This window comes from Algibacter lectus, from assembly GCF_900112395.1.
Taxonomy (GTDB): Bacteria; Bacteroidota; Bacteroidia; order Flavobacteriales; family Flavobacteriaceae; genus Algibacter; species Algibacter lectus.
In genome coordinates this window covers 1-115343 of sequence record NZ_FOLN01000002.1, presented here as the reverse complement: position 1 = coordinate 115343, position 115343 = coordinate 1, and the positions used below count along the sequence as shown (strand labels likewise).

The following is a 115343-nucleotide window of genomic DNA, read 5'->3' as shown; positions in this document are numbered from 1 at the left end:
ACATAAATTATATTTTGTGCAAAGATAGTAGAGTTTTGCTGGTTTTATTCATTTAAATGTTTCGATTTAACAACGTTTATTTAAATGAAGAGAAATATTTAGACATAAAAAAAACAGCATCTAAACTAAAAAGATGCTGTTTTAATATTTATAAACTTATTCGCTATTATTTAAGCGATTTCATATCAATTACAAAACGATATTTTACATCGTTGCTTGTTACACGCTCGTAAGCTTTATTGATATCTTGCATATCAATTATCTCGATATCACTAGTAATATTATGCTCTCCACAAAAATCTAGCATTTCTTGAGTTTCCTTAATACCGCCAATTAAAGAACCAGCAATACGTTTACGTCCACCAATAACACTTCCTCCATGGAAAGGTTTTAAAGGTTCTACAGCTCCAACTAAAACCATAGTAGCATCAATTTTAAGCAATCCTAAATATGGATCCATTTCATGACCAACAGGAATGGTGTTTAATATAAAATCGAAACTCCCTTGGTGTTTCTTCATATCCTCGGCATCTTTAGATACCAATACCTCATGAGCACCTAATCTTTTAGCATCTTTACCTTTTTCTGGAGACGTTGTAATCATAACAACATGCGCTCCTAAAGCGTGTGCAAATTTAACGCCCATGTGTCCTAATCCGCCAAGACCAATAACACCAACTTTATCTCCTTTTTTTACTTTCCAGTGGCTCAATGGCGACCATGTTGTAATACCTGCACATAATAAAGGAGCCGTTCCTGCTTCATCTAAATTTTCAGGAATACTTAAAACAAATTTTTCATCGACAACTACGGATGTAGAATAACCTCCGTAAGTTTGTGCACCTTCAATATGTTTGTCTGGGCTGTTGTAAGTCCAAGTTGCTCCTTTTTCGCAAAACTGTTCCAAATCTTGCTCACAAGAAGAACAGGTTTGACAAGAATCTACCAAACAACCTACACCAACTAAATCGCCAACTTTATAGTTACTAACACCGTTACCAACTTCTACAACACGACCAATAATTTCGTGCCCCGGAACTACTGGATACGTAGAACCTTTCCAATCGTTTCTTGCTGTATGAATGTCACTATGGCAAACACCACAGTAAGTAATATCAATTTTTACGTCGTCGGTTCCAACCGATCTTCTTTCTATATCTAAAGGTTTTAAATCTTCTGTTGATGCTGTTGCACCATATGCTTTTACTGTTGTAGTTGCCATTATTATGATTTTTTTAATGTTACTTTAAGTTCTATTTCTGTATTTAATAACTTCGATATTGGACAAACCTCTTTTGCCTTGTGTGCTATTTGCTGAAATTGCTCAGCATCTATTTCAGGCACATCACCTACTAAATTTAAGGTAACTTTTGTAATAGCGCCATCTTCAAAATTAACGGTAGCATCAACATCTAAAGTTGTTGCTGTAAAATTATTTTCGTTTAACAAAAAGCTCAATTGCATGGCAAAACAGCCTGCATGTGCTGCACCAATTAACTCTTCTGGGTTTGTTCCTTTTTCACCATCTTCAAAACGTGTATGAAATGAATATTGTGTTTTATCTAAAACTTTACTTCCTGTAGAGATATTTCCTTGTCCGTCTTTACCACTTCCTTTCCATTCGGCATTTGCTTTTCTTGTAAATTTCATGTTGTGTGTTTTAAGTTAAACTTCTAATTATTTAGAAGCTTTTGGATAATCGGTATAGCCCTTTGCTCCGGTTGTGTAAAAGGTCTCTTGATCCCATTCGGCTAATTCCAAATTGTTTTCAAAACGCTCTACTAAATCTGGATTTGAAATAAAAGGTTTACCATAAGCTATTAAATCGGCATCACCATCTTCTAGCACTTTATTTCCTTTTTCTTGATCGAAAGCGGTGTTAATCATTAAAGTACCGTTGTATAAGGGTCTAAAATGTTTCGCTATTTCGGTTACAGCAAAAGGAATTTCAGATACATCTGTAAAAGGTTCAGATAAATGTACGTATGCTAAATTGTAATCGTTTAGTTTTTTTATAATGTATTCGAACGTTGGAATGGTTTCCTCATCCATCGTAATTCCGAACAATCCATCTAAAGAAGGATTAAAACGAACACCTATTTTTTCCTGCGGAATAACCTCTTTCATAGCCTCTAGAACTTCAAAGAAAAAACGAGTTCTGTTCTCAAAACTTCCGCCGTATTCATCTGTTCTTTTGTTAGATGTTCCGTTAAAAAATTGGTGAAATAAATACCCGTTTGATGAATGAATCTCTACACCATCAAAACCTGCTTTTACAGCATTTGCTGCTGCATTTTGAAAATCTTTAACCGTTTGTTTAATGTCTTCAATAGTCATTTCTCTAGCGGCTACAGTGTCTTTAAAACCTTCTGGAGTGAATGATTTTGCGTGCGGATTTAAGGCTGACGCCGAAACCGGTAATTCTCCGTTATGAAAATCTGGATGCGACATACGCCCAACGTGCCATAACTGAATAAAGATTTTTCCGCCTTTATCGTGCACACGTTTTGTTACTTTTTTCCAGCCTTCAACTTGGGCATCGGTATGGATTCCTGGTGTATTAATGTATCCAACGGCCTGCTCAGATACCTGAGAACCTTCAGAAATAATCAAACCTGCCGAAGCACGTTGCTCGTAATACAAGCCTTGTAATTCATCGGTTGCTACTTTACCTTCGTTGTTTGCACGACTACGTGTCATGGGAGCCATTACGACTCTGTTTTTAAGATTTATATTCTTGTTATATGGTACTAATAAAGGTTGCTTGCTCATGTTGTAATGTAAATTGTTACTTAGAACAAAGTTACAAGACATGTTTGCCAATCTCATTGACCTATATCAATTAAGAAAGTTTTAACTTTTCATCTGTTTCCTTACTCTACTTAGGTTTTCTGGAGATACACCTAAGTAATTTGCGATGTCGTAATTAGGAACTCGGTTTTCAATATTTGGATACGATGTACAGAATTCTATATATCGTTCTTTAGTGTTTTTCTCTAAAGTAGATAGAATGCGTTTACGTTGAGAAATAAAAGCTTGAGTAACCAAAACTCTAAAATAACGTTCGAAAATTGGCGCTTTATTATATATGTTTTGAAGGCTACCATAATTGATAGATAATAACTGAGAATCTTCAATTGCTTCAATATATAATCTCGATGGTACTTGGTTGTAAAAGGCATCAAAATCACCAATCCACCAATTCTCTACAGCAAACTGAATAATATGTCTACTGCCCTTTTCATCTATATAATAACCTTTTAAACAGCCTTTAACTACAAAATATTCATGTTTTACTGTAGTGCCTGGTTTTAGTAAAAACTGACCTTTAGCAACAGAAATTTCATTTAGAGCCGCGTAAAATAATTGCATATCCGCAACTGTTGGCTTTATATGATTTTGTATGTGTTTTGTTATAGATTGATGCATATACAAAGATGCTAAAATGATTGTTTTATATGAATGAAATAGCCTTTTTTATTTTAGATTGGAACAGTTTGTTTTTTAAGATTTTATAAATGACATGATTTAAGAATATGTCGTTTATCGAAAAATTAAGCATTTTATACTATTCTGAAATAACATTCGTTTTCTTGTTTAGACTAAATTGATGCTTATTAATAATCAAAAATATGCTTTATCAATTTGTTCAATATGTATTATTATTTTAAAATGAATTAATGAAAACCTTACCTTATTACCTATTATTCTCAATTTTTATTCTAGTAAGTTCTTGTGGACATGATCAATATGAAGGCATTACAGATGATGAAACTGAACCCGTAAATCAAGAAGATTTAGATGAAGAAGGTTTGCCTATTAGAACTTTTAATGCGCAGTTACCTGAAATTTCTTTTATAACAGAATACACAATCGATTTGGATTTTTGGGATATTCCGAATACAAATTCGGATGTTATTAAAACTACCGAAAATTTACAAGCAGCCATAGATTGGGCACATAACGAAGGTTATACTCGCGTTATTTTACCAAATGGCAATTATTTGGTTGGCGAAGACATTAACGATATTTATTACGGTGGCATAGAAATATATGATAATACTGAGTTTGTTTTTAGTGAAAATGCTGTGCTATCTATTGATGCCAATAACAAATGGAATTATTGCGTTTTACGCTTAAACGGCGATAATATAATTGTAAGAGATGGCGAAATAAAAGGTGAACGTGATTCGCACACTTTTACAACTCGTGATGATGGAAGTACCGCTCATGATGAAGGCCATGGTATTTGCGTTTGGGACAACAATAATGTTTTAATAGAAAACATGGAAATCCATGATGTAACAGGCGACGGATCTTTGGTTCTCGATTCTAACGATGTAACTTTTATTAACAACAACATTTATAATAATAGACGCCAAGGAATTTCTATTGTTGGTGGTGTGCGTATTGAAATAACTAATAATGAAATACACCACATTAACGGAACCTCGCCACAATTTGGCATTGACATAGAAGGTCCGGGTCGTGTGGACGAAGATATTTTAATAGAAGACAATTATTTTCATCATAATTCTGGAGGCGATATAGTAAATGCAACAGGAGAAAACGTATATATTCTCGATAATATTATGGAGCAAGGTGACGATAGCGAATATACCGATGGCCCAATAGTAAGCTGGCATAAAACCCATAATATTATTGCACGTAATACGGTAACCATGGTTAGTGGTTCTGCTAATGGCAGGTTAGGTTATATTCAATATTCTAGCGGTGGTGATAAAGGCCACAACAAAACCACTTACGTACACGAAAACATAATGAATAACTGTGGCATGTACATGTATAACAGCTCGGATGCCGATGTAAGACGCAACCAATTTTTAGGATATTTTGTAGCGTTTTCAGATTTTGAAAATGTTACTTTAATTGATAATCTTGTTACTTATTCTGAAGAATTCACCAACCTGAGATATTGCTGGTCTTACCGTTTTAAAAACACCACAGGTTTTGCTAGCGGAAACTATTTGGGAGATAATTTAGAAGAATTACCTCTAGATGAAACAGCGCCTTATACCATGCAATGTGTGCTAGATGGCTGGTAAATCGATAAAAATTAAAGATTTAAAATTAAGGATAACTTTTAAAGAAAAGTTATCCTTTTTTAGTTTTGTTTAAAACCTTTCTAATATGTTCGCTATCCCAGTGATTATCGTATTCTACAATGCCGCGTTTAAAATCTTCATTTAAGAATTTCTCTTGTTGCTCAAGTTCTTTTTTAGCCTTGAATATATAGTTTTTTTCGTCTTTAGGCTCTTGCGATAAACGTCTTAAACTATCCTCATCATACTTAATAAAATTTTGAACTTGTCGGTTTAAAGTATATTTTCTAAAGCCCATTTTACTCAAAACATCTTTAGCCAACGTAAGTGAAGTTTCTAAAGATTCTCGGTAAATATTTTCATTTCCAAGGTTAAGTAGTTCATAAGCATCATATCTATTTTTAGTACGAATCATGAATTCTACATGTGGATATTTCTCTTTTATAATTTTACCAATGGCTTTTGAAACCGAGATTTTATTGGTAGCGCAAATAACAATTTTAGCCTCTGCAATACCTGCCGATTCTAATAAATCGAGACGTGTAGCATCACCATAATAAACCTCAAATCCCATTTTCCGTAGAAAATCAACACGGTTAGAGTCGTGATCTAAAATAGTAGCTTCTACACCATGAGATCGCAGAAAACGCCCAATAGTACTTCCGAAGTGACCAAAACCTACTAATATAATTTTTTGAGTTTTCGCGATATGATCCATTGGTCGTTTTAAAGACTCTTTTGTGCCTGTTCTTGGGAGTATAAAACGTTCGTTAATAATACCAATAATTGGCGTTAAAGACATACTAAGTGCCGTTATTACCAACATCATATCCATTTGTTCTTGTTCTAAAATATTTAATCCAAAAGCAAACGATAGTAATACAAAAGCAAATTCTCCAATTTGAGCCAAACTGCAAGTAAGCAGTAGTTTTTGATCTAATTTCAGTTTAAAAATATGGCCTGTAATATATAATACAATACCTTTTAATATAATAATAGCAACCAAAATACCACCAATTTCTAACGGACTATTTGCTATAACAATAAAATTTATTGATGCGCCTACAGCCATAAAAAACAAGCCTAGCATTAAGTTTTTAAAAGGTTCTAAGGTACTTTCTAACTCGTGTTTAAATTCACTATTGGATAATACAACGCCACCTAAAAAAGCGCCTAAAGCAGGACTTAAGCCAACAAATTCCATTAAAAGTGAAATACCAAAAACAATTAAAAAAGCTGCTGCTATCAATAATTCTCTAACACCAGTTTTGGCAACTTTACGAAGCATAGGTACTATTAAATAACGGCCTGCGACTATAATTACAACTACCGATAAAATAATAGATAAAGTTTGTAAACCTAATGGTAAACCATCTAACAAGTTGGTATGGTCGCTCACGTTTTCCGCGGAAGCGCTAGCATCTGTATTAGATAATAACGGAATAAAACCCAACATGAAAATAACTATAATATCTTGAAATAATAAAATAGAAAATGACGAAGATCCAAAAGTGGTTTCCATTAAACCTTTCTCTTTTATAGTTTGCATAGCAATTGCGGTAGATGATAATGCTACGGCCATGGAAATAACTAAACCCACTTTCCATTCGAAACCTAAAACAGTAAATAAAATATAAGAGAGTAACATGGTGCCACCCACTTGTATGCCACCCATGCCTACAATGGTTTTCCGCATGTTCCAAAAGTTTTTTGGCTCTATTTCTAATCCTATTAAAAATAGCATCACAACAACGCCAAATTCAGCAAAATGCATAATATCCTCACCTTCAGTACCAATAAAACCAAAAACATAAGGCCCTATTAAAACCCCGGCAAGCAGATAACCAATAACGGAACTTAAGCCCAAACGTTTGGCGATAGATACGCAAATAATGGCTCCTGCTAAAAATACAATGGCTTCAAAAAGGATACTTCCTGTCATAATAATTAAGCGTTATTTAGTTCTGGTATATCATTTAAAAAAGCACAGCCATTAAAATCTCCTAAGGTGTAATCTTGCTGCAATAAATCGATTAAATCGCTATATTGTTTAGCGTGATTTATTAAGTCCTCATCATCTAAATTATGCGTCCCCATAACAGCAAAAGGCGGAAAATAAGTCATACCGCACAGATTAGCTGTTTGTTCAAAAGGCCTTAAGAATTGATTTACTGTAAAACTATTGGAACCCTGAGAGCAATATAATTCCTTAGAGCCTCCTGTAGTAATTACATTTAGGCAGGTTTTAGATTCTAAAGCATTAGTGTTTGGACCGTAAGCCCAACCAAACTCCAGAACCATATCGATCCACTGCTTCATTAAAGGCGGACAACTATACCAATAAAACGGATGATGCCAAATAATAACATCATGCTGTTCTAGTAGTTCTTTTTCAGCTTTAACATTAATATGAAAATCTGGATATTTCTCATATAAATCATGAAAAGTAACGCCTTCCTTATTTTTTACATGATCAACAAGTATTGTATTTGCCCTAGATTTTTCAAACTTTGGATGCGAAAACAAAATTAATATTTTTTTCATATGACTATCAATTTATTGCTTTCCAGCATTTAAAGTTAAAGAACTAGTTCGATATTAAATCGAAAGAAATTTTAATACCTTGAATAATCATACCTGTCCCAATAATGGCAATTATTAAACCCATTATTTTTCCTATTACAGAAATAACATTATACCCTACAAACTTAACAATATGGTCGCTTAACTTAAAAGTGAAATAGGTTATTAAACTCATAGATCCAAAAATAAGAATCACCATAAACATTTGTAATGGTGCAGCGTTTGATACAAAGTTCATGGCTGTTACAATAGTTCCTGGACCTGCTAAAATTGGTATTGCTAATGGCGAAACGGCAATATCTTCTTCAATATGGACATCGTTTAAACTCTTTACATTCGATTGTTTAGACTGTAACATTTCGAAACCTATAAAAAATATTAAAATTCCACCTGTAATTTTAAAGGCAGGAATACTAATATTGAATAGTTCAAAAATATATTTTCCCAAAAGAATAAACACCACAACAATTATAAAAGCAATGATATTTGCCTTTTTATTGATGGCATCTTTGGTCTGTTTATGCGCACCTTGTGTTAAGGATACAAAAACAGTCATGTTTGAAATAGGGTTAGTAATAGCAAAAAAACCAGTAAATACGGTTATTGCAAAGGTAATTAGGTTATCCATTTAATGCGAAAATTTTAATCTGGAAAGAACTTGAATTACTTCTGTTTCACCAAATCAATTTTAATTTATTTTTAATATTTATTTTACGAATTGGTTTAATATAAGAAATGCTGAGATTAATTAAAAAATTAATTTCAGCATTTTAACAAAATTGATTATTACAAACTTGGTAATTAGAGACTTATTTCCAAGTTACAATATCATCTAAGTTCCTTCTAGATTTACCATGCGCCGGATCTTCTTTTCTATATCCAAAGGCTGCCATGTAAGCTAAGCCATATTTATTTGTGTCTACACCAAATTTTTCTTGTAATAAAGCTTCTGCTTTTTCTTGATGAAAACCTTCTATTGGGCAACTATCAATACCTGTTAAAGCGGCAGCTGTCATCATATTTCCTAAAGCGATGTAAGCTTGCTTAGAAGACCAATCGAATAATTTTTTATCACTATCTAAATCAAAATCACGCTCTTGAAATTCTCTATAAAAAGTAGAATACATATCTATAACATCTTGAGGTAACTGTTTTACATCCTTCATCATGTGCATAATATAATCTGCATCATGCTTTACCATAGGCGCTTTCATGGCTAAACCTAAAATAAAATGACTTGCTGTATCTAATTTTAAAGGTGCTCCCCAAGCTACTGGTTTTAATAATTCGCGTAATTCTTTATCTTGAACTACAATGAAATGCCAAGGTTCGAAACCAAATGAACTTGGTGATAATTGAGCGGTTTTTAATATGAAATTAATATCTTCATCTGAAACCGTTTTAGTAGGATCAAATTCCTTAGTAGCATGTCTAAAATTAAATGCGTTTAAAATATCTTCTTTTGCAATGTTTGGCGTACTCATTTTATATTTTTTTAATTGATGTTTTAATGTTTGTGCAAATATATGCGCGTTTAAGTTTTAATTTGAAGTATAAAAAAAGGTGAATTAGGTATAAATCGAGGTTTTAAACAAGAAAAAGGATGCTTTTCGATAAAATTGATACTTTAAACATGTTTATGGACTTCTATTTGTACCATAAAATAAGAACAAACCCTTTATTACTACCTTTAAATTTATTCAATCCATCTAAACGTTAGATTAATTCGGGGTCTAATCTTTCTAGAGGTTTTTGGTATTTTATGTTTCCAATTGTCTTGCGTAGCGCCTTGCATAATTAAGAAACTTCCGTGTTCTAAAGGAATATCAACACGGTTTAAATCTTTGCGTGTGGCGTGTTTTAACTGAAAATTTCTAGTTTCACCAAAAGTTACAGAACCTATAACGGTATTTTTCCGTTGATCGGCTTCATAATCTTGATGCCAATCTACACTATCATTTCCATCGCGATAATAATTAAGTAAGCAACGTTGAAATTTAATATCAACCTCCTGCTCTATTCGTTCTTTTATAAATAGTAAATCAGCATTCCAAGGCACCATTCTACTTTCACTTTCAGCATAAACCATAAGTTCATCCTCAGATCCATACCATGCCGTTAACCTAGGTAAATCTACCTGTTTTCCGTAAATAGTCATTTGGTCCTGTTCCCAAATGGTATTTTCTATTAAGCTGTGATAAAGGCGATCACTTTCTTCTACAGAGAAAAAATTTTCAAATAATATAACCTCCGCTCCGGGAAGATTAAATTCCGTTTTTATAATTTCATTTGTAGAAAATAAGTTGGGTTGTTTAAATAAATCCATGATTCATTCCTTTAAAGTTTAATCGTAAAAAATGGTAAAAACTAACAGTTATGTTTTATCAATTATCGTGTTATGCTGCAAAATGTCTTTTATAAAATAGATAAGCATAATTATTATGAAAAACGAAAATGGCAGCGACGTGATAATTAACAAGCGCTGCACAGCTTCTAATACATTTATATCTGCTTTAATATTACCTAAAAGCACTAAAGCAATGGTTGCTAATAAAATAAAAACAGACCAAATAACACGATGTGTTTTACTCGGGTTTTTAGCGCCTTTATCTGTAAACATACTCAGTACAAATACCGCAGAATCTACTGAAGTAATTAAAAAACTAATCAATAAAACAATAGATGTTATATTTAAAAATGTGGCATACGGATAATGTTCAAAAAACACAAAAATTGAGGAAAACACATTGCCAAACTCGTTATTATAAGCCCCCCAACTTTCTATTAACTGAAAAGCCGAAGTTCCAAAAACTGAAAACCAAAAAAAGGTTCCTAATGATGGAATAATTAAAACTCCCAGTAGCAATTGCCTTATGCTACGCCCCTTAGAAATACGTGCAATAAATATTCCTGTAAACGGTGCCCAAGCCAACCAAAATGCCCAATAATAAAAGGTCCAACCTGTTAAAAAATCTAAACCCGGATTGTAATCCCCAAGCGCTAAGCTCATAGGTACAAAATCGATTATGTAATTATAGGTTGAAGTAACAAATGCTATTAAAATAGCCTTTATATCGCTTGTAAAAAAGATAAATAACAAAATCGCGAAAGTGACAATAATATTTAATTTAGAAAATATTTTAATGCCTTTATTAACACCTTGCCAAGCCGAATAACAAGCAATTGCAGAAATAAGCACACATAAAATTATGGTTGTTGTTAGTCCGAAATCTTGATTTGAAATATGGTTTAAGCCACCATTAATTTGTGTGGTTCCTAAGCCAATTGCGGCAATTAGCCCAAACACCGTTGTAATAATGGTTATAATATCGACACTGTTTTTAAGTGTTTTACTTTTAGAATAATCTTCAATGGTCGAACTGATTCTTACTTTTTTCTTTTTAACATGTAAGGCGTAACCAACTATAACTGCAAATAAGCCATAAAATGCCCAAGCTGTAAGTCCCCATTGATAAAACGTAAACTCTAGAGCTACTGTTTCCGCAGATAAATTAGAACTAAACGGTGGGTTCTGATGCATAAAAACCGGTTCTTGCACAGCTCTCAATAAAATTCCGGAACCCATTCCTGCGCTATACAGCATAGCAGTCCAAGACCATAACGAGTATTCTGGTTTGGATGATGGTTTTCCCAATTTTATTTTCCCATATTTAGAAAAAGCTATAATTAATAGCGCTAAAACACAGCCAAAACCTAAATACAAGTAAAAATAGCCAAAGTAGTTTCTAACCCATAAAGAAGTGCTTTCAATAGCTTTATAGCTCGTTTCAGTAGCAAAAAACACGATTAATGTAAAAGTAAATATGATGCTGATTGAAACTGATAAAATGGTATGTTTTCTAAAATATTTTAAAATCAAATTATAGCTTTTTTGTAAAAATAGAGATTAGTATTTAAATGTGATTAAATATGGCTTGATTTCAGTGAGACGTCGGCTGGAAATGTATATCAAAAGGATAATATGGTATAAATAAAGGTTTGAAGTATGAAAATATACATTCGTAGTTCTTTTTTAGCTAAATTTGAATAGAATTCTCAATAAATCATACTGAAATGGAAGTAGTTGAAGCTTATAAACCTTTTGAAATACAAGAAATAGAATTAACAGAATGGAAACAGCGCCCTGTAAAAAACAGCTTTTTCGAATTGGTTTTGATAAAGGAAGGTCAAGGCACACAATGTATTAACTACAACGAGCATCAGTATAATAAAGGGAGTATCTTTTTATTACCACCTTTAAAATGTCACTCTTTTTCTATTGAACAACCTACAAAGTTTGTGTTTTTGAAATTCACAGATTCATTCTTTAAAAACATAAATCGCATTACTATTGATAGAAATGAATGGTTTAAAGAAGCCTCGTATATACTATCAAACTACAATCAATTACCCGGTGATATTATAAAAAATGAGGTCGACAGAAATCATCTAGAAAGCTTAATCAGTATGATTTTACAAGAATCTAGAAATTATGGAGAATCGTCTATAAATCTTGTAACCAGCTTAATGACTAGTGTTTTAGAGTTACTAATACGAAATATTAAAAAGAGTAGTTATTTTGAATTGCCTAAAAATAATTCGGATGATAGAATTACTAAAATGCTAACCTATATTAACGAAAATCTTGACAAAACAGAATTACTGAAAGTTGAAAACTTATCTGATGTGTTTATGATGTCTCCAACATATGTTAGTGAATTTTTCAAAAAACAAGTAAACATGCCATTGCGAGAATATATAATCAAAGCAAAGCTAAAACAAGTAGAAATACGTTTACTCAACTCAGATTTTACATTAACTCAAATTGCAGACGAATTAGGCTTTACAGATGTGAGTCATCTTTCTAAAACCTTTAAACGTTATGCAGGCACTTCTATTCGTGAGTTTAAAAATAATGGTGAATATATGCTACTTAAGCGAGGTGCTTGCGCTTCTAGTATTAGAGCTTAGTTATTTCTTGTAAATAAAAAAACAGATTCTAAAACTCAAAACTTTCACCGTATTAAACCACAAATCCATTTAATTAGATTTTAGTTTTTTATAAGTTAAGCATTGAATTCAAGAACCCGTTTTTACTAGGAACATTAATTAAATAATCAGTTTATGTGTTCATTTTTTAAAATTTACAATGTTCTGGTCTATTTTTATAAACATAAGCAAATTGCCCAATAGCCATTCGTTCCGAAGCTTCTTTTGCTCGTTTTGCTAATGCACCAATAAACAAACGATCAATCGTTGTAGTCCAAAGTTGTAACCATCGATTAAAATGATTTTGATTCATACCATGGTTTAAGTATTTATCAACTTCAATATGTGCTTTGCTTGGGTTACCTTTAAAACAGACTTCCCCGAACAAATTAGTAACCCAAAAATTGGTAAGTTTTTCAATATGTGTCGGCCATTGCTCATCAGTTAAATGATGATTAAAAATGGGGCCTAACATATTATCCTTTCTAATTATGGTATAAAACTCGGATACTAGTTTATTTACGTCTCCTCTGTTTTCTATGTTCTTCATTCTATTTTAAAGTATTAGTTTTTCTTTTTAAGCAGTAAATAGTTTCTCCTATGGTAAACCAACAGAAATAAAATATCCCCACAGAGAAAATCACATCACCAATCATACGCATCCATTTTAAAGTTTGTACCGTTGGAGAGTATAATAAATCGGCACTACGAGCAAACGAATATCCTTTTGTTATCGAGGTATATGCTTGTATAACTCCAACAGGTAACATACTAAAAACAACCATAGCAACTAAACCAATATTTAGCAACCAAAAGGCACGTTTTAGTTTTTTAGAATTCCAAACACGATCGGAATAAAAACGTAAACAAATAATAATGAATCCCATACCTAGTAGCCCGTAAACTCCAAATAATGCGGTGTGTGCGTGTACTGCTGTAGTATTTAAACCTTGAATATAATACAAGGCAATTGGAGGATTTATTAAGAAACCAAATACACCTGCACCTACCATATTCCAAAAAGAAACAGCGATGAAAAAGAATATAGGCCATTTGTATTTTTGCATCCATTTATGCTCTTTTAAAATATTCCAGTTTTCGCGAATTTCAAAGCCCATTAATGTTAACGGCACTACTTCTAAAGCACTAAACGTGGCTCCTAAAGCAATAGCTTGTACAGGTGTTCCCGAATAATATAAGTGGTGAAGTGTTCCAATAATTCCACCTGCCAAAAATATTGTTGCCGATGCAATAGAAGCTCGTCCAGCTGTTTTCGCTGAAAGAATCTTCATTCTTAAGAAAATAAAAGCAATAATTACGGTTGCAAAAACTTCAAAGAATCCTTCTACCCAAAGGTGAACCAACCACCATCTCCAATAGTTAATTACTGGTAAACTACTGTTTTCACCATACATTAATCCTGAAAAGAAAAACATACCAATGGCAATTACAGAAATCAATAGTATGATTAATAAATGTTTAGAATCGTCGTTTTTCTTAATAGCAAAAACCACGTGTCTGCCCACCATAATTACCCATAATACAAGACCAATTGCTAAAAATATTTGCCAGAAACGACCGAGGTCCATGTACTCGTAACCTTGATGACCAAAGAAGAAATTGGTTGTTAAATCTAAAAATTGGTGCACACCTAACCACTCACCTATTAATGAGCCTAAAACAATAACGAGTAAAGCTCCAAAAAGGAAGTTTATTCCAAATACTTGAAATTTCATTTCTTTACCGCTAATCATTGGTGCCAAGAATAAACCTGTAGCTAACCATGTGGCAGCAATCCAAAATACAGCTAATTGTGTATGCCAAGTTCTGGTAATAGAATATGGTAAAATACTAGATAAATCCATACCAAAAAAGGCCTGACCTTCTACAGTGTAATGCACAGTTAATGTACCTAAAATAACTTGTAAGGCAATCAATAATGAAATCACAATGAAGTATTTTAAAACCGATTTTTGAGATTTTACAAGAACAAGTGTATCTAAAGGATCTTGTTTTGGGTGAACAATAGCATCACCTTTTTCATGTTTTCTAAGGTAGTAATATGTTAAAACCCCTATAAAAAGAAGTAAAAGCACTACTGAAAATCCAGACCAAATTTGAGAATCGGCAGTAATAGTATTCCCAATTAATGGCTCGTGTGGCCAGTTGGATGTATAGGTGTAATCTTTTTCAGGACGATTTGTACTTGCTGCCCAAGAGGTCCAAAATAAAAATGCATTTAATTGTCCTAACTTTTCAACGTCTACCAAAGCACCTTCTGGAATAGCATATTTTTCGTGTCCGTTCGAAAAAATATCAGCATAATGTTTTGCGTTTTCTACAATAGCGCTGTACCGATCTTTTGTAATCGTAACACTTTTATTTGATGGGTTATACGTGTTTGTTTTAATAGTTTTAATTAAACGCGCTTTCAGGGCTGCTTTTGGCTCAACTCCTAAACTTTCATAACTTGTATTAAAGTCTCTTTGCGCCCAAGTTTCTAGTAAAAAAACGGCTTCTTTATGGATCCAATCGGCACTCCAATCGGGAGCAACATAACTACCGTGTCCCCAAATAGAACCGACTTCCATACCTCCAATAGACTCCCAAACGTTTTGTCCTGTTTGTATATCTTCTATAGTAAATACAGTTTCGCCGGTTTCTTGTATGATAACGGTTTTAGGGATTGGCGGTTGTTTTTGATAAACTTCTGTCCCTACCCAAATTAATGCGATAAAGGATAGTATTACGACGCTGGAAAATGCGATCCAAACTTTTTTCATTATGATTGATTTTTATTAGTTTCTAGAAATAATTATAGTTTTGCGACGTCTTCAACACGTTCTACGGTATCTGCAATAGAAATGGAAAGTCTAACAATAGAATCTTGCAATCCATTTAAATCGTGCGGCACATTAGCGTCTAAGGCTATGAGCGCTCCTTTTTTCAATATCTTTTGTTCTCCGTTTACTCCAAATTCTATTTCACCCTCAAAAATTTCAACTATTATTGGGTATGGCGCTTTATGCTCCTTCATTAGTTGTCCTTTTTTTAAAACAATTCTAAGTTCTTTTGTGGTATCTGTTTTTAATAATAAGCTTATACTTGGTTTATCTTCGGTATAAATAAGTGCTTCTGTAAGTGATGCTGTTTTCATAATTATTTCATTTAAAGTGTTAGTAATGTACTGTTGTATTTTTTAATCTTTTTCTCTATAATGGATTAAAAGACCTTTTTATCTTTTATTTAATCCCAATTATAGATAATTGTATGAATACTTTACTTCGCAAAGATAGTTTATTTTAATAAAAGACAAAATTATCCGCTATTAAAATATTAGTTATTTCTTCTCTTATAAAATCTAAACAAAAAAAGGAACCATTTCATATTGAAATAATTCCTACTCTCTTAAAATATAATATTTTTTTATCGTCTTTGATTTTGCCCTTGCCCTCTTGGTGGTCTTTGTCCTCTACCACCCTGTCCTGGAGGAGGCCCAGCAGGATGTCTTTCTTCCTCAAATTCTCCCATTAAGCAACGACCTACATATGGATATGAATCTGTAACCATATATACATAACCTCCATTAACATAAACACCGTTACACTCATCTAAATCCCCTAAACCTTTAACATATTCCCAATCTGAAACGAACGTACCATCAAACTCATCATTTTCTAACTCTACATCCATACTTGTTTTAGGATTAGAATACGTACAATCTGTAGCAGAATAAATTCCGTCTATTATTTGAAAACTAGGTTTAAACGCTCCACTTTTTGAATAATAAATAGGAAAACCATCCTTGGCAAAACCAAGATGCACCAAATCTTCTCCAGAATCAAAAGCTTCTACTAGCGCTTCCGAAATACCGTGATAGTGATATTCTCCTGTAGGTTGAACGTGTGCGTTATTAAAATCTAAACCTAAATTAATTAAATCTTGTACAGCTTCAACTCTAAAATTCTCTCCACTATCGCAAATTACCATTTCTGCCGTTTCTGGTTCAAACTTTACACCATTTAGAGCCACACCTGGTTCTCTCACCCATTTCGCTACACCTGTAAAGGTTGGTTTCAAAGGAATTTTATAAGATTTTTTTTGTGCAGAAATGGTGTTAGGGTTTCCCTGTCTAGGGTACTCTCCTGTCGCGTGGTTTGGCAACGCATTGGTTGTCATTACCCGGTAATCGTCCTCTATAGACATTGTGGTTTTCGTGCCATATGTACTGTTGTCAATGTTATAATTTCCAAAATAATTATTAGAGATTTCAGTTTCATTTTGTTCTGTAGTTGTATTGCTTTTTTGGGCGTGACAACCATAAAACAAAGTAATTACACCTATTAATAAAGTAGTTTTATAATTCATTTTTACACTGTTTTTTTATTTAGATAAGAAAAAACTTAAATACTTGCGCCAATGAGTCTTTTTTTTCTAAATATTTTAAAATTCCTCAGAAAAAAGCTTCAAAATTAACATAAAAAGAAAGCGATGCATTTTATATTTGTAAGATAGCCAAATAACTCATTTAATGATATTAAACCGTTTAAAACACATACTTTATTTCTTCCTTTTTATAGGAAGTATTTTGGGTAACGCTCAAAATAAAACTATAGAAATTAAAGGAAAAGTTATAGAAACAGAAAGTAAGCAAACTATAGAATACGCTACCATATCGATATTAGATAGTGAAACTAAGAAACCTCTAACCGGAACAATAACTAACGAAAAAGGTATATTTTCCATAGATGTGAAAGCTAATAATTTTTACATTGAAGTGAGCTTTTTAGGCTTTACAACCAAAACGTTTAAAACTTTTAATATAGTAAATAACATTATTGATCTAAAAACCATTAGCCTCTCGGAAGATTTAGAATCTTTGGGTGAAGTTTTGGTAAGAGCAGAAAAATCGCAAACCGAGTTTAAATTAGATAAACGTGTGTTTAACGTCGGTTCCGATTTAAGTGCTACAGGAGCCGGTGCACTAGAAGTTTTAAATAATGTGCCTTCTGTAAATGTGAGCATTGAAGGCGAGGTTAGCTTACGCGGAAATTCGGGTGTACAAATTCTAATTAATGGGAAGCCCTCTGTACTAGCTAGTGCCGACGGTAATGCGCTTGGCACTATTACTGCCGATATGATTGAAAAAATAGAAGTTATTACTAATCCATCAGCTAAATATGATGCCGCAGGTACTTCTGGTATTATAAATATTGTGATTAAAAAATCTGAAAAGAAAGGCTTAAATGGTTCAGCGTCATTAAATGTTGGAGTGCCAAATAGTAACAGTTTCGGGTTGAGCTTAAACCGTAGAACCGAAAAGTTTAATCTATTTAGTCAGTTAGGTTTTGGCTTGCGTACTTACCCTGGAGAAACTGAAAGCATTAACCGCGACTTGGTAAACAATACAGAAATAAACAGTATTGGAGATAGTGAGTTTGACGAAAAATTCAGTAATATTTTAATAGGTACCGATTATCATATTAACGACAGAAACGTGATTACCCTTTCAGGATCTTACGCTTACGAGGTTGAAGATCAAAGTTCTCAACAACACTATACTGGTTTAGATGCTTCCAATAGTGTTACCGATGCTTGGCTTCGTGATGAAAAAACTGAGGCTACCAATCCAAAATTGCGTTATGAATTGCAATATAAAAAGGATTTTAAACGTCACGAAAATCAAAGTTTACTTTTTAGCGCTTTGGGAAGTTCTTTTAGAAAAGATCAATCGTCTAATTTTAATAATACAACTAGCATTGGTGATTTGCCCGATGAACTTCAAAATACAAGAACCGATTACAAGTTGGAAGACTATACTTTTAAATTAGATTATGTGCATCCTTTTTTGGAGCATTACACTATAGAAACAGGTTCTCAATATGTTATTAATCAAGTCTCAAACGATTTTGCTGTTAGCGATTTTGAAGAAGGTGTTTGGGTCGATAACACCGATTTAACAAATATTTTTAATTTTGACCAAAATGTACTTGGTGTTTATACTACCGCTGCTTATGAAGGTGAAAAATGGGGTATTAAAATGGGTATTCGTTTAGAAGACACACAAATTGAAACCCTATTGGAAACCACCGATGAGAAGGACTCCAAGAATTATACAGACCTCTTCCCTAGCGCGCATACGTCTTATACTGTTAGTGATAATTTTTCTTTACAAGCGGGTTATTCACGACGTATTAATCGGCCAAATTTACGATCATTAAATCCGTTTTCTAATATTAGAAATAACTTCAATATTTCTACTGGAAATCCAGATTTACAACCGGAATATACAAATTCTTATGAGTTAACCAGTATTCATAAAATAGGAAAAGCCTCTTTAAACTTCAGTTTATACAACCGTTATACCACCGATGTTATTGAAAACATTACCGAATATGAAGATGACGTAAGTATTTCACGTCCTGAAAATATTGGAACAAGTAACACTACTGGTTTTGAATTTAACGGAAAATACAATCCTATAAACTGGTTTTCATTAAGTGGCGAATTCAATATAAATTTCTTTGACAGACAAGGTGTTTTCGAATCTGAGTCTTTCGATTTTAAAGGTAACCGATGGACGACGAGTTTAACCACAAAATTTAAACTACCTCTAGATTTCGATTTAGAAATGTCTGGCGATTACCAATCTAAATTTAAAAGTTTACAAGGTGAAACCTATGATAATCTTTATGCCGATCTAGGTCTTCGAAAGAAGATTTTAAAGGGAAAAGTAATATTAAATATGAGCGTTCGAGATGTTTTTGCTTCACGTGTAAATCAATCGGAAACTTCACAAGCAGAGTTTTATTTATACAACAGCCGAAAACGCGGTCGTTTTATTACTTTTGGTGTAAGCTACGGTTTTGGAAAAGGTGAAGCCATGGAGTTTTCTGGGCGTAGACATTAAATTATTTTATATGAAGAACCTTGTATTGTTTACCTTTATAATGATATTGTGCATACTTCACTCTTGTAAAGATGAAAAACAACCTGTTTTAGTTGATAAGCAAATAGTAAAAACTATAGTTAAGGAAATTCCGAAGAAAAAAATAGACAGCATGATTACCAAAGATTTTGTTCTCGGAAAATTCAATTACACCAAGCATGACGCTTTTGAAAAAGTAAGCGCTTCCCATTCCTCTAAAACAATTTACTTGAATAAAAATTGTTATGAAGGCTTTAAGGCCATGTACAAACAAGCTAAGGCAGATGGTATTAATTTAAAAATTATTTCAGGAACGCGAAACTTTTACGAACAAAAAAGTATTTGGGAGCGTAAATGGAAAAAATACGAAAGCTTAGATCCAAATGCACGTGCTTTGAAAATTTTGGAATATAGCTCCATGCCAACATCTTCACGCCATCATTGGGGAACAGACATGGATTTGAATAACCTAAACAATAGTTATTTTGAAAAAGGTGAAGGTTTAAAAATTTACAATTGGCTATTAAAGCATGCCAAAGCGTATGGTTTTAAGCAGGTTTACACCGAAAAAACACATGGACGAACCGGCTATAATAAGGAAAAATGGCATTGGTCTTACATGCCGTTAGCTGAAACTTATTTAGAGTTTTATAATGCTAATATTAGTTACGCCGATATTATTGACTTCAAAGGATTTGAACAAGCCCAAGAACTAGATGTTATAAAATATTACGTTAATGGAATTTCTAAAGATTAATTTATCTTAAAATACCATCTATTGATTTAATCCAATCGTTAATGTCGGTATGGTTTGTATTAATAGCCACACTTCCATTTCCGTAAGGTGCATAGATATTTTCATTAGTTACAGAAAAGAAGCCGACACAAGGCGTTAAAGCCGCACTAGCCAAGTGCATCACACCATTATCTGCTGCAATAAAAACACTTGTATTACTCATAATACCGGCCATTTCACGAATATCTTGACTATAAAAATTTAAAGATTTAAAATTGATCTTTGAAATATTCTCAATAGGCAGCATTTCAATGATATTAAAATCTGGATATTCAGTTTTTAAACGTTCATAAAAAGTTTCCCACCACGTTTCAGAATAACATTTATCTCCCGTAGCATTGGTATAAATACAAATGGTTTTCTTGTCATTCTTAATAATATCATCTAAAATAGTTTTTCCTTTTGCTATTTCAGCATCTGTTAATTTAATATCTAAAACAGGAATTGAACTATCATTTCTAGCGAAACCTAAACGGTGTAAATTATACCTTAAATTATAAATAGGGTATTTAGAAATATGTAAATGATCGCTATATGTGTTCTGTATACTTTCGTTTACATCACCGAATACTTTAATTTTTGCCTTAGCTAAATTCGTTAATAAACGCCCAGAAGATGAGTTTTTATCACCATTAATAACCAAATCATAAGCATTAGATTTAATAGAAGCCCAACTTTTAGCGTATTTAAAAAGGTTGCTAAATGGTTTTCTTGGTAATTGAATAATTTTAGAAACCTGCTTATAATTTTCGAAAACAGGATAGGCGACACCTCCTTTTACAAATAAATCTATTTCGCAGTTTGGGAAGGTATTTAAAACCTCTTGTACCAATGGCGTTAATAGTAACTGATTACCTAAACGGTGATTAGGACGAATAATTAAAACGCGTTTAATATCTTCTATATTAAGTGACCCCTTTTGAGGTTCAGTATAAGAACTGCCAACATTTTTGGTAATGTTACGCATTACTCTTCTTCTTACTTTGTTTACACGTGTTTTAAAAGTCATCTATTAAAATATCTAAAAATAAGATTGTAAAATTACAAATAAGCGCAAAGCTTGGCAAAAAAACAATTAGGCCTTGTTTTTCTCTTTATATCTAATGTTTAAAATAAGCCCGCCAACAATTAAAGCAATACCAAGTAAGCTCCAAAAAGTGTAAACCTCTCCGAAAATAAAAGTCCCGAAAAGTAAGGTAAAAACAACTTCAATATATTTTAAAGGCGCTACTTGGCTTGTAGAAGCCATTTGAAAAGCCTTCGTCATGTAAACCTGTCCGAAATAACCAAAAACACCAAGTATTCCAAGTAAAAGCCACTCTTTACCTATTGGCATAACCCAATTGTTTATAGAGCCAAACAAACCAACTAAGGTTGAAATAATCATGAAATAATTAACCACGACTACTGGATGTTCACTTTTACCAATCTTACTCAATATAATATAAACAAAACCACTAAAAATAGCCGAAATAAAGATTAACAAAAGCCCGTAACCACTGACTTCTTTATCGAAGCCCTTTAATACCAAAACACCAGCAAATGCTAATGCAAAAAAGAACCATTGGATTAATTTAATTTTTTCCTTGAGTAAAAACACAGCAAAAATAGCAGCAAAAATAGGTGCTAAATACCTTAAAGATACAGCGCTACCTATAGGTAAATATTTAGTAGCCATAAAAAATAAACTCATTGATGTTACGCCTACTACCCCTCGTAAAATCAATAATTTTTTATTATTACCTGCCAATGAAATTTTGTTTTTTAATAAGAATCCAAATGTAAAAAACAGTGAACCTACAGAACGAAACAGAACAATTTGAAAGGCACTAAAATTACTTAAATATTTAACCGTTGTATTCATGCAAGCAAAGGCTAGCGTACTAATAAGCATGAATTGTATAGCTTTTTTAACGTCCAAGAGATCGGGGTTTAAATTTACGTTTCGAATTTATAAAATAGACACCAGTTAATAGTATAGCGGCAGCAACAATAGATTGTGTGGTTAAATTTTCATCTAAAATAAACCAACCCAAAAACAAGGCTATAACTGGATTTACATAAGTTGACGTTGACACCTTTTCTGGTGAAACTTCTTTTAGTAAATAATTAAACGCTGTAAAAGCGATAATACTACCAAAAATAACAAGCATGAGCATAGACCAAAGCACTGGCGTACTCCAAGTTGTTGGCGATGTCCACTCTTCTCCAAAACAAACACTTGCTATGGCTAGAATTACACCACCAGAAAGCATTTGATAGCCTGTGTTCACAAAAAAGTTTTTTGGTAAATTGGCGTTCCCAACAAATATAGAGGCATAAGCCCAACTAATCATACAGATAAAAATCATGATCATTCCTAATATTTGTCCGTCTTTGTTAATGATTTGCTTCTGACTTACCAATAGAAATATCCCTAAAAAGCCTAAGGCGACACCAATGTAAGACATTGTTGATATTTTTTTACCTTGTAAAATTCTCATTAAAAGAAGCACAACAAGTGGTTGCGCCGAAATTTCTAGGGCAGCAAACCCACTATCCACATACCGAAGCGCCCAAACAACAACACCGTTTCCAAAAGCTAGAAACAAAAAACCAGCAATAATGGCATTGATTAATTGTCTTCTTGTTATGGAAAGATCAAATTTTAAAATTTTAGCAATTATAAAAATAAGAATACTAGCTGTTATAAAACGCATAGAGCCTAACATGAAAGGCGGCAATTCTGTTACCGCTATTTTGTTAAGTAAATAAGTAGAACCCCAAATTACGTAAATAGCAAAAAATGCCAAAACAATGGAAATCGTTTTACGAGAAACAGCCATTAAAAACCTTTTTAAAAATAAATAATCCTCACAGTAAAACTGTTGAGGATTATTTTAAAATTTACTTTAAATAAAACGCAATAAGCTCCTTACAAAGAGCTGTTTAACGAGTGTATTATATTTTCTTTACTCTAACGGCATTCATACCTTTTTGACCACGTTCAAGATCGTAAGTTACTTTGTCGTTTTCTTCAATATCGTCTAATAAACCGCTAACATGAACAAAATATTTCTCTTGATTCACGCTATCGATAATAAAACCAAAACCTTTAGAATGATCAAAAAATGATACTTTTCCTTCTTTAATTACTGGTTCTTCTTCAATACGGTCTTCCTTTTTAGGGATTCCCAATTCGATACTTTCGGCTTCAACCTTTTCACGCATTGCCGGATCTGGCGGCGTATCGGTTAAATTTCCGTTAAAATCTACATAAGCAAACTGGATGCCTTGTGGGTTTTCTTTAGCTTCTGCCCTACGAGCGTCCTTCTTTTTTTGCTTTTCCTCTCTTTTCTTTAAGCGTTTTTTTTCTTTTTCAATTTTGTTAAATGTGACTTGCGATTTTGCCATAGTTTAAAATATCCTACTTTTTTTTGTATATTAATATAGGGTAAAGATACGGCTTATTTTTATGATGCGATAATATTCAGAGGATTAAAAATCTATTCAAATAAAAATAGTTAGAATCAAGCAAACCTTATTCTTTCTATACTTTTAGATATTATCAGCTAATGGATTCTTATTGTTTTACTCTTTCAACAGGTTTAAACAGACATTATAGAGCTAAAAAGCATTCAGATAAGCTTGAAATTCTAAAATAAATGAAACTTCTACTTCCCTCTTCCAAACTCGTTCTCCGTAATAAAACCATCTTTATTTGCATCTCTTTTGTCAAAATTTTCTTTTAGTTTTCCTTTTGATTCAGTTATAGCTATTTTACCATCTTTATTTGTATCTAAACGCTTCAGCATTTTTCCGAAATTAGGTGCTTGACTGTTTTTTGCCTTTTTTGTAATTTGTGTTGGTGTGTTAGTATTGTTTTCAGCTTTTGGAAACGTCATTAAATCTTCAGCATAAAAAATAGATCCGCTATAGTTTTCTTTTAGAGCTTTACTTGTGGCCACTTCATCTACATTATTGAAATTTAAATGCGTTAATACTAAGTTTTTAACCTGAGCTTCATTTGCCATACGAGAGCTTTCATCTAAATTTACATGGGCGTGTTCTTTATTTCCTCTGTTTTTGCTTTTACCTGTTCTGTTATTAGCTTTTCCTTCTTCAATAGCGCCTCCAGAATCTATAATTAAATAGTCGGCTTGTTTTGCTAATGTTGGTAAACTTTCAGAATAAGATAAATCTCCTGAGATAACAATAGATTTTCCACCAGCATCAAAACGATAAGCCATGGTTGCAATGGTGTGGTTTACTGGTGTACAAGAGATTTCAATATCGCCAATAGTAAAACTTTGATTACCTTCTAATTCGTTTACAGTAAAATTATTGGCAACATCACTAAAAGTACGTTGTTTTTTAGATAACCGATAAGCAATATCTTCTTCGTAATTACTTAAAACACTGTTTACCAAATCGGTTGTTGGCCTAGGTCCGACGACTTTAAATTGACCAGCGGCAAGTAAGGTTTTAATAAAAATAGGCGTGAACTCTTCGTTATGATCTAAGTGATGATGTGTAAACAGAAGCGCATCTAAATCTTTACTTTTTACCTGTAATTTATCTAAATTACCTTGAGTACCATTTCCCATATCCACTAAAATATTCGTGTTTTTATAAGACATTAAAACAGAAGGTCCTGCCCGCTCCGTATTATATTTAGGTGAACCCGAACCAATAATGGTGGCTTTTAACTCATTTTGAGATTGAGAAAAAAGTTGAAAACTTAAACAGAAAATTAAAATAGGGATATATTTAGTCATCATTAGATATTTTCTAATAAGACATTTAAATCCTAAAAAGGTTTAAAAGTTTCAGAAAACAAATAATGGTTTGAAAAAACTATTAAAGTTTAAATGATTATTCCTCTATTGGTGGATGTCCGTGAATTTCCTCAAAAACTTCATCAAAATTAGAACGTAAATAAGCATTTAGCTTTTTACGATAATCCCCTTTTAGCCACTCTACAAAGTTAAATGTACTTTTACTAATACACTTGGTATAGCGCTGTATGCGAAAGTCGATATCGTCTCCAAGCATTTTGGCTAAGCCTAATGCATCGTAAACATCTTCACTGTTCTCGATACAAATTTTTGCATGATGCTCGATAGAACGCTCTAAAACAACTTTAGAAGATTCTCCATTTCTAATAGAACTTACATACGTTTTCTGAATATCGAAATACACATCTTTAGAGTTTGCAAACTCGGCGCGCAAGGCATCCGGCATTTCATATCTAAAATTACTCTCTAATTCATCATCACTTAAAATAGCATCTAAATAGTAGTTTGGTGAACGGAAAATACGTTGCCAATCTAAATCTTCTCCCCAAGCACCAAAACGGTGGAAGTTGTTTCCTAAATCGATTACAGAAAACGATTTTTTATCTTTCAAAATACGAGAACCACGACCAATCATCTGGTAGTAAAGTGTTAACGATTTTGTTGCACGATTTAAAATAATACTTTCTACAGTAGGCTCATCAAAACCAGTGGTTAAAATACTAACCGATGTTAAAATAGCACCAGGCGTTTTCTTAAACCATTTTAGTATCATGGCACGCTCCTTTTTCGTGTTTGTATTATCTAGGTGAGCTACTGGGTAACCGGCACGTCTAAACGAATCGTAAACATGTAATGAGGTATTAATACCATTGTTAAAAATAAGCGTTTTCTTGCCTTTACAACGTTCTTCGTAAGCTTGTACAAGCTTAGAAAGCATATCGCTGGCTGTATATAAATCTTCAGAAGATTTTACGGTATAATCACCATTGGCACCAACAACTAAAGAGGTTAAACCAACATTATACGAAAACATTTCGGCACGCGCCAAAAACCCGTTTTCAATAAGCGATTCTATACTTTCTCCAACAATTAACTCATCATAATTATCGGTCATTGGTAATTCCATACTCGAACTTAAAGGTGTTGCTGTAACTCCTAAAATAAACGATTGGCTAAAGAATTTAAACAACTTAGTAAACGAGTTGTAGTGTGCCTCATCAATAATAACTAAACCAATATCAGAGATATCAAGTTTATCATCATTTAAACGATTATTTAAGGTTTCAACCATAGCTACAAAACAACTATAATCGGCTTGATCGCTTAAATCGGCTTTACTATCAACCACTTTGTTGTTTACACCAAACTCTGTAAGTACGTTTGATGTTTGACGGCACAATTCAATTCTGTGCGTCATTACTAACACTTTCTTTTTGTGAGTTTTCAAAAATTGACGAACAATCTCTGAAAATATAACTGTTTTCCCTCCTCCTGTTGGAAGTTGATATAGTAAATGATAATCGGCTGGAGACTCTTCAAAACTTGTGAAAATTTTGTCAATAGCACCTTTTTGGTAGCTATATAAATCTTTCCCTGCTTTTCTTTCTTCTAATTCGGTTTTGGAAACGGACATGAAATATTCTTTAAAGTGGCTGCAAAAATAACACCTTTAAAGGGTTTTTATGGTATGTTCTTGATGAAAATTTTAAATGAAGTTTGATTTCACTGCTTTCTACTAAATATAAAAAGTAATTTATACATTTACAGTATCAAAAAAATAAGAATATGCAAATTAACGATAAGTCTGGAGTTCAAAGCTATTTAGCAAACCCAAAACGATATGATACCATGACCTACAAAAGGTCTGGAAAAAGCGGAGTATTGCTGCCTGCCATCTCTTTAGGTTTATGGCATAACTTTGGTTTTGTTGATAATATACAAAATGCCAGAGAAGTGTTAAGATGTGCTTTCGATTTAGGAATTACGCATTTTGATTTAGCCAATAATTACGGCCCTCCTTACGGTTCTGCCGAAGAAAACTTTGGTACCATATTTAAAAATGATTTTAAAAATTATAGAGATGAAATGTTCATCGCAACCAAAGCAGGTTACGATATGTGGCCTGGGCCTTATGGCAATTTAGGTTCTAGAAAATATTTAATTTCGAGCTTAGACCAAAGTTTAAAACGTATGAATTTGGATTATGTAGATATATTTTATCATCACCGTCCAGATCCTGATACACCTTTAGAGGAAACTATGGGAGCGCTTGCTGATATTGTTCGACAAGGGAAAGCTTTATATGTTGGTATTTCTAATTATCAGCCAGCAGAAACACAACGTGCAGCCGAATTATTACGCGAATATAATGTGCCTTTTATATTGCACCAAGCAAGATATTCTATGTTAGATCGCTGGGTTGAAGATGGCCTTTTGGATACCTTAGAAGATAACGGTGTTGGCTGTATTACCTTTTCACCACTAGCCCAAGGTATGCTTACCGATAAATATCTAAATGGTATTCCTAAAGACTCGAGAGCGGCAAAAGATTTAACGTATTTAAATACTGAAACTGTAAACGAAAATATTGAAAAGATTAAAAAACTTGCTGAAATTTCCGAATCTCGCGGACAAAAACTATCGCAAATGGCTATTGCTTGGATTTTAAGGCAAAAGCAAGTGGCATCGGTATTAATTGGTGCGAGTTCTGCAAATCAATTAAAAGAAAATGTAAAGGCTTTAGATAATTTAGAATTTACAGAGGAAGAATTAAAACGTATTGAAGAGGTGCTTTCTTAAAAAGGCGAAGTGTTTTAATACTGAAAATATGATTAAGCCAATAAGAATAATCGAATCAGATATTGAAGTTGAACTTTATACTGGCACTTTTGATGTTTATGTGCTCGGTGGTTGGGATGTTCTTGTTGACGATTTTACTTTTTCTCTTACAAATACTTTAACGGGAAGAGTAATTAACCCAAAAGTTACACAATGGCGTGTACAATCTTATCAAGATGGGGAAAGAGCAAAAAAAATCATGACTCTTGATGTTCTAGAAAAAGGGAAATATTTAATTGATTTTAAGAATCAAGATAGCTTAAAAGTTTGGAAATCAGGCTTCCCTTTTATAAGTAGGTTGCTAACATTGCCAATTGAAAAACAATGGGTTCAAATTTGTATAGTTTAAAGAAGAATGGTTGATTCTAGAAAGTAAATTATAGAGACTAAAAACATAAATCCAACAGAATAAAAATGCGTTGATTATCAAAATGAAAAAACTACTACCAATCATTATAATGCTTTTATTTTTTAATATTTCTTTTGCTCAAAAAAGCGAAAAGGAATTATTAAGCAAGTACAATTCTTATATTGAGAGCAACGTAGAAAAGGAGAAATGGAAAACGAAATACTACCTTTCTAATGGACTAATTACTATACAAGAAAATTATTATAGAAGTGAATTAAGAAGCCGAATAGAATTTGAATATGACGAATTTGGAAATATTGAGCGAAAAATTAACAATTATAATATTAATAAAGAAAATGAAAATAATGTTTCAAATATAAAATTGGTATATAAAGACTCTTTGCTAATAAGAAGAGAGTATAGTTTTGGAAAGACTGAAAAATATTCCGATTTCAATGAATTCGGAAAACCAAAACTGATTGAAACAGAGGAATTAGTTTTGCTTAAACCCTTCACTAGAGAACTACTTGTGTATGATACTGTAGGAAACATTATCAAATCTACTACTTCCAGTGATTATCAAAATAGTGATATTTCTCCTAAGCCTGAGAATGAAAAATCTATAACTAATTACAAATACGACGAGCATAATAACGTAATTGAAATTCATAGAGCATTTGAACCAAAACAAGAGTTTCCCATTCAAATTACTGGCGGACCACTTTTATATGAATATGAGTATTTTAGATATGAATACAACAAAAAAGGTCTTTGGACTAAAAAGTATAAAACAGTAAATGGAGAGGAATACTTGGTTACTAAAAGAAGATATAATTAAAAGATCCTCGTCTAATCTTTAACCACAACCACAGTAACTCTCACTCCTGCTTCTAACGCCCAAACTTTGCTCGCTATAACAGCACCAGTTTCGTCAACTATACGGTACTCAGCAGTATTTGGTCCAGAAGAACCTGTGTTTATAGCAAAGAATTCAATTTTATTAGATCCTTCTTCCAACTTCAAAGTAAAACCACTAAAACTCCTACCTAAATACACGTTAGACCTCAGTACATCACCATTAACATAAACACGCAATAAATCGCCATCAATAGCACTATGATCTCTATACTTAATCTGTACCGATAAAGATTTTGTATGGTAGTCGCCCCAAAAAGCATCTTCTTTTAAACCACTATTTTCACCATAACCATCTGGCAATACAGATTTGGCTTGTCGGTCTAAGTTTTTAGTATATAGTTCGCCTGGATTTCCAAATTCTTCCTCCGGAAACATAGATAATTGTCTTTTAGGTATACTTAAATCTACTGAAACTCTTGGTGCATTCAAACCATTTAAAGGGTCTGCTTTGGCTTCAATAGGTGTAGATGGTTTTGGTATTTCGGCTTTTAAAGAATCTTTTTTGCTTTCAATAACAGGAAATGGCGTAGACTTATTTCTACTATCTATTTGAGCAAAACTAGAGATAGTAAAAACTAAAAATATAAAAAATGAAAAATGAAACTTCATTGGTTTGTCGGCGTCTTTTAATTATAATAGGAAACAAAATTGCTATAATTATGCTTCAAAGATAATTGTTATCATTTAAATCACAATTATACGTGTTTCTATTTAGGAAAAAATTAATACAATAACCATTCCTAAAATATCTCAACGTTTATAATTGCATGATTATTAGCGACAAAATATTAAATTTTAATTAAAATACACTTTGCAATTAAGGTGAAATTATATTTATCATTCAAAAACCACAGCCAAATTTATATTACTTATGTCATTTAGAGTAGCAACCTTACAAACCTTATGTTTAGATTAAAAATAAATATTAAAGACTAATTTAAAGCTCCTTACGATTTATACAACAAAGCTCGCTTAAACATCAAAATCCAACTTTTTCAATTATTCTTCTCACTTTTATGGTATTGTTTTTGTGTGTCTTGATTTCATATTAACATTTAAATTTTAACATTTATGAGACATTCAAAAGAAGCACCAGAAGTTAATGCAGGCTCCATGGCCGACATTGCATTTTTGCTACTAATTTTCTTTTTAGTAACCGCAACTATTTCCTCCGATGCAGGAATCAATCGGGTTTTGCCAGCCGAATGCCCAACGGGAGATTGTGAAAGCTTAAAACATGAGCGCAACATTTTACGCATTGTTATTAATAATAATGATGAAATTATGGTTGAAAATGAAAAGGTTAATCTATCCGATTTAAAAGAGGCTACAAAAGCCTTTTTAGATAATAACGGTGACGGTACTTGTTTGTATTGCAATGGGAATAAGTTCCCCAATGCATCGGACAATCCAGAAGATGCTGTGGTTTCACTTCAAAACGGACAACAAACTACTTACAAGCAATTTGTGGCGGTTCAAAATGAATTATCTAAAGCTTATTTTGAATTAAGAAGCAATTACGCTGCTAATGTTTTACAGAAATCGGTTGATAATTTGAGTAAAGAAGATTTACAGAAGGTTAAAAAAGCTTACCCGTTTATCCTATCAGAAGCCGAAACGAAGTAAAAATTATTACTAGTTTGAATATTGAGTTCTTTTGCGGCAACAGAATAACTCAATATTCTTTATATTAATACTTTAAAATTGCTATCAACTCGGCTTCAAATCTATTTTTTGGTAAATACTGATTTTCTAAAGTTTTTAAAAACGGAATTGGCGTATCTAAACTCGCTACACGCTTTACAGGCGCATCTAAATACTCGAAACACTGCTCCATAATTTGTGCTGAAATATCACTAGCAATACCTCCAAACAACGAATCTTCCTGTAAAATAATAGCTTTCCCTGTCTTTTTAACTGAATTAAATATAGCCTCTAAATCTAAAGGCTGTAATGTTCTTAAATCAATAACATCGGCGGAAATTTGAGGATTCTTTTTCAAAGTTTCTAAAGCCCAATGCACGGCTGCTCCATAACTAATAACAGTAATTTCTTTTCCTGTTTTTATTAAAGACGCTTTCCCTATTCGAAGTGTATAATAATCTACTGGAACTTCTTGACTAATATTTCGATACAATCCTTTATGTTCAAAAAATAGCACCGGATTTGGATCGTTTATGGATGAAGCTAATAATCCTTTGGCATCATATGGAAATGCAGGGTAAACCACTTTTAAACCCGGCGTTTTAGTAAACCAAGCCTCATTGGTTTGCGAATGAAATGGGCCTGCTCCAACATCGCCACCACATGGCATTCTAATCACTATATCTGCATTTTGTCCCCATCTGTAATACGATTTTGCCAATAAATTAACAACAGGATTAAAACCAGAACTCACAAAATCGGCAAATTGCATTTCTACAATACTTTTAATTCCCGCAATAGATAAACCGTAAGCGGTTTCAATTATAGCTGATTCGCAAATGGGTGTATTCCGTATTCTATCTTTTCCAAAGGCTCCAATAAAACCTTCGGTAATTTTAAACGCACCACCGTATTCTGCAATATCTTGCCCCATGATAACTAAACTGTTATCACGTTGCATACTTTGTTTTAAACCTTCGGAAACCGCATCAATAAAACGTATTTCTTTAAATCCAGAACAACTACTAACTATTTTATTTTCAAAAGAATGAAATACATCGTTTAACTCATTAGCTTCATTTGGTATTATTTCATCTTCACTATATGCTATATCTAAATGTTTATTAATTTCATTTAAAATATCTGCTTTTAACCGTTTATTTTCTTCTTCATTTAAAATATTGCTATCTCTCAAAAATAACTCGAAATTAGTTATTGGATCTTTTTTAGACCACATATCTAACACATCATTTGGAACATATTTTGTACCACTCGCCTCTTCATGACCTCGAATTCTAAAGGTTTTAAATTCGATTAAAACAGGTCTTGGGTTTTGACGAACACTCTCTGCTATTGTGTTCATTTTAGAATAAACTTCAATAATATTATTACCATCAATAATATGCGATTCCATACCATACCCAAGTCCGCGATCGGCAATATTTTCGCAATTATACTGTTGGTTTGTTGGTGTAGATAATCCGTAACCATTATTTTCAACACAAAATAAAACGGGTAATTCCCAAACCGAAGCGACGTTTAAAGCCTCATGAAAATCGCCTTCACTCGTTCCGCCTTCTCCTGTAAAAACAGCTGTAACTTCATTTTTATTTTTTAACTTAGATGCTAAAGCAATCCCGTCGGCAACACCTAATTGTGGGCCTAAATGCGAAATCATGCCTATAATTTTATAGTCTTGCGTACCAAAATGAAACGAGCGATCTCGTCCTTTTGTAAAACCAGAAGCTTTACCTTGCCATTGCGCAAACAATTGGCTTAGCGGGATTTCCCTTGTTGTAAAAACTCCCAAATTGCGGTGCATTGGCAGAATATATTCGTTAGAATTTAAAGCCATAGTTACCCCAACAGAAATCGCTTCTTGGCCAATTCCTGAAAACCATTTACTGATTTTCCCTTGTCTTAACAGTACAAGCATCTTCTCTTCTACTAGCCTCGGTTTTAGCATATTCTTGTAAAGTGCTAATAGAATTACGTTATCTAAATTATGGTTTTGATAATTAAATTGGCCTGAAGTCATAATATAATCAGTTTATTGTAGTAAATATAACGTATTTATCAATAATTATCAGAAATATGAATATGAAATAGAGATTACTAAACTCCCCAATGTTTTTGTACATTTGTATTACATTGATTAAAATTATTTTATAATGAATATTATACCTAGCGTTAATTTAAAAGATTTTATTTCTGGCGATATCGACAAAAAACAACAATTTGTAGATGCCATTGGTAAAGCATATGAAGAAATTGGATTTGTTGCTTTAAAAGGGCATTTTCTAGATGATACTTTAGTTGAAAATTTATACCAAGAAGTAAAAAACTTTTTTGAGTTAGATACTGAAACTAAACGTAAATATGAAATTCCAGGAATTGGAGGACAACGTGGTTACATCTCTTTCGGAAAAGAAAGTGCAAAAGGTAAAAAAGAAGGCGATTTAAAAGAATTTTGGCATTTTGGACAGTATGTTGATGATAATGACGGACTGAAAGCGGAATACCCAGAAAATGTAATAGTTGAAGAGCTTCCAGAGTTTAATAAAATAGGAAAGGAAACTTACCAAATGCTCGAAAAAACAGCTAAGTACGTTTTACGCGCTTTGGCTTTACACCTTAATTTAGAAGAAACATATTTCGATAATTACATACATAACGGGAACTCTATCTTGCGCCCAATTCACTATCCACCAATTACAGAAGAACCTAAAGAAGCTGTTCGAGCTGCTGCTCATGGTGACATTAATTTAATTACCCTTTTAATGGGTGCTCAAGGTCGTGGTTTGCAAGTACAAAACCATAAAGGTGAATGGATTGATGCTATTGCTGAAGATGATGAGTTAATGATTAATGTTGGAGATATGCTCTCTAGACACACTAATAATAAATTAAAATCGACTATACACCGTGTTGTAAACCCACCTAAAGAACTTTGGGGAACATCTCGTTATTCTATTCCCTTTTTTATGCACCCAGTTAGTGCCATGAAATTAGATGTTTTAGAAGGTTGTATTGACGAAAATAACCCGAAACAATTTGATGATATTACAGCCGGAGAGTTTCTAAACGAACGCTTAATTGAATTAGGATTAAAGAAAAAGTAAATACCTAAGTTGTAGTTTTTAGTTGAAAAATCAATGACTACGACTCATACTTCCACCCAAAAATAAATTATGGATTTACAAGACCAATTAAAAAACCTGTTTCCAGAACATATTGAAGAAGAAACTCCCGAAAGTGAGCAGAACACATCTTATATATGGATGCAAGACGAACCCATACTTTGTAAATATGAAAAGCGTAAAGGAAAGCCTATTACTATTTTAGATGGCTATACTGGCGCTACCGAAGATTTTAAAATTTTAGCAAAAGAAATTAAAACGAAACTAAGTGTTGGTGGTAGTTTTAAGGACGATAAAATTATTATCCAAGGCGATTACAGAGATAAAATTATGGGCATGTTAAAAGAAAAAGGGTTTAACGTAAAACGCGTTGGAGGTTAATTTATGAGCAAACAGTTACTGCATATTACAAACAGCGGACATCTGTCTGGCCGTTTAACGGAATTAGAAATTCCAGGAGAACAATTAACTTGGCAAGAATTATTTTGCGAAGGTCCTACATTAGAAACCATTCATTGTAGAGAATCTATAGAAGTTCGAAAAACCTTTTTGCACGATTTTTATGATGTGGATTTAGATTTAAAGAAAGTAGATATTGAACTAGAAAAACTAGATGATGCGGAAGTTAAATATTCGGAAATTATCTTGTGGTTCGATTACGATTTGTTTTCGCATATCAACATGCTGGCTGTAATTAGCCTAATTTATCAGAAGAAAATAAAACTTCCTATATCTTTAGTTTGTAGCGGTCGCATTCCTGGTAATAAAAGCCTTACCGGATTAACCGAATTAAATACATCTCAACTTATAAACCAATACAAAAATAAAGTTGATTTAAATGAAGATGATATAGATATGGCTACTACCGTTTGGGGTATTTACTGCGGAAAAGACCATAATTTATTAAAACCATTTATTGTAAAAAGCTCGAGTTTTAAATATTTAAGTAATTGTTTAAAAGCCCATTTAGAGCGCTTTCCAAACTCTAAAGATGGTTTAAACATTTTAGAACGTAACATTCTTGAAATTGTTAGAGACAATACTATTAAATCTAAACATCATTTATTGGGTTATGCTTTAAACTATCAAGGTTATTACGGCTATCGTGATTTACAATTGGCCAGATTTATTGATAAACTGAGCGTATTTTTAATTGATGAAGAAAATAGTATTACTCTAAACCGAGATGGTTACGAGGCACTTTTAAGTCAGCATAATTTTTCAAAAGAAATTGATAGTGAAATGTATTTTGGCGGTGTTAAAAAGTATGATTTTCAATTTAGTAAACCATTAAACAAACTAGTAAAAACTGTATCGAATGCCAATTAAAGAATCTGAACTTATATTAAATCCAGATGGTAGTGTTTATCATCTAAATTTAAAACCCGAAAATATAGCACAAACCATCATTTTTGTTGGTGATCCAGATCGTGTTTCAAAAATAACCGAGCATTTCGATTCAATTGAATTTTCAACTCATAAACGTGAGTTTAAAACAGAAACAGGCCTTTATAAAGGTAAACGTTTATCTGTAATTTCTACAGGTATTGGTGCCGATAATATTGATATTGTTATAAATGAACTAGATGCTTTAGTAAACATAAATCTAGAAACTAGAGAAATTAATAACGATTTGGTTAGCCTAGATATTGTTAGAATAGGAACTTCAGGATCTTTACAAAGTGATATTCCTGTTAATTCATTTTTAATGAGTTCTCACGGTATGGATATAAACGGTATGCTTCATGCTTATCAAACAGAACACATTTCGCATCCTGATATTGAGGATGCTTTTGTTGCACATAGCGATTGGGATAAAAACAAATCGACACCTGTTATTGTTGAAAAAAGTAATGAACTTGCTGAAAAGTTTAAAGATGAAAATGTAAAGCTTCATCAAGGTATTACAGTTACGGCTAACGGATTTTATGGTCCTCAAGGTCGTGTGCTTCGTTTACCGCTTCGAGATTCAGAATTGAATAACAAAATTGATAGTTTCAAATTCAACGATTTCCGTATTACCAATCTTGAAATGGAAACATCTGCCATTTACGGTTTATCTAAACTATTGGGGCATCGTGCAGTATCTCTTAACGCTATTATCGCGAATAGAGCAAACGGTACCTTCAGCGAAAACCCTGAAAAAATCGTTAATAGTTTAATTCAATTTTCATTAGATAAAATAATTGCTTAGCACCTCATAATCATGACAAAAGTAAATATAGGCGGTGTGCCAGAACACTTTAATTTAGCTTGGTATTTAACCCTGAAAGAAGGTGAGTATAAAGATGAAAACATAAACCTTCGTTGGCACGATTATTATGGAGGCACTGGCGCCATGTGTAAAGCGTTGCGCGATGGAGATATTGATATTGCCGTGATATTAACAGAGGGTATTGTAAAAGATATCATTGCTGGAAACCCTAGTAAAATTGTGCAAACATTTGTGCAAACACCATTACATTGGGGCGTGCATGTCGCGCAAAATTCTACATACAAAACCGTAGCAGATTTAAAAGGAACCAAAGCAGCTATTAGCCGTTATGGGTCTGGTTCTCATTTAATGGCATATATAAGTGCACAAAACCACAACTGGGATTTAGAAAAAGATCTTGATTTTGAAGTGATAAAAAATCTTGATGGTGCTGTAGAAGGCTTAACTCAAGGTAGAGGCGATTACTTTTTATGGGAAAAATTCACGACTAAACCTTTAGTAGATAATGGTATTTTTAGACGAATTGATAATTGTCCGTCTCCATGGCCTTGTTTTGTAATTGCAGTTCGCGAAGATTTTATAAAAAATAATGAAGCCGAATTAAAAACAATTCTTGATATAATTAATAACACGACTAGAGAGTTTAAAGATATCCCAAGTATAGATAAAACTATAGCTAACCGTTATGAGCAACAATTAGACGATGTTCAAGAATGGTTAGGCATTACAGAGTGGTCTCAGGAATTAATAGATAAAGAGACACTGAATAATGTGCAAAAGGAATTATTTGCATTAAATATTATTCCTGAAATAGTGAATTACGAAACCTTAACACACAAATTATAATCACTTATAAAGCAATAAAAAGCCCGTTTAGACAAATGTTTAAATGGGCTTTTTTATTTATTAAAAATCTTGGTATACGTAGGTTATTTAAGGTTTTGGCTCCTCTGCTTCTACTTGTTCCGGTTGTTCTGGCTGTTTAAATAAATCGATAAACGCCTGCCCCATATTATCAATAACATAACTAGCAATTAAACTTTGGTAACCATAATCTTCAACAGCAATATCTGCAGCTTTGCCATGTAAGTACACGCCAAAAATTGATGCTACTACAGGATGATAACCTTGAGAAATTAAACCTGTAATAATACCCGTTAACACATCTCCGCTTCCGGCTGTAGCCAATCCTGGATTTCCGGTGGTATTAACATAAAGTGTATCATCAAAAACAGTAATGCTATTAGCACCTTTAACCACTATGATAACTTTATATTTATTAGAAAAGGCTTTAACTTTTTCTAACTTATCAAAATCGTTTTCCCAACGACCTATTAAACGTTCTAATTCTTTTGGGTGCGGAGTTAAAACGGTTTCTTCTGGTAATTGTTTTAGTAAGCTTTTCTTTTTAGCTAGTAAATTAATACCATCAGCATCTATAACAAGTGGCGTTTTATTGGTTTTCAAAAAGGCTTCAAAAGCTTTCTGAGACTTAGTATCTGTTCCCAAACCAACCCCAATACCTATTACGGTTGGTTCTATATCAAATGCTATATTTGTAATTTTTTCATCATCAGCATCTGTAATTACCATAACTTCTGGCAAAGCAGTCTGTAAAACGTTATAACCACATTTTGGAATATAAGCAGTCACTAAACCTGATCCTGCCGAAAGTGCCGAACGACTCGCTAAAGAAACAGCACCTATTTTACCATAGCTACCTCCAATAATTAAAGCATGCCCAAATTGCCCTTTATGAGAAAATTTTTCGCGAGGTATATAGTTAGGTAATACTTCATTCTTACCAATTAATTGCACTTCTGTTTGTGTAGTCGATAAAAATTCAGGATCTAAACCAATATCCAAAACTTCCCATTGTACTGTATATTTAGCCGTTTCTGGCAGAAAGAAAACAAGTTTAGGTGAAGCAAAACTAAGCGTATAGCCTGCATGCACCACAGCATCCTCATCTGTAACAGCTTTATCTGTGTATAATCCTGAAGGAATATCCACAGCCAGAGTAAACGCTTTAGAGGCTCTAAAATGAAGAAATAAATTCTTAACCCATTCATCTACAGGCCTATTTAAACCAATTCCAAAAACACAATCTACAATAATATCTTGTGGTTCTATTGCTGGAAAATCTTCTTTACATTTTAAAAGTGTTGGCCACTTTTTTGTTACATTTTTAATACGATCGTAATTAATTAAAAAATCTTTAGATCGTTTATCACTGCAGTTTACCACAAAAGTATTTACGTTGTAACCGGCTAAAATTAAATGTCTGGCCAAAACCAAACCGTCGCCACCGTTATTACCTATACCACAAAAAACATGTATTGGTACTTGGGCGCCTTGCATACGTAAATCGATCCAATTAAAAATCTGACTTCCTGCACGCTCCATTAAATCGGTTGATGAAATTTGTTGCTTTTCGGCTGTAAGTTTATCGCCTTCGTAAATTTGCTCTTTTGAAAATATTTTCATTAATAGTATTATTATTGATTTTTCAATCCTTCTTAAACTTTGTCGATTTTTTTCTATGAAAATCGCTACTATATAAGAATTCTATAAAAAATTTGTTTTAGTTTTTTTATAAGGCTAAAAGTAATACTTTTGAAACATATTATATAACTATAATGATTCATTTCAACCAAAATATAAATGCTACAACTTCTTTTTCTACAAAAGGAACAGCTACTATTTTGGCTACAACTACAAACATTACAACCCTTTGGGGTTGCTAATTATATATTCTTCAGGCAATATATGCGATTTTATAAATCGCATAATCAAAAATATTTTTTTTAATTTTTCAATTCATTAAAACATGAAAGTTTTAAAATTTGGAGGAACTTCTGTAGGTTCTTCAGAAAACATAAATAGAGTTATTAGTATTTTAGAAAATCATGGCAAAACAGATGCTGTTGTTTGTGTTGTATCTGCCGTTGGTGGTATTACAGATAAATTACTTTTAACAGGTAAGCAAGCTCAAAACAAAGACATTAACTATAAAGACACGCTAAACTTAATTAAGGATATTCATTTTAGTATTATAAATGAATTAAACTTGGGTACCGGTGAAAACATCACGAAAGTGGTTGATAATGAATTTCAAGAATTAGAAGATTTACTAAACGGCATCTATTTAATAAATGAATTGTCGCCAAAAACATCGGATAAACTTGTAAGTTTTGGTGAAAAACTATCTTCTTTTATTATTGCTGAAACTATGAAAAATCGTGGTTTATCAGCCGATAGAAAAAATTCTCAGGAGCTAGTTGTTACTAACTCTAACTTTACAAAAGCAGAAGTTGATTTTAAAATCACAAATGCTAATATTCAAGATTACTTTAAAACGGCAGTTCAAAATATCACTATTTTACCTGGTTTTGTTTCAAAATCTAAATTAGGAGAACAAACAACACTTGGACGTGGCGGATCGGATTTTACGGCCGCTATTGTTGCTGCCGCACTAAAAGTAGATCAATTAGAAATCTGGACAGATGTTAGCGGTATGTACACCACTAATCCAAAAATGGTAAAACAGGCCTACCCGATCTCTAAGATTTCGTATCAAGAAGCGATGGAATTATCGCATTTTGGAGCTAAAGTATTATATCCACCAACGGTACAACCTGTGTTAAGTTTAGGGATTCCTATTCATATTAAAAACACCATGGAACCAGAAGCTGTTGGTACAGTCATTTCTAATGAAATTGTTGAAGAGTCTACTCCTGTAAAAGGAATTAGCAACATAAGCAATATTGCCTTATTGACATTGCAAGGTAGCGGTATGGTAGGTATTCCTGGGTTTTCTAAACGTTTATTTGAAACGCTTTCTCAAGAAAAAATTAATGTCATCATGACCACTCAAGCCTCATCAGAGCATTCTATTTGTTTAGGTATAGACGAAAAAGAAGCAGATAGCGCTAAAACAGCAATTGATGCTGCTTTTGAAAACGAAATTGCATTAGAAAAAATAGACCCAATTTTTGTTGAAACCGGTCTTTCTATTATTGCGCTTGTTGGTGATAAAATGAAAAACCACCAAGGTATAAGCGGAAAAATGTTTAGTACTTTAGGGAAAAACAACATTAATATTCGTGCTATTGCTCAAGGGGCTTCAGAGAAAAACATATCGGCTGTTATAGCAGAAAGCGATGTTAAGAAAGCTCTAAACACATTACATGAGCAGTTTTTTGAATCTAAAACTAAACAATTAAATGTATTTATTACTGGTGTTGGGAATGTTGGTGAGCGTTTAGTTGAACAAATAAAACAACAAAAGAAATACTTAAAAGAAAACCTTAAAATTAATCTTCGTGTTGCTGGATTATCAAATTCTCGAAAGATGATTTTTAATGAAGAAGGTATCAATTTAAAAAACTGGAAAGATCAACTAGAAGATGGCGAACAAGCTACTCTGCAAGGTTTCTTTGAAAACACTAAAGCATTAAATTTACGTAATAGCATATTTGTTGATGTTACAGCAAATGCAGATGTTGCAAACCTTTATGCTAATTATTTACGCCAAAGTATTGGTGTAGTAGCGTGTAACAAAATTGCATGTTCTAGTGATTTTAAAAACTACAAATTACTTAAAGAATTATCTTTAAAATACAATGCGCCTTATTTATTTGAAACTAATGTTGGTGCAGGTTTACCAATTATTGACACCTTAAATAATTTAATTGCTTCTGGAGATAAAGTAAATTCAATTCAGGCTGTATTATCAGGAAGTTTAAACTTTGTGTTTAACAACTTTACCGATCAAACTAAGTTTTACGATGTTGTAAAGCAAGCTGGTGCTGAAGGTTATACTGAACCAGATCCTAGAATTGATTTGAGTGGTGTAGATGTTGCTAGAAAAATTTTAATCCTTGCTAGAGAAAGTGGTGTTGAAATGAATTTAGAAGATATTGAAAACACATCTTTCTTATCGGAAGCTGGATTGAAAAGTGACTCTGTAGATGATTTTTATCAAACTTTAATCGCAGACGAAGCACATTACCAAAAGTTATATGCTTCCGCAAAAGCGAACAATTGCCAATTAAAATATGTAGCGCAATTTAACGATGGTAAAGCAAGTGTTGGTTTACAAGAAATTCCTGAAGGACACCCATTTTATAATTTAGAAGGTAGCGACAATATTGTTATGTTTTATACACAACGTTACCCAAAACAACCTATGATTATTAAAGGTGCTGGAGCTGGTGCAGATGTTACTGCTTCTGGTTTATTTGCAGATATAATTAGAATAGGAAACGATTAAATAAGCAAATAATTGCTTGATGAGATTTCCACCTTCGTGGAAATAACAAAAGAACTTTTGGAATGAACGAAATAAAAATATTTTCACCGGCAACCGTTGCCAACGTATCTTGCGGATTCGATGTTTTAGGATTCTGTTTAGATAGTGTTGGCGACGATATGGTGATTAGAAAAACCGATAAAAAAGGAGTTTTTATCACTAAAATTGTTGGTTTCGATTTGCCTTATGAAACTGAGTTAAACGTTGCTGGCGTTTCGGCTTTAGCCATGTACAATGCGATTGATGTCGATTTTGGTTTTGAAATTGAAATCTACAAAAATATAAAACCTGGTAGTGGTATTGGAAGCAGTGCTGCAAGTGCCGTTGGTAGTGTTTTTGGAATGAACGAACTCTTAGGACGTCCGTTTAATAAAACAGAACTAACAGCTTTTGCTATTAAAGGTGAAGCTATTGCAAGCAAATGCGAACATGCTGATAACCTCGCTCCTGCTCTTTTTGGTGGTTTTACTTTAGTGAAGAGTATTAATCCTGTTCAAATATTAGAAATTCCGTCACCCAGCGATTTGTACGCAACCATTATACATCCTCAGATAGAAATTAAAACATCAGAGTCTCGTGCCGTACTTCCAAAAGAAGTAGCACTTAGCGATGCTATAACCCAATGGGCCAATGTGGGTAGCTTAGTACATGCCTTGCATACTAATGATTACAATTTACTTAAAGATTCGTTACATGATGTTATCGTAGAACCACACAGAAGCAAGTTAATACCGCATTATAATGATGTAAAACAGGCATCATTACAAGCAGGCGCATTAGGTTGTGGAATATCAGGTTCTGGACCATCAATATTTTCATTGAGCAAAGGTTTGGAAACAGCAAACAACATAAAGGAAGCCATTAATAATGTTTATGCAAAAACAGGAATTGAATTTGATATTCACGTTTCTAAAATTAACACAGAAGGCGTTAAAATAGTATAAGTTTGATTTAGTTCCTCTTTTCGACACAAATTAAAATCACACTTAAGAAATATAAATTAATAATAAATAGTTTCCTGCTTAGGCAGGTTTTCATAAATTATGAATTACTACTCATTAAATAAAGAAGCAGAAAACACATCGTTTAAAGATGCGGTTATAAAAGGATTAGCGCCAGATAAAGGTTTGTACTTCCCTGAAAGTATTACACCTTTACCAAAGTCATTTTTCGATAATATTGATAATTTATCGCATACTGAGATTGCTTTTGAAGCTATTAAACAATTTGTTTCACCAGAAATACCTGAAAATGTTTTAAAAACTATAGTTGAAGAAACTTTGTCTTTCGATTTCCCTGTGGTTAAGCTTAATGATAATATATCTACTTTAGAGTTATTTCATGGGCCAACTATGGCTTTTAAAGATGTTGGTGCTCGATTTATGGCGCGTTGCTTAGGCTATTTCAACAAAGACAACACCAATGAGGTTACCGTTTTAGTCGCTACATCGGGAGATACTGGTGGTGCTGTTGCTAATGGTTTTTTAGGAGTTAAAGGTGTAAATGTTGTGATACTTTACCCTAGCGGAAAAGTGAGTGATATTCAAGAAATGCAACTAACCACTTTAGGGCAAAATATAAAAGCCTTAGAAGTAGATGGCACTTTTGATGATTGCCAAGCTATGGTAAAAACAGCTTTCTTAGACGAAACCTTAACAAGCAAAATGCAACTAACATCGGCCAACTCGATTAACGTGGCACGTTGGTTACCACAACTTTTCTATTTTATGTTTGCTTACAAGCAACTACATAATACACACGAAAACATTGTGTTTTCTGTGCCAAGTGGAAATTTTGGTAATGTTTGTGCCGGAATGATGGCACAACAATTAGGCTTGCCTATTAAGCATTTTATTGCTTCTAATAACGAAAACAATGTGGTTACACGTTATTTAGATTCTGAAAAGTACGAGCCAAAACCATCAGTACAAACTATTAGTAATGCTATGGATGTTGGTGCACCAAGTAATTTTATTCGTATACAGGAAATTTATAAAAATAACTTTAGTGCTTTAAAAGAAAACATCTCTTCTTATAGTTTTTCAGATGATGAAACTCGAGAAGCGATGTTAGAAATTTTCAATAAATACAATTATGTTGCAGATCCGCATGGAGCTGTAGGATATTTAGGTTCTAAAAACTACTTAAAAGATACCCCTAACGCACATTGCGTATTTTTAGAAACTGCTCACCCAACAAAATTCTTAGATGTTGTAGAAAAAGTTATAAAAGAAAAACAACCACTTCCTGAGCAAATACAATCGGTTATGGGACGCGAAAAAGTTGCTGTTTCTATTGCAACTTATAATGATTTAAAAGACTTCTTATTGAGCTAAAACTTTAAAGAAATAAACGTGAAAAACGGTTTTACAAACTTAAACACTTTCGAGTGTTTGATTGTAAAACCGTTTTTTTTTTATAACTAAAGGCCTGCTATTAAATAGATATGTATCAGATTAGGCCATTAAAACCTTATCGTACTTTTTCAAAATTGAAAAAACGTCTTCTTTGCTAAAAGGCTTAGATAATATATCATCGAAACCTAAAGTATCCAATTTATCAATAATTTCGGTACTTGGTATGTTTGCTGTAAAGGCAATAACAACTACATCTGGTCTATATTTTTTAATATGACCAATAGCTTTAAAACCATTCATTTTAGGCATCTCTAAATCTAAAAGCACAAGATCGATATCTTTATGCAATTTTATTTTTTCAACAGCCTCTAGTCCATTTGTTCCTTTATATATTTTCGGAACATGCTTTTCTAATAGTTTTTTAGCATACATCATGCTCACCATATTATCTTCTACTAATAATATAGTTGAATTCAATGAAAAATCATCATTGAATGTGTCTTTGTTTGTCACTTTCTTGGGAGTTAATTCAACGCGTTCCAAAGTTAAAGGAAATTGAAATCGCGTACCTTTATTTATTCTACTTTCTATTTTTATCTCAGAATTCATAGCTAATATAATCGATTGAGAAATAGCTAAACCTAAACCTGTTCCTCCGTATACCGGATTTTTCTCGTTCTTAATTTGATGAAAACTTTCAAATACTTTCTTTAAATTTCTTGGTGCAATACCAATACCTGTATCTTCCACCTTAAAATGTATGGATACCTGTTCTTGATTCAATTCAACAACTTCAGCTGAAAATGTGATTTTTCCTTGTTCTGTAAATTTAATAGCATTCGATATCAAATTATGTATAACTTGAGCGAAACGTTTTCCATCTACGTTAACTACAACATCTTTTAATTTTTCATCTATATAAGTATGAAGCTTTAAATTCTTCTCTTCTGCCTTATTAATAAAAGCAATAGTAATTTTATTCAAAAAATCGTAAAGCTCTTTTGGTTCCTTAGACAACTCAAAACGCCCCGATTCAATTTTATGAATATCTAACATATCATTAACCAATAACAGCATATTATCATTACAATAATCTAAAATCTCAAAGTACTTTTTTGTCGTAACATCATTGTTATCATTACCTAAAATTAGCTGGGTAACCCCATTTATACTATTAATTTGGGTACGTAATTCGTGTCCCAGGTTAGACAACACTCGCGTTCTTCTATCTTTCTCATTCTCAGCCTCTTCTTTATCACTAAATATTTTTTTAATGAAAGATTTACTTTGGCCAAGCGCTTGCAGCGAGAAAATCATAATCAAAATAAAAGCCACTGATGAGTTTAAAACAAATTTATAATGTACTTCACTTCTAGTTAAATGATCATAATAATTAGAATATAAAGGAGATACCACCACAGAGATAATCATTAATGATATAATTAGCGCATATAAAATATTGGTATGCTTTTGGAAATACTTTTCATGCCTAATAACATATGGTAAGCAAAAAAGCATAACTAATTGAAACCAGTAATAACCAGACATTAAACCTTCTAAATAAGATAAACCCACCAATGCGCCTCCTAAAGTAATATATACTATATAAGGACCTGCTATATAATTACGACGTATTACAAAAACATAAACACTAATAAAAAAACTAATTAGTGGTAACACAATCAATAAAGCAGAGGCCGCTAACCCTTGATAATAGTTTAAAAAAGTATAGGCGGCAGTAAAGAATGTAGTAGATAAATAAATACGGATAGCGTGCTTAAAAAAAGTTTTACGCTTTAAATCTTTAAAATTAAGAGTCCTTATTGTTGGTTCCATTTGGAAATTGCTACAGACAAAAGAAACGATTTTATCGATTAAATGCAAGTTTGGTAAAATATTTTTTCAAAAAAACTAGTCAATAATGCTTTTAATCTATAATCTATTCCTTTCTTTTTGAAATAATTATCAATACAGTCTCTATTATATGTTTTTAATATCTCATCATAATAGATTAAAACTAAATCTATATTTTTTCAATACATTTGTTTTCTGAAACGATTCACTAATTTTTATAAAATCATAAAAACACAACCTTAATGAAAAACACAGCCTTAACCCAAACTCACGAAGCTCTAGGAGCTAAAATGGTACCTTTTGCAGGATATAATATGCCTGTTCAATATGAAGGTGTAAATGCTGAACATGAAACGGTAAGAACCAGCGTTGGTGTTTTTGATGTATCTCACATGGGTGAATTTTTAATTGAAGGTCAACATGCGCTAAGCTTAATTCAAAAAGTATCGAGTAATGATGCTTCTAAATTAACTATAGGAAAAGCACAATATAGCTGTTTACCAAATGATGTTGGTGGTATTGTAGACGATTTAATTATTTATAAAATAAAAGAAGAAACTTACCTTTTAGTTGTTAATGCAAGTAATATTGAAAAAGATTGGAATTGGATTCAATCTAAAAACGATGTTGGGGCAGAAATGAAAAATTTAAGTGAAGATTATTCATTATTAGCCATTCAAGGGCCAAAAGCTATTGAAGCTATGCAATCTATAACAAGTCACGATTTGGCTGCCATTAAATTTTACAACTTTGTAGTTGGAGATTTTGCAGGTATTGAAAACGTGATTATATCGGCTACTGGTTATACAGGTAGTGGCGGATTTGAAATTTATTGTAAAAACACCGAAGTAAAACAAGTTTGGGATAAGGTTTTTAAAGCTGGTGCAGATTATGGCATTAAGCCTATTGGTTTAGCAGCACGTGATACCTTACGTTTAGAAATGGGGTATTGCCTTTACGGAAATGATATTGATGACACCACCTCTCCTATTGAGGCTGGCTTAGGTTGGATTACAAAATTCAACAAAGACTTTACAAACTCAGAGGCTTTAAAAGCAGAAAAAGAACACGGATCGGAAAGAAAATTAATTGCTTTCGAATTAGATGAGCGTGGCATTCCTCGTCATGATTATGATATAGTTGATGGTAATGGTAACAAAATTGGAGTGGTAACTTCTGGAACCATGTCTCCTAGTTTGGGTAAAGGTATTGGCTTAGGTTATGTGCCAACGGTTTTTGCCGATGTAAACAGTAAAATAAATATTCAAATTAGAAAAAAAGCGGTACCTGCAACAGTAGTTAAATTACCGTTTTACAAATAGTCTATGCTAGATATTCAAGCTATTTTAGAAAGCATTCAAAAAAACGCTACAGAAGCACCCGATAAAGGTGCTGTGGCAACATATATTCCGGAGTTAGCCCATATTAGTAAGGATAACTTCGGAATTCATTTACGCACTTCCGATGGTAAAAGTTATGGTGCAGGCGATTTTAATAAACCCTTTTCCATACAGAGTATTTCTAAAGTTTTAGCACTATCTAAAGCCATGTCGTTAATTGGTGAAAATATTTGGAAACGTATGGATGTCGAGCCTTCTGGCCACCCTTTTAATCAATTGGCTTTATTGGAAATTGAAAATGGTATTCCCAGAAATCCATTTATCAATTCTGGAGCTATTGTAATAGCAGATATTCTACTTTCAAATTTAGAAAACCCAAAAGAAGATTTTTTAAATTACGTACGCGATTTAACTAACGATCAAACTATAGAGTATAACCAAGCAGTTGCAGATTCTGAAAAACGAACAGGTTTTAAAAATTATGCTGCCGCCAATCTTCTAAAATCATTTAAAAATTTAGACAATCCGGTAAACGATGTTTTAGATTTTTATTTTCAACAATGTTCTTTAGAAATGACGTGTAGCCAACTAACAAAAACATTTTCGTTTTTGGCAAATAAAGGCACCTGTATGTTAGATAAAGTACGCCTTACCGAAACTCAAGCAAAGCGTATAAATGCCATAATGCTTACTTGTGGATTTTACGATGAGGCTGGAGAGTTCGCTTTTGAGGTGGGCTTACCAGGTAAATCTGGTGTTGGTGGTGGTATTGTAGCACTTTTGCCAGATAATTTTACTATTGCAACATGGTCTCCAGGACTCAATAAAAAAGGAAATTCTAAACTTGGCATGTTGGCTTTAGAGGCTTTTACGACTAAAACAAAGTTATCCATTTTCTAAGTTACTATTAACTTAGAAATGGCTTAAGAAGTTTGATGTATGATAAAGCGAGAAAGTAAACATAGAATTCTAATTTTAGGAGCAAGTGGCTTTTTAGGAAGCGCCATTTATAAAGAGCTTTTTCCCTATTTCAGAACCTCGGGCACTTATAATACTTCAAACAAAACCTTAGAAAAAAATCGTCAGTTTTTTCATTATAATTATGAAGAAGATGATATCTACGAAATTCTAGATATTGTAAAACCAACTATCATAATTTCAGCACTTCGTGGCGATTTTTCTAAACAAGTTATGCTTCATCGGCACTTGGCCGAGTATTTACTATTAGAAAACACCAAACTCATCTTTTTATCTTCAGCAAACGTATTTGATGCCTACAGCAAATACCCAAGTTACGAACAAGATAAAACGCTTAGTAATAGTATATATGGACACTTCAAAATTAAAATTGAAAACATGCTATTGCGCCTACCAAAAGAGAAAGTGGCTATTGTAAGGTTACCTATGGTTTTTGGTCCACATGCCCCAAGGTTAACAGAAATACTTCAACTTATAGATTTAAATGAACCTATTGAAGTTTTTCCTAATTTAGTAATGAATATCACTTCTGATAACAAATTGACACAGCAAATTCATTACATCATCAACCGGAATAAATCGGGTGTTTTCCACCTAGGAAGTAATGATTTAGTACATCACGACGATTTTATAAAAGAAATTATAGAAACCCTTCATCTAGAACATAAAGCCAAATACAAACAAGTTTTTACAACCAATGATGAGCGTTATTTAGCTGTTTTACCAAAATTCAACAAGCTACCAAAACACTTACAATTGGTGAGTCAGGATATTTTATCAGAATTAAAAAAATGAGCATATTATCCGTAAATAAATCACTAATTTAGTCTCTTCAAAAACATATAAATAATGATGAAACTTTCCGAAGACGATATAGAAAAAAGATTGCTTCAATACCCAGATTGGGAGTATTATGAAAATGCAATTCACGCCGAATTTGAATTCGATAATTTTAAAGATTGCTTTAGCGCCATGAGCCGTATAGCCTTTGAATGCGAAGCTTTAAACCATCATCCAGATTGGAGTAATGTTTACAACGTGCTCAATATTTCTATCTCTACACACGATGCAGATGGTGTAACAGCCAAAGATTTTAAACTGGCCAAAGCTATAGATAGCATTGTAGTACCTGAAGATGAGGAATAATTTGTATTTCTGCTGAAGGTTTTTAACTTTGTGCGATTAAAATAATAGACGTGTTTTCGCTTTCGCGGAAATATAACAATAATAGTGAAGTTGGTACATCTAAAATATCCAGATGCATTAAGATCACATCAACTAAAAGAATGTAATTATGGGAAGAGCTTTTGAATTTAGAAAAGCAAGAAAAATGAAACGTTGGTCTGCTATGAGCAAAGCCTTTACACGTATTGGTAAAGATATTGTTATGGCGGTTAAAGAAGGAGGACCCGATCCTGCAAGTAACTCGCGTTTACGTGCTGTAATACAAAATGCTAAGGCTGTAAATATGCCTAAGGATAATGTAGAACGTGCCATTAAAAAAGCAAGTGAAAAAGGCCAAGGCGATTATAAAGAAGTTCTTTTTGAAGGCTATGCACCACATGGTATTGCTGTTTTAGTAGAAACTGCAACAGATAACAACACCAGAACAGTTGCTAATGTACGTAGCTATTTTAACAAATGTGATGGTAGTTTAGGTACTTCTGGTTCTGTAGTTTTTATGTTCGACCATACTTGTAATTTTAGAATTGATGCGGAAGGATTAGACCCTGAAGAATTAGAACTTGAATTTATCGATTTTGGCGCAGAAGAAGTATTTGCCGATGATGATGGTATTTTAATTTACGCACCTTTTGAAAGTTTTGGAGCCATTCAAGCTGAATTAGAATCTCGAGAAATTGAAATTTTATCTTCTGGATTTGAACGTATTCCACAAGTTACAAAACCACTATCTGCAGATGAAGCTGCCGATGTAGAAAAACTTTTAGAAAAACTTGAAGAAGATGATGATGTACAAAACGTATATCATACCATGGAAGAAAGTGCTGAGTAATATTCAACTTAATATATTAAAGAGAACTTAACGGTTCTCTTTTTTTTGCTTTTTATATGAAAACAATAAACTGGGGAATTATAGGTTGCGGGAATGTAACCGAAGTTAAAAGCGGACCTGCTTACAAACTTACAAGTGGTTTTAATATTGAAGCCGTGATGCGTCGTGATCGAGAAAAACTTGAAGATTATGCTAAGCGTCACAACATCAATAAAACATATACAGATGCAGATGCACTTATTAATGATAGTAGCATTGACGCCGTTTATATAGCAACGCCACCTGATAGCCATAAACTTTATGCTTTAAAGGTTGCTACCGCTGGAAAACCATGTTGTATTGAAAAGCCACTAAGCCCAAGTTATGCTGATAGTTTAGAAATATGTAATGCTTTTATGGAAAAAAACATTCCACTATTTGTAGCCTATTATCGCAGATCTTTACCGCGGTTTTTAAAAGTTAAAGAATGGTTAGACAATAACTTTATTGGAGATGTTAGGCATATATCGGCACATTTAAGCAAACCTGCAAACCAAACCGATTTATTGAAAAAAGATAATTGGCGAACAGATTCCAAAATTGCACCCGCAGGTTATTTTGATGATTTAGCGAGCCATGGATTAGATTTATTCGCCTTCTTTCTTGGTGATATTGAAAATGCCAAAGGCTTTAGTTTAAACCAACAAAATTTATATTCTGCCAAAGATGCCGTTACCGCATCTTGGTTACACAAAAACGGTATTACAGGCTCTGGAACCTGGAATTTTGGATGTAGTGATCATGTAGATCATGTTACTATTTATGGTAGTAAAGGCACCATTGAATTCTCTGTATTTCATGAAAACCCCATTATACTAAAAAGCGAATCTAAAACCCAATCGTTGATTATTGAAAACCCAAAACATATACAAACACCACATGTGGAAAACATGAAAACGGTTTTGTTCAATGAATTGACTGCACACCCTTCTACAGGAAAAACAGCATTGCATACCAGTTGGGTAATGGATAAAATTTTAGATAAGCTCTAAATACTACTTTACTATTTGTTTTTTACGTAAATCAACTTAAATCGTCCGTTAGTTTGATCACGTTGCTCCATTTCAAATTGTGGTAGAGATTTAAACAGTGGTGTTAACTTCTGGAAACCAAAGTTTCGAGAATCGAAGTTAGGTTGCTTTTTAAGAATTAGAGAGCCTACATCTCCTAAAAATGCCCAACCATCATCGTCTGCTGCATCGTCTACAGAGTTCTTTAACAACTTAATAATTTTTGGTGTTATGTTGTATAAGTTTTCCTTTTTAGGCTTCGCTCCTTTCTTGTCCTTATTGGTGTCTTCATCTTCATCGCTATCCTTTGCAAGGATCTCTAGATAGATAAATTTATCGCAAGCCACAATAAAAGGGTTCGGTGTCTTCTTTTCACCCATGCCATAAACCACCATAGCGGCTTCTCGCAATCGGGTTGCCAATTTTGTAAAATCGCTATCTGATGATACTAAACAAAAACCGTTTACCTTTTCAGAATATAGAATATCCATAGCATCAATAATCATTGCTGAATCTGTAGCATTCTTCCCTGTTGTATAGCCGTATTGTTGTATTGGCGTTATGGCATTTTCCAAAAGTACATTTTTCCATTTGGAAAGATGCGGTTTGGTCCAATCACCATAAATTCGCTTAATTGTTGGTGTGCCATATTTGGCTATTTCTTCCATCATTTCAGAAATATATCTAGATGGTATGTTGTCGCCATCGATTAGAACGGCAATTTTTGTGTCTTTTATCATAATTATTAAAGATAAAAAAATATAATAGATTCTATATTTTCTTTTTATTATTTTTTGTTGAATTTTTCCTAAAAAACAACTGGCCATTATTTTGGCATATTGTTACCAGATAAATTGTGTTAGAGATTGTAGCATTGTTGGAGCTCTTTTGTGTTGTTGCACCTATTTCAACACAAAAAAGCGACTTCGGAAAGCCCGCCCATTGGGGAACGCCATTACAGACAACATGCTAAAATTAGGAATAAAAAAAAGCTATATTCTTTGAGAGACATAGCTTTTGGAGTTTTAGTTGAAAATTCTGTTTCTTTTTAGGGACAAACAATTGTTTACTTTATGTTTCAGGATTCGCAACTAAACTATTAATTTCAAATATTATGCCATTTTTAATGACTTATGAATATTTGGATACTTTTCCTTTTACATCTTTAAAAAATGCTCTAAGCTCTTCGAAATCTGCTTCGGCATTGTCGGTTGGATAAAATGGTTCTGAAATTTTGTTTTGCTTATTTTCAAAATCTAGCGTAAACATAATTATCGGAACGTTAGCTTGTTTAGCGATATAGTAAAAACCAGTTCGCCATTGATCTACTTTTTTTCTTGTACCTTCGGGTGCTAACGTCATTCTAAACTCTTCTTTTTCTTTAAAAAGTTTGGCTATAGCATCTACCTTATTCTCGTTATTTTGACGGTTAATTGGGGCACCTCCTAAGGCTCTAAAAAACCAAGCTACTGGAAATACGAACAGTTCCTTTTTTCCAACAAAATTGGTTTTAACTTGAATTACAGCGCGCAATAAAACGCCAATGTAAAAGTCGTGCCAACTGGTGTGTGGTGCGGCAATAATGACCGCTTTTTTAACCGTATCTTTTGAGAAATTTGTGTTACCAACAATTTGCCAGCCTAAGACCTTGAAATAGATAACTTTGGCTAGCCATTGCATATTATATTTTTTTATAAATTCCTTTTAATTTTTCTGGCGTTATAGTTTCTTTCCAGTTTTTACCTATAGCATTTTCCCAAAGTGGCTCTAAACTTAATGCCACACGAATCATGGTGTCAAATTGCTCATCGGTTAATTTAGCACAAATACCTGTTGGCAATTCTATGTTGTGTTTTGCTTTCATTTGTTTAAAAATGGCAACACCTTCTGGATAAAACTCTTCTAAATGATCGAAAACTAAACAGTTACCAATACCATGTTTTACACCTAGTAAAAACGATAAACCATAGCTCATAGCATGTGCAACGCCTACCTGAGAATAAGCAATACTCATACCTCCATGCCAACTAGCCATCATTAATTTATCTTGAGATTCTTCTTCAGATAAATCTCCATCTAAGAATATTTCTTTACATAAATCGAAAGATTTTTCTCCGTAAGTTTTACTAAACTCATTTAAGTACGTACCATTTAAGGACTCTACGCAATGTACATAACAATCCATACCTGTGTAAAACCACTGGTCTTTTGGCACATCTTTGGCTAGTTCTGGATCTAAAAGTACTTGATCGAAGGGGGTGAAATCACTATTAATTCCTAATTTAAGTTTTGGGCCTGTAAGTATAGTTGTTCTGGATACCTCTGCTCCTGTTCCTGAAATTGTAGGAATACCAACGTGATAAATGGCTGCGTTTTTTACTAAATCCCAACCTTGATAATCGTGAGCCTCGCCTTCGTTTGTTATTAAAAGCGCTACGGCTTTCGATAAATCTAATAAGCTACCACCACCAATACCTATAATACCAGATGGGCGCTCTTTAGATTTTAATATTATATCTTCAACAAGCTCGTCGACTTGTGTGGTTTTAGGCTCTTCTTTAGATGAAACAAATATAATTCTGTCATCATAAGAAAGGTTTATTCTAGATGTTAACCAAGCGTTGTTTTTAAAAACGTCGTCTATTAAGAAAATAAAAGGCGCATGGATACTAGATCGTTTTGGGGCTAAAACGTCGTTTATTTGATTGAAACTACCTCTGCCAAATATAACTCTAGGCACCATTGGAAAGTTTTTGTAACTCATTTGTTAGGTTTTCTTTTACGAAATGTAAAAATACTATTAATTTAAATTTTACTGGTTTAAAAACTGCTGAAATTTCTTAGAAAAAAGTCCAACGTGGTATCCATCAACTAAGGCATGGTTTACATGCACGGACACATTCATAATTAATTCATCATTTATAAGAGTTGCTTTCCCAAAAGATAATTTTGGAATGCTATCTACAAGCCCAGAATTAGGTTCTTTGTGTGCTATAAAATTGACCCAAGGTAATGCGGAACAATGAATACAGTCCTGGCCATTAATTGGCGGGAACAATTCTGTTGTACTTTTTATACGGTTTTTCTCTGCGTCTAAGTTTATAGAAAATGTCTCTAAATTCTCATTATAAGTCACAAATGAAAAACCAAAGGTATTATCATCTCTTAAAATTGTTGGGGATGTATGTATCACATCATAAGCAACTACCTCCCCGTTTTCAATTCTATATTTAAAGTTTTCTATCGCGTTAATGGCACGCATACAATCGTGCAAATACCGAGTAAAAAAGCTTGTTTTTGTTTCCTTAGAAACTTGATATGCCTTGGTGACATTGAATGGTATAGTTACAGCGAACGAAGGATCGGCTAAGCCCGAAAAATGTTCGAAATGCTGTTTTCTATTCCAAGTATTGATATCGATTACTTTCAAATTAATTAATAAGTTTTAAAAGTTCGGTTAATGTATTTATAGTTTTGTAATCTTTACCGTTGGTTTCCTTTTCCGTAACTTGCTCGTGTGCCCAAGTGGTATGAAAAGGTACGTGTATAGCTTGAGCTTTTAAATTCACTAAGGGTAAAACATCCGATTTTAAGGAATTTCCTATCATTAAAAATTCTGAAGGCTTCACTTCTAAACGGTTTAGCATTTGAGAATAATTATCTTCTTGCTTATCACTTAAAACTTCAATGTGATGAAAATAATGGGTTAAACCCGATTTCTCTAATTTGCGTTCCTGATCTAGTAAATCGCCTTTAGTTGCTAGAATAAGTCTATATTTTTTTGATAGATTTTCTAAAACTTCCTCTACGCCATCTAAAAGTTCCACAGGCTTATTAAGCATATTTTTTCCGATGTTTAAAATAGCTTCTATGGTTTTATTAGAAACGGTATAGTTCGATAGTTCCAACGCTACTTCTACCATCGATAACGTAAACGCTTTTATACCGTAACCGTATAAGGGTAAATTGCTTATTTCTTTTTTGAAAAGTTCTTGATCAATTTTATTAGGCGTTTCATATTTTGATAATAACCTACCAATTTCATCTTCGGCTTCTCGAAAATAAGTTTCGTTTACCCAAAGTGTATCATCGGCATCAAAACCAATTACTTTTATGTTATCGTAATTTATTTCCATAACTTCTTTGCACGTTCTAAATCTTCTGGTGTATCTATTTCTACACCTTGTACATCAGTTTCTACCATTTTAATACGTTTACCGTATTCTAAATAACGAATACATTCTATTTTTTCCGAAGCTTCTAAAGATAGCATTGGTAAATTATAGAAATCCATAATAGCCTGCTTTCTAAATGCGTAAACACCTTTATGTTTAAAATATCGAACACCAACATCTTTATCACGTGGATAAGGAATTGGGCTTCTTGAAAAGTAAAGTGCAAAATCTGCCTGATCGACAATTACTTTTACTGTATTTGGGTTTTTAATTTCTTCTTCGTCGGTAATATGTACCATTAATGATGCCAAATCAACTTCTTTATTAGGGTCTTGTTTAAATACCTCAATAAGTTTAGTTAACGATTCTTTATCAGTAAAAGGCTCATCGCCTTGCACATTAATAACAATATCAACATCTAAAAGTTCTACAGCTTCAGCAATTCTATCGCTACCACAATCGTGCTCCTTTTTGCTCATCATAGCTTTTCCGCCGTGGTTTACAATTTCATTATAAATAATATCGCTATCGGTAACTACAATAACATCATCAAAAAGTTTGGTTGCAACGGTAGCCTCGTAAGTTCTAAGAATAACAGTTTTACCTCCTAGGTCTTGCATTAGTTTTGCTGGGAAACGTGATGCACTATAGCGTGCAGGAATCATTGATATTATTTTCATGTGAAATGTTACTGTGTATTAAAACTGTATTTTAGTTTTTCATTAAAGCCATTATTCAACTAAACTTTAAATCTTCACCAAAAATAAGATAAATAATAGAATGTTTTAAGGATTACTGGGCTTAAACTTCTTATAAACCTTAAAAATTATGAATAATATAAGAACCACTAAAACAATAGCAAGAATTGGCATAAATATAGACACAACCGACATTACCACCGATGTTCCTGTCTCTAAAGTGGCTACAATAGGGTTGGCTAAACCTCCCGTTGTTGCTGTGGAAGCTAAACGCGTAGTACTTGAAGTTCCGGCCACTGCTGCAGCTGTACCTCCACCAGCAATAATAGCTAATGCCCAAGTTACTACGGGGCTCAAATCGGCAACAGTAGACAACATAACTGCCGTACCAGCCAAGGCGGCTAATGGTACGGCAACAGTATCTAGTAAATTATCAACATAAGGAATAAAATATGCGCAAATCTCTACCAATGTAGCAACGCCTAGCGTTATTATGGCCGCAGTACTACCAACCCATTGCCAAGATTCATTAAGTTCCCAAACATCAAAATAAGCAGCTAAGCTTAAAGCGAACAAGGGCATAAAAACTCGAAAACCAACCGAGGCGGAAAGCCCGATACCTAAAAAAATACTTATTATTGTTTCTACTGCCATAAAAAATTAAATCTTTTTAAATGAAATTCTTCATTATATCAATCATTAAATATAAATAAAAAAACATTGACGATCGCTACCCTACTGTAATGTATAAATCTGTTTCTAATTATTGATTTTATCAAGAACTGTGCCTCTATGTTATTTCGAAAAATAGCTCTAAGAAAGTGGATCTTCCTCAAAAAACTCATCTTTAAAACCAATTAAGTATAATTTTTCCTTTGCACGCGTTGCGGCAGTATATAACCACCGTAGATAATCTTTATCTATCCCGTTTGGTAAATAAGGTTGCTCCACAAAAACGGTATTCCATTGGCCACCCTGAGATTTATGGCAAGTTATCGCATAAGAGAACTTAACCTGTAAGGCATTAAAATGCTTATTGCTTTTTACTTTTAGAAACTTTTTATACTTAGAGGTTTCGTTTTCAAAATCCTTCATCACTTCTTGGTACAATCGGTTTGATTCCTCGTAAGGAAGCGAAGGTGTTTCGGCCTCAATAGTATCTAGAAGTAACACGGTTTCAAAAGGTTGCATTTTAGGATAGTCTACCATGCGCACTTTAACTTCCGCAAAGCGAAAACCATACAATTCCTGAATACTGAAAATTTCTAAAACTTCAATAATATCTCCATTAGCAATAAAACCAGCTTCTGTAGTGGGCTTTAACCAAAAATAATTATTTTTAACTACCATTAAATAATCACCAGCAGACAATTCGTTTTCATTAAATAAAATACGACTTCTAATTTGTTGATTATACATATTAGCACGTTTATTACTCCGCACAATTATTGCTGTTTCTTCATTTCCTAATTCACTATAAGCGTCGTTTATAGCGTCCATAATTTCGTAACCATCAACTAGCCTTACAATATCTTTAAAGCCGTTTAAATCAAACTTAAAATAGTCGTACATCTCTCTTGCCAACACATCTCTTAGTATAGTTGCATTAACTAATATACCAGAATCCTGACCTTGCCTAACCACTTCGTCCAATTCCATTCTAGTTACCTCTTTGTTGTAGTTTAAAGCTAAGGTGTTTTCGTCTAGAGCCGGACTAATATCTAATCTTACCGGAGGCAACTGTGCGGTATCTCCAATTAACAATAACTTACAATTATGGCCAGCATAAACGTATTGCATTAAATCGTCTAAAAGCGATCCGTTTTCCATTAATTTAGATTCGCTTGGCGTATCTGGAATCATCGATGCTTCATCTACAATAAAAATGGTGTTTTTATGCTTGTTGGGTTGTAAAACAAACTTTACACCACCTCCAGCATCTTTTTTTGGAAAATATATTTTTTTATGAATAGTGAACGCCTCTTTTCCAGAATAATTAGCGATAACTTTGGCCGCTCGGCCGGTTGGCGCCATTAAAACGGCACTCTTTTTTGCCTTCCATAAATTGTTTACAATAGCCCCTACAATCGTTGTTTTCCCAGTACCTGCGTAGCCTTTAAGCAAATACAAGGCGTTTTTATCACTTTTAAAGATAAACTCTGATAATTGCTGAAGTACAATATTTTGTTTAATTGTTGGATTAAACGGAAACTGCTGTTTTATAAGGGAATAGAATTCGGATGCTGTCATTAATTGAAAATAATTTTAGAAATTCTTCAAAGATAGAATGATTTTTATTCGCTTTGGTTTTTACGATTAAAAAAAAATTGTAGATTTGCTAAATAACGATTAATAAACTTTTTAAATTAAATAACGTATTATGTTGACATTTATTCTTATTGTGGTTGCGGTGATTTTAGGGACAATCGCCTTAGTTAAGCTGGTAGATAAATTTGTACCAAATAAATTAAAGCCTGTATTAAATATTGTGCTTTGGGCATTAATTGCCTTTTTTGGTTACCAGACGTACATGTCGATTTACGAGCCAATTAAATTCAACAAATTAAAAAACGAGCGTTACGTAGTTGTTATTGAAAGTTTAAAGGATATTAGAGATTCTCAATTAGCGCACAGACAAGTAACAGGTAAATTTACTGATAGCTTTGATAATTTAATTAAGTTTATTGATACTGCAGAATATACTATTACGCAACGTCGTGATTCTAGTGTTGTAGATGAAGAGTTAACAAAACGTTACGGTGTTGATACTTTTAAAGATATCATGATTCTTGATACATTAGGAACTGTATCAGTAAGAGATTCTTTATTTAAAAAATCTAATCGTTATAAAACTATGATGAATGTACCAGTTGGTAAAGAAGGTGCTACCTTCGATTTAAAAGCAGGTTTTATTAATCAAAACGATATTAACATTCCTGTATTTGAAGCTTCAGTAAAAAAAGAAGTTCTGTTATACGATCAAAATCCAGATTTAGTAGCACAAGAAAACCAAGTAATTGCGGTAGACGGTGTTAATGGAGATGCTATAAAAGTAGGTTCTATGAACGAAGTTAAAACAAACGGAAACTGGCCAAAAACTTATGGCGATAACGAATAACAATACAGCTATTATTAGCAAATTAACAAATTTAGAACTGTCCATTCAAATAAGCTTGAGTGGACTTTCTTTTTGTATCCTACATCGAGATAATAATTCCATATCAACCTTAAAGGAAGTTCGCTTTAAAAAGCAGTTAAACCCATTAGAATTACTCCAAGAACTGAAAGCATGTTTTGATACAGAACCTATGCTTAAAAATAAATTCGAAGCCGTAAACATCATTCACGACAACGAGTTATCTACCCTAGTTCCAAAAGCTATTTTTAATGAAGGCGCCATAGCCGACTATTTAAAGTTTAATTCTAAAATTTTAAAGTCGGATTTTGTAACCTTCGATGCCATAGAGCGCAACCAAAGTGTAAATGTTTACATTCCCTATGTAAATATCAACAATTATATTTTCGATTTATTTGGTGATTTCACATACAAACACGCCTCTACCGTTTTAATAGAAACCATTTTAGAGTCCGATAAAAATACGTTAGAACCAAAATTTTACATAAACGTAAACCATAATCGGTTCCAAATAATTATTGTAAACGAAGGTAAACTTCAATTTTATAATAGTTTTGAGTACGCCACAAAAGAAGATTTTATATATTACATTCTCTTTACAGCCGAGCAACTAAAATACAACCCAGAAACTTTAAAACTCATTCTACTTGGCCATGTAATTAAAGACGATGCGTTATACAATATAGCCTATAAATACATACGCCATGTTAGCTTTGGAGACAAAAAAAACAACTATGTATTTACCGAAAAACAAAAAACAAACCATTCTAATTTCACTTTAACAAATAGCTTTTAATGCGCATAATATCAGGATTATATAAAAGTAGAAAAATACTAGCACCAAAAAACCTACCTGTTCGCCCAACAACAGATATGGCTAAAGAATCGCTATTCAATATTTTGAACAACACCTTTTATTTTGACGATGTTTCCGTACTAGATTTATTCGCAGGCACCGGAAATATAAGCTACGAATTTGCTTCACGAGGTACCGAACAAATTACTTGTGTAGATCAAGATTTTGGATGCATTAAGTTTATAAACAAAACGGCCGAACAGTTCGATATGCCAATAAACACCATTAAAAGTGATGTCTTTAAGTTTTTAGAAAAATCGACCTTGCAAAGCAATATTATATTTGCCGACCCACCATACAATTTCGACGAAGATAAATTTGGAAAAATTCCCGAATTGGTATTTAAAAACAACATGTTATTGCCCGAAGGCGTATTAATTATAGAACACTCAAAACATACCGATTTATCTAAACTAAGCAATTATAGCCATTCTAAAAGTTACGGTGGCAATATGTTTAGTTTTTTCGAAAACGCATAAAAACACCACAACTAAACTAAATCAATTTAAACCAGAAAAACCTTCGAAGCGCAAGCCAAGAAGGTTTTTTTTTATAGGTAAGTAAATCTATAAGCCGAATTCTGTACCCTTTAAACCACCTTAGGTAAAACCCAAAATAAACTTAAAAAGCCCTTATCATTTATCTGAGTGTTTTGTTACCAAAACACTTTAGCTGCTTACCCTCCAGCATCGGGCGTTCAACCCTCAAGCACTGGTTTACATAACATTGCACCACATAGAGTTTACCTGGTTTCACTACAGCATAATCTGTACATTCTTTCTGTTGCACTGGTCCTAACCTCTCGGCTGGTGGCCGTTAGCCACTATGTTGAACTACGGTGTCCGGACTTTCCTCCATTTTAAAATAAATTAAAACAGCGATAAGGCGATCTACTAGCCGCCAAAATTACAACAAACAAATATTAAAATGCAACATTATAAACTTAAAACACAAAATAAAATTTGGGCGTTCCCCAAGGGTCGGGCTTTCCGCAGTCGCTTTTTTGTGTTGCAATAGGTGCAACAACACAAAAAGAGCTCCAACAATGCTGCAATCCCTAACGCGGGCAAGTCCCTAAAGGTTTTTGGTTTTGAGTTAACTACGAGCTTTCTTAAAGATAAAAACAGCATCAATAAACAAGACATATTCAAAACTTATCATCTTGTTTCATACATCTAAAAATCTTAATTCACCCTAAAAAACGCCGTTGTTAATAACTCCCTTTAAATTTCGTCTTAACAATTTAATAATCCAATTTGAATTTTTAACTTTGTTACTTATTCAATAGCAACAAAAATTTGGAACATTTTATAGTATCGGCTCGAAAATACAGACCTCAAACATTTAAAGATGTAGTTGGGCAACAAGCCATTACCAATACTTTGTTAAACGCTATAGAAAATAATCATTTAGCCCAAGCCCTTCTATTTACAGGTCCGCGTGGTGTAGGTAAAACAACTTGCGCGCGTATTTTGGCTAAAATGATAAACAGTGATGGAAAAGAAACTGGCGACGAAGATTTTGCTTTTAACATCTTTGAGCTCGATGCGGCATCTAATAACTCTGTAGATGATATTAGAAGCTTAACCGATCAAGTTCGAATACCACCACAAGTTGGTAAATACAAAGTTTATATTATTGATGAGGTACACATGTTATCTCAGGCCGCTTTTAATGCCTTTTTAAAAACATTAGAAGAACCGCCAAAACATTGTATTTTCATTCTTGCAACTACCGAAAAACACAAAATAATACCAACCATATTGTCGCGTTGTCAAATATTCGACTTTAAGCGTATTACGGTAAAAGATGCAAAAAACTATTTAAAATATATTGCAGAAGAACAAGGTATAACAGCCGAAGACGATGCATTACATATTATTGCGCAAAAGGCCGATGGTGCCATGCGTGATGCGCTTTCTATATTCGATCGTGTGGTAAGTTTCTCTGGTAAAAATTTAACCAGACAAGCCGTAACCGAAAACTTAAACGTACTCGATTACGAAACCTATTTTGAAAGCACCGATTTAATACTCGAGAATAAAATACCCGATTTACTTATACAGTTCAATAATACCTTATCTAAAGGTTTCGATGGTCATCACTTTATTGCTGGTTTAGCCTCACATTTTAGAGATTTACTAGTAAGTAAAATACCAGCAACTATAGAACTGCTAGAAGTTGGTGAGCAAACACAGGTAAAATACTTAGAGCAATCTAAAAAAGCCTCACAGGAGTTTTTAATGCAAGGAATAAATCTTGCTAACGACTGCGATCTCAAGTATAAAACCAGTAAAAACCAACGACTCCTCGTCGAACTTTGTCTCATGCAGCTTGCCTCTATCACTTTCGATGGAGAAAAAAAAAATAGCAAACACTACATAATTCCGGCCTCTTACTTTAAAAAAAAGGGTATTACTCCTATTCCGGTTACGGTTCCATCGGTTAAGCCAAGTGCTCAAACTGCCGCAGTATCTCAAACCGAAACAACTACTACAGCTCCTGCAGCCAAAAAAGCAGAAGCAAAACCTGCTATTAATACCCGTATAAAATTAGATTTAGCATCAGGTAGTAAACGCCGATCGGGATTATCTTTGAGTAGTATTCGTGCTAAAAAAGAACATCAAATAAAACAGCTAGAAGTTGTTGTTGATGAAGAAAACCTACCTACTGAAGACTTTACAGAAGACGCCTTTATGGAAGCCTGGAACTTCTTCTTGGATAAGCTTAAAAAAGATGGAAAGCACAATCTATCGTCTATTTTAAATATGGACAAGCCTAAACTAAAAGGCACTGATATTCATTTAACCTTCCCTACAGAAACCAATAAAAAAGAAGTGATGCAGGGTCAATACGACCTCATGACTTACATTAGAACTAAACTAAGTAATTTTGATATTAGCTTAGTTATTACCGTAAACGAGGTAATGGATAAAAAGTATGTTTTTACTCCTCAAGATAAATACGAAAAACTTGTCGAAGCCAACCCTAACCTAGAGCTTTTACGTCGTACTTTCGATTTAGATTTATAAAATTCACGTCCTATTACCAGTATCCTATTTGTTAATTACTTTGTTTAATACTAAGCTATTAAATAAGGTTTTTCTTGCTTTTTATTTGTTAAGTTTATGGTTTGAATGAGGTTGCTTTGTAGTGAAAATAAAATAATCCTTATGAATTCAATATCTTGATTAATTCAAATTAATACCTTTTTAGATTTTTATGCATCCATTAATACCAATATTAATTATTTTGACCATCGTGTTGTTCAATTATTTAAAGAAACAAAGGACAATCGAAAAACACAACGAATTGAAAAACGAATATACCGAATTATTAAAAAAAATAAAACCAAGAGAAAACTTAAACGAATATAACGAATCTAAATTTTGGGAGTTAGTTGATAAAGCTAACAAAACAGCTGGTAATAACTATAACAACAAAATTGGGGTAATGAAAACTTTATTAACAAATCATTCCGCAGATGATTTAATAGAAATAGACAATTTACTTAATAGACTTATTTCTTCTAAAATCAGTCATACCATTATTGCTGCTTCACAAATAATCTTTAAAACCTCTGAATTTAGAGCAACAACTTTGCTCATGAATCTTTTTATTCTAAAAGGAGATAATTATTTTCAATATGCCTGTCAAAACCCCGAATTAATTGTTAAAGAGGAAATTATTGGTTTTTCTTATGAAACTATTGGAGATATTATTGAAGAAAAATATAAGCTTAAAACGAATGAGTTATTACCAACAATTAATATTGATTTACAAATTTCTGGAACTCCACTTTCATTAAAAGATTACCCTATTAAGCTTCCTAAAATTTGGGAGAAATTTGGTTAAAAAAAATTAAACGTCGGCATAGAGCTAATACTAGCCTTAAATTATCATTAACCTAAATGAAAAACTAAATTCTAACTGTATTAATAATAATTCTTTTACCTAGTTGTTCATCAAAAAACATCAATAATGACTTACTAGGAAATTGGAAATCTACAAAAAGCTCAAATATTGTAGAATTACAATTTTGTAAGGATTCGTTAATATCTGATTCATGGGGAAGAACTACTAAATTCTCATGGAAAAATGATGAAACGAAAATTTATTATACTCAACTAACAAACCTTATTCCTGAGCTTGAAACTGATTTTATTCTAGAATATAGATTAAATTCGAGAAAAGATACTTTATTTTTAAAAAACGAAATTAAGAATTCATAAACGAATTTGTTAAAAGATCAAATACAAGTATTAACAACTAACTCATAAAGAATAGCTTTCGCTATTCTTCATCTTCTTCTGGTAAAACAAACTCAGACTGATACTTTTCTAAAAACTTTTTTTGTCTTGAAAACAGGTCTTGAGTTATTTGATCTATATCCATAAAGTCTGTACCGAAATCACTTCCGAAGAAATCATCATTAAAGAAATGTTTACTAAAAAGAGAATCTTCAGAAAATATATTTTCAAAGCCTTGATGTTCAAATCGTGAATAATTCTTGAAAAACTTCGATTTAAAACTTTGCATTAAACTATCACGATCCATAGCCGATAATCCTTCCATATTATTGTTAGAAGACCAAGAGTAAATGCTATCGTATTTAATTAAATTTCCATTCTCATCAAATTCTTTATCCACTTTCCAAGATCCTTTTGGTTTCTCTATTTCGTTAATTTCTACTTTTTTATCTTTATTTTTTTGTCCGTTGCAATTAACACTTAATAATGCAACTGCTAATAATAAAACACACTTTTTCATGATTTTAAATTTTGAGTTAAACATTTATTTATATCTAAAAACGACATAGTTTACTAAACAAAAAGGCTTTAATAAAGTAAGGCTGAAAAAATTCAGCCTCACTAATAATCTAATAATCCGTTTGCTTAAAGCTTAGTTCTACTGTTAAGAAATTTTAATTTGTCTCGCTGGTTTTTGTTTAGCCTCTTCTTTTTTAGGTAAAAGAATATTTAAAATACCATCTTGGTAATTGGCCGAAATTTTATCATCGTCCACCGTTTCTGGTAAAGTAAACGTTCTTTTAAAGGCCGAGTAACCAAACTCCTTACGCGTATAGTTTTCTTGCTGCTCTTCGTGCGTTTCTTTTTTCTCTGTAGAAATAGATAACACGTGATGATCTAAATCTAATTTGAAATCTGATTTTTTCAACCCAGGAACAGCCATTTCAACTACATACGCATCGGCAGTTTCCTTAATGTTAACTTTTGGTAAAGAGACACCTGTATTAAAATTAGAGGTAAATACAGAAGGTAAGTCTCTGTTAAAAATATCATCTAACCAATTAGAGTTACTTGGGAAGCTTACATTTGAATTTGTGTTTGCTAAACTTCCGTTTTTAGGAACATTTACTAAATTGCTCATAATTACAAAATTTTAAATTAAACATGTTTTTCAAACTTGAAACCTTATTGATTTCGAGGTGTATAAAACAAAAAAAATACCAAAAGCATAGTTTCGGTTTTTTATCAAATATTTCTGTCATTTTTTCAGAATACTTGTCAGAAATTCATTTAAAATAATGAAATATTGACATTTTTAAAAGAAGAAAACAGATGTTACCGTCTTAACTGGAACTTTTTCATTTTTTCTTTAAACATAATAGCAGCGCTGGTGTAACCTCCCTCTGTACCATCTACAAAATGAATGTGTTTTTCTTGACGATCTTCTATATAACAAGACATTATAGAGGCGTGCGTAATATGTATACCGTAAATTATTTTTCCTTCGGCCTCTAACCTATTTAAAAACGTTTTTAAGGTTTCCACCTGAGCTTCTGTTCCAGAAATTACGGTGTTTAAAAACCCATCGAGCATAATGGTATCGGTTAATTGAGCAATACGCTTTTTCTGAAGTTTTCCAACTTTAAAAAACTTAAAAGAAACAACGCCAATTAAAGTAATTAACCAATTACTAATTAAATATCTCAGGCTGTATTTACCAATTCTAGCATACATTTCTTTTTTAATTTTCCCTAAAGACGGATCGAGTTTTAGCTTATCACTAGAAATGGGGTTTCGGTTAATTAAAGTCCCAAAAACTTCATCAATTTCAGCCATGATCTCAGCATATATTTCAGCTTGGATACTTTCATCATCACAATCTACAAGTAAGCAAATTACCTTTTTATCGGTTTTGTTTGGGTATATTTCGTCCCAACGACATTCCATACCATTTAGATTAAGCTTGGTTGCTTTTTCGCTATAAATATCCGATGCTTTAAAACTATCTTTTATAATCTGCTCAGCATATTTAAGGCCGTTTCCTAAAACTATTGGTGTGGTTAAATATTTATTATGCCTAAGTTTAGTGATTCTCAAGTTTACATTATTTGCATAAACCTTTTCAACTCCTAAATACCCTACTCTTAAATTTAACTCTGTCGATCTTTTAATATGCTGGCTATAATTATTTAAAGCCAACAGTATAGGTTTTAAAACCCTATTTGGGACAATAAAAATAGAACCATCACCTCCAAAAAAATAAGGAATTTTAAGCTTACTATTTACAAATTTTAAAGTATTTAATACAGTAATGATACTTCCGGTGGCACTTAAATTTACATCATTATGAAATCCACGAGCAACAGCATCTGTAGAATTTTCAATATCTGTTACTACTATAGACCAGTTTTCTGGCACATTGAAGAACAAGGTTTCATCTTTTAAAAGTTCAGCCAATGGCAGACTGCTTTTAGAAATGTTTTTATAAAAATTTAAATTACTTTTCTTAATCAAACTAATTGAGGGTATCTAATATATGGATTTAAAGGTAATACTTATCAATGAATAAAAATATCAGAATTTAAACCAAGCTATTTTTATCAAAATTTCAGTTAATCGCTCTTTTATCAATTAGAGCATTCACTTGATTTTTGGTATCTTTGAAGGTCTTTAGTCGTATTAATTTCTATAAAAAAACATGAAGAAACTTATATTTTTAATACTTATCATTTCCATTATTTTTGCACATTTGGATGGACAAGAGCGTAAGTATAGCAATAACCGTGATGTTTTACAAAGCTCGAATTTATTAGAATCTTTTTCTAAAAAAGTAAAGTATACACCTAATGAACCTGTTGAAATTGTAACCGATACCATTTTAAGCACAGGCTTTGAAGTGAAATTAAAATACCATTCGCTTGAAAACAACTTTATATCAAATATTACTACAGATGAAGATCTAAGCGCTAAAGAAACGCATTATAAAGATTTTGAAGCCGAGTTAAGGGTTTTAATACATGGCGAATTAATTACTGAAGGTTTAATAAATAAAAGATTGTTTAAAGGTTACGCTAATGTGGAATTCTGGAAACAAGCCATAATGCAACATGTTTGGATTGATTATCAAAATTCTACAGATCAATATGTGCAATTAAACACCTCTTTTCGAGTTTTAGAAACCGAAACTTATAAAGACTTTAGTATTTTAATTAATTCCTTAGGATCAATTGAAATTAAAGAAATAAATTTGCTCTCAAATACTATTTAATATGTTAGGCTTAAAATTACCAACCGACCCACGCTGGGTAAATATTGTAGAAAAAAACATTAAAGAAATATTAATAGACCATGCCTTTTGTGAGCAAAAAGCAACGAGTACAGCTATTTCGTTAATTGTTAGTTTTCCTGAATACACCGAGCTGGTACAAGAAATGGTAGCTTTGGTAAAAGAAGAAATTAGCCATTTTAAAATGGTACACGATAAAATTTTGGAACGTGGTTGGGTTTTAGGACGCGATCGTCGTGACGACTATGTTATTGAGCTTTTAAAATTTTTCCCTAAAGGAGGAAGTAGAACAACACAATTGGTGCATAGATTGCTTTATGCAGCTCTAATTGAAGCCAGAAGTTGTGAACGCTTTAGATTACTTTCTGAAGAATTAGAAGACAAGGAACTTGCTGAATTCTATAGAAATTTAATGGTAAGTGAAGCGAACCATTACACTATGTTCTTAGGTTTTGCCAGACAATATGGCGAAAAAAAAGAAGTTGACACCAAATGGCAGCAACTTCTTGAATATGAGGCTAAAATTATGCTTAATTTAAGTAAGTCTGAAACGATACATGGTTAGAATAACCACCTTGTATTTTCAACTTAATTAAGCTTAATAATTTTTTGTGTTTAGAACTTGTAACCAACACCAAGTTGGATGTTTCTGTTTTTAGCACCAATACCTAAGTGCTCATCAAATATATTAGAGAAACCATAAGTATATCTAATATCTGCAAAAAGCATTAAGTTAATTTTGTACTCTACAGAGGCAACTCCAGAATACGCAAAGTTGCGAATACCATCTTCGTACTTATGGACTTTTAATCCCACTTGTGGCCCAAGACCTGCGTGAAACTTTTCGCTTATTCTGTAACGCAATAAAATAGGCATTTGTAAATAATCTAGATTAATTACTTCTTCCTTTGCACCTTCAGCAGAAAATTGAAATTCCGGCATTAATGATAGCGTTTTATTTAAGCTAATGGTTGCAAAAGCACCGAAATAAATACTGTTTCTATGTTTATTTTCTATTGAATATGGTTCGTCGAAATCTAAATTAGAAATATTATAACCACCGCGAACTCCGTATTTTATATCTTGTGAAAAACCATAAAAAGACAGGCTTAGTAAAAGAGTAAAGAGTAATATTTTTTTCATAACAAATAGGTTTGGGTTTGTAATTTATACCACAATATGTGTGCGAATATATATTATAAAATTAAAAGCATACAATTAATGTAGGTAAAGTGCAAGATTTTACTGTGTATTACTCGAAACCGTATCATAGTAAATACTTTTTATGATACCATCGGCCAATCCGATTTTAGGAACATAAATGTTTTTGGCACCACTCCACTTCATGGCAGACATGTATATACGCATAGCTGGTATAATTACATCGGCTCTATCCTGATTTAAATCTAACTCCGTAATACGTTCCTCGTAAGAGTAACTTTGAAGTGTATTATAATAAGAAGTCATATAAAAATACGTTAGTGGTTTCCCCATTGCCTTGCCAGAAATTTTAAATATTTTATTAATATTCCCGCCAGAACCAATAACTTCAATTTTATCGTAAACCTTGGTATTATCAGTAATCCAATTTTGTAATTCTTGCCAAGTATCTTTTCCAACCATATCGTTCAATAACCTTACGGTACCGATTTTAAACGATCTAGAAATTACTTGTTTTCCATGATCTATTACGGTAAACTCCGTGCTACCACCACCTACATCTACATACAAATATATTTTGTTTGGTTCTATAAATTTATTTAAATCTGTTGCTGCAATAATAGCAGCTTCTTCTTCACCATCAATAACATCAATGCTTATTCCTGCATGCTTTAAAACAGCTTCTACCACTTTAGCTCCGTTATCAGATTCTCTCATGGCAGAGGTTGCACATGCTTTATATTTAACCACTTTATGAGATTTCATAAGTAATTTAAAAGCCAACATAGTATCCAAAATACGTGCTGTATTTTCTTTAGAAATTTTGTTTTTAATAAATACATCGGCTCCCAAACGAATAGGCACACGAACCAATGAGTTTTTTTTAAACTGAACAGGCCTGCCTTTTTGCTCTATAATATTTGATATAAGTAACCGGACAGCGTTAGAACCAATATCTATGGCTGCATATTTTTTTATTGAAAGCATATTACTCTTCTAATTTTTTAAGATAATAATCGTAAACCACATACTGAGATCTCAACGGCTCTTTATCATTTACTTTATATTGATTTTCTTGAGAATCGTTCAATATTCTAGCTTTAACGTTATCGTTCCAACTAATATCGAAGGTTTCTATTATTTCCTTTTTCACATCCTCATCATAAATAGGGCAACTTACTTCTACCCTATTTTCTATGTTTCTACTCATCCAATCGGCAGAAGAAATATAGATTTTCATGTCGCCATCATTTCCGAACATATATACTCTTGAATGCTCTAAAAATTTATCAACAACACTAATTACTTCAATATTTTCACTCATGCCTTTAATCCCAGGGATTAAAGAACATATACCGCGAACAATCATTTGAATTTTTACACCACCACGGCTAGCTTCATACAATTTATCAATCATAGTATAACTCGATACACTATTCATTTTTAAACGTATTAATCCTTCTTTACCATTCTTTACATTTTCTATCTCTTTATCAATTAATTTGAAAATAGATTTTTGAGTGTAATGTGGTGAAACTATTAAATGTTTATAGCTGTAGATTTTATAATTCGCTTGGAAGAAACTGAATATTTTATTTACGTCTTTTAAAATACGTTGATCTGCTGTAAACAGTGTGTAATCGGTATAAATTTTGGCAGTAGACTCATTAAAATTCCCTGTACTTATAAAACCGTAACGCTTAAGTTTTTTCCCTTCTTCGCGCTCTACAATACACATTTTACTGTGTACCTTAAGCCCTGCTACACCAAATATAAGGTTAATGCCTTCGCTTTGCATTTGCTCGGCATAATCTATATTAGCTTGCTCGTCAAACCTGGCACGTAACTCAATAGAAACGGTAACCGCTTTACCGTTAATGGCAGCATTAATAAGTGAACTCGCAATATGAGAAATTTCAGCTAAACGATAAATCGTGATTTTTATAGTCTTTACTTTTGGATCTAATGCCGCTTCTCGCAAAAACTTAACAACATAAGAAAATGTTTGATAAGGTGCATAAAGCAAATAATCCTTTTTAGTAATGGCTTGAAAAATACTTTCTTGAAAAGTAAGACCTTTAATGGGTAAAGGATCTATTTTATCATAAAGTAAATCTTGTCGACCTAAACTCGGGAAGCCCATGTAATCTCTGCGGTTATGATAACGTCCACCAGGAATGATACTATCGGTATCATCAATCCCCATTTTAGACATTAAATACTGTAATGTCTCTTTGTGTATGGTTTTATCGTAAACAAAGCGAACAGGCTCGCCAACTTGTCTGTGCTTTACACTATCGGATATTTTTTCAATAAAACTTTTACTTAAATCACTATCAAAATCCAACTCACCATCTCTAGTGATTTTAATCATGTGTGCCGAAATAGTTTTATAATCAAAAATATTAAAAATATCTCTTAAGCAATAGCGTAACAAATCGTCTATTAATATAATATAGCTTTTATTACCTTGTTTTGGTAACTCTACAAAACGGTCTATAGATTTTGGTATTTCAATTAAAGCAAATTGCTTATGATCGCCTGCCATAAGCATGCGCACGGCTAAATATGCAGCACTATCTTTTAAGTTTGGCAGCACCACCAAATCGTTAAGTATAATGGTAACCAAAGCAGGACTTACTGTTTTAATAAAGTAATTCCTTATAAACTCCTCCTGAGATTCATCGATTTGAGTTTCGTTTATAATGTAAATGTCTTCCTTTTCTAGTTTAGATTTTACATCATTTAAAATATCTAAACTTTCACTTTGTTGCTTAATTACAATTTGCGTAATAATATCCAATAATTCCTTGGCTTTTATACCACCTAACTCATTTTTTCCACCTTTACCAGCTTCTACAATTCGCTTAACTGTGGCATAACGCACCTTAAAAAATTCATCTAAATTATTAGAAAAAATACCTAAAAAACGAAGTCGTTCTATTAAAGGTACATTATTACAAGTGGCTTCTTGCAATACGCGTGCATTAAATTGTAACCAACTTATTTCTCTATTTATATAACTATTATTATGGACAGGTTCAGCTTTTATCATTGTACTTTTAATTGAAAACATGTAAAAAACAAATATATTCTATTTACATGTAAAAAAACAGCAATTTAGGGTTATCAAATTTTTAATTTTGAAGGAATTTAATTAATTTTTATCCATTGACAAATACATTTTATCGAAGAATTATAAAAAACCAAACCTACAAAGCATTAACTATCTTATTTTAAGTCTTTTGGAAATATTACAGTTACAGTTTCTCCTTTTTCGATAGCTTTCCAATTATCTATATTAAAATCTATAATAACCAAACCACAAGTAGGAACATTTTCTATAAACATGCTTCCATAGGAGTTTACAAAATCTGTAATAGCATGATTATGACCAAAAATCATGAGTGTGTTTATAGATTCTGGACACGATTGTATAACACGTATTAACATTTCACCAGAAAAGTCATACGCTTCATGGTTATACTGAACGATTTCAGAAGAAATTTTAAGTTCAGAAATAAAAATCTCTGCTGTGGTTTTTGCTCGTGTAGCATCACTAGAAATCACTAAATCAGGCATTAAAAGAAAGTCTTTGAAGTGACTAGAAACGAGGCTTGCATCTTCCAATCCGCGTTCATTTAAGGGCCGTTCGTGGTCTATTACATTATGTTTCCATGAAGATTTAGCATGGCGCACTAGTATAAGTTTTTTCATTTTTATCGATAAAACACTAAATTTCATCGACATATAAACCAATAAGTCGATGAAATTCAATTTATTTGCACATAAATTTATTAAAAAAAACGACCTGCTAAGAATTTCTCTCAAATATATTTATTTGAAGTACTAGCAATCGTTCAAAACATACTAATAACCGATTAAGTGAAAGCAAGAAACCTTACAACGAGTTTATTAGTGATTTACCATTTATATTTTTTTAACATGCTTTCAATGCTTTCTTTTGATGAACCTATAAAATATAAAAAATTATGATCCCAAATCTAATTTTAAACCTGATATCAGCATTGTTTTACAGTGCTTTGGCATTTTGTTTCTTCCCTAAGAAGACGTTGAACATATTATTTGAAAGACACAAATAGTGCATACCTGAGACTGATTTGAACTTAGATGTGCCCTAGCGTGTTAGTATATATTAAAAATTGATTGAATGATTATGAAAAACAACTTATCTAACCTACTTAAAAGTCTTACGCTGTTTTGTGCCGTAGTACTTTTATTTAATTACGAAAGTAATGCTCAAGAAAATGGAATTTATGAGTTAAACGCCTCAAGCCAATTTTCTAGAGCCACAGCTAGTAAATCTAAAACTTCGGATACTAGAACTGAATTTTACAATCTTTCTCAAAAACTTCACCCAACAGCTTATCTAGCTAACAATAAATTAAAGAACACATACGGTGATGGTGATGTTGTAAAACTTACCCTAGACGATGTTGCATCTTTAAACTTGATTAAACAAGATAAAGGAAACTTTGATAACGTTGAATTAATTACGATTACTTTAAATAGTATTGCTGATTTAAGCAAGCCTATAACTTTATCTAACGATTCAGGATTGTCAAAATTAAAGTACCTCTATATAAGATGCTATTTTGACTGTAATAATGAGCAAATTAAAAGTTTTGTAAAAAACATATCAAACAGTAATGTGCGTGTGTTTTATACTTCTGTTAGGCCTTCATAATATAATATTTCGATTTTAATAAAAATTAAGAAATGAAAAAAATCTACACTAAACAATTTTCAGTATTTAACACATCACTTGGTTTGATGTGTTTTACTGTATTGCTTCTATTATCAGTTTTTAATGGTTATAGTCAAGCAGTTGAATTTACTCCTAGAGTAAGTTCGTTTAATATTAAGGGTGATTTTTCCATGATTGGAAATACCAACCTTACGCTTACTGATTACGATGAAACTTCTAGTAATGGTGAAGACATGCGATATGTGGATATCGATGGAGACTCTAGAACGTTCAACTCATCTTCTTCGCTGTTAGAATTTTCAACAGAAAACGGAGCACTTCCGGAATGTTCTAATATTATTTATGCTGGACTTTATTGGACGGGTAGAGCTAGTCTTGACGGACCAGATGCAAACGAAGATGGTGATGGAAATCCTAATACATTTACCGTAACTAAAGGTACAGAAACAAAAAACTTCGATAAAACTAAAGTATTATTTAAAGGTCCTGGCTTTGATTACCAAGAAATTACAGCAACAGGTATTGAGTTTCCAGACGATGAATCCAACAACATGTATGCTGCTTTTGCTGATGTTACTCAATTAGTAATTGATAATGCTGGTGCAGGTGTTTATACCGTTGGAGATATTGCAACTATAGAAGGTAATGGTTACCCTACTGGCTATTCTGGTGGTTGGGGTTTAGTTGTGGTTTATGACAACTACAAAATGAAATGGCGTGATATTACCATTTTTGATGGTTTTGCCTATGTGAGTTCTGGTGGTGGTGACGAATTTATTGACGTAAGCGGGTTTAAAGCTGTACAAACAGGTGATGTTAATATCAAGCTAGGTGTTATGGCTGGTGAAGGTGATGTTGGTGTTGGTGGAGATAGACTTTCCATGATTATTCCTGATGCAGATGATGTTGAAGGTATACCTACTACTTTTCTAAACAATTCTTATCGCGATTTAGTACATCCTGGAAATACAGTTGATAACTTTTTTAACTCATCAATTTATACACATAATGGAGTTCCGGGAAAACGAACTCCAGATTTAAAAAATAATACAGGTGTAGATATTGCAATATTCAATATTGAAAACTCAGATAAATCTTTAATTGATAACGGACAAGATTACACTCGGTTTAAGTATAATTCTACACAAGATACCTACATAATTTTTAATGCTACTTTTGCTGTAGATGCTTATATACCGGAACCAGAAGGTGTTTTAACCGCGACAACTGTTAATGGGGCTTCCCCAAGTAGTTTAAAACCAACGGAAAGTGCCGAATATGTTATAGAAATAACAAACAGAGGTTCTGAACCTACCAATAATACAACATTAACAATTCCTCTACCTGATTCTGTAGATCCGGATAACTTAAATGTAAACACGAAAGTAACTCCTCCTTATGTGCTTGTAAATACGCCGTATGTATACGATGAGAGTATTGGAACAAATGGAGCTATTGTATGGAATATTGGAACGCTACCTGTAGCACCAGATTCAGATACTGTTTTAGCAAGTATAAGTTTCTCTTTAACGGTAACAACAGATTGCGATTTTTACGAAGATCGTGCTGATAAAGTTGTTTCTGTAAATGGAAAAATTAGTGGTGTTGGAGCTATCTCTGGTGCACCATTCGATCTTACTCTTATTCAGGGTTACGAAATGTCTGGAAATTGTATAGGCTCTAGTATTGCTGCTCCAATAATTATCCCTATTAATTATGAAAATTATGTCAACTCTCCTCCTACCGGAGATGCTCCTGCGGATATAATGATTAATTGTGGTGAAGTTATTCCTGTTGCAGATACCGCCTTAGTTACTAACTTACAAGATAATTCAGGTGAAACACCTATAGTTGCTTTTGTTGAAGATGTATCAAACAACGCAACACCAGAGGTTATTACAAGAACATATAGTATTACCGATGATTGTGGTAATGTTACTAACGTAACACAACAAATTACCAGAATGCCATCGCCTCCTCCAACAGCAATGTGCCAAGATATTGATGTAATATTAGATGCTACCGGAAATGCAACTATAACTGCAGATCAAATAGATAATGGGTCTTCTGCTTGTAGTGGTGCTGTTACATTATCTGCTTCACAAACTGAATTCACCTGTAGTAATGTTGGTGTAAACACCATTACACTAACCGTAACAGATGTCAGTGGACAAACAGCAACCTGTGATGCAACGGTAACTGTTATTGATTACATCGATCCCGAAGCGCTTTGCCAACCTGTTACAATTTATTTAGACGCGGCCGGCGTAGCAACATTAGCTCCAAGCGACATAGACAATGGCTCTAACGATATTTGCGGCATCAAATCTTTAGAAGTTGATAAAGACACTTTTTCTTGTACAGACTTAGGAACAAACACCGTAACCCTTACCGTAACGGATAATAGTGATAATGTTTCTACTTGTACCGCAGAAGTTACTGTTGTAGATAATATACCTCCAACAGCTATTTGTGCTAATATCACAGTTCAATTAGATGCTAGTGGTAACGCTAGTATTAATCCTGAAGATATTGATGGCGGTTCTAGTGATAATTGTTCAACAATTACGTTTTCTGCTTCTAAAACAACATTTAATTGTGATGATTTAGGCGTAAATATAGTAACACTAACGGTTACGGATGGTAATAATTTAGAAACTACATGCACTGCAGAAGTTACTGTTGTTGATAGTATTGCTCCAGAAGCAATATGCTTTAATGAAATAGATGTTGCTATTGATAGTGCTGGTAATGCTTCAATTACTGTAGCCGATATAAATAATGGATCTACGGATAATTGTTCTATCGATAGTATCACTATAGATAAAACAAATTTTGATTGTAGTAATATTGGTGCAAACACTGTAACATTAACAGTTACCGATGCTTCAGGTAATAGCGACACTTGTACAACTACAGTTAATATTGTAGATAACCAAGGACCAGCTGTAGCATGTAAAAGTATAACAGTTGAATTAGACGCAAATGGTTTAGCTACTATTGTTCCTGGAGATGTGGATGATGGTTCTAGTGATTGTAGCGGACTTAGTTCTACAGCATTATCGCAAACTACATTCGATTGTTCTAATTTAGGAGATAATAATGTTACCTTAACTGTTACTGACAATGTGGGCAACGTAGATAGTTGTGTTGCAGTTGTAACCGTTGTAGATAATATTAAGCCTACTGTTATATGTCAAAACATTGTAGCTCAACTAGATGCTACAGGAAATGTATCAATAAGTGCTGCCGATGTCGATAATGGATCAAATGACGCTTGTGGAATAGACACACTTACTTTAGATGTTACAGATTTTACTTGTGATAATATTGGTGTCAATACGGTAACATTGACCGCTACAGATGTAAATGGAAATTCAGAAACTTGTACTGCAACTGTAACAATTGAAGACAACGTTCCTCCTGCTGCTCTATGTCAAGCTATAACAATTCAATTAGATGCTACTGGTAATGCAACGATTACTCCAGATCAAATTGATAATGGTTCTACAGATTCATGTGGTGTAGCAAATACTGAATTAGATATTACAACATTCAATTGTGATAATGTTGGTGCAAATACGGTAGAATTAACAGTAACTGATAATAACGGAAATACTTCAACTTGTACTACAACAGTAACGGTAGAAGATGTAACACCACCTACTGCACTTTGCCAAGCCATTACGGTTCAGTTAGATGCCACAGGTAACGTAACAATTACTCCAGAGCAAATAGATAATGGTTCTAGCGACTCATGTGATATAGCTTCTTTAACTTTAGACACTCCAACCTTCGATTGTTCAAATATTGGAGACAACACAGTAGAATTAACAGTAACCGATATAAATGGAAACAGCGCCACTTGCACAACAACAGTTACTGTTGAAGATAACATTGCTCCTACTGTTATTTGTCAAGATATTGTTGTTCAATTAAATAGTTCTGGAATTGCAACCATTACTGCTGAAAATGTAGATAACGGCTCTAACGATACCTGCACAAACATAACACTTAGTGTTTCTGAAACAAGTTTCGATTGTTCGAACGTTGGAGCAAATACAGTAACATTAACAGCTGTTGATGCTTATGGTAATGAAGCTACTTGTGATGCTACAGTAACTGTTGAAGATAATGTAGCTCCTGTTATTGCTTGTAAAAATATTACAGTACGTTTAGATGAAACAGGTTCTGTAACTATCGAGCCAAGTGATATTGATGATGGTTCTTCAGATTGTAGCAGTGAGGTAACACTTGCAGCTTCTCAAACCGTATTCGATTGTTCTAATATTGGCGCAAACACTGTGACATTGACGGTTACAGATGCTTATGGAAACGCAGGTACATGTGATGCATTAGTAACAGTACTAGACATTGTTCCTCCAACAGCTATTTGTCAAGCCATAACAGTTCAATTAGATGCCGATGGAAATGCGACTATAACACCTGAACAAATTGATAATGGATCTAATGATGCCTGCGGTATTCAAGATCTTAGTTTAGATATAACAACTTTCGACTGTTCAAATATTGGAGATAACACTGTAGAACTTACTGTTACAGACAATAATGATAACGTATCAACATGTACAGCTATTGTAACTGTTGAAGACACTATTGCTCCTGAAGCCATTTGTAAAGACATTACTATTCAATTAAATAGTGCTGGAAATGCTAATATTGTTGCTAGTGATATAGATGGAGGTTCTACCGATAATTGTGGTATTCCTGCACTAAGCGCATCTCAACTTAACTTTACTTGTGCAGATGTTGGGGCTAACACCGTTACCCTTACCGTAACAGATTCTAGTGGTAACGAAGATACTTGTACATCTACAGTAACTGTTGAAGATACTATTGATCCAACAGTTGAATGTAAAAACATAACAGTACAATTAGATAATACAGGAACAGTTTCAATTTTACCGGAAGATGTTGATAATGGTTCTGCAGATTGTAGTGGCGAAGTTTCTCTTTCTGTTTCTCAAAGCACATTCGATTGTTCTAACATTGGTGAAAACACAGTAACACTTACTGTTACCGATGTAAATGGAAACGATAGTTTCTGTGATGCTATTGTTACTGTTGAAGATATTACACCTCCAACAGCAATATGCCAAGCTATTACAGTGCAATTAGATGTTGATGGCAATGCAATAATAACGCCTGACCAAATTGATAATGGTTCTAATGATGCTTGTGGAATTCAAGATATTAGTTTAGACATTACAACTTTCGATTGCTCAAATATTGGAGACAACACAGTAGAACTTACCGTTACAGATAACAACAATAATATTTCTACCTGTTCTGCTATTGTAACTGTTGAAGATAACATTGCACCAGAAGCTATATGCCAAAGCATTACTATTCAATTAGATGCTAACGGTAGCGCTACTATTGTTGCCGGTGATCTAGATAATGGTTCTAACGATAATTGTGGAACTGTAACTCTTGCTGCTTCTCAAACCATTTTTACATGTACAGATGTTGGAGATAACAATGTTACTTTAGAAGTAACAGATGCTAATAACAATGTAAGTACTTGTACAGCCATTGTAACTGTAGAAGATAACCTTGCACCAACAGTATTATGTCAAGATATCACGGTTCAATTAGATAGCAGTGGTTTAGCGACTATAGTGGCATCAGATATCGATGGTGGATCTACAGATGCTTGTGGAACAGTTTCATTAACAGCTTCTCAAACTAATTTCGATTGTTCTAACATTGGAAATGTTATTGTTACATTAACAGCAACCGATGTAAACGGAAACTCAAGTACTTGCGATGCAACAGTAACTGTTGAAGATAATATTGCTCCTACTATCACCTGTCCTTCAGATGTTGTAATAACGGCTGATGCTGGTCAATGTACTGCAACTAATGTAGATTTAGGCCTTACAACAACAACTGATAATTGTGAAGTAGCCACTATTACAAATAATGCTTTAGAGCCATTTGTTTTAGGTGAAACAATTGTAACCTGGACAGTAACTGATACATCAGGAAACGAAACAACTTGCGAACAAAAAGTAACAGTTACAGATGGTAATTTACCAGAGGTTGTTTGCCCTGAAGATGTTTCAGTATTTGTAGATGCAGATTCTTGTAACGCAACAAATGTAGAATTAGGTACTTTAGATATTGAAGATTGCACAAGCGTTATTGTAGTAAACGATGCGCCTGAAACTTTTCCTATTGGAGATACGCTAGTAACTTGGACGGTAACAGATTCTGAAGGAAATATTAGTAACTGTACACAAACTGTAACAGTTGTAGATAATATCCCTCCAACGTTTGTTGAAGAATTACCTGCAGAAACAATCACTATTGAATGTAACGTCGTTCCTACTCCTGAAACATTTACAGGAGCTGATAATTGCACGACACCAGCGGTTACTTTTAATGAAGAACGCACAGACGGATCTTGTACAAACAACTATACTTTAGTTAGAACATGGACAGTAACAGATGCAGCTAATTTAACAACTAGCTTTGTACAAACTATAACAGTACAAGATACCACTGCTCCAACATTTGTTGGCGATTTACCTAGTGCTAATTTAGTGACTGAATGTGATGAAGTTCCTACGGCAGAAACATTAACTGCTGAAGATTCTTGTGGAACAGCAACAGTTACGGTACAAGATATTATTACAAATGGTGATTGTGCATCTAATTATACTATTGCAAGAGTTTGGACTGCGGAAGATGAATGTGAAAACAAAACATCTTACACGCAAATAATTTCAGTTCGTGATACCACGCTTCCTGTGTTCGATGCACCTTTACCTGCTGAAACATTAGAAGTAGAATGTGATGCCATTCCTGATGCTGAAACTTTAACAGCAACTGATAACTGTGGCAATGCTAGTGTAGAAGTGAATGATGTAAGAACAGATGGCGATTGTCCTTCTAACTACACCATAACACGTACTTGGACAGCAACAGACGATTGTGGTCTTGTAGCAGAACATACACAAATAATTACTGTTACAGATACTACAGCACCAACACCTACTACTACTTTCGATGCAGTACTAGATGTAAGTTGTACAGATATTCCAGAAGTGCCAACAATTGAGTTTACAGATAATTGTTCAGATGATGTTACTATAGAATACAGCGAAACAAATTCATTTGATAAAACAGTTTTAGTAGATTACCAAATTGTTAGATCTTGGAAAGTTACCGATGCTTGTGATAACAGTGAAACTTATACACAAACATTAAACGTTGCTTTAGACGAAATTTATAGCGATATCGTTGCTCCAGACTGGTGTTACAAAGAAGGTGTTTTAGATTTAAATGAATTTATTGATCCCGCCTTAGATACCGATGGTACTTGGGAGTTATTAGAAGGTGATTTAAGAGCTACTTTAACAAATAACTTATTCGATCCTTCTACTCTAGAGCTTAGCGCAGATTTCTTACCTAATGATGGTGGTATTGATTATCTATTCAGATACTCTACAACAAACAATGGCTGTATTAGCATTACAGAAATTACCATGAATATCCATGCGGATTGTGATGTATTACCTTGTGGTGAAAACGATATTGAAATCTCTACGGCTATTACACCAAACGGTGATGGTATAAATGATACGTTCGATATCTCTGGAATAGATTTATGTGGCTTTGTTGCTAGCGTAAAAATATTCAACCGTTGGGGCGCTATTGTTTACGAATCTTCTAACTACACTTTAGGTAGCATGTCTACTTCTGGTAGTGAAGGCGATTGGGATGGTTACTCTCCTACATCGGCAATAGGAAACAATGGAAAATTACCTAACGGAACATATTATTATATTATTCATTTACAGGATAGTGGATTAGCTCCTTTAACTGGCCCAATATATTTAGGAACCAAATAAAATATTAACCTATGAAATTTTTAAAACAAAACATAATAGCTATTGCATTGTTTAGCTGTACAGTTGGAATTGCGCAACAACTACCGCAATTTACCCAGTACATGTACAATACAATCTCTATAAACCCGGCTTATGCAGGTAGTAGAGAAGCATTAAGCATTGTTGGATTGCACAGAAGCCAATGGGTTGGTTTTAAAGGCGGACCAATTACACAAACTTTATCGATACATACACCGTTAAGAAACGATCGTATTGGTTTAGGTTTATCTTTTATTGAAGACGATTTAGGACCCCAGAACTTTTCATATTTATATGCCGATTTCTCATACTCAATCCCCACAGGGAAAAACGGTAAATTGGCATTCGGATTAAAGGGTGGTTTTACACAGTTTAGTTTCGATACCGATTTTAGATTAGAAACCTCTAACCTATCCGATCCATTAATTTTTGGAGCTGAAGATCGATGGACACCAAATATTGGTGCTGGTGTTTACTGGAGTACAGATCGTATTTACGCAGGTTTATCTGCACCGAGAATCCTAAATAATGACATTAACAATAAAAATGACTTCGAAGCCTTAGAGCGTGTTAGTTATTACTTTACTGTTGGTGGTGTTTTAGATATTAGTCAAGATTTTAAGTTCAAACCAGCAGCGTTAATTAAAGCTACCAATGGCGCACCTGTGTCATACGATTTAACTGCTAATTTCCTTTACAAAGAAAAAATATGGTTAGGCGGATCTTATAGAATAAACGAACAAACAGCTGCTATTGGTGGTATTGTAGACTTTCAAGTATCTAGACAATTACGTTTAGGTTATGCTTACGAAAAACCAATTTCAGAAATTGCCGATTATACAACAGGAACACATGAGGTTCTTTTAATTTATGAATTCAAATTCTTGAGCTCTAAATTAAAATCTCCTCGTTATTTCTAAAAAAACTTTACTATGTCTACCAAATGGCATAATAAAAATTTTCAACGCAATCGGCTTAACTAACAAACTAAAAAGAAATAAAACCCTATATATGAAACTAAAAAATTACATATTAGTTTGTATAGCCTTAATATTAAGTATTAATGGTTTTGCTCAACAAGGAAAACAAAAAAGAGCAGATACCCTTTTTAATAAATTTTCGTTCGTTAAGGCTGCTAAAGTATACAGAGAACTTATTCAAAATAATTATAATAGAGATTACGCTACTAGGCAATTAGCAGATTGCTATGCCCTACTTCGTGATCCTAGAAATGCTTCTAGATATTACAAAAGTGTTGTAAAGCAAGATAATGTTCCTGTAGAATATTATTATAAATACGCACAGTCTTTACGTGGTATGAAAAAATACGACGATTCTCGCCAATGGTTACAAACCTTTAAAGATTCTGGTGGCGTTATAAATTCTAACGATTTTTCTAAAGACTTAAACTTTATAACAAGCGTTTTCAATTCAAAACAACAATACTTTTTAGATAAAGTTAGATTCAATTCTAAGTATAGTGATTTTGGTGCTTTTGAAAAAGACGGACAAGTTTATTTCGCTTCAGCAAGAGATGAAGGTGTAGCCGTAAAAAGAGTTTACGGATGGAATGAGCAGCCGTTTTTAGATATCTATGTGGCTCAAGCGGGCACTAGACGTAACGTAAACCATACAGCAAAACTTAAAGGTGATGTAAATTCTATTTATCATGATGGGCCTGTGGTGATTACCAAAGATGGACAAACCATGTACTTCTCTAGAAACAACTACAAAGATCAAGTTGAAGAAAAAGACTCTAAAGGTTTAACCAATATGAAAATTTATAGAGCTAAACTACGTGATAGTCTTTGGACAGATGTTGAAGATTTATCTATTAATAGCGCCGATTTTTCAACACAACATCCTGCTTTAAATAATGATGATACCAAGTTATATTTTGCATCAGATAGACCCGGTGGCTATGGTGGCTCAGATATTTACGTTGTAGATATTAATGCTGACGGTACATTAGGTGAACCTGAAAATGTTGGGCCGGTAATTAATACAGATCAGGCCGATGGTTTTCCATTCATTAATAATGAAGGAACCTTATTCTTCTCTTCTGGAGGTCATGTAGGGTTAGGTTTGTTAGATATTTTTGCAACTATTAAAGGTGAAGATGATCAAGCAGACGAAGTTGTAGATGTTATCAATTTAGGTGTTCCGATTAATTCGAATAAAGATGATTTTTCTTTTAGTATGAATCCTAACGGTATTACGGGTTATTTTGCCTCTAATCGTGTTGGTGGTCGTGGTGACGATGATATTTATGCCTACCACAGAAAACCTGTTCTACATGTAGAAGGTGTAGTTAGCGATGCTATTAACTCTAAACCAATTCCAAATTCAGTTATTCAACTTATAAACTCAAAAGGAGAAAAAGTAGCTTACATGACTACGGATAAAAATGGTTTCTATCAAATCAATATAGACAGAAATCAAGATTATAAAATTATTGCAAGTCAGAAAAAATACATCGACGATTACAGAACATTTACATCTAAACACCTGCAAACCGAGTTAACCTCAATTACAGCCAATTTACTTTTAAACCCTGTACCAGATGTTATAAAGCTAGCGGAATTAAACACCATTTATTTCGATTTCAACAAGCATAACATTCGTCCGGATGCGGCTTTAGAATTAGATAAAATTGTAGATTTAATGTTGAATGTTTATCCAGAAATGGTAATTAGAATTGAATCGCATACCGATTCTAGAGGGCTACTATCTTACAATGATAAACTATCCATAGATAGAGCAAACTCTACTTACGAGTATCTAATTTCTAAAGGTGTAAAACCAGAAAGAATTACAGAGCATCAAGGATTTGGTGAGCGTAGATTAACAAATGGTTGTGAAGATGGGCAAAATTGTGAAGAAAAAGACCACCAGTTAAACAGACGTACACAGTTTATAGTGATAAAAATGGAATAGTAAATACAGCTAATCGCATGTGTTTTACTCTACCTAAAACCTACTTATATTTTTTTAATTAAATATAGACCCATGAAATTAAAAAATTACTGCTTAACAAGTATGTTCTTGCTTGTTTCCATAACGGTGTTCGCACAATATGGCATGCAAAAAAAAGCGGATAAACTATTCAATACATTTGCTTTTGCTGATGCAACAGAGGTATATACTAGGTTAATTGATAAAGATTTTAATACCGATTATGCCACTAGGCAATTGGCCGATACTTATGCTTTTATGAGAAACCCAGACAGTGCTGTGGTATATTATCAAAAAGCTGTAGAACAAGCAAATGTGCCTATAGAATACTATTATAATTATGCACAAGCTTTAAGAGGTGTAAAAGATTATAAAGGGTATCGCCAATGGATGCGTGAGTATAAAGATAAAGGTGGTATTATTAATGAAGCCCAATTAGCAAGCGATAAAGACTTTTTAAAATCTGTAGTAAATGCAAAGCAAAGTTATTTTTTAACCGATGTAAAGTTTAATTCAGAATTTAGCGATTTTGGAGCCGTTGAACATAATGGCAATATTTATTTCACATCTGCTAGAGATAAAGGTGCATTAACAAAACATGTTTACGGTTGGAATAAAGAACCATTTTTAGATATTTATGTTACCGAAAAAGGGACTAACGATTCTTTAATAAATCATAAATCAAAACTAAAAGGTGATATAAATTCTGTTTTTCACGATGGACCTATTACAATTACCAAAGACGGAAAAACCATTTATTTTTCTAGAAATGATTTCAATAAAAATGTCTTAGGTAAAAATACAGAAGGCATTACCAATTTAAAAATATACCGTGCCACGCTTACAGATGGAAAATGGAAAAACTTAGAAGAATTATCTTTTAACGACAGTTCCTACTCTACTGGTCATCCAGCGTTAAATAGCGACGGAACAAAATTATATTTCGCATCAGATAGACCTGGCGGATTTGGTGGATCGGATATTTATTACGTAAATATTAATGCCGATGGCAGCATAGGAGAACCTACAAACGCAGGTGAAATTGTAAACACCAATAAAAACGAAAAATTCCCTTTTGTAAATAGTGAAGATGTATTATTCTTTTCTTCCGATGGACATCAAGGTTTAGGCTTAATGGATATTTTTGCAACCGTTTACAGTAAAGACAAAACCATTACAAACGTTGCTAACTTAGGCGTTCCTGTAAATTCTAGTAAAGACGATTTTTCATTCTTTTTAAATGAAGATGGACTTTCTGGTTACTTCGCATCAAACCGTGAAGGCGGTGTAGGTAGCGATGATATTTATGCATTCGATAAAACACCTCAATTAAAAATAGCCGGTAAATTAACCGATGCCCAAACCAATCTTCCTATAGAAAATGCAACCATTACTCTATTGGATACCGATGGAAAACCTATTGCTTTTGTTGAAACCGATAGCGATGGTAACTACGATATTAATATTGATAGAGATACCGATTACAAACTACAAGTTACTAAAGACGGATATATTGAAGACTCTCGCGATATAACTTCTAAAAATGTAGATAAGAATGTATCAACTATTACCGAAGATTTTGTTCTTAATAAAATACAGGAACCAACACCAACTGTGGAGCCTTATCCAATTGTGGAGTTAGCTCCTATTTACTTCGATTTCGATAAATCTACTATTAGAGATCAAGATACTGATGGGCTAAATAGAATTGTAGATTTAATGCTTAACACGTATCCAGAAATGGCAATCGAAATTGAATCGCATACAGACTCTAGAGGACCTGCGGAATACAACAAAAGGCTCTCTGTTAAACGTGCAAAATCTACTTACAATTACCTCATAGAACATGGGGTGAATAAAGATAGAATTGTGTCCTTTAAAGGTTTGGGAGAAGAACAACTTGTAAACCAATGTGATGGTAGCATTAAATGCTCTAAAGCTCAACACGAACTAAACAGACGTACACAGTTTATTGTTTCTAAAATAAAATAATTTGGCATTTTAAATGCTCTTTTAAAAAAGCACCAATATGTTATTCATTTTGGTGCTTTTCTTTATTTCTGTAAATAAAATTTTACATTCTAAAATATCAATAGATACAATTATTAAAGCCTTTACTTCATTATCTTTGTATATATCACAGCTTAAATAATAGGTTTAAAATTTCTTTAACAGTAAAAAAAGTTTATTTTAAAGTCTTATTTTAAAAGTATAAATTCATGTTAATAAAGTCTTCTATGCATACATCTAAATACCTTCTTATTATTTTTACAGCTTTACTCTTTACAAGTTGTAACAACGAAACTAAAATGAGTTCGGTAAGCACCGAAAATTGGTCGAAACGTAAAGTCTCTAAAACGCTTTCAGATTCCTTAGAATACGGAAAGTCTTACTTGTCTACCTATTCTCAAATTTTTAGTATGTCTGAGCATAAAACACACAATTTAACCACTATGGTTAGTTTAAGAAACACAAGCGATGTAGATACCATTTATGTGCTAAGTGCTAAGTATTTTGATACACACGGTAAACATGTGCGCCCTTACATTGGCCATGCCATCTTTTTAGCGCCTATGGAAACCTGTGAAATTATTATTGATGAAATTGATAACTCTGGAGGTACCGGTTCTAATTTTGTATTTGAATGGAAAACACCTAAAGACTGCCCAGAACCTTTATTTGAAGCAATTATGAATTCTACTGTAGGCCAACAAGGCTTATCATTTGCAACGCAAGCAAGAAGGATTAAATAATACTAGGAAAATTTATTGAGATATAAGCTTATCCCTAAGTTGGCAACAATATGGAAAGACTCAAACGAAATTGGAAATGGTTAGTTGGGATTGGAATTTTCCTTCTCATCTATAAAATTCTTGTTCCTTACCAATATAATTTCTATTTAGAAAGAGATTTGATTGACTTTGAGCTGACTGATACGCTAATCGTTATCGGAATTGTATTTTTGATTTCTGTTTTCGTTTTTTACAGGTTTTTATCAATCGAAAATGAAATAACGCTTAGAATAATGAAGACTTTCGCTTTTTCTGTATTTATGGGATTTGTATATTTTATTTGGATTCAAAGCATCATAATTACTTCTGGATTATTTATAAACCGAATGACCAATACTGATACCGTGACGGAACGTTTTGAAATCACTTACGTTATGAAAAATGGAGAAGTCGGAATTAGGTCATTAGAAGACCAATATTTTGAAAGAACTGAAAAAAAGTTTGCAGAATCTGACCTGAATAAAATAAAAGAAGGAGACACAATAAAGATAGGTTTTCAGAAAGGTATTTTTGGAAAAAAGTATTTGAACTCCGGAAAAATAAATATTGTGGAATAAAATACTATTGTCAACACAGTATAAAAATAATTGCTGTTTTAGGCTTAACTAAAGGTCATTGCATTTTTGTCATACATAAACGTTGCCAAATATAAATAAGACTTAGTGTAAAGGATGTCCCTTATCATACATTAAGTACTGATAAATATTTTACTTAAAACTTTTACCCTAAAGTAGCTTGTTATTTTCTACCATCTCTTAGTATACCTTTGTCGGACCATGTAGTGTTTTGATTAGTAACCCAACGTATATTATTTGTAACTTTGCTTACCCAAACGAATTGAAATGCACTTGATTACTTCTAAGCGGTGCAGTACGAGTTTGAGATAAATGATAATTTGAAATTTAAATAATGGCAATAATATACTGTACCCAAAAATTTGAAACTGTAGTTGGTAAATCACGTATAGTTAAATCGGATAAATCTTCTCCTCTTGGTAACTGGAACGCTAATGTGTTTACGGTTAGCAGGAAAAACTGTGTAATACTAATGAATGATGTTTCTTATTATTCTGTACTTTTAATTGATTTTAAAAAAAAGGATTTATTGAATTTCCATGAAGTATTTGCTGAGCGCTTTTTTAAGCAATTGGAAAATGATGAGATAAGCTTTCCATCTAAATTTACAGATAAAATTACGAAAGAGTTACAGCCTGTTTTTTTAACTACCAATAATAATAGAAAGGTATTGGGTGCTATACAGGATGCCACCCTTGATATGAAGAGATATATTACCGAAGACTATAGTGACAATATTGATGATATAGACGTGGGCGAATTGAATTCCAATATTAATGAAAAGATTTTAAGCGTTCTTGGTAAAAAGAAACGTGGTTATGGGTATCCTAATGATGCAATGCAGGAATTGTTGAATAAGTTTTGCAAGTAGCAGATTGGTATTGAGTTTTAAATCTCGTTTATAAAAAAGTAATAGCGCTCATTTCTATAGTTTCGATCCTGCTTGGTTGTGTGTTGCTGTAAAGAGAGAAATAATCTCTAATTAAAAAATAAAACATTTGCAACAATGTATAAAAATAATTACTAGATTTTGGGCTTAACCAAAGGTAATTGCAAGTTTATTACGTCTGATTTTCCTGCGGAAAATCCTCGCATACAGCACAATTTTATACATAAACGCTAATACTAGTAACATACCCAAAAAATAATATATGAATATAATTGATTCTCTTTTTGGAAAAAAAAAGACTTTTAAACATCCTACAATTGGAGTTTTGAAAAGTCAAAGAATTAGAGGTGTTAATCCTGCTAAAAGTTATACTTGGCATGGTAATATATTCTTAAAGAACCAACTACTTGAAACAATAATTATTTTAGAAGGAAATAATACAAGTCCTTTTCCTAATCACCTAGATTTTATTAGTCAATTAGTGACGAATTGGGAAAATGAGTATTTACCTAAAATTGAAAATAAAATTAACGCTAGCGGAATTGATAATATTGCAAAATATTCTAATTGGAAAAATGAGTTTTATTTATCTGCTATCTATCCAATGCATGATAAAAGCTCTGAATTTGAATTAACATTAGAACCAATAGATAAGAAGAAAACTGATTCTTTAGGAATAGAAATTAAAAATAACATTATTACAAAAATTGAAAAATATGAGTAATAATAAAAGACAGCTAGTTTTATACTAATAAATATGAGTTTCTTTACTTATTGGCTTTTGAAATTCCTTATGAAAATCCTATCATACAAAAACACACTATTCTTACATATAAACACTAAAACCAACCTCCAACCTCTCCCCAACTCTCATTTTTAACCCAAAAAAACAAATAAAGACCGCTTACGCAATATTTCTTTAAATATAATTCGAAATTTCACGTTATTGCAGTGCATTTAATATGTAGACAAAGCATGGTCTTTTTAATATGAAAGGCCGTATATCAATAACAAATACTATTTAAACTATGAAAAAATTATTTTTATTATCAATTACATTATTAGGTTTTACATTTGCCTCTAGCGCACAAAATATTGCAGATAACGCTTTAGGGTTACGTCTTGGAGATAGTGATGGTTTAGGAGCTGAAATTACTTACCAACGTGCTCTAGGTGATAACAATAGAATTGAAGCTGATTTAGGTTGGAGAAACGGAAACGATTACAGCGCTTTTAAATTAGCAGGTTTATACCAATGGGTATGGAATATCGACGGAGGATTTAACTGGTATGCTGGTGCTGGTGCAGGTTTAGCATCATACTCTGGAAGAAATGATAATAACTTAGATGATGATTTCGGATTTTTTGCTGCTGGAGATGTTGGTATTGAATACGATTTTGATATTCCGTTATTAATTTCTTTAGATTTTAGACCAGAAATTGGGAACAATCGTTTTACAGACAATACACTTTTTGATATCGCATTAAGTTTAAGATACCAATTCTAATACATTTAGATATCAATAATAAAATTTAAGCGTCTTTTTTAAGGCGCTTTTTTTATGCTGAAAAATTAAGGTTAATTATATCAACCTACTCCATTTCAACATTACTATACTTTGCATTTATAATAATACTTTTTCCGCTAGATCCGCTTTTAGAAAAAGAAGACGACGATTGATTTTTAGCCGATTGATTTGGATGCGAGAATTTAGAATAACTTCCCTTATATTGCACGTTAGCATCTACACTTGGTAATTTTATAAAGGCATTACTATTTTGAAGAATAATGTTTAAATTACTAAAACTATCTTCTATTTTAGAAATGTTTAAATCACCAATATTTCCATCAATTATAGCGCTACCGCTTAATTTATCGATATCGATATTAGATGATGTGGCATTTAAAACTAACTGCTTTACCTCTTTTATTTCTGCATTGTTTACGTAATTTAAATTCAGTTCTCCTAAATTCCAGAATTCTACATTAACCGGCGAATAAGAAGCATTAATGGAAGTAGAACTCCCATTAACACTATATGCTGTAAATTTTGAATGTGATAAATTAGCTTTTAAATCGCTAACATTAGAAGCAAATTCTACTTCACCATATTTAATATTAACCTTTAACTTGGCGTGGTTTGGCATTTTTATTTTAATGGTTTTCTTAATATTAGAATCACCATGCCCTTTCATTAATTTTTCAACTTCTTTCTGGCGGTTTTTCATTAAAGTTGCACGTTCTTCATGGCGTTCTCTATTAGCCTCTGCACGTTTACTTTGTGCTTCAACACGATTGGCTTGCGCCTCAATACGCTCTGCTTGTGCTTCCATTTGCGCTCCAAAACGTTCTCCCCATGCTTCCATTTTCTCTTCAAAATCACCTTCATTAAATCGTTCTTCAAAAGCTTCTCCCCAGGCTTCCATACGCTTGCCAAACTTCTCTCCCCATTCTTCTCCAAATTTTTCGCCCCAAGCTTCCATTTTAGCTTCAAAATCTTTTCCGTAAGTGGCTTCAAATTTCTCTTCATACTTTTTTAGATACTTTTCACCATCCTTTTTATAGGCTTCATAATCAAACTCCATAGCATGTGCGCCTGCAGGAAGTTCTGGTAACTGTGGCATTTCTGGCATAGCAGGAATTTCAGGCACGTCAACGGTTAACCCGTTCATGATAGCTTGAGGTAAATCGGCCAATTCGTATTTTAATTCGTCAAAAATTATGGTTAATAAATCGCCATCGCTATCATTGTTCTTTTCAACCCAAACCACATTAGGCTTTGATTTATTTGTACTTATCGAAACCTTATCAAAAGTGGCATCAACATCAACATCCCAAGATTTTAAAACACTTTCAAGCGCCTCTTTCGATATTTTTTCACCTTCAACATAAGCTTCAATTTCAATGGTGTTTTTATTCCATGTATCGAAAACAACATTACAATGGCTTGTATTTAAATCGATAACTACATCTTTATTTACCTTAATACTTTGCTCTAGTTTTGTTAACTTTTGTTGTCCAAAAGCACTTGCCGTTAAAACAAAACTCAGTATTAATAATTTGATTTTTATGATTGTACTATTCATTTTTTGATTGATTTAGATTGATTGTTCTTTTTCTGATAAAGCATCAGATGATTTTAATTCTTTTAATTGTGTGCGTAATCGATACATTAAATTTAATCTGAATTTTAAATTATCTATTAATGCATTCACTGTTAATTCCGATGGCCCAGACTCTGTCAGATCCAACGATAATCGCTTGTATTCCTTATCCAATTCGTCTAACTGCGCCAAATACCCATCGAATAATTCTTTGGTTTCTGGCGTGTATTTCATTTTAGATAATTCTAAATTAATACTCGCTAAATAATAGTCTTCCACTTTTTTAAGCCCCGGAGATACATCACCTAAAGTTTTTGTTTCCGTTACCTTAGTAGCTGCAACGGTCTCAATAGTTTCGATGGTTTCAATGTCTCCTTCAAAAAAGGAATAAGCACCAAAACTTAAACCTAAAAACACAACAGCACTAGCTGCAATTTGCATCCAGCCCAAACCAGATTTTTTAGGAGCTTCAGGTAAAGCCTTATCCAATTTTTCAAGAAAACGCGCTTCATGCTTGGTTGGCATTTCATCATGTACAACCTTTTCATTCTTAAATAAGTCTCTAATATCTTGTGCCATTATTTTTGTGTATTAACAGTTCTTGTAATTTTAATTTTCCCCGCGATAGTTGCGTTCTCGATGCTACTTGTGTTATGTTCAAAATTTCCGATATTTCCTGATGGTCGTATCCTTCAATTAAATATAACATCACCACATATTGATATTTTTGTGATAATTTATTAATAGCCTCTTTTACATCATGCAACGTTACCGCATCGTCAACTAACCATTTGTCGTCTTTTGTAGTATCAATCACTTTCAGGTGCACCTCTTCTAGTTCCACAAGTTCTTGCTTTCTAGATTTCAAGAAATCGATACTTTTATTAACAACAATACGTTTTAACCAAGCTCCAAAAGTAACTTCTGCTTTATACTGATCCAGTTTTGTAAATGCTTTTATAAAAGCTTCCTGCACCACATCTTCGGCATCGTTAGCATCTTTTAAAAATCGTTTAGCAACAATATACATCCCGTCGCAGTACTGGTTGTATAACTGCAATTGCGCTTTCCGATTGTTTTGTTTACATTTTTCGATAATGTCAACTTGAAACATACTAATTTTGCTTTTGGTTGGTTAGGCCAATTTATCATTATATTGGCTTAGGTTCGTTTAAAAGACGACAAAAAAAACAAAGTGTTGCAAAAACTATTAAATTTTACTTAAAATATACCAAAATTGTGCAAATGTGCGTTAGGTTTTTTAGTAATCAATACTTTTTAAAGTATCTTTATTGCCTTAATAAATTGCTCCGTAAATGAACACCTTTTTAAAACGCGTTTTAATATCCTTAACTGTAATAGCTTTAGGATTATTTTTATATTCCACTTTCGTTGAAAACATATTTGCTCCTCGATTAAGTCCAAAAGACACCGTGAAGTTTGAGTTAAACGACTTAGAGCTTAAGGTGTTTTACAATCGCCCATCTAAGAAAAACCGTGTAATATTTGGAGCTTTAGTGCCTTTTGATAAAGTATGGAGAACGGGTGCCAACGAAGCGACAACTTTTGAAACCAATAAACCTCTAGAAGTTAAGGGTATGCCATTACCTGCTGGAAAATACACCTTATGGACTGTACCAAAAGATTCTGTTTGGACCGTAATTTTTAACACTAAGCAATATTCTTGGGGTGTCGATTCTGAAATGAAACCGATGTGGGATCCTAATTATGATGCTTTAAGCATTGAGGTTCCTGTTAGAGATTTAAAGAAACCTGTAGAACAGTTTACCATTGCTTTTGATAACTCTACAGACGATTTATTTTTAACCATGGCTTGGGATGTTGTAAAAGTGTCTGTGCCTTTAAAATAATTTCACTAAAAAATTCTTCTAAAGAAAATCAAAATACGCTATTGAATAAATTTGTAAATTGAAGTTCCAAAAGGATTATTTTGACTAAAAAAAACAAATCGGCGCTTTCTGAACATACAGGGATTTCTTCTCCAGAAATTACAAGTTCTAATGCCATTGAAACTCTCAAAGCGAAGCGCAAAGCCCGAATTGACACCAACACTTTAGTTTCTTCTATTCTCAATAAAAACATAGCGGCTTTAAGTCGTGCTATTACTTTAGTTGAAAGTGAAAACCATAAACATTTAGAACAGGCTAACACCATAATAAAAGCGTGTTTACCACATGCCAACAAATCTATTAGAATAGGCATTACAGGTGTTCCTGGTGTTGGAAAAAGTACATTTATTGAAGCCTTTGGAAAACATTTAACATCGCAAGGTAAACGCATTGCCATACTTGCTATAGACCCAACAAGTTCCATTACAAAAGGTAGTATTTTAGGTGATAAAACACGAATGGAAACTTTGGCCAAAGATGAAAATGCCTTTATTCGTCCATCGGCTTCCGGAACCTCTTTAGGTGGTGTTGCCAGAAAAACTAGAGAAAGTATTATTTTATGCGAAGCCGCAGGATTTGATGTGATTTTAATTGAAACTCTTGGCGTGGGACAAAGTGAAACCACTGTACATAGCATGATTGATTTTTTCTTACTACTGAAATTGGCTGGTGCTGGCGATGAACTTCAAGGAATAAAACGCGGTATTATTGAAATGGCAGATGCTATTGCCATTAATAAAGCCGATGGAGAGAACCTGAAACAAGCTAAACTAGCCAAGGTTGAATTTAATAGAGCACTTCACCTCTATCCGCCTAAACCATCGCAATGGTCTCCAAAAGTGATGCTTTGCAGTGCATTACAAAATGAAGGCATTAAGGATATTTGGAAATTAATTTTAGAATATAAAACTAAAACTACCGAGAATAATTATTTTGAAACCAATAGAACGAAGCAAAATAAATTCTGGCTTATTCAAACGATAGAAAATGAATTGAAACGGTCCTTCTTCAATAAAAAAGAAATAAAAGAAGCACTCGAAGCACAATTAAAATTAATTGAAACCAACAAAACAACGCCTTTTGCTGCAGCAGACTATCTACTCAGTCTTAACAAATCGCTTCAATAAATACTTAGCTATATTATAAAATAACACTCCAGAGATTGCTCCAAAAGTTAATCCGCATAAGATATCCAACGGATAATGTACGCCCACATATATTCTGCTAAATGCAACAATAAGACTCCAAGACACCATTATATAAATTAAATTTTTATAAAATGGTCTTAATGTTAAACCTGCAAAAACAGCTGCAGCCATAGTGTTAGATGCGTGCCCAGAGAAAAACCCATATTTACCACAGCGCACTGCAATAAAACGAACTCTATCTACCAAATCTGCCGCACCACAAGGTCTTGGTCTTTGAAAACCACGTTTGAATACATTAGTAATTTGATCGGTAAAGGTTACCATTAAAGCAATAACCACCACGAAAATTAATAGCGATTTTAAACCAAACTTTTTATAAAGTAAATACAACAAAACAGCGTACAATGGTATAAAAGTAAGCTTATCTGTAATAGCCAACCACAAGCCGTCCCAAGGTTCGGAACCCAAATTATTTAAAAATACAAATAACTCGGTGTCGTTTTTTAAAAGCTGATCTATCATTACTGTTTTATTTTAGCATTAGCCCAAGGCCTCTGTTTTACTCGTTAATTATTATTTCCTGTAAGGCATTATAAAAACAAATTACTCGTCGTATTTAGCAACCTCTGCATCATAAAAAGCAGTAGCTTCCTTAATTGCATTTTCTGTTTCTGTTTCTAATTCTTCTTGATCATCAGCATCGAAATCTTCAAACCATTCAACTTCATCATCTTCAAGGTTAATTATAAATCTTGGAAATTCAGTATGAATAACAAAAATAGCGTTTGGAAACTCTGTGTTATCCCCTAATATAAATTTTGGTAATGTCATGTTTTCTTTTTTTGTTAATTACTAGTTTTTAGTAACAGACTAAATATTATAAATTGCTTACTTCCTTACTACTCGACGTTCGACAAAATTAATCTTTTTGTTAAATAATTGAACCTTATATACAACAAAATAGAAGCCGATGTTAAACCAGCTAATAAGCCCAGCCAAATCCCGAAACTTCCATAAGCATCTTCCGATCCAAAAAACCAACTTATAGGAAAGCCAATAATCCAATACGAAATGAATACTAAAACCATCGGGATTTTTACATCTTGTAAACCTCTCAATGCCCCAAGAAAAACCACTTGTATACTATCACTTATTTGGAAAATAGCTGCCGCAACCATTAATTTGGATGCTATGCTAACCACCTCTGTATTATCGGCTAAGTTTTTAAGGTCTCCTAAATCTACGTACAGTCTTGGTAAATAGTCGTGCAACAAGAAAAACATAACCGCAAAACCAAAGGCAATTATAACGCCTAACAAAAATATAGAATAGGCAATACGACGTAAATCTATATATTTTTTTAAACCTTTTTGATTTCCAACACGAACCATACAAGCCACACTTAATCCCATGGCTACCATAAAGGTCATGGACGATAAGTTTAATGCTATTTGATTAGCTGCTTGTGGATTTTTACCTAACAAACCACTTAACCATATCGCTGAAGTAAAAATAGCCACTTCAAAAAACATTTGCATGGCGCTTGGAGTGCCTAAATTTATAATTTTTTTCAGCATTAATTTATCAAGTACAAACAACTTGATATTTGTAACGTATTCTTTAGATTTTTTTCGTCCTTTTAATAAATACCACAAGTACCAAACCATTACAAAACGAGATACTAAAGTTCCATAAGCCGCACCAACAATACCCATTTCTGGGAAACCAAACTTTCCGAAAATTAATAAATAGTTTAAAACTACATTTATAACATTACTTAAAATAGTAGCGTACATAGGGAATTTAGTTAATGATAATCCATCGCTAAATTGTTTAAAAGCTTGAAATATAATTAACGGAATAAGTGAAAATGCCACTAAATCTAAATAAGGAATTGCTAATTCCACAACCTCTATAGGTTGTTTCATTAAATACATTAACGGCTTTGCAAAAACCACCGCCAAAAACAACAATATTCCTAAAACGGTACATAAAAATAAGCCGTGTTTAAAAGATGATTTTCCTTTACCAAAATTTCCTTCAGCATCGGCCTCTGCTACCAATGGCGTAATGGCCGTAGAAAAACCAATACCTAAAGACATGGCAATAAACATAAAACTATTCCCCAATGAAACAGCTGCAAGTTCGGCTGTACCTAATTGGCCAACCATAATATTATCTATAAAACTTACAAAAGTATGGCCTAACATGCCTAACATAACGGGAGCTGCAAGCTGCCAGTTATATTTAAATTCTTTGGTGTAGTCGGTTAATTGCATTTGGCAAAAGTAAACTTATGCTTTGTTTAAAGCAATTTTGTGTTCTTAATTTAAGAGGAAATATTTAAGTTTATTTATTGGTGAAATTATGAGTTTTAAAGTTGAGAAACATCACGCTTTGCATCTTCAAATTCAGTGATGATTTCCGTAACAATGTCTGCCACAGGTTTTATTGAATGAATAATACCTGCAATCTGCCCGATTTCTAGTTCACCATCATCCAAATCACCTTCAAACATACCCTTTTTGGCACGTCCGCGACCAAGTAATTCTTTTAATTGATCTACACTTGGAGCTGTTTTGTATAAATCTTGTACCTCATTAAAAAAGACGTTTTTTACTAAACGTACTGGCGCTAATTCTTTTAACGTTAACTGCGTATCACCTTCTTTAGCATCAACAACCACTTGTTTAAAGTTAGCATGTGCAGAACTTTCTGTACTAGCAACAAACCGACTCCCAATTTGAACACCATCTGCTCCTAAAACCATAGTGGCCAACATGGCTTTACCTGTTGCGATTCCGCCTGCGGCAATTAGTGGTATGGTTATTTTTTCCTTAACCATTGGTATTAATGTCAAGGAGGTTGTTTCATCCCGTCCGTTATGTCCACCAGCTTCAAAACCTTCGGCAACAACGGCATCTACACCAGCTTCTTGAGCTTTTAAAGCGAACTTTACAGAACTCACCACGTGCACAACAGTAATACCTCTATCTTGTAACCAAGAGGTCCAAGTTTTTGGATTTCCTGCAGAAGTAAACACAATTTTAACACCTTCTTCAACTATAATATTCATGATTTCCTCAATGTTAGGGTATAACATTGGGACATTTACTCCAAAAGGTTTATTTGTTGCTTTTTTACATTTTTGGATATGTTCACGTAACACCTCAGGATACATCGATCCTGCTCCAATTAATCCTAAAATATCAGCATTACTAGCAGCTGAAGCTAATCTCCAACCACTATTCCAAATCATTCCTGCTTGAATAATTGGGTATTTAATTCCAAAAAGTTCGGTAATTCTATTTGCCATTATTCTTTTATAAGTCTAAAGGTATCAATTCCATTTACAGTTTCAAGCCTAACAACATAAAGGCCTTTGGCCAATTCTGAAGTATTGATCCAATTATTTTCATTTGAAACTTGATACGTATTAATCTTTTTTCCTGAAACATCAAAGAGATTTAATGTTGCAAAATCATCGGTAGGAAGGCTCACAAACAAACGCGCATTCATTGGGTTAGGATACAGCGTAATTTTATCGTTCATACTGGCATTTGTAGTATCAAGCGCATAGATATTTGACAAAGCTTTCTCTAAATCTGGAATACCATAACCTAAATAAAAATCAGGGTTATTGTATTGTGATGCTGATTCTCTAACCAAATCCATAATTTCAGAATTGGTTAAACTTGGGTAAGCTTGCCACAAGCATGCAATACCACCAGCCAAAATTGGCGCACTAAAAGATGTACCGCTATTGGTGATAATATTATCAAATTCATTAATTAAATAACTACTAGCGCCTTGTGCCACAACATCGGGTTTTAGAGTAGGTTGATAGGTCGTACCTATGGAACTAAAAATGGCATAATCACCATTAGAATCAACAGCTCCAATAGTTAAAACATTTGGAGAATCTGCCGGCGCACCAACACTAGCTCCCCAAGCATTTCCTGCCGATGTTACTAAGAGCATTCCTTTTTCAAAAGCAATATTAGCTCCTTTTGTAATGTATGCTGTTTGCCCATCCATATCCGATGGCTCGTAATCGTACTTAGTTCCTGGATCAAAATCATCATACCCTAAAGAGGTATTTATAATATCTACCCCTAAACTATCTGCACGTTCAGCAGCTTCCACCCAATAACTTTCTTCTACTGGGTTTTCATCATTATTATCTTCAGTAATAAATAGATAATATGATGCATTGGGCGCTGTACCAACGTAATTTTTAGTTGCAGTGTCAATATATCCGGCCATAGCACTTAAAACCAAAGTCCCGTGATTTGTAGATGTATTGGTGTAAACATCATCATCACGGTTTACAAAATCGTAATCGTCAAGTAGTTTTCCATTATTTCGAAGTGCTTCAAACGAACTCATGGTATTAACATTTGGAAATCCTCCATCCATTATGGCAACTGTCATCCCTTCACCTGTAAAACCTGTTTGATGTAACACATCGCCATTAATCATTTTAATCTGATTATTTTGGTTGGCATTACCGTAATTATAATCGGTTAAAATAGTTTCGAACTTATACCTTCGTTTTTCATTGGTCGATTTCTCTAAAGCGCCTTGAGATCTATCTGCAAAAACAATTTTACTTATAAATGTTCTTTTAGGCTCAATCAAGTTATTTTGATTGATAAATAAGTTTTCAATAGCTGTTTTTTCACCACGAACATGTACAGCATTGAACCATTTAGATTTCGCTAAAACGGATATGCCGTCAGCATTTTTAATAGCTGTAATATAGTCTTCGTTTACAGGTACATCGCGTGCATCTATAGACACACCATGCCTAGCCTTTCTATCCAGTGCTTTTTGAGTAAGCATAGTTAACGGATTGGCAATAAAAGTGGTTTCATTTTCTTTATCTGCCAAATACACCCAAGCATCTTCTTGGGAAAATAAATGACATGAAAAAGCGAATAAACTGAGGGAAAGTATAATTTTTTTCAATGTAATAGATTTAGATGCACTAAGTTACGAAATAACTCCGGAACCAAGTAACTCATCTTCAAAATACCATGCTACAAATTGTCCCTCCGTAATAGCCGATTGCGGATTCTCGAATTCTACATACATACCCAATTCTACTTTATGTAAAGTAGCTTTTTCTAAAGCTTGGCGATAGCGTATTCTAGCTAGTACTTCCATGGTTTCCCCATTCGCGATAGCTAAATCTTCTCGCACCCAATGTAACTCATCATTGGTTACAAAAAGAGCCCTTTTAAATAATCCCGGATGTGCTTTTCCTTGACCTGTGTAAATTACATTTTCATTTACATCTGTATCAATTACAAATAAAGGCTCGATAGTACCACCAACACCTAAACCTTTTCGTTGACCTTTTGTAAAATAATGCGCACCCTGATGCTTACCTACTATTTTTCCTAAATCAACTTTATAATCAATTTTACGAGATGAATAGGCCAATTTTTCTTCTTCGGAAGCAAAACTCTGCTCTGTTTCCTTATATATATCAAGATCATTAGAAATCTCAACAATAACACCTTCTTTTGGTTTTAGCTGTTGCTGAAGGAAATCGGGTAATTTTACCTTCCCAATAAAACAAAGTCCTTGAGAATCTTTTTTCTCTGCAGTAACTAAATCTAAACTCATAGCAATTTCGCGCACTTCTGGCTTAGTTAATTCCCCTATAGGAAACAGTGATTTTGCAAGTTGCTCTTGTGATAACTGACATAAGAAATAAGATTGATCCTTATTTCCATCGACACCTGCTAATAATTGATAAACAGATTCATCATCTTTTTCAAGTGTTCCTTTACGGCAATAATGCCCTGTAGCAACATAATCTGCACCTAAATCTAGAGCGATTTTCATGAAAACATCAAACTTAATCTCTCTATTACAAAGTACATCAGGATTTGGCGTACGTCCTTTTTCATATTCATTGAACATGTAATCTACAATACGCTCCTTATATTCTTCACTTAAATCTACCGTTTGAAAAGGAATACCAAGCTTTTCGGCAACCAACATTGCATCATTACTATCATCTAGCCACGGACATTCATTTGATATGGTAACCGTATCATCGTGCCAGTTTTTCATAAATAGTCCGATAACTTCATAACCTTGCTCCTGTAATAAATATGCAGCAACACTAGAATCTACACCTCCCGAAAGTCCAATTACAACTCGTTTCATGCTTTATATAATAAAATATATGTACCGATAATCTAGATATAACCTAGAAAAACCAGCAAATACATTGTTTTAATTAATGGTTTGTTGTCTAAAAAAATTAGTTTACAAAGGTAGGTATTATGGATTGTATTTAAATTGAATTTCGATAGTAAATAACTATCCTATTTATAAGTAAAACACATACAGTTTGTAAGCCTAAAAAGAGCAAGCGTATTATTGTTTTTTAATGTACTTTGGCACGTATGTAAAATCTTTTTCGGTTGTTAGTTTGCCGTTTTCGTAGTATTTCCAAACGCCATGTTTTTTATCGCGTTTGTATTGGCCATCGATAAGTAATTCGCCTTTGCCATTATAAATTTTTGCTGGTCCATGAATTTCGCCATTTTCATAAACATAAGATTTTAAAACCACCTTATTTTCTGAATACCAAAACGATTCGCCATGAAGTTTTCCGGCTTTATAGTTCTCTCTTTGGGCTATTTCTCCATTTTTATAATACACCAAACGTTCGCCAATTAACGCACCAGCATTATCAAAGTGTTCTAAAATGAGTAGATTATTATTACTTTTTTGATAGTATTTCCAGGTGCCAATATAGGTTTTACCATCCATTTCACCTTCACTAATTACTTTTCCGTTTGAGGCTAAAAACACCACTTTAGCAATGTTATTATTTTTATTAAACAATTTTGTTGCAGATAATACTGCTTTACCTCTAACGTTTTTATAAAACTTGAATTCACCTACTTCTTTACCATGTAGAAAAGTGCCTTGATAACGAATTACATCGGTATTATCGAAGTTTTTCTTCCAAACGCCATCTCGTTTTCCTGCATTATCCAATTGATTAATACTTTGCGCAGAAAGAATTAACGTGGAAACAAAAAATAGTAAGGTTGATAATTTTATTAATTTCATAAGGAAAATCTTGTTGTATGTAGATTGTAAAACAATTTGAAAACGAAATTATTGTTTTCAAATTGTTTTAAGCAAATACATTGCCAAATATTTTTAATTTTTAGAAATGTCTGATAAAATCCATTCAAGTTCAGGATCTTTTCCGGAAAGTCTATCTGAAATGGTTGGCGTTATTTCAACATTAGGCTTAATACCAAAACCATCAGGATTTTGTTTAAACGGTGCTTCTATTTGCATAAGCCCCATTCTAATTTTTAACTTCGTTTCTGGTAATTGATAAATTTTATACAAACCTGCAACACAACCATTATAAGCGCCACCTGTTTCTTCACCAACAAAAACAGCTCTTTTAGTTGCTTTTAAATGCGTAGAAATTAAAGCCGATGCAGAAAACGAGTTTCCATTTGTTAATACATATAAATTCCCTGTGTAGTTTTGGTCTCTAGGTTCTTTTTCTTTGGAATATGGAAATCTATAATAGAGCTTTCCATCTTGCTTTTTTGTTTTTAAAAGATTGTCTACCGCTATAAATGGTGATGCAATACCCATAAATATTTTAGTAGCAACCGAAGAGGTGTTATTCATAAACGCCGGAAAAAAAGACAAGCGTCTATTTACTTCGGCAGGTGCCATAAATTGGTATTTTGTTTTCGCTAGATAGCTGTATAAATAGTTTATTTCGGCTATGCGCCCGCCTCCATTATCTCTTAAATCGAGTACCAAGTTTTTGGTTTTAGCAGAATCTAACTTTTTGAAACTTTTTTTATAAAACTTTCGGTAGTTACCATTATTAAAGCCTCTAATTTTAATGTAAGCCGTGGCGCTGTCTTTACCAATAAAACTAAAATTACGTGTGTACTCTTTACTTTTAGCTATAAAACCTAACTCTCTATGCTTTTTGCGCTTATTTCGTTCTGCAATTCTATTTTGTTTTTTTTTCGCTTTACTTAATTTTATTATAGGTTTTGGCTCTGGAGCAATGGAATCGTTTTCTTTAGTTTTTTCTTTTTTATCAATACGCTTTAGTGTTTTTATAAACACAGAATCATTTAGTTTGAACTGTACTTGTAAACTATCGATAAAACCTTTCTCTTTAAAATAAAATGTTGAAAAATTTCGGCCTACCAATCTGTTTTGTAAAGTTTGATTATAACCATCGGAAGCAAAACGTGATTTAAACCCAGTTATTAAATCGGATACATTTTCGTTTTCTAGTTTAAGCACTTCTGCTCCTACTAAAGAGGAATCTTTACCTCTAGTTTCTATAACCCAAAGTTTATGGTCTAAATATTCGAAATCGAGATCGTAAAACTCAAACTTTTTCTTTTTTAATGCTTTAAGCTCTTTTCTTGTATACTCTGTATATGCCGACCCTAAAGATACGTGCCCTTGCTTTACCTGCGCTACTACTGGTGCTAATTTTTTATAAAAATCTCGCGAATTAATTGGTGAGTTTATGGCTCTTTTTAGGCTGTCGAATTTAAAGTCTAAATCGGTTTTAGAGGTATATTGATATAGATTTGGATGGTGCTTTTTTAATTGATTATAAACTCGATCTATATCCATATGCAAGCTCTCTGGTGTGTGTAATGCTTCTATTTGTGCATTATGTTTTTTAACGCTTACGCATGAAATACAGAAACTAAATGAGATTAAAAATATGGAGAATTTACGCATGTATACCGGACAATAATTTTAGTATTGTAAATGTAATTTATTTTTTTGATAGACGACTCTATTTTAAGAAAACGCTATGATTAGCGTGTTTTCTAAAATTGTAAAATGTTGCGCGGAGGCCACAGTACTTATTGAAATCCAGAACCTTGGCGCTCGCATTAGGGATAGCAGTGAAAAGCCCACAGTGATGCCAATGGTAATTGGTGGCACGAGGACTTGTAGCGTATAGCCCGACGTTTTTTAAAGTTAAAAGATTTTATTTTTCGAAAATCTTCTAGCTTTAAAAAAGGGAATGCCATAATAATTTTTGTAATTTTGTTGGTCATGCAAAATAAGATAAACATACAGAACAAAAAGGCGCGCTTTCTATACGAGATTTTAGATAAGTACACCGCAGGAATTGTACTTTCGGGTACTGAAATTAAGTCGATTAGAAGTAGTAGAGCATCTATTGCCGAAAGTTTTTGCGAGTTTAACGAGGCTGGCGAACTTTTTGTAATAAATATGACGGTTGAGGAATATATCTATGGGAATTATTATAACCATAAGCCAAAAGCGGAACGAAAATTGCTGCTAAACCGAAAGGAATTAAAAAAATTGCATAAAGAAGTGCAAAATACAGGTTTAACTATAATTCCGTTGCGTTTATTTATTAACGAAAAAGGTTACGCTAAATTAGTTATTGCTTTGGCTAAAGGTAAAAAACTATATGATAAACGTGAAACTATAAAAGATCGTGATAATAAACGAAACTTAGATCGAATTAAGAAAATTTACAAATAAGCAACCATGAAGAAATACGTTTTTATACTTTTTTTAACTGCAATTTCTATTACCGCTCAGGCGCAAAAAGGGCCTAAAAAAGGACAAGAAAAGGGAAAGGAAACCGGCAAAGAAAAAGCTGTAGAGCCAATTGACTACTCGGAAAATTATGCAACCGTAAATAATGTGGTTAATACACTTTATGATGTGGTTTCGGGGAAAAAGAATGAAGAACGTGATTGGAAACTTTTTAAACTTTTGTTTCACCCAGATGCAAAATTAATTACAGCAGGAAGAAATAATGATAGAGAGTTTCAGGTGAAATTTATGGGTGCTGCAGATTATGTAAAAAGTTCTAGTAAATGGATTACATCTAATGGTTTTGTAAAAAAAGAAATGCGCAGAAAAACAGAAGAGTATGGCCGTATGGCGCATGTTTTTAGTAGTTATAAAACCTATAATACGGAAGATGAAAATAAAGAAGACTCTGAAATGCGAGGCATTAACAGTATACAATTACTGAATGATGGCGAGCGTTGGTGGATTTTGAATATGTACTGGACTCAGGAAACTTGGTTAAACCCGATTCCTTCTAAATATTTAGATTAATTTCTTACACCATTTAAATGAGTGATTTTAAACCGAGTATAACTCCAGAAATTGAAGATTTTATTAAAGCCCAACATATCTTTTTTGTTGGTACAGCGGCTAGTGATGGACGCATAAATATTTCACCAAAAGGACATGATTCACTTCGGGTTTTATCGCCTAATAAAATAGTTTGGTTGAACTTAACAGGTAGTGGCAACGAAACAGCTGCTCACCTACTGCAAAAAAACCGAATGACTATTATGTTTTGTGCTTTTGAAGGTAAACCTTTGATTTTACGCCTTTATGGTAGTGCAATAACCTACCATGAGCGCGATGCGGAATACCATGAGCATATTGGTTTGTTTGAAAGAAATACAGGCTCTAGACAAATTATTGTTATGGATATAGAATCTGTACAAACATCTTGCGGCTACTCTATTCCTTTTATGGATTTTAAAGAAGAACGTGGTATGCTAAATTCTTGGTCGGAAAAACAAGGCAAAGCCCGTATTGAAAACTACTGGAAAGAAAACAACACCCAAAGTATTGATGGTTTTGACACCAAAATTTTAGAAGATTAAATTCCTTTTGTACGTTCCCACAGATTCGCGATAGCTGCTTTAAAATCTCTCAATTCTGGCTCAAAAGGTATCATGTTTAGGCGGCCGCCTTCTTTAAAAAGTTTCATTTTAAATACTGAAGAGTTCGGATCTTTGTCATCTAATAACGGATAACGCAAATCGTTATATTGATAATTATTGTCCTCCATTTTATACACACTATAATAACCATTACTAAACCAAGCTAGATCTTTTATATCTTGATAAGCTTCTGGTTTTAAATCGCGTTGTTTTGGCAATTCCACAAAATTAATAAAGCTACTTTTAGTGTCTAAAAGTGAATAATTAGCGATAAAATAACCCTTTTTTGTTTCGGCAATGCCATACCATAATATATTGTTTAAAAGTGCGGGGTTAGAACTGTAACGGTAATATTCTATTTCTTTTTCTGCCAAAGAACTTCTAAAAACTGAATCGATATACAATTTATTAACCACCGTAAAAAGCATATAAACCGAACTGATCCCTATACCCCATTTAAGCCAAATGCTTCTTTTTACTGATGTGCGTTTAAAAAACATTAAGACAATAATACATACTAAAAAAGGAACGGTATACAACGGATCGACCACAGCAATATTATTAAAAGCTACTCTATAATTACTAAATGGTGCGAACAATTGCGTACCATAAGGTGTAAAACAATCTAATATGGGATGCGTTAAAAGCGACCAGAAAAACAAACGTACCCAATCACTTTGGCTTGTTGTATCTATACGTTTTTTGGTATTATAGAACTTGAAAACCAACCAGCCGAAGAAAAAAGCCGCCAAAACAGAAAATAAAATGGAGTGCATAAACCCGCGGTGAAATAACATCGCATCAATTTTATTTTGATGAATTATGCCACCCACAATAACATCCAAATCGGGAATCGTGCCGCCTATTGCACCAAATAACAGCGCTTTATTACCTATTTTCTTGCCTAACACAGCTTCGCCACATGCAGCACCTAAAACGATTTGAGTTAATGAATCCATAATATTTTTTGAATTGAATGGCAAAAGTAAGCAAGTATTTCTATTTGCATACATTCAACTAAAATCGTAACATTACGGTACAAAATTGATAGCATGCACGACGACAAGAATATTTCTGAGATAAAAGCAGACCATGAAACAATTATTGAAAACTCAGAATTGAATATTTGGGAAGCTTTAATTCCTGTAATTCTTCTAATGGGTTTATTATTTTACAACATCACTTATAAGGATGGCGAATGGTTTGGAGAATATTCTAATCAATTTATTTTACTTATTGGTGGTGCCATTGCAGCCGTAGTTGGTTTTTACAACAAAGTATCTGTTAACCGCATGGTTACCGAAGTTTGGGCCAACCTAAAAAGTGTTTTTATACCGATTATGATCTTGTTTTTAGTTGGAGCTTTAGCTGGTACATGGCTTGTTAGTGGCGTAATTCCTGCTATGGTTTATTATGGTTTGCAAGTGCTAAGCCCAAGTATATTCTTACCAGCATCTGTTATTATTGCTGCCGTAATCTCTATTGCAACAGGAAGTTCTTGGACCACATCGGCTACCGTTGGTATTGCTCTAGTTGGTATTGGTACCGCTTTAGGAATTCCTCCTGGAATGATTGCTGGTGCTGTAATTTCTGGTGCTTATTTTGGAGATAAAATGTCGCCATTAAGTGATACCACTAACCTTGCTCCTGCCATGGCTGGAACAGATTTATTTACACATATTAGGTATATGACGCTTACCACCATACCTACCATAATAATTACCCTAGTTGTTTTTGCTATTTTAAGTTTATCTGTTGATACTACCGGAAGTGCCGATGTTTCAAGTTTATTGGTCACTATAGCGAGTACATTTAATATTACACCTTGGTTGTTTTTAGTACCAGTTACTGTAATTGCTTTAATTCTCTTAAAAACAAAACCCCTTATTGCTTTAGTAACGGGTGTTTTATTAGCGGCTGTTTTTGCATTTGTTTTTCAACCAGAAATTCTTAATGGTTTAGGAGATTCTAAAATCTCTACAATTACAACCTCTATTTTAACCGATACACAAATTACTACCGATAATGAAAAACTAAACGAGCTCTTTTCTGCTGGTGGCATGAAAGGTATGCTTTGGACCATCTATTTAATTACTTGTGCCATGATTTTTGGTGGTATTATGGATGGCATTGGTGCCTTGGCTAGAATAACAAAAGGGTTACTATCTATAGCCACCTCTGTATTTGGTTTATTTGCTAGTACAGTAATTAGCTGTTTAGGCTTAAACATTATAGCATCCGATCAATATTTAGCTATTGTAATTCCTGGTAAAATGTTTAAAAAAGCTTATGAAGATCGTGGTTTAGCCCCTGAAAATTTAAGTAGAACCTTAGAAGATTCCGGGACGGTAACTTCGGTACTTATCCCTTGGAATACCTGTGGAGCTTATCAATCTGGGGTTTTGGGTGTCGGCATATCAGAGTATTTTGTATATGCTATATTCAACTGGTTAAGTCCGTTTACTACACTCCTTTTTGCGGCTTTAAATATTAAAATTAGACAACTCGCCTCTAAATAGAATTAAATTATCAATAAATTTTAATTCCATAGACAAAAACTATTCTGTAATAAGAAATTAAAATTTCGGATTTTACTAAAAACCTTAAATGTGTTTTATATTTGTACCCAGAAAACAATTAACAAATAAAAACATAAACACATGGCATTAGTAGGAAAAAAATTTCCAGATTTAAACGTTGACGCAATGAACGATATGGGCGATACTTTTAAAGTAAACGTTCTTGAAGAAGCAGTTAACAACAAGAAAAAAGTAGTTTTATTTTGGTACCCAAAAGATTTTACTTTTGTATGCCCAACAGAATTACACGCATTTCAAGCGGCTTTACCAGAATTCGAAAAACGTAACACTATTGTTATTGGTGCATCTTGCGATACTCCAGAAGTACACTTTGCATGGTTAAGCCAAGCTAAAGATAACGGTGGAATTGAAGGTGTAACTTACCCAATTTTAGCAGATAGTAACAGAAACTTATCAAACATCTTAGGTATTTTAGATATCACTAACGAAACGTTTGATGAAGAAACTGGAACTGTACAAGTTGAAGGTGATAACGTAACTTACAGAGCAACTTACATTATTGACGAAGATGGTGTTGTACAACACGAAAGTATTAACAACATGCCTTTAGGTAGAAATGTTGGTGAATACATCCGTTTAGTAGATGCTTTAACTCACGTACAAGAAAAAGGTGAAGTTTGTCCTGCAAACTGGGAAGAAGGAAAAGAAGCTATGGCTCCAAATGCAAAAGGAACTGCAGCATACTTAGCAGCTAACTAGTTAAAAAAATAATTTTAAGGCCTGTTTGTCTCTCATAATTAATTTAGGCAGGCCTTCAAAATTCTATTTAAAACAGCAATAGCTATTTCTTTCAGCTTTTAGATTGTTTTAAATAACACACTCCAAAAAAAAATATAGTTATGATAAATGAATTAGACCAAGATAATTTAGGTGAAATCGTTTCGAGTAATGATACAGTAATTGTTCAATATTCTGCCACATGGTGTGGAAATTGTAGAATTATGAAACCTAAATTTAAAAAATTAGCAACAGAAAACGAAGGTGTATCTTTTGTTATTGTTGATGCTGAAAAGTTTCCTGAATCTAGAAAACTAGCTACGGTTGATAATTTACCAACGTTTGCAACCTTTAAAGGCGGCAAATTAGTTAAGCAAGTACAAACTAACAAATTCGATGTTTTAAAAGAATTAGTTAGCGAAGTAATATAATACAAAGTAGAAGACCTTTCCGCGAAAGCGTGATTAATACCATATAAAAATGAAATTACCAGTAATAAAACATTTAACACAATTTATTGAAGAAAACGACGAAGATTACGTTGTTGAAACTATTGAAACACTTGAAGCTTTAACCGAAGTTTCTTCTCTAAAAGATGAAGAATTAGATGTTATTGGCGAACTTATTTCTAATATGTACGGCGCCATTGAAGTGAATAAAATGATAAAAGAAGGCACCCCGAAAAAAGAAGCTGTAAACAGTTTTATGCAACGCGTGTTGGGTTCTATCGACAAATAATTGAAAAAGAAAAATTTGTATTTATTTTAAAACCATCTTGTGAAAACAGGGTGGTTTTTTTTTGTTTAACGGGAACTTGCCTTTAAATCAATTTGGATTATCTTCGTCTTTTCGGAAATAATAACGGCGTCTAAATAATCCATTTTCTAACGTCCGCCCTATCCAAAGCACAATCATGAAAAATTTGCTAAACTATATTCAATCGCGATTTACTTTAACTGAAGAAGATACTCGTTTAGTTCAACATTATTTTATTACCGAGCACGTACCTGCACAAACCAAACTTTTAGAAGCCGGAAAAGTAGAACGCTATGTTTATTTTTTAAGTGAAGGCATTGTAAAAGGGTATCAAAACCTAGATGGCAAAATTGTAGTACAGCATTTAGTACCAGAACAAGATTTTTTTACCTCATTAGATAGTTTTATGAGTGAAACGCCTGCTCCAGATTACTATGAAACCATTACCGATTGCAAACTATTAAAAATTTCAAAACCCGATTATAACCTATTACAGACACAATCTACCTTTTGGAGCGATTTTATAAAAACCGTTACAAACGAACATTTAAATTGTAAACTCGAACGCGTTAAAGATTTTCAGATATTAACAGCAAAACAACGTTATGAGAAGTTTATAAAACAACATCCAAACCTAGCTTTAAACGTTTCTATAGATAATATAGCATCTTTTTTAGGCATGGAGCCACAATCGCTAAGTCGTATTAGAAAACAAATCACTTTCTAACAAATGTTATTTTTAAAACATCAATAAGCACAGACCTTTGCTCAAACAAAAAATAAAAACATGAGCAAAGATAACATTGAAAACACAAGTAAAGATATTGCATTAGTTACAGGCGGAAACGGCCATTTAGGCAATAATTTAATCCGTTTACTACTATCTAAAAATCAAAATGTTAGAACCACAGTTAGAGATATCAATAACTCTGCTCCTTTTGAGGGTTTAGATTGCGATGTTGTACAGGCCGACCTTTTAGATACAGCCTCGCTAAAAAAAGCATTTAAAAATGTAACCCACTTATACGCCGTAGCGGCAAACTTTAGCATGTGGGCCAAAGATCCAAAAACAGAAATTTACGACAACAACCTAAAAGGCACCCAAAACCTGTTCGACGTTGCGAAAGCCTGCGGTATAAAACATATTGTTTACGTAAGTTCGGTAGCCTCTTTAGATTTTACCACCTTGCCCGCAAACGTTAATAATGGTTATAACAAAGACCGTAGAAATTGGTATTACAATTCTAAAAACGATTCCGATAAATTGGCCTTAAAATTAGGCCAAAAATACGGTATTAGAACCGTACTCATTTTACCATCCGCCATGATTGGCAGCCATGCTCACAAATTAAATTACTCTAACCATTTGGTGCATCAAATTTTAAAAGGCGAAATTCCTGTAGATACCAATGTAACCTTAAACTGGGTCGATGTTAAAGATGTCGCCTTTGGCGCTTACCAAGCCATGCTGAAAGGTGAAAATCAAACCCGTTACATTCTATCCAATCCTACACACACCACTTTGCAAGACAGCGTGAAAATTGCCGCTAATTTGTATCCCGAATTAAAACTAAAAACCCCAAAAACAGTTCCAAAATGTCTATTATACGCCGTTGCTGGACTTATGGAATTTAGTAGTAAAATAACAGGTAAAGAACCTCTACTCCAACGGCATTATCTCGATATGTTTTATGGCTTAAAACAAGATTATGATATTAGTGCTTCTAAAAGTGTTTTAGGTTTTAACCCAAAACCATCTAAACAAGTTTTGGAAGAAGCCCTTCGATATATAAAAGAAGATTGGAACGCTTAATAATGCATTTCAATATCGACAAACTACACAAAGCTCAATTTTTTGGGCTTTTTTTAGGCCTTTTATTCTCCAATTACGGATACCCGTAAATTTGATTGGTTGGACTGTTATAATTTGCGTGGTGTTAAAGGAAAACTCAAACCTTATAGTGTAAAATCAAATAAAATCAGAATTAAAAATAAAGTCGGAATAAGTCGAAAACAGACTTAAAACAGAAGTAGGCACCCTAAATTTATCAAAATGATTAAAAAATTATCAATTATTATCACTCTCGTTGGAACAATTTCACTTACCAGTTGTGCAGGACATTATGGATTAACATCCAATGTTAACAATCATTCCACTCAAGTTGTTTTATCAAAAAAGAACTTTAAAGTAATAAATAGCGTTAGCGGAGACGCGAGCGTAACCTATATTTTTGGTATTGGTGGTTTATCTAAAAAGGCGTTAATAACAGAAGCAAAAGCCGAGATGCTTCAAAATGCAAATCTTGAAGGAGGAGCAAAAGCAGTTATCAATGAAACAGTTGAAATTAAAGGATCAAGTTTTCCTTTTTTCGGTAGAAAACTCGTTACTGTTTCAGCACAAGTTATTGAGTTTACAGAATAGTTAAAAAAAAATTATATTTTACTACATTCCTAAATCTTAGCATAAAACGTCTTAAAATTAATATTTTAAGGCGTTTCTGTTTTAAATAACAACTACGTGTAAAACAAAAATGAGCAACTTTATACATCGATTTATTTTCAGAAATAAGACTACAATCTGATTCAAAAATTAAATATAAAAAAATATAACACCTACTCTTCTCCAATTTAAGGTTAGCATAAATTTATCGATATATAACAAATTAAATTACTATACTTTTTTTTACCGTAATTAAACAATCCTACTCTTCCATTTAAGTTATTATAAAGAACATGTTCTTCGAATTTACAACCAGAAAAACAACTAAAATTAAATAACCAACATTTTATTCCTAACACACAAAAAAAACAACATTTATCGACGAACAGTAAAACAATGACACTATATCCTACATTTAACAATTAAAACTACGTAATTTCATATATAAATATTTACTTGCTATCACTTTTAAGTCCTAAAAACAGCATAAAACATAACAGCATTTGTTTTATAAAAAGGTTTAAGGAACAGAGGTAATCAAACAATATAATTTAAAACACTCAAAACAAAACAATTATGAAGAAAAAACTACTTATTCTATTTTTATTTATTGCAACATTAAATATCAATGCGCAAACAAACCTTGTTCCTAATGGAGATATGGAGAATTGGGATTCTTTTGATACAAACCCAGATGATTGGACTAGATTTTTTGACGGATTATGGGAAAAAAGTGCCGATTTTCAAAATGGTACAGCAAGTCTACAATTAGAAATTGCCTCAAGTAGAACATTTAACTATATAAATACAGATAATATGTCATTCACCTCTGGTGTAACTTATGTTTGTACTTTTTATTACAAAGCTGTTTCTGGTAATTTAACTCAGGTTGAATTTAATTTATCTCATACTCCAGGTGCTTTTCCAACTACTTTTTTAACTAATCCCTATACAGACTCATCTACAACAGAGTGGAAAAAAGGAGAATTTGAATATACAGCTACCGATACAGAAAATGTTCAAGCTTTTATATACTCACGTGGAGATGCTGGCGCGCAAGTATTAATTGATAACGTTTCTATTTTTGATAAATCAACATTATCTACAAATCAACTTGAAAATAATTCAAACACAATAACCGCTTATCCAAATCCATCTACAGATTTTATTGAAATTTCAGGGTTTAAAGTAAAAGAAAATTATACCATTTACAATATACTTGGTGAAAGCGTTTTAAACGGTTCTATACAAGAAAAAGAACAAATAGATCTTAGAAACTTAACTAACGGAATCTATATCTTGAAAACAGAAAATGCAAAAGCATTGAAAATTATTAAAGAATAACTATTGCTTAAACCCATTAGTAATAGTACATTTTTAGTACTTACAAATAAAAAAGAAGCCCTATTTAGGGCTTCTTTTATGCTTTTATTCTACAATTACGGTTTTCCGTAAAGTTGACTAAACAAACTTTTGTAATTTGCTCACCGTTAAAGAAAAATACGCAGTTATACGTATTGATTCTTTTACAGAAACAAAGTAAATTCGTTGCTTATGTTTTTGAAATATGAAGAAAACATAAAATGAAACAGATGAAGATATTAAAACACATTATACTCGTAACAACAATTTCCTTAAGCTTTAGCTCTTGCACCGAAGAAGAAGGCGGTTGCGAAACAGAAACCGTTTGTTTTGGCGCAGGAAATTGCATTGAAAAACCTATTGCAGGTTCTTGCTTTTAGTGTTGTTATAAGCTGGATATGATTAATAAAACTGAGTATATATAATAGTTAGGCATAATTAAAAAATAAATTCTCCAATAAAAAGATGAAATATAATATCTACGAATTAACTGATTCAAAAGAAAAAAATATGTGGGAAGATTCATTTATTGTATTCGATTCATCTGCTCTTTTAGACTTTTATTTCTTACCCAAAAATACAAGGGAAAATATCTTTAATAATTTATTCAATATAAAACTGAAAGATAGACTATGGTCTCCTGCACACGTTAAATATGAATATTTAAAAAATCGAAAAAGGATAATAAGCAAACCTATTAATGAAAAATATAAACCTCTAAAAACAGAAACCCTAAAAGATATAAAGAATTCAATAAATACTATTGGAAAAAAAATAGAGGATTTAAAACGTAGAACATCTAATGATGATAAACATCCTTTTTTAAAACAAAATAAAATTGAAGACTTCTTTAAAAGTTTTAATTCACTAAAAGAAGATTCAATAGAATTTGAAAAGGATATTAATAATCAAATTGATGATATCGAAAAAGAAATAAATGATTTACATTCCAATGACGATGTATTAAATGCTTTTGAGAGTTCTTTTAAAATTGGTAATGATTATAATTTCAATGAAATAATTGAAATAACAAAAGAAGGAAAACATAGATATGAATTCTCTATTCCTCCTGGCTATGAAGACTTAAAAGACAAAAAAGGAACTCAAATATTTGGAGATTTAATTATTTGGAAACAAATTTTAGACTTTTCTAAAGAAAATAAAAAGCCTATAATATTCATTTGCAATGACCTTAAAGAAGATTGGTGTATTCTTGAAAAAGAAAATAAAAGAATAAAAAGCCCAAGAAAAGAACTTATCAAAGAAATATATGACAATTCAGGTGTTGAATTCTGGATGTATAATCAAGCTCAATTTTTACACAATGCAAATAAATATCTTGGTACTGAAATCGAAGAAGAAAATATTGACCTTTTATCAAATTTTATAAATGAAAAAGATGATGATGAAAAAAAATCAAATAAAACCTTAGATTTAAGTAAAGAGTTAGAAAAATTGAAATTGATACTTAAGTCCGAAACTAAGTATGTAGAAAACTACAGAAAGTATGTAGATGATTTATACTCTGTAACAGCAGATGATTTCGCTCATAATAATGCTATTGAATTGTCTATGCTAGAAGATAACCTGACAGAATTACAAGAAAAAATATCAGAACTAGAACAAGAAAAAATAAGATTATCTGGAAAATAAAAACTATGCCTAACAATGGTAACCGTTGCACAACCCCTTAAAAAAGTATAAAAACAGCTTAAAATCTTTGTTTTTAAGCTGTTTTTATTTTTGATACTCCATATTTTCTCTAAAATATAAGTGGTTTAAAACATATCATTCGAACGCTTATTAGGTGTTTTTTTGTGCTTTTAATAATAACAAGTATTCCCGCTATACTTTCTGATAGGTTTTTCATATATTTTAAATATTTTTTAAGATTATAGGCTGTTGCTGATACATGCATACACTTATTAGCTTGTTTAATCCCAAGGGTATTCACTTTCCCCATGCCTAAAAACTGAGTTAGCGTTC

The 115343-nt window shown here is 32.9% G+C and carries 106 protein-coding genes, 1 other RNA gene and 1 pseudogene (1 of these 108 running past the window's edge); 54 read left to right on the top strand and 54 right to left on the bottom strand.

The features are described from left to right. The 5 genes from BM246_RS03575 to BM246_RS03555 all read right to left on the bottom strand — a co-directional run. Window positions 1-4: the 5' end (the start) of a DEAD/DEAH box helicase gene (locus BM246_RS03575; protein ID WP_074935839.1), read on the bottom strand. The gene continues 1337 nt to the left of window position 1, outside the view; only the first 4 of its 1341 coding nucleotides appear in the window; the start codon lies at window positions 2-4; its stop codon lies off the left edge, out of view. Window positions 5-166: 162 nt separating this feature from the next. Continuing rightward, window positions 167-1222: an NAD(P)-dependent alcohol dehydrogenase gene (locus tag BM246_RS03570; protein ID WP_074935838.1), complete on the bottom strand. Its 1056-nt coding sequence runs from the start codon at window positions 1220-1222 to the stop codon at window positions 167-169. Between the two features lie 2 nt (window positions 1223-1224). Next, window positions 1225-1650, bottom strand: a complete 426-nt coding sequence (locus tag BM246_RS03565) for an OsmC family protein (protein ID WP_074935837.1) — start codon at window positions 1648-1650, stop codon at window positions 1225-1227. A gap of 27 nt (window positions 1651-1677) precedes the next feature. Continuing rightward, the gene (locus BM246_RS03560; protein ID WP_074935836.1) at window positions 1678-2772 is read right to left on the bottom strand and encodes an alkene reductase; all 1095 of its coding nucleotides are present in this window, start codon (window positions 2770-2772) and stop codon (window positions 1678-1680) included. Between the two features lie 81 nt (window positions 2773-2853). Beyond that, a complete protein-coding gene (locus BM246_RS03555; protein WP_074935835.1) occupies window positions 2854-3429 on the bottom strand; it encodes a Crp/Fnr family transcriptional regulator in 576 nt (191 codons plus the stop codon). A gap of 251 nt (window positions 3430-3680) precedes the next feature. Here BM246_RS03555 and BM246_RS03550 point away from each other — a divergent pair, with 251 nt between their 5' ends. Further along, window positions 3681-5066 (top strand): right-handed parallel beta-helix repeat-containing protein, encoded by a 1386-nt coding sequence (locus BM246_RS03550; protein WP_074935834.1) that lies wholly within the window; start codon window positions 3681-3683, stop codon window positions 5064-5066. 49 nt (window positions 5067-5115) lie between these two features. Here BM246_RS03550 and BM246_RS03545 read toward each other — a convergent pair whose 3' ends face one another. From BM246_RS03545 to BM246_RS03520, 6 genes are all read right to left on the bottom strand, one after another. Further along, window positions 5116-7005, bottom strand: a complete 1890-nt coding sequence (locus BM246_RS03545; protein ID WP_074935833.1) for a monovalent cation:proton antiporter-2 (CPA2) family protein — start codon at window positions 7003-7005, stop codon at window positions 5116-5118. Between the two features lie 5 nt (window positions 7006-7010). Further along, window positions 7011-7607, bottom strand: a complete 597-nt coding sequence (gene kefF / locus BM246_RS03540; RefSeq protein WP_074935832.1) for a glutathione-regulated potassium-efflux system oxidoreductase KefF — start codon at window positions 7605-7607, stop codon at window positions 7011-7013. Window positions 7608-7650: 43 nt separating this feature from the next. Beyond that, window positions 7651-8274, bottom strand: coding sequence for a MarC family protein (locus tag BM246_RS03535; protein ID WP_042503577.1), 624 nt, complete (start codon window positions 8272-8274; stop codon window positions 7651-7653). 181 nt (window positions 8275-8455) lie between these two features. Continuing rightward, complete coding sequence (locus BM246_RS03530) at window positions 8456-9130, bottom strand: NAD(P)H-dependent oxidoreductase (RefSeq protein ID WP_042495237.1); 675 nt, start codon at window positions 9128-9130, stop codon at window positions 8456-8458. A 212-nt stretch (window positions 9131-9342) separates the two neighbouring features. Continuing rightward, entirely contained in the window at window positions 9343-9972 is a 630-nt protein-coding gene (locus BM246_RS03525; RefSeq protein WP_042495239.1) for an alpha-ketoglutarate-dependent dioxygenase AlkB family protein, read from the bottom strand. A 48-nt stretch (window positions 9973-10020) separates the two neighbouring features. Then, window positions 10021-11526: a BCCT family transporter gene (locus tag BM246_RS03520; RefSeq protein WP_162857620.1), complete on the bottom strand. Its 1506-nt coding sequence runs from the start codon at window positions 11524-11526 to the stop codon at window positions 10021-10023. Window positions 11527-11720: 194 nt separating this feature from the next. Here BM246_RS03520 and BM246_RS03515 point away from each other — a divergent pair, with 194 nt between their 5' ends. Next, window positions 11721-12617, top strand: a complete 897-nt coding sequence (locus BM246_RS03515) for an AraC family transcriptional regulator (protein ID WP_074935831.1) — start codon at window positions 11721-11723, stop codon at window positions 12615-12617. Between the two features lie 166 nt (window positions 12618-12783). On the opposite strand, the gene BM246_RS03510 is transcribed toward BM246_RS03515, so the two are convergent. From BM246_RS03510 to BM246_RS03495, 4 genes are all read right to left on the bottom strand, one after another. Next, window positions 12784-13185: a group III truncated hemoglobin gene (locus BM246_RS03510; protein ID WP_074935830.1), complete on the bottom strand. Its 402-nt coding sequence runs from the start codon at window positions 13183-13185 to the stop codon at window positions 12784-12786. 1 nt (window position 13186) lies between these two features. Beyond that, the gene (locus tag BM246_RS03505) at window positions 13187-15418 is read right to left on the bottom strand and encodes a nitric-oxide reductase large subunit (protein WP_074935829.1); all 2232 of its coding nucleotides are present in this window, start codon (window positions 15416-15418) and stop codon (window positions 13187-13189) included. 32 nt (window positions 15419-15450) lie between these two features. Further along, complete coding sequence (locus BM246_RS03500; protein ID WP_042495247.1) at window positions 15451-15792, bottom strand: cupin domain-containing protein; 342 nt, start codon at window positions 15790-15792, stop codon at window positions 15451-15453. A 269-nt stretch (window positions 15793-16061) separates the two neighbouring features. Then, a complete protein-coding gene (locus tag BM246_RS03495; protein WP_074935828.1) occupies window positions 16062-17003 on the bottom strand; it encodes a YHYH protein in 942 nt (313 codons plus the stop codon). Between the two features lie 163 nt (window positions 17004-17166). Here BM246_RS03495 and BM246_RS03490 point away from each other — a divergent pair, with 163 nt between their 5' ends. Further along, a complete protein-coding gene (locus BM246_RS03490) occupies window positions 17167-19545 on the top strand; it encodes a TonB-dependent receptor (protein ID WP_042495250.1) in 2379 nt (792 codons plus the stop codon). 10 nt (window positions 19546-19555) lie between these two features. Then, window positions 19556-20320 carry a M15 family metallopeptidase gene (locus tag BM246_RS03485; RefSeq protein ID WP_074935827.1) on the top strand — a complete coding sequence of 255 codons (765 nt, stop codon included), beginning with the start codon at window positions 19556-19558 and terminating at the stop codon, window positions 20318-20320. Window position 20321: 1 nt separating this feature from the next. Here the strand turns inward: BM246_RS03485 and BM246_RS03480 are convergent, their stop codons facing one another. The 6 genes from BM246_RS03480 to BM246_RS03455 form a co-directional block, all read right to left on the bottom strand. Continuing rightward, window positions 20322-21368 (bottom strand): glycosyltransferase family 9 protein, encoded by a 1047-nt coding sequence (locus BM246_RS03480; RefSeq protein ID WP_074935826.1) that lies wholly within the window; start codon window positions 21366-21368, stop codon window positions 20322-20324. A 66-nt stretch (window positions 21369-21434) separates the two neighbouring features. Beyond that, a complete protein-coding gene (locus BM246_RS03475) occupies window positions 21435-22280 on the bottom strand; it encodes a DMT family transporter (RefSeq protein ID WP_262481198.1) in 846 nt (281 codons plus the stop codon). Beyond that, window positions 22270-23184, bottom strand: a complete 915-nt coding sequence (locus BM246_RS03470; protein WP_042503560.1) for an EamA family transporter — start codon at window positions 23182-23184, stop codon at window positions 22270-22272. The genes BM246_RS03475 and BM246_RS03470 overlap by 11 nt, the downstream gene beginning before the upstream one ends. Before the next feature lie 115 nt (window positions 23185-23299). Beyond that, the gene (locus BM246_RS03465) at window positions 23300-23752 is read right to left on the bottom strand and encodes a cold-shock protein (protein ID WP_074935825.1); all 453 of its coding nucleotides are present in this window, start codon (window positions 23750-23752) and stop codon (window positions 23300-23302) included. A gap of 260 nt (window positions 23753-24012) precedes the next feature. After that, window positions 24013-25119: an MBL fold metallo-hydrolase gene (locus BM246_RS03460; protein ID WP_083415705.1), complete on the bottom strand. Its 1107-nt coding sequence runs from the start codon at window positions 25117-25119 to the stop codon at window positions 24013-24015. A 94-nt stretch (window positions 25120-25213) separates the two neighbouring features. Next, the gene (locus tag BM246_RS03455) at window positions 25214-26770 is read right to left on the bottom strand and encodes a DEAD/DEAH box helicase (RefSeq protein WP_074935823.1); all 1557 of its coding nucleotides are present in this window, start codon (window positions 26768-26770) and stop codon (window positions 25214-25216) included. Between the two features lie 152 nt (window positions 26771-26922). Between BM246_RS03455 and mgrA the strand changes: the two genes are divergently transcribed. From mgrA to BM246_RS03440, 3 genes are all read left to right on the top strand, one after another. Beyond that, window positions 26923-27936: an L-glyceraldehyde 3-phosphate reductase gene (gene mgrA, locus BM246_RS03450; RefSeq protein ID WP_042495261.1), complete on the top strand. Its 1014-nt coding sequence runs from the start codon at window positions 26923-26925 to the stop codon at window positions 27934-27936. 28 nt (window positions 27937-27964) lie between these two features. Further along, complete coding sequence (locus BM246_RS03445; protein WP_042503555.1) at window positions 27965-28324, top strand: hypothetical protein; 360 nt, start codon at window positions 27965-27967, stop codon at window positions 28322-28324. A gap of 82 nt (window positions 28325-28406) precedes the next feature. Continuing rightward, window positions 28407-29162, top strand: coding sequence for a hypothetical protein (locus tag BM246_RS03440; protein ID WP_139221844.1), 756 nt, complete (start codon window positions 28407-28409; stop codon window positions 29160-29162). Between the two features lie 11 nt (window positions 29163-29173). Here BM246_RS03440 and BM246_RS03435 read toward each other — a convergent pair whose 3' ends face one another. Continuing rightward, a complete protein-coding gene (locus BM246_RS03435) occupies window positions 29174-29851 on the bottom strand; it encodes a hypothetical protein (protein ID WP_042495267.1) in 678 nt (225 codons plus the stop codon). 462 nt (window positions 29852-30313) lie between these two features. Between BM246_RS03435 and BM246_RS03430 the strand changes: the two genes are divergently transcribed. After that, window positions 30314-30868, top strand: coding sequence for an ExbD/TolR family protein (locus BM246_RS03430; protein WP_074935820.1), 555 nt, complete (start codon window positions 30314-30316; stop codon window positions 30866-30868). A gap of 64 nt (window positions 30869-30932) precedes the next feature. Here the strand turns inward: BM246_RS03430 and BM246_RS03425 are convergent, their stop codons facing one another. Beyond that, complete coding sequence (locus BM246_RS03425; RefSeq protein WP_074935819.1) at window positions 30933-32924, bottom strand: alpha-ketoacid dehydrogenase subunit alpha/beta; 1992 nt, start codon at window positions 32922-32924, stop codon at window positions 30933-30935. Window positions 32925-33057: 133 nt separating this feature from the next. Between BM246_RS03425 and BM246_RS03420 the strand changes: the two genes are divergently transcribed. The 5 genes from BM246_RS03420 to BM246_RS03400 all read left to right on the top strand — a co-directional run bounded on the left by BM246_RS03420 (window position 33058) and on the right by BM246_RS03400 (window position 37087). Further along, on the top strand, window positions 33058-34008 hold the full coding sequence (locus BM246_RS03420) for an isopenicillin N synthase family dioxygenase (RefSeq protein WP_074935818.1): 951 nt from the start codon (window positions 33058-33060) through the stop codon (window positions 34006-34008). Window positions 34009-34077: 69 nt separating this feature from the next. Beyond that, a complete protein-coding gene (locus tag BM246_RS03415) occupies window positions 34078-34407 on the top strand; it encodes a translation initiation factor (protein ID WP_074935817.1) in 330 nt (109 codons plus the stop codon). Between the two features lie 3 nt (window positions 34408-34410). Continuing rightward, window positions 34411-35355 carry a DUF1835 domain-containing protein gene (locus BM246_RS03410; protein WP_074935816.1) on the top strand — a complete coding sequence of 315 codons (945 nt, stop codon included), beginning with the start codon at window positions 34411-34413 and terminating at the stop codon, window positions 35353-35355. After that, window positions 35345-36220: a nucleoside phosphorylase gene (locus tag BM246_RS03405; RefSeq protein WP_074935815.1), complete on the top strand. Its 876-nt coding sequence runs from the start codon at window positions 35345-35347 to the stop codon at window positions 36218-36220. The genes BM246_RS03410 and BM246_RS03405 overlap by 11 nt, the downstream gene beginning before the upstream one ends. Before the next feature lie 12 nt (window positions 36221-36232). Continuing rightward, complete coding sequence (locus BM246_RS03400) at window positions 36233-37087, top strand: substrate-binding domain-containing protein (RefSeq protein ID WP_074935814.1); 855 nt, start codon at window positions 36233-36235, stop codon at window positions 37085-37087. An 87-nt stretch (window positions 37088-37174) separates the two neighbouring features. Here BM246_RS03400 and BM246_RS03395 read toward each other — a convergent pair whose 3' ends face one another. Next, window positions 37175-38728: a bifunctional ADP-dependent NAD(P)H-hydrate dehydratase/NAD(P)H-hydrate epimerase gene (locus tag BM246_RS03395; protein ID WP_074935813.1), complete on the bottom strand. Its 1554-nt coding sequence runs from the start codon at window positions 38726-38728 to the stop codon at window positions 37175-37177. A gap of 343 nt (window positions 38729-39071) precedes the next feature. On the opposite strand from BM246_RS03395, the gene thrA reads away from it, so the two are divergent. From thrA to thrC, 3 genes are all read left to right on the top strand, one after another. Continuing rightward, complete coding sequence (thrA, locus tag BM246_RS03390; RefSeq protein ID WP_074935812.1) at window positions 39072-41516, top strand: bifunctional aspartate kinase/homoserine dehydrogenase I; 2445 nt, start codon at window positions 39072-39074, stop codon at window positions 41514-41516. Between the two features lie 62 nt (window positions 41517-41578). Continuing rightward, window positions 41579-42499, top strand: coding sequence for a homoserine kinase (locus BM246_RS03385; RefSeq protein WP_042495289.1), 921 nt, complete (start codon window positions 41579-41581; stop codon window positions 42497-42499). A gap of 99 nt (window positions 42500-42598) precedes the next feature. Then, window positions 42599-43891: a threonine synthase gene (gene thrC / locus BM246_RS03380; RefSeq protein WP_074935811.1), complete on the top strand. Its 1293-nt coding sequence runs from the start codon at window positions 42599-42601 to the stop codon at window positions 43889-43891. A gap of 120 nt (window positions 43892-44011) precedes the next feature. Here the strand turns inward: thrC and BM246_RS03375 are convergent, their stop codons facing one another. Continuing rightward, entirely contained in the window at window positions 44012-45748 is a 1737-nt protein-coding gene (locus BM246_RS03375) for a hybrid sensor histidine kinase/response regulator (protein WP_074935810.1), read from the bottom strand. A 260-nt stretch (window positions 45749-46008) separates the two neighbouring features. Between BM246_RS03375 and gcvT the strand changes: the two genes are divergently transcribed. The 6 genes from gcvT (at window position 46009) to BM246_RS03345 (ending at window position 51129) form a co-directional block, all read left to right on the top strand. Next, a complete protein-coding gene (gene gcvT / locus BM246_RS03370) occupies window positions 46009-47088 on the top strand; it encodes a glycine cleavage system aminomethyltransferase GcvT (protein ID WP_074935809.1) in 1080 nt (359 codons plus the stop codon). A 3-nt stretch (window positions 47089-47091) separates the two neighbouring features. Beyond that, window positions 47092-48006 (top strand): glutaminase, encoded by a 915-nt coding sequence (locus tag BM246_RS03365; RefSeq protein WP_074935808.1) that lies wholly within the window; start codon window positions 47092-47094, stop codon window positions 48004-48006. 39 nt (window positions 48007-48045) lie between these two features. Then, window positions 48046-48879, top strand: a complete 834-nt coding sequence (locus BM246_RS03360) for a sugar nucleotide-binding protein (protein WP_074935807.1) — start codon at window positions 48046-48048, stop codon at window positions 48877-48879. Window positions 48880-48933: 54 nt separating this feature from the next. Further along, window positions 48934-49230, top strand: a complete 297-nt coding sequence (locus tag BM246_RS03355) for a 4a-hydroxytetrahydrobiopterin dehydratase (RefSeq protein ID WP_042495300.1) — start codon at window positions 48934-48936, stop codon at window positions 49228-49230. A 148-nt stretch (window positions 49231-49378) separates the two neighbouring features. Beyond that, on the top strand, window positions 49379-50098 hold the full coding sequence (locus BM246_RS03350) for a YebC/PmpR family DNA-binding transcriptional regulator (protein ID WP_042503530.1): 720 nt from the start codon (window positions 49379-49381) through the stop codon (window positions 50096-50098). 56 nt (window positions 50099-50154) lie between these two features. Continuing rightward, window positions 50155-51129: a Gfo/Idh/MocA family protein gene (locus tag BM246_RS03345; protein ID WP_074935806.1), complete on the top strand. Its 975-nt coding sequence runs from the start codon at window positions 50155-50157 to the stop codon at window positions 51127-51129. 11 nt (window positions 51130-51140) lie between these two features. Here the strand turns inward: BM246_RS03345 and BM246_RS03340 are convergent, their stop codons facing one another. The 8 genes from BM246_RS03340 to BM246_RS03305 all read right to left on the bottom strand — a co-directional run bounded on the left by BM246_RS03340 (window position 51141) and on the right by BM246_RS03305 (window position 58270). Beyond that, window positions 51141-51887 carry an NYN domain-containing protein gene (locus BM246_RS03340; protein WP_042495309.1) on the bottom strand — a complete coding sequence of 249 codons (747 nt, stop codon included), beginning with the start codon at window positions 51885-51887 and terminating at the stop codon, window positions 51141-51143. Window positions 51888-52278: 391 nt separating this feature from the next. Then, window positions 52279-52827, bottom strand: coding sequence for a 1-acyl-sn-glycerol-3-phosphate acyltransferase (locus BM246_RS03335; protein ID WP_074935805.1), 549 nt, complete (start codon window positions 52825-52827; stop codon window positions 52279-52281). Window position 52828: 1 nt separating this feature from the next. After that, window positions 52829-53911 carry an iron-containing alcohol dehydrogenase family protein gene (locus BM246_RS03330; RefSeq protein ID WP_074935804.1) on the bottom strand — a complete coding sequence of 361 codons (1083 nt, stop codon included), beginning with the start codon at window positions 53909-53911 and terminating at the stop codon, window positions 52829-52831. Window positions 53912-53959: 48 nt separating this feature from the next. Then, window positions 53960-54577, bottom strand: a complete 618-nt coding sequence (locus tag BM246_RS03325) for a CatA-like O-acetyltransferase (RefSeq protein WP_074935803.1) — start codon at window positions 54575-54577, stop codon at window positions 53960-53962. A 1-nt stretch (window position 54578) separates the two neighbouring features. Beyond that, window positions 54579-55283, bottom strand: a complete 705-nt coding sequence (locus BM246_RS03320) for an HAD family hydrolase (protein WP_074935802.1) — start codon at window positions 55281-55283, stop codon at window positions 54579-54581. Next, a complete protein-coding gene (kdsB, locus tag BM246_RS03315; RefSeq protein ID WP_074935801.1) occupies window positions 55274-56002 on the bottom strand; it encodes a 3-deoxy-manno-octulosonate cytidylyltransferase in 729 nt (242 codons plus the stop codon). The genes BM246_RS03320 and kdsB overlap by 10 nt, the downstream gene beginning before the upstream one ends. A gap of 105 nt (window positions 56003-56107) precedes the next feature. Beyond that, window positions 56108-56674, bottom strand: coding sequence for a DUF4126 domain-containing protein (locus tag BM246_RS03310; protein ID WP_042503522.1), 567 nt, complete (start codon window positions 56672-56674; stop codon window positions 56108-56110). Between the two features lie 159 nt (window positions 56675-56833). Continuing rightward, entirely contained in the window at window positions 56834-58270 is a 1437-nt protein-coding gene (locus tag BM246_RS03305; protein ID WP_074935800.1) for an ATP-dependent DNA helicase, read from the bottom strand. Between the two features lie 130 nt (window positions 58271-58400). On the opposite strand from BM246_RS03305, the gene BM246_RS03300 reads away from it, so the two are divergent. From BM246_RS03300 to rsmD, 3 genes are read left to right on the top strand one after another with little or no spacing between them, the layout of a single operon-like run. Next, a complete protein-coding gene (locus BM246_RS03300) occupies window positions 58401-59138 on the top strand; it encodes a hypothetical protein (RefSeq protein ID WP_174564426.1) in 738 nt (245 codons plus the stop codon). Beyond that, the gene (locus BM246_RS03295) at window positions 59122-59952 is read left to right on the top strand and encodes a DUF3822 family protein (protein ID WP_074935799.1); all 831 of its coding nucleotides are present in this window, start codon (window positions 59122-59124) and stop codon (window positions 59950-59952) included. Before BM246_RS03300 ends, BM246_RS03295 begins: the two co-directional genes overlap by 17 nt. Next, window positions 59952-60491: a 16S rRNA (guanine(966)-N(2))-methyltransferase RsmD gene (rsmD, locus tag BM246_RS03290; RefSeq protein ID WP_042495317.1), complete on the top strand. Its 540-nt coding sequence runs from the start codon at window positions 59952-59954 to the stop codon at window positions 60489-60491. Before BM246_RS03295 ends, rsmD begins: the two co-directional genes overlap by 1 nt. Window positions 60492-60565: 74 nt before the next feature. Here rsmD and rnpB read toward each other — a convergent pair. Beyond that, an RNA gene (rnpB, locus tag BM246_RS03285) (RNase P RNA component class A) lies at window positions 60566-60909 on the bottom strand. Between the two features lie 401 nt (window positions 60910-61310). Between rnpB and BM246_RS03280 the strand changes: the two genes are divergently transcribed. Continuing rightward, complete coding sequence (locus tag BM246_RS03280; RefSeq protein ID WP_074935798.1) at window positions 61311-63044, top strand: DNA polymerase III subunit gamma/tau; 1734 nt, start codon at window positions 61311-61313, stop codon at window positions 63042-63044. A gap of 280 nt (window positions 63045-63324) precedes the next feature. After that, window positions 63325-63867 (top strand): DUF4240 domain-containing protein, encoded by a 543-nt coding sequence (locus BM246_RS03275; RefSeq protein ID WP_074935797.1) that lies wholly within the window; start codon window positions 63325-63327, stop codon window positions 63865-63867. 438 nt (window positions 63868-64305) lie between these two features. Here BM246_RS03275 and BM246_RS03270 read toward each other — a convergent pair whose 3' ends face one another. The 3 genes from BM246_RS03270 to BM246_RS03260 form a co-directional block, all read right to left on the bottom strand. Next, the gene (locus tag BM246_RS03270; RefSeq protein WP_074936422.1) at window positions 64306-64782 is read right to left on the bottom strand and encodes a hypothetical protein; all 477 of its coding nucleotides are present in this window, start codon (window positions 64780-64782) and stop codon (window positions 64306-64308) included. Window positions 64783-64926: 144 nt separating this feature from the next. Further along, entirely contained in the window at window positions 64927-65403 is a 477-nt protein-coding gene (locus tag BM246_RS03265) for an Hsp20/alpha crystallin family protein (RefSeq protein ID WP_042501204.1), read from the bottom strand. Window positions 65404-65597: 194 nt separating this feature from the next. Then, window positions 65598-66776, bottom strand: coding sequence for a DUF3095 domain-containing protein (locus BM246_RS03260; protein WP_074935796.1), 1179 nt, complete (start codon window positions 66774-66776; stop codon window positions 65598-65600). Between the two features lie 184 nt (window positions 66777-66960). Here BM246_RS03260 and BM246_RS03255 point away from each other — a divergent pair, with 184 nt between their 5' ends. Both BM246_RS03255 and miaE read left to right on the top strand, forming a co-directional pair. Continuing rightward, window positions 66961-67530, top strand: coding sequence for a DUF4738 domain-containing protein (locus BM246_RS03255; RefSeq protein WP_074935795.1), 570 nt, complete (start codon window positions 66961-66963; stop codon window positions 67528-67530). Window position 67531: 1 nt separating this feature from the next. Then, window positions 67532-68113 carry a MiaE family protein gene (miaE, locus tag BM246_RS03250; RefSeq protein WP_042501210.1) on the top strand — a complete coding sequence of 194 codons (582 nt, stop codon included), beginning with the start codon at window positions 67532-67534 and terminating at the stop codon, window positions 68111-68113. A gap of 50 nt (window positions 68114-68163) precedes the next feature. On the opposite strand, the gene BM246_RS03245 is transcribed toward miaE, so the two are convergent. The 4 genes from BM246_RS03245 to BM246_RS03230 all read right to left on the bottom strand — a co-directional run bounded on the left by BM246_RS03245 (window position 68164) and on the right by BM246_RS03230 (window position 72426). Next, complete coding sequence (locus BM246_RS03245) at window positions 68164-68691, bottom strand: porin family protein (protein WP_074935794.1); 528 nt, start codon at window positions 68689-68691, stop codon at window positions 68164-68166. 99 nt (window positions 68692-68790) lie between these two features. Beyond that, window positions 68791-69696, bottom strand: coding sequence for a Ppx/GppA phosphatase family protein (locus BM246_RS03240; protein ID WP_074935793.1), 906 nt, complete (start codon window positions 69694-69696; stop codon window positions 68791-68793). 1 nt (window position 69697) lies between these two features. After that, window positions 69698-71764 (bottom strand): polyphosphate kinase 1, encoded by a 2067-nt coding sequence (ppk1, locus tag BM246_RS03235; RefSeq protein ID WP_074935792.1) that lies wholly within the window; start codon window positions 71762-71764, stop codon window positions 69698-69700. A gap of 176 nt (window positions 71765-71940) precedes the next feature. Continuing rightward, window positions 71941-72426: a SixA phosphatase family protein gene (locus BM246_RS03230; protein ID WP_042503705.1), complete on the bottom strand. Its 486-nt coding sequence runs from the start codon at window positions 72424-72426 to the stop codon at window positions 71941-71943. 460 nt (window positions 72427-72886) lie between these two features. On the opposite strand from BM246_RS03230, the gene BM246_RS03225 reads away from it, so the two are divergent. The 10 genes from BM246_RS03225 (at window position 72887) to BM246_RS03180 (ending at window position 90055) form a co-directional block, all read left to right on the top strand. Next, the gene (locus tag BM246_RS03225) at window positions 72887-73417 is read left to right on the top strand and encodes a hypothetical protein (protein ID WP_139221842.1); all 531 of its coding nucleotides are present in this window, start codon (window positions 72887-72889) and stop codon (window positions 73415-73417) included. A gap of 32 nt (window positions 73418-73449) precedes the next feature. Next, window positions 73450-81318 carry a T9SS type B sorting domain-containing protein gene (locus BM246_RS03220; protein WP_083415704.1) on the top strand — a complete coding sequence of 2623 codons (7869 nt, stop codon included), beginning with the start codon at window positions 73450-73452 and terminating at the stop codon, window positions 81316-81318. An 11-nt stretch (window positions 81319-81329) separates the two neighbouring features. Beyond that, a complete protein-coding gene (locus tag BM246_RS03215; protein ID WP_042503499.1) occupies window positions 81330-82256 on the top strand; it encodes a PorP/SprF family type IX secretion system membrane protein in 927 nt (308 codons plus the stop codon). Window positions 82257-82347: 91 nt separating this feature from the next. Next, window positions 82348-84273 carry an OmpA family protein gene (locus BM246_RS03210; protein WP_042501232.1) on the top strand — a complete coding sequence of 642 codons (1926 nt, stop codon included), beginning with the start codon at window positions 82348-82350 and terminating at the stop codon, window positions 84271-84273. A gap of 72 nt (window positions 84274-84345) precedes the next feature. After that, a complete protein-coding gene (locus BM246_RS03205; RefSeq protein ID WP_074935789.1) occupies window positions 84346-86283 on the top strand; it encodes an OmpA family protein in 1938 nt (645 codons plus the stop codon). A gap of 227 nt (window positions 86284-86510) precedes the next feature. Further along, window positions 86511-87044 (top strand): DUF3124 domain-containing protein, encoded by a 534-nt coding sequence (locus tag BM246_RS03200; protein ID WP_231961814.1) that lies wholly within the window; start codon window positions 86511-86513, stop codon window positions 87042-87044. Between the two features lie 50 nt (window positions 87045-87094). Further along, window positions 87095-87640: a hypothetical protein gene (locus BM246_RS03195; protein ID WP_074935788.1), complete on the top strand. Its 546-nt coding sequence runs from the start codon at window positions 87095-87097 to the stop codon at window positions 87638-87640. Between the two features lie 352 nt (window positions 87641-87992). Continuing rightward, window positions 87993-88529, top strand: coding sequence for a DUF6933 domain-containing protein (locus tag BM246_RS03190; RefSeq protein WP_074935787.1), 537 nt, complete (start codon window positions 87993-87995; stop codon window positions 88527-88529). Window positions 88530-88809: 280 nt separating this feature from the next. Next, window positions 88810-89271 (top strand): hypothetical protein, encoded by a 462-nt coding sequence (locus tag BM246_RS03185; RefSeq protein WP_074935786.1) that lies wholly within the window; start codon window positions 88810-88812, stop codon window positions 89269-89271. Between the two features lie 304 nt (window positions 89272-89575). Beyond that, a complete protein-coding gene (locus tag BM246_RS03180; protein ID WP_042503486.1) occupies window positions 89576-90055 on the top strand; it encodes a hypothetical protein in 480 nt (159 codons plus the stop codon). A gap of 85 nt (window positions 90056-90140) precedes the next feature. On the opposite strand, the gene BM246_RS03175 is transcribed toward BM246_RS03180, so the two are convergent. From BM246_RS03175 to BM246_RS03165, 3 genes are read right to left on the bottom strand one after another with little or no spacing between them, the layout of a single operon-like run. Then, window positions 90141-91634 carry a YggN family protein gene (locus BM246_RS03175; RefSeq protein ID WP_074935785.1) on the bottom strand — a complete coding sequence of 498 codons (1494 nt, stop codon included), beginning with the start codon at window positions 91632-91634 and terminating at the stop codon, window positions 90141-90143. A 12-nt stretch (window positions 91635-91646) separates the two neighbouring features. Next, window positions 91647-92231, bottom strand: coding sequence for a hypothetical protein (locus BM246_RS03170; RefSeq protein ID WP_042498783.1), 585 nt, complete (start codon window positions 92229-92231; stop codon window positions 91647-91649). Continuing rightward, entirely contained in the window at window positions 92215-92766 is a 552-nt protein-coding gene (locus BM246_RS03165; protein WP_042498780.1) for an RNA polymerase sigma factor, read from the bottom strand. The genes BM246_RS03170 and BM246_RS03165 overlap by 17 nt, the downstream gene beginning before the upstream one ends. A gap of 202 nt (window positions 92767-92968) precedes the next feature. Between BM246_RS03165 and BM246_RS03160 the strand changes: the two genes are divergently transcribed. Then, complete coding sequence (locus BM246_RS03160; protein WP_042503481.1) at window positions 92969-93523, top strand: DUF2911 domain-containing protein; 555 nt, start codon at window positions 92969-92971, stop codon at window positions 93521-93523. 80 nt (window positions 93524-93603) lie between these two features. Further along, window positions 93604-94689 (top strand): methylmalonyl Co-A mutase-associated GTPase MeaB, encoded by a 1086-nt coding sequence (gene meaB / locus BM246_RS03155; protein WP_042498777.1) that lies wholly within the window; start codon window positions 93604-93606, stop codon window positions 94687-94689. Here the strand turns inward: meaB and BM246_RS03150 are convergent. The 8 genes from BM246_RS03150 to BM246_RS03115 form a co-directional block, all read right to left on the bottom strand. Continuing rightward, on the bottom strand, window positions 94660-95232 hold the full coding sequence (locus tag BM246_RS03150) for a phosphatase PAP2 family protein (protein ID WP_042503476.1): 573 nt from the start codon (window positions 95230-95232) through the stop codon (window positions 94660-94662). The genes meaB and BM246_RS03150 overlap by 30 nt on opposite strands. 81 nt (window positions 95233-95313) lie before the next feature. Further along, a complete protein-coding gene (locus tag BM246_RS03145; RefSeq protein ID WP_042503473.1) occupies window positions 95314-95541 on the bottom strand; it encodes a hypothetical protein in 228 nt (75 codons plus the stop codon). A gap of 68 nt (window positions 95542-95609) precedes the next feature. Beyond that, window positions 95610-96989, bottom strand: a complete 1380-nt coding sequence (locus BM246_RS03140) for an MATE family efflux transporter (protein WP_074935784.1) — start codon at window positions 96987-96989, stop codon at window positions 95610-95612. 95 nt (window positions 96990-97084) lie between these two features. Then, window positions 97085-98026: an NAD(P)H-dependent flavin oxidoreductase gene (locus BM246_RS03135; protein ID WP_074935783.1), complete on the bottom strand. Its 942-nt coding sequence runs from the start codon at window positions 98024-98026 to the stop codon at window positions 97085-97087. Continuing rightward, entirely contained in the window at window positions 98026-99681 is a 1656-nt protein-coding gene (locus BM246_RS03130) for a S8 family serine peptidase (RefSeq protein WP_074935782.1), read from the bottom strand. The genes BM246_RS03135 and BM246_RS03130 overlap by 1 nt, the downstream gene beginning before the upstream one ends. A gap of 24 nt (window positions 99682-99705) precedes the next feature. Then, a complete protein-coding gene (mnmA, locus tag BM246_RS03125; RefSeq protein ID WP_074935781.1) occupies window positions 99706-100893 on the bottom strand; it encodes a tRNA 2-thiouridine(34) synthase MnmA in 1188 nt (395 codons plus the stop codon). A 213-nt stretch (window positions 100894-101106) separates the two neighbouring features. Then, entirely contained in the window at window positions 101107-101811 is a 705-nt protein-coding gene (locus tag BM246_RS03120; RefSeq protein ID WP_074935780.1) for a toxin-antitoxin system YwqK family antitoxin, read from the bottom strand. 93 nt (window positions 101812-101904) lie between these two features. After that, on the bottom strand, window positions 101905-103488 hold the full coding sequence (locus tag BM246_RS03115; protein WP_074935779.1) for a S41 family peptidase: 1584 nt from the start codon (window positions 103486-103488) through the stop codon (window positions 101905-101907). Between the two features lie 324 nt (window positions 103489-103812). On the opposite strand from BM246_RS03115, the gene smpB reads away from it, so the two are divergent. From smpB to BM246_RS03100, 3 genes are read left to right on the top strand one after another with little or no spacing between them, the layout of a single operon-like run. Further along, window positions 103813-104271: an SsrA-binding protein SmpB gene (gene smpB / locus BM246_RS03110; protein WP_042498759.1), complete on the top strand. Its 459-nt coding sequence runs from the start codon at window positions 103813-103815 to the stop codon at window positions 104269-104271. Between the two features lie 6 nt (window positions 104272-104277). Further along, window positions 104278-104859 carry a hypothetical protein gene (locus BM246_RS03105; protein WP_042503463.1) on the top strand — a complete coding sequence of 194 codons (582 nt, stop codon included), beginning with the start codon at window positions 104278-104280 and terminating at the stop codon, window positions 104857-104859. 17 nt (window positions 104860-104876) lie between these two features. Then, the gene (locus tag BM246_RS03100; RefSeq protein WP_042503459.1) at window positions 104877-105422 is read left to right on the top strand and encodes a pyridoxamine 5'-phosphate oxidase family protein; all 546 of its coding nucleotides are present in this window, start codon (window positions 104877-104879) and stop codon (window positions 105420-105422) included. Here the strand turns inward: BM246_RS03100 and BM246_RS03095 are convergent. Next, a complete protein-coding gene (locus BM246_RS03095; protein ID WP_074936419.1) occupies window positions 105419-106441 on the bottom strand; it encodes a metal-dependent hydrolase in 1023 nt (340 codons plus the stop codon). The two genes, BM246_RS03100 and BM246_RS03095, sit on opposite strands and share 4 nt — an antisense overlap. 93 nt (window positions 106442-106534) lie before the next feature. Here BM246_RS03095 and nhaC point away from each other — a divergent pair, with 93 nt between their 5' ends. The 10 genes from nhaC (at window position 106535) to BM246_RS03050 (ending at window position 115010) form a co-directional block, all read left to right on the top strand. Continuing rightward, window positions 106535-108001 carry a Na+/H+ antiporter NhaC gene (gene nhaC, locus BM246_RS03090; RefSeq protein WP_042503457.1) on the top strand — a complete coding sequence of 489 codons (1467 nt, stop codon included), beginning with the start codon at window positions 106535-106537 and terminating at the stop codon, window positions 107999-108001. 141 nt (window positions 108002-108142) lie between these two features. Beyond that, window positions 108143-108781 (top strand): peroxiredoxin, encoded by a 639-nt coding sequence (locus tag BM246_RS03085; RefSeq protein WP_042498751.1) that lies wholly within the window; start codon window positions 108143-108145, stop codon window positions 108779-108781. Between the two features lie 140 nt (window positions 108782-108921). After that, entirely contained in the window at window positions 108922-109230 is a 309-nt protein-coding gene (locus tag BM246_RS03080) for a thioredoxin family protein (protein ID WP_042503454.1), read from the top strand. Between the two features lie 49 nt (window positions 109231-109279). After that, window positions 109280-109537, top strand: coding sequence for a DUF6952 family protein (locus BM246_RS03075; RefSeq protein WP_042503452.1), 258 nt, complete (start codon window positions 109280-109282; stop codon window positions 109535-109537). Window positions 109538-109712: 175 nt separating this feature from the next. Then, window positions 109713-110282 carry a Crp/Fnr family transcriptional regulator gene (locus BM246_RS03070; protein WP_074935778.1) on the top strand — a complete coding sequence of 190 codons (570 nt, stop codon included), beginning with the start codon at window positions 109713-109715 and terminating at the stop codon, window positions 110280-110282. A gap of 60 nt (window positions 110283-110342) precedes the next feature. After that, entirely contained in the window at window positions 110343-111368 is a 1026-nt protein-coding gene (locus tag BM246_RS03065; RefSeq protein WP_074935777.1) for an NAD-dependent epimerase/dehydratase family protein, read from the top strand. Between the two features lie 243 nt (window positions 111369-111611). Beyond that, on the top strand, window positions 111612-111977 hold the full coding sequence (locus tag BM246_RS03060) for a DUF6567 family protein (RefSeq protein WP_074936417.1): 366 nt from the start codon (window positions 111612-111614) through the stop codon (window positions 111975-111977). Window positions 111978-112571: 594 nt separating this feature from the next. Then, window positions 112572-113339, top strand: a complete 768-nt coding sequence (locus BM246_RS03055; protein WP_074935776.1) for a T9SS type A sorting domain-containing protein — start codon at window positions 112572-112574, stop codon at window positions 113337-113339. Window positions 113340-113587: 248 nt separating this feature from the next. Continuing rightward, window positions 113588-113737: a hypothetical protein gene (locus BM246_RS19905; protein WP_175489771.1), complete on the top strand. Its 150-nt coding sequence runs from the start codon at window positions 113588-113590 to the stop codon at window positions 113735-113737. Window positions 113738-113822: 85 nt separating this feature from the next. Further along, the gene (locus tag BM246_RS03050) at window positions 113823-115010 is read left to right on the top strand and encodes a PIN-like domain-containing protein (RefSeq protein ID WP_074935775.1); all 1188 of its coding nucleotides are present in this window, start codon (window positions 113823-113825) and stop codon (window positions 115008-115010) included. A gap of 109 nt (window positions 115011-115119) precedes the next feature. Here BM246_RS03050 and BM246_RS20080 read toward each other — a convergent pair. Next, a pseudogene (locus tag BM246_RS20080) lies at window positions 115120-115343 on the bottom strand (IS1182 family transposase); the annotation flags it as partial.

Coding starts and splice junctions, on each gene's coding strand:
- BM246_RS03195 (WP_074935788.1), top strand. CDS start 87,095: ATGGAAAGACTCAAACGAAATTGGAAATGGTTAGTTGGGATTGGAATT.
- BM246_RS03430 (WP_074935820.1), top strand. CDS start 30,314: ATGAGACATTCAAAAGAAGCACCAGAAGTTAATGCAGGCTCCATGGCC.
- BM246_RS03105 (WP_042503463.1), top strand. CDS start 104,278: ATGAAGAAATACGTTTTTATACTTTTTTTAACTGCAATTTCTATTACC.
- BM246_RS03485 (WP_074935827.1), top strand. CDS start 19,556: ATGAAGAACCTTGTATTGTTTACCTTTATAATGATATTGTGCATACTT.
- BM246_RS03350 (WP_042503530.1), top strand. CDS start 49,379: ATGGGAAGAGCTTTTGAATTTAGAAAAGCAAGAAAAATGAAACGTTGG.
- BM246_RS03340 (WP_042495309.1), bottom strand. CDS start 51,887: ATGATAAAAGACACAAAAATTGCCGTTCTAATCGATGGCGACAACATA.
- BM246_RS03115 (WP_074935779.1), bottom strand. CDS start 103,488: ATGCGTAAATTCTCCATATTTTTAATCTCATTTAGTTTCTGTATTTCA.
- thrC (WP_074935811.1), top strand. CDS start 42,599: ATGAATTACTACTCATTAAATAAAGAAGCAGAAAACACATCGTTTAAA.
- BM246_RS03225 (WP_139221842.1), top strand. CDS start 72,887: ATGAAAAACAACTTATCTAACCTACTTAAAAGTCTTACGCTGTTTTGT.
- BM246_RS03415 (WP_074935817.1), top strand. CDS start 34,078: ATGGATTTACAAGACCAATTAAAAAACCTGTTTCCAGAACATATTGAA.
- BM246_RS03375 (WP_074935810.1), bottom strand. CDS start 45,748: ATGGAACCAACAATAAGGACTCTTAATTTTAAAGATTTAAAGCGTAAA.
- miaE (WP_042501210.1), top strand. CDS start 67,532: ATGTTAGGCTTAAAATTACCAACCGACCCACGCTGGGTAAATATTGTA.
- BM246_RS03500 (WP_042495247.1), bottom strand. CDS start 15,792: ATGAAAACAGCATCACTTACAGAAGCACTTATTTATACCGAAGATAAA.
- nhaC (WP_042503457.1), top strand. CDS start 106,535: ATGCACGACGACAAGAATATTTCTGAGATAAAAGCAGACCATGAAACA.
- BM246_RS03220 (WP_083415704.1), top strand. CDS start 73,450: ATGAAAAAAATCTACACTAAACAATTTTCAGTATTTAACACATCACTT.
- BM246_RS03395 (WP_074935813.1), bottom strand. CDS start 38,728: ATGAAAATATTTTCAAAAGAGCAAATTTACGAAGGCGATAAACTTACA.
- BM246_RS03570 (WP_074935838.1), bottom strand. CDS start 1,222: ATGGCAACTACAACAGTAAAAGCATATGGTGCAACAGCATCAACAGAA.
- BM246_RS03150 (WP_042503476.1), bottom strand. CDS start 95,232: ATGATAGATCAGCTTTTAAAAAACGACACCGAGTTATTTGTATTTTTA.
- BM246_RS03425 (WP_074935819.1), bottom strand. CDS start 32,924: ATGACTTCAGGCCAATTTAATTATCAAAACCATAATTTAGATAACGTA.
- BM246_RS03385 (WP_042495289.1), top strand. CDS start 41,579: ATGAACGAAATAAAAATATTTTCACCGGCAACCGTTGCCAACGTATCT.
- BM246_RS03530 (WP_042495237.1), bottom strand. CDS start 9,130: ATGAGTACGCCAAACATTGCAAAAGAAGATATTTTAAACGCATTTAAT.
- BM246_RS03065 (WP_074935777.1), top strand. CDS start 110,343: ATGAGCAAAGATAACATTGAAAACACAAGTAAAGATATTGCATTAGTT.
- BM246_RS03320 (WP_074935802.1), bottom strand. CDS start 55,283: ATGGAAATAAATTACGATAACATAAAAGTAATTGGTTTTGATGCCGAT.
- BM246_RS03200 (WP_231961814.1), top strand. CDS start 86,511: ATGTTAATAAAGTCTTCTATGCATACATCTAAATACCTTCTTATTATT.
- BM246_RS03465 (WP_074935825.1), bottom strand. CDS start 23,752: ATGGCAAAATCGCAAGTCACATTTAACAAAATTGAAAAAGAAAAAAAA.
- thrA (WP_074935812.1), top strand. CDS start 39,072: ATGAAAGTTTTAAAATTTGGAGGAACTTCTGTAGGTTCTTCAGAAAAC.
- BM246_RS03135 (WP_074935783.1), bottom strand. CDS start 98,026: ATGGCAAATAGAATTACCGAACTTTTTGGAATTAAATACCCAATTATT.
- BM246_RS03550 (WP_074935834.1), top strand. CDS start 3,681: ATGAAAACCTTACCTTATTACCTATTATTCTCAATTTTTATTCTAGTA.
- BM246_RS03240 (WP_074935793.1), bottom strand. CDS start 69,696: ATGCTTTCAATAAAAAAATATGCAGCCATAGATATTGGTTCTAACGCT.
- BM246_RS03330 (WP_074935804.1), bottom strand. CDS start 53,911: ATGAGTTACAAAAACTTTCCAATGGTGCCTAGAGTTATATTTGGCAGA.
- BM246_RS03455 (WP_074935823.1), bottom strand. CDS start 26,770: ATGTCCGTTTCCAAAACCGAATTAGAAGAAAGAAAAGCAGGGAAAGAT.
- BM246_RS03355 (WP_042495300.1), top strand. CDS start 48,934: ATGATGAAACTTTCCGAAGACGATATAGAAAAAAGATTGCTTCAATAC.
- BM246_RS03160 (WP_042503481.1), top strand. CDS start 92,969: ATGAACACCTTTTTAAAACGCGTTTTAATATCCTTAACTGTAATAGCT.
- BM246_RS03085 (WP_042498751.1), top strand. CDS start 108,143: ATGGCATTAGTAGGAAAAAAATTTCCAGATTTAAACGTTGACGCAATG.
- ppk1 (WP_074935792.1), bottom strand. CDS start 71,764: ATGATAAAAGCTGAACCTGTCCATAATAATAGTTATATAAATAGAGAA.
- BM246_RS03120 (WP_074935780.1), bottom strand. CDS start 101,811: ATGAAATTAATAAAATTATCAACCTTACTATTTTTTGTTTCCACGTTA.
- BM246_RS03435 (WP_042495267.1), bottom strand. CDS start 29,851: ATGAAGTTTCATTTTTCATTTTTTATATTTTTAGTTTTTACTATCTCT.
- BM246_RS03490 (WP_042495250.1), top strand. CDS start 17,167: ATGATATTAAACCGTTTAAAACACATACTTTATTTCTTCCTTTTTATA.
- BM246_RS03495 (WP_074935828.1), bottom strand. CDS start 17,003: ATGAATTATAAAACTACTTTATTAATAGGTGTAATTACTTTGTTTTAT.
- BM246_RS03440 (WP_139221844.1), top strand. CDS start 28,407: ATGAAAAAACTACTACCAATCATTATAATGCTTTTATTTTTTAATATT.
- BM246_RS03405 (WP_074935815.1), top strand. CDS start 35,345: ATGCCAATTAAAGAATCTGAACTTATATTAAATCCAGATGGTAGTGTT.
- BM246_RS03560 (WP_074935836.1), bottom strand. CDS start 2,772: ATGAGCAAGCAACCTTTATTAGTACCATATAACAAGAATATAAATCTT.
- BM246_RS03055 (WP_074935776.1), top strand. CDS start 112,572: ATGAAGAAAAAACTACTTATTCTATTTTTATTTATTGCAACATTAAAT.
- BM246_RS19905 (WP_175489771.1), top strand. CDS start 113,588: ATGAAGATATTAAAACACATTATACTCGTAACAACAATTTCCTTAAGC.
- gcvT (WP_074935809.1), top strand. CDS start 46,009: ATGAAAAACACAGCCTTAACCCAAACTCACGAAGCTCTAGGAGCTAAA.
- BM246_RS03215 (WP_042503499.1), top strand. CDS start 81,330: ATGAAATTTTTAAAACAAAACATAATAGCTATTGCATTGTTTAGCTGT.
- BM246_RS03145 (WP_042503473.1), bottom strand. CDS start 95,541: ATGACATTACCAAAATTTATATTAGGGGATAACACAGAGTTTCCAAAC.
- BM246_RS03050 (WP_074935775.1), top strand. CDS start 113,823: ATGAAATATAATATCTACGAATTAACTGATTCAAAAGAAAAAAATATG.
- BM246_RS03505 (WP_074935829.1), bottom strand. CDS start 15,418: ATGAAAAAAGTTTGGATCGCATTTTCCAGCGTCGTAATACTATCCTTT.
- BM246_RS03360 (WP_074935807.1), top strand. CDS start 48,046: ATGATAAAGCGAGAAAGTAAACATAGAATTCTAATTTTAGGAGCAAGT.
- BM246_RS03365 (WP_074935808.1), top strand. CDS start 47,092: ATGCTAGATATTCAAGCTATTTTAGAAAGCATTCAAAAAAACGCTACA.
- BM246_RS03245 (WP_074935794.1), bottom strand. CDS start 68,691: ATGAAAAAAATATTACTCTTTACTCTTTTACTAAGCCTGTCTTTTTAT.
- BM246_RS03445 (WP_042503555.1), top strand. CDS start 27,965: ATGATTAAGCCAATAAGAATAATCGAATCAGATATTGAAGTTGAACTT.
- BM246_RS03210 (WP_042501232.1), top strand. CDS start 82,348: ATGAAACTAAAAAATTACATATTAGTTTGTATAGCCTTAATATTAAGT.
- BM246_RS03515 (WP_074935831.1), top strand. CDS start 11,721: ATGGAAGTAGTTGAAGCTTATAAACCTTTTGAAATACAAGAAATAGAA.
- BM246_RS03410 (WP_074935816.1), top strand. CDS start 34,411: ATGAGCAAACAGTTACTGCATATTACAAACAGCGGACATCTGTCTGGC.
- BM246_RS03100 (WP_042503459.1), top strand. CDS start 104,877: ATGAGTGATTTTAAACCGAGTATAACTCCAGAAATTGAAGATTTTATT.
- BM246_RS03555 (WP_074935835.1), bottom strand. CDS start 3,429: ATGCATCAATCTATAACAAAACACATACAAAATCATATAAAGCCAACA.
- BM246_RS03420 (WP_074935818.1), top strand. CDS start 33,058: ATGAATATTATACCTAGCGTTAATTTAAAAGATTTTATTTCTGGCGAT.
- BM246_RS03230 (WP_042503705.1), bottom strand. CDS start 72,426: ATGAAAAAACTTATACTAGTGCGCCATGCTAAATCTTCATGGAAACAT.
- mgrA (WP_042495261.1), top strand. CDS start 26,923: ATGCAAATTAACGATAAGTCTGGAGTTCAAAGCTATTTAGCAAACCCA.
- smpB (WP_042498759.1), top strand. CDS start 103,813: ATGCAAAATAAGATAAACATACAGAACAAAAAGGCGCGCTTTCTATAC.
- BM246_RS03190 (WP_074935787.1), top strand. CDS start 87,993: ATGGCAATAATATACTGTACCCAAAAATTTGAAACTGTAGTTGGTAAA.
- kdsB (WP_074935801.1), bottom strand. CDS start 56,002: ATGAAAATAATATCAATGATTCCTGCACGCTATAGTGCATCACGTTTC.
- BM246_RS03170 (WP_042498783.1), bottom strand. CDS start 92,231: ATGGCACAAGATATTAGAGACTTATTTAAGAATGAAAAGGTTGTACAT.
- kefF (WP_074935832.1), bottom strand. CDS start 7,607: ATGAAAAAAATATTAATTTTGTTTTCGCATCCAAAGTTTGAAAAATCT.
- BM246_RS03075 (WP_042503452.1), top strand. CDS start 109,280: ATGAAATTACCAGTAATAAAACATTTAACACAATTTATTGAAGAAAAC.
- BM246_RS03185 (WP_074935786.1), top strand. CDS start 88,810: ATGAATATAATTGATTCTCTTTTTGGAAAAAAAAAGACTTTTAAACAT.
- BM246_RS03295 (WP_074935799.1), top strand. CDS start 59,122: ATGGCGATAACGAATAACAATACAGCTATTATTAGCAAATTAACAAAT.
- BM246_RS03400 (WP_074935814.1), top strand. CDS start 36,233: ATGACAAAAGTAAATATAGGCGGTGTGCCAGAACACTTTAATTTAGCT.
- BM246_RS03070 (WP_074935778.1), top strand. CDS start 109,713: ATGAAAAATTTGCTAAACTATATTCAATCGCGATTTACTTTAACTGAA.
- BM246_RS03480 (WP_074935826.1), bottom strand. CDS start 21,368: ATGACTTTTAAAACACGTGTAAACAAAGTAAGAAGAAGAGTAATGCGT.
- BM246_RS03255 (WP_074935795.1), top strand. CDS start 66,961: ATGAAGAAACTTATATTTTTAATACTTATCATTTCCATTATTTTTGCA.
- BM246_RS03565 (WP_074935837.1), bottom strand. CDS start 1,650: ATGAAATTTACAAGAAAAGCAAATGCCGAATGGAAAGGAAGTGGTAAA.
- BM246_RS03335 (WP_074935805.1), bottom strand. CDS start 52,827: ATGCAATGGCTAGCCAAAGTTATCTATTTCAAGGTCTTAGGCTGGCAA.
- BM246_RS03095 (WP_074936419.1), bottom strand. CDS start 106,441: ATGGATTCATTAACTCAAATCGTTTTAGGTGCTGCATGTGGCGAAGCT.
- BM246_RS03535 (WP_042503577.1), bottom strand. CDS start 8,274: ATGGATAACCTAATTACCTTTGCAATAACCGTATTTACTGGTTTTTTT.
- BM246_RS03270 (WP_074936422.1), bottom strand. CDS start 64,782: ATGAAAAAGTGTGTTTTATTATTAGCAGTTGCATTATTAAGTGTTAAT.
- BM246_RS03525 (WP_042495239.1), bottom strand. CDS start 9,972: ATGGATTTATTTAAACAACCCAACTTATTTTCTACAAATGAAATTATA.
- BM246_RS03165 (WP_042498780.1), bottom strand. CDS start 92,766: ATGTTTCAAGTTGACATTATCGAAAAATGTAAACAAAACAATCGGAAA.
- BM246_RS03180 (WP_042503486.1), top strand. CDS start 89,576: ATGAAAAAATTATTTTTATTATCAATTACATTATTAGGTTTTACATTT.
- BM246_RS03470 (WP_042503560.1), bottom strand. CDS start 23,184: ATGGCTGTTTCTCGTAAAACGATTTCCATTGTTTTGGCATTTTTTGCT.
- BM246_RS03080 (WP_042503454.1), top strand. CDS start 108,922: ATGATAAATGAATTAGACCAAGATAATTTAGGTGAAATCGTTTCGAGT.
- BM246_RS03510 (WP_074935830.1), bottom strand. CDS start 13,185: ATGAAGAACATAGAAAACAGAGGAGACGTAAATAAACTAGTATCCGAG.
- BM246_RS03175 (WP_074935785.1), bottom strand. CDS start 91,634: ATGAATAGTACAATCATAAAAATCAAATTATTAATACTGAGTTTTGTT.
- BM246_RS03205 (WP_074935789.1), top strand. CDS start 84,346: ATGAAATTAAAAAATTACTGCTTAACAAGTATGTTCTTGCTTGTTTCC.
- BM246_RS03305 (WP_074935800.1), bottom strand. CDS start 58,270: ATGACAGCATCCGAATTCTATTCCCTTATAAAACAGCAGTTTCCGTTT.
- BM246_RS03310 (WP_042503522.1), bottom strand. CDS start 56,674: ATGGCAGTAGAAACAATAATAAGTATTTTTTTAGGTATCGGGCTTTCC.
- BM246_RS03300 (WP_174564426.1), top strand. CDS start 58,401: ATGTTGACATTTATTCTTATTGTGGTTGCGGTGATTTTAGGGACAATC.
- BM246_RS03545 (WP_074935833.1), bottom strand. CDS start 7,005: ATGACAGGAAGTATCCTTTTTGAAGCCATTGTATTTTTAGCAGGAGCC.
- BM246_RS03140 (WP_074935784.1), bottom strand. CDS start 96,989: ATGCAATTAACCGACTACACCAAAGAATTTAAATATAACTGGCAGCTT.
- mnmA (WP_074935781.1), bottom strand. CDS start 100,893: ATGAAACGAGTTGTAATTGGACTTTCGGGAGGTGTAGATTCTAGTGTT.
- BM246_RS03345 (WP_074935806.1), top strand. CDS start 50,155: ATGAAAACAATAAACTGGGGAATTATAGGTTGCGGGAATGTAACCGAA.
- BM246_RS03265 (WP_042501204.1), bottom strand. CDS start 65,403: ATGAGCAATTTAGTAAATGTTCCTAAAAACGGAAGTTTAGCAAACACA.
- rsmD (WP_042495317.1), top strand. CDS start 59,952: ATGCGCATAATATCAGGATTATATAAAAGTAGAAAAATACTAGCACCA.
- BM246_RS03460 (WP_083415705.1), bottom strand. CDS start 25,119: ATGATGACTAAATATATCCCTATTTTAATTTTCTGTTTAAGTTTTCAA.